Here is a 115,343-nt window from a genome sequence, read left to right as displayed (position 1 = left end):
TGCGCGACCTGGTTGAACCCGTTGGTCGCGGTCCCGGCCACGCCGCAGTGCCCGGCCGTGACGTACCCGCCCTGCACCGAGAACCCGATGGAGCAGCGCGACCCGCCGTTGAAGTAGTAGGCGTCCCCGCCGCGCACGTCGTGCAGGAGCTGGGGGACCGCCGCCGCCCGCACGATCCGGACCTGCGGCGCTGCCCCGGCGAAGGCCCGCACGTCGGCGGCACCGGGTTCGGTCGCGGTCACGACGACGCTGTTGCCCGGCTCGTCCACGTACCACCCGGTGACGGTCTTGGGCGCGGTCCGCTTGGCGTCGAGGGCGCGTTTGACCTCCGCCAGCCGTTCACCGCTCCACCGCACGACCGACGCCTTCGCTCCGGCTGCTCGCGCGGCCCTCGCGGCGGCCTCGTCGGTCACGGCGACCACCAGCTCCGCGTCGGTGTCGAGCCAGGCACCGGCGAAGGCCGCGCCCGTCTCCACCCGCACGCGCTGTTCCAGCCTGCTCCCAGCGGCCTCCTTGGCCAGACGTGGCGACACCTGTTCGGGCGTGAGGCCCAGGTCCCGCCCCATGGCCGCGACCACGGGGTCGGACACCACCGGCCGTTGCGCGGCGGCCACGGCGGGCGCACCCGTGCCGACCGTGATCGCGACAACCAGCACCGGCATGATTCTTCGCAGTCTCACAGAGGATTCCTCTCCCAGAATTCTCCAAGCGACAAGAAGGGATCGCCGCCCACCGCCCCGCAGGTGAACAACCACCCAAGTATCGACACCCGGGCCCTCCCGGCGACAGCGCTACTCAGCCGCCAACGACCGGGGTGGTCCACCCAGCCCAAACGGCCTGCGCCCAACCGCCGAGCGCGGAACACCGGTAGATGTTCGGTGGTAGACGACATGCCGGAGCCGCTACCGCCGAACGTGCATTGGCGCGGCACAAGGGGGATGTTCGATCGTCTGGCCGACCTTGTCGAGCGTATTTGGACTGTCTGGAGAGGACCGTATTCGTCGTGGAGAGCGTGTGACTGTCGTTGCGAACCGGTCTCACAAACATCCATAATGGACTGTGGGGCGATGTCGTCGACATCGCCCCACAGTCACCTCACGCGTCTGGCTCAGGTGTACCAGTCGACGCAGCGCTGGGCGACGTAGCCGCCACCTCGAGCGCTGACGTGGATCCACCAGGTGCTCGAACCGCCGCACGCGGTGTAGGAGCCGCCGCTGGTGGCCGAGCAGGACGCGGACGAGCTGTCGCCGGTGTTGAGCTGGCCCTTGGCCGTGCTGCCCGTGTTCGCTGACGCGCGGACGATCACCGTCTGCTTGGCGACCACCGTGCACGCGTAGGCGTGCGCCGGGGTGGCCGTCGCGGTGGCCGGGGCCAGGGCGCCCAGTGCCAGCGCGGCACCGGCGATCACTGTCAACCTTTTGCCCATGTGACCATTTCCTTCCTCGTCGAGCCGGGAACTCCCTGCGGCACAACGGTCTCAGCCCAGTCGCACAGGCGGCGCACAGATGTCGCACGGACGTGGCACACGGTGACCCGTCCGGCGGATATGCCCGTCGCGGCCGGATGCGCCACGATTGTGCCGTCCCGGTTCGCCGACACCAGGCGTGGGACAGCGTGCGGCCCCAGGGGAACGCGGTACGGGCCGCCATCCTCACCCAGGGGGCTGGAGTGGAGTTCCTGTTCTTGGGTCCGCTGGAGGTACGGCACGCGGACACCAGCATCGACCTCGGCGGGCAACGCAGGCGCGCGGTGCTCGCCGCGTTGCTGCTGCGGGCGAACTCGTTGGCGAGTATCGGATATCTGGCCAGCGCGGCCTGGGATCGGCCACTGGCCGCCCCGGAGTCCAACATCCGAACCCACGTGGCGGGCTTGCGCCGCACCCTGCGGGAGTCCGGTGACGGTGACGCCCGGCTGGTCACCGCTCAGGGTGCGTATCGACTGGAAGTCGAGCCCTCGGAGCTGGACCTGTTGCGGTTCCACGAGTTCGCCGCCAGGGGAGACGCGTCGTTACGCGCGGGTGAACTCGGTGCGGCCATGACGGATCTGGGCCGGGCGCTGGAGCTGTGGCGCGGGGAACCGCTCGACGGACTCGCCTGCCCGGGCGAGGTCTTGGTGGCTGAGGCGACCAGGTTGGTCGACCTGCGGCTCACCGTCGTCGAACAGCACGCCGCGGCGGCGATCGGGCTCGGCCGGGCGGACTTGGTCGTCGACGGCCTCGGCCCCGTGCTCGCCGAGCACCCGCTGCGCGAATCGCTGTGGGCACGCTTTGTGGAAGCGCTGCACCAGTGCGGGCGGACGGCCGAGGCGCTGGCCGCTTTCTCACGGGCACGCGAGACACTGACCGGTGAACTCGGCATCGAGCCCGGCCCGCTGCTGCGCCAAGCCCACCAGCGCGTGCTGACCGAGTCGCCGGACCTGGAACCCGCTGTGCGCAGGCACTTGCCGGTAGACCTCGTCGGTGTAGTCGGGTTGAGAGATCGGCTGCGTGTCTTGCGCGGCATCGCGGAGGATGGGAAGTCCGACGCCGTGGTCTGCTCGATCGAGGGTATGGCAGGTATCGGCAAGACGCGGCTCGCGTTGCATGCCGCTCACCAGTTGGCCGACGTGTATCCCGATGTCGCGTTGTGGGTGGACCTCCGGGGTTTCGACCCTGAACATGACCCGGTCGACCCGTCCGCCGCGCTGGAGTCACTGCTGCGGGGGCTGGGTGTCGCTCAGGTCCCACCTGATCTCCCGGCCCGCGCCGCGCTCTTCCGGCATCGCTTGGTGGGTGAGCGCGCGCTGATCGTGCTGGACAACGCGGGTAGCGCCGAGCAGGTGCGGCCGCTGTTGCCCGGTACTCCTGGGTCGCTGGTGCTGGTTACCACCAGGCGCAACTTGGCCGCGCTCGACGGCGCGCGGGTGCTGGCGCTGGACGTCTTACCCCGGGCGGCCGCGGTGGAACTCCTGGTCTCGGTGGCGGGCCGTGAGCGGATCATGGCTGACCCGCGCGGCGCGGCCCGGATTGCCGAGCTGTGCGGTCACCTGCCCGTTGCCCTCACGCTGGCCGCCCGCCGCCTCCTGGTGCGACCACAGTGGACAGTGCGTGACCTGGCCGACCACCTGGAGGACTCCGATCGCCTGCTGGCCAGGCTATCGACCGGCACCCGTGACCTGCACGCGCTCTTCGACCTGTCTTACCGTGCCCTGCGACCTGACCAACAGCAGTTGTTCCGCCGCCTGGGCCTACACCCGTACCCGGACTTCGGACCGGATTCCGTCGCCATGTTGTGCGAGCTGACCCCGGCCGCTGTCGAGCCCCTGTTGGATTCCTTGGTCGACGAGAACCTGCTCCACCACACCATCCCCGGGCACTACCACTTCAACCACGTGGTCCGCGCGTATGCCCGCAACCGTGCTCGGATCGACGAGGCCCTACGACCTGGTTCGCGTGGTCCCGAGTGGACGAAATTATGGCCTGCGGAAGAACTCGACCTCGCCCAGGGCTATGTGGGTATTGGGGGCCTGGGCGGTGGTGGAGCGGATGTGTAGGCGCACCTCGACCACGTCGGAGATGCCCAGGTCGGTGCGTTGGGGGCCGGGTTCGTCGGACAGGGCGATGGGGGTGGTGCGGGTCGTGCCGTCGGAACTGGTGGTGATGAGGTCGACGGCGGTGGGGCGGGCTTGGTCGGTGAAGTGGTCGCGCTCGGCTGTGGGACCGGTGTGGATGACGATCGACAGGAGGCGGAAGGGGTCGGCGAAGGTGAAGGTGGCGGTGGCGCCGGGGGAGGGGGTGCCCCAGTAGCGGTTGGAGAGACCGTCGGCGGCGGCTTGGGCGGGGTGGTCGGGGAGTGCCGCGGTGGCGGTGACGGTTCGCGGGGCGATGGCGGCCGGGGTGGCCAGGCGGTCGCGGATGTCCTGGACGGCATTGTCGAGCTGGGGGTACAGGACGACGCCGAGCACCACGATGGCGATGACGACCAGGAGGGCCACCAAGGCGCGCAGCCAGCGGGAGCGATCCCCGTGCCAGGACCACCGGCGCCGGGTTTTGCCTGCTTGGGCCGCCGAGCCGGGTGAGAGGGGGGTGGCACAACGACGGCAGAAGCGGCGGTCCGGTGGATTCGGCGTCCCGCACGCGGGGCAAGGCGGACCCTCCACGGTGTCGGTCCGGACGGCACTCGCTTTCGGGCGGACCGCGACCGGCCGCGCCGGTAGCACCGGTGCGGTGTCGGTCGACCGTGCGGGACCGCCTGCATTCGACGAATCGACAGGCCCGGTGCCTGCGCGCGCGGATTCGGAGTGCTCTGGTTCGGGAGGCTCAAGGACAGCAGGCTCGGTGGCAGCGGGCACCGGTGCGGCGTGGCCGGGCATCCCATCACCGGAAGCCACGTCGTCAGTGGGTGCCGAGGACACGGTCGGCGGGTCGACCGGTGCCGGGCCTGGGGTGTCGCTTGGTGCTGTGGTGGGTGGTGCGGTGGACCAGCCGAGGTAGGTGCCGCAGGTGCCGCAGAAGTCGTCGGTGTTGGTGACTGGGCTGCCGCAGACGGGGCAGGTGTGGATGGTCATGGGGTGTCCGGGGCGGTGGGGAGGATCTCGACCTGGGGGGCCAGGTGGACGGGGCAGTGGGCGGCGACTACGGCGATGACCTGGTCGTGGTCCGCGGCGGCGCGGTCCGGCCAGACCTGCACCACCAGGTCCGGCACCGACCCTGGCAGATCTGCGTCCGCAGAGTCGGACCACGCCACACCGGGGCCGTCCGTGATCCGTACCCCGACCCCCAGCGCTAGGCGCAGGCGTGCGGCGAGGCCTGCGGCGGTGCCACGGTCGCGGTGGAGGTCGACGGCGCGGCGGACGAGTTCTCGGCGGACTGGTTCCGGCCAGCGGGGGTCGGTCCGTTCCGCGACCCAGGACGACAGCCACACCAGGAAGTCCTCCGGGGTCAGCGCCGGGTCGAAGTACGCCGTCAGGTTGTCCAGTGTGGACAGGACCACCGACAGCACGTCGTCAAGGCCCGAGGTGAACCGGAGCGCGAAGTCATCCGTGGCGTAAAGCGCGGGCAGTAGTGCGCCGATGGGATGGGTACTCGGCAACCCCGGGAGCGCAGCCCGGCTCACGACGCACCCACCACAGTCACCTGGTGCTGATGGGAGAACACCAGCGCGTCCGGGGTGAGGTCGACCCGGTCCACCCGCCCGCCGCGCACGCCGGTCAACGGGTTGGCCGGGAACAACAGGATCTCCTCCACCACACCGACGCCCGCGACCTGTTGGAGCACCGCGAAAATCTCGCCGTACTGCACCGCGCGGCCGAACTCCCACCCTGTGCCGCCCGCACCGCCTGTCAGCGGGTTGAGGTAGCCGTGCAGCGCGTCCTGCGCCGAGGTCCGCACGTGATCAACATCGGCATCGGCGGCACGCAGCCGGGCGACGACGGTGATCCCCTGGTACCGCGGCGGAGTGACGATCGCACGGGTGCCCAGCAGCCGCCGAGCGTCCAGCCGCTCCGCCACCGCCGCCAGCACCTCGTCCGACGGGATGAGCTGCTCGATCCGCAGGTACTCGCCAACCCCGGTGGTGGCCGACGGGACGACCAAGATCCGGGCCGCGCCAGGCTCATCGGACGACGGCAGGCACCGCACCCGGGCCAGGGAAGGCGCGGCCTCGTGCGCGATCCGCTCGTGGTCCGACGCCGTCACCGCCCGGTCCTGGACACGCAGTTGCTGTGGCGCACGTTCCCTGGCCTCGGCAACGGTCTCGCCGTCGACCCCACCCCGAGCCGCCTCCCGGTTGACCACCGCCGAGACGTAAGGCACGGAACTCCGCAGCACCGAGATCGAGCCGCGGGCCACATTCCCCACGCGCCCCCCGCCGGTGCGGTAGCGCTCCACCAGGATCGTGGCCCCCTTAGGCGGAACAGCGCCGTAGTGGCGTGGTTCCCCGTTCGGCTCGCGCACTGCGGGCGGGAAACGCACCTCACCGAGCGTGGCGTCCAAGACGATGTGCCGGTCGTGCGGGCCCGACTCGCCGAAGTGCTCCACGGCGATCCACTGCTGCCAGCCCTCGCCATCGGAGACCAGCACGGTGACGGGCTCGCCATCGGTCAGCACAGGCGTCCTGGGCAACGTGAACTTCTGGCCTGGCACACCCTGCGACTGCCCGAGCGGCACGTCCGGCACCGTCTCGGCATGCTCGACGGTCGTGGTACCACCCAGGGTGAACGCCTCCGCGACGCGGATTGTCGGAGACTCGGCGTAGAACGGTTGGCCTGCCTCAGGTTCGGTGACCCGGCAGCGCACCCACCCGGCCCGCGTACCGGAGATCGCCGACTCCGTGTGCGACGCAGGCAGGTGTACCACGACCTCGCCAGGTCGGTTGAGCCCGCCGGTACTGTCCTCATCGGTCTCACAGTCGGTCCATCCATGACCGTCCCACGCCTCCCACACCAGCGGCGGTTGGCGCGGGTCGACGCCGATGCCCTCCACCTGGCTGTCCAGCCGCAGCACCACGACGCACCGCGGCGCCGCTACCGAGAGGCCGAAAAGCGTCGCGTCACCCGGCGCCGGGGTGGTCTGGAAGCATCGGACGTCCTGACCCGCGACGAGATCCTTGGTGCGGTCGGTGTGCTCGCCCGCCGCCGACTTCGTCACCAGCGCGGTGAGTTCGGTCGGCACGATCGGCAGTGGTTCGATCGTCGCGAACACCACGGCCTCCGCGGTCTCCGCACGTGCCGTCGCCACCTCGGTCCCCGCGGGCAGCAACACCACTTCAGCTTGCGGTGCCGACAGCCAGAAGGTCACGTCCGCCCTGGCCGCCGTCGGTGGGAACAGCCGGACGCCGAGCAGGTCCAGGAACGCCAAATAGTTGCGCTCGGGAACCCGGTTGAGCCGGTAGACGAGCTGGTCGACCATCTGCGCGAAGGTTTCGATCAACGTGACCCCGGGGTCGGAGACGTTGTGGTCGGTCCACTCCGGACACCTGTTGCGCACGTACCGCTTGGCCTCGTCGACCAGCTGCTGGAACCGGCGGTCGTCGAGGTTGGGCGCTGGCAGGGCCATCAGTCCGCCCCGCCTTCGGACGGGATGGTGTAGAAGGGGAACACCAGGTTGCGCTGGTCGTTGGTCGCGCGGATGGTGTACTCGATGGAGATGTGCAGGGTGCCCGCCTCGATCGGGTCGAAGTCCACCCCCACCGCGACGACGTCCACCCTGGGTTCCCACCGGTCGAGCGCCACCCGCACCTCGCGCGCGATGTGGCCCGCCGTCGCCCCGTCGGTCGAGGCGAACACGTGGTCGTGGATGCCGCAGCCGAACTCCGGCCGCATCGGCCGTTCCCCCGGCGCGGTGCCCAGGATCAGCCAGATGGCCTCCTCGATCTCCTGGTCCCGCTCGACCATGCCGATGCCGCCGGTCGGGCCGACCCGCATCGGGAAACCCCAACCCCTGCCGATGAAGTCCGCGCGCACCCTCATCCTCCGATTCGGACGGTCAGCGCGCCGGTCACGACGTTGGCCCCGCACCCGGTCTTGTCGCCGACCCTGGCCGCGACCAAGCCGCCGATCAGCACGCGGCCGATGCGCGGCTGGATCACGTTCGCCGGGCCGAGCGCGATGTGCGGTGGGATGACGCACACGTGTGTGCTGCCGATGACCGCGGCTGGCTTGCCCTCGATGAGCACGGTGGCGATCCTGGCCGCCGCCATCGGCGGCGGGGGACCGATCGTGCCTCCGTGGCTGGTCTTGTCCCCGAGACGTGCGGCGAACAGCATCCCGCGCGCTCCTTTCAGTTGATCCGGACCGTGAGGCCCTTGAGCACGGCCTCAGTGCCGCCGGTGACCGATGCCGAGGTGCCGCCCTTGACCGAGGCGGTGGTGGCGGCCTCTACCGAGACTGTCTGTCCTTTGAGGACCAGCGCGCCGCGCTTGGCGTCGACGGTGATGCCGCGGTCGTCCAGGCGCAGCGAGCTCAGGATCCGGCCGCCGCCCCGGCCGCGCACCCGCACGTCGATCCGGCCGTTCTTCTCGTCGAGCACGACCTCCAGGCGCTTGTCCCCGCTGAGCACGCGCACCCCGGACTTGGCGGTGCCGTCGAGCAGTTCCAGCCGGTTCCCGGTGCGCGAGACCAACGAGCGCCGGTTCAGCTTGCCGGTCTTGCGGTCGACGAGCGGCACGTCGTGCGGGGACGGCTTGTCCACGCCGTTGTAGAGCCCGCCCAACACGTACGGCCGGTCAAGGCTGCCCTGCTCGAACCCGACGAGCACCTCGTCGTTGACCTCCGGGCTGAACACCCCGCCGCCCCGCACGCCGCCCCATTGCACGGTGCGCACCCAGTCGGTGACGTAGTTGTCGTCCAGCCAAGGGAACCGCAGCCGCACACCACCACGTTCGGTCGGGTCCTTGATGTCGGTGACCACGCCGATCGCCAGCCCCGGCAGCCGCGGTGAGCGCGCGGGTGCGTTGGCCCCGGCCACCAGACCCGACAGAGACCGGTCAGCGGAGGAGCTGACGGTGACCGTGGTGCGGTAGCCCGAGCCCGGTTCGAGCACGTGGCGCACCGCAGTCGCCGTGTAGCGGCCGGTGAACGCGGCACCCACGCGAGCCAACGCCACTGGCACCCCAGCTCGCAGCTTGGGGTTGCCCTCGGCAACCGCCTCGATCTCGCCGAACCCTGCTGCCGCCGAAGCGGCTACACCACGCGCCACCGCCGCTGCCTCCGCTTGCGTGCCGTACGGGGTGTCGGTGACCAACAGGCGAGCCCTGGGTCCAAAGGTCGGTGACGGCGTCAGCCCGGGGGTCACAGTCCGGCTCTTCAGCGCGGGTTCGATTGCCACCAAAGCCTTCTTCGTCTTCACGTCCCACGCGCGGACCTCCACAGCGCTCACCTGCTGCGCACTGGTCAACGTCGCGTGCAGCGCCATCACGTTCTCGCCGTGCTCCAACACCAGCGGATCGCGCGACGCGGACGTGCTCGGTGACGGGGCCTTGCTCGCGGGCTCCGGCTTCGTCAGCTGCAGCACACCCTTGTCGTCGACCTGCAGCACCACGCCGTGGTCGTAGGCCAGCTGCGACAGGAAGTCCCAATCGGACACCCCCGCCTGGCTCAGTTGCGTGTAGGTCACCGGGGACAGCTCGACCTTGCCGACGGTCAGCCCCGCGCCCTTGGCCACCTTGCGCACGATGTCGGCGGCGGTCATGTTGCGGAACGCCTCGACCTTGCGGCCCCGGAACAGCCGGTGCGCCTTGCTCATCGCGTGCACCACGGTGAACGAGCCGGTCGAGTCCGCGTCCAGCTCCAGCGCCGTCACCTCGCCGATGAACAGCAACTCCTGCGCCGTCCCGCGCGCGGTGGACACCGACACGCGCAGCGGCGTGCCGATGGTGATGCCGGTCGCAGCGAGGAACTCGTGGTCGCCGTCGCGGTAGGTCAGGACCGCCGCGTCGGGCAGGCCGACGCTCTCGTCGACCACGCAGCTCACCAGCTGCCGGTCCCACACCGGCGGCAACGGCCCCGGCGCGGCCACGATCGGGTCGGCGGCGAAGGATCGACTGCTCACGCTGCTCCCTCCAAGGTCCCGGTCACCTCGGCCGCGCCGGGCAGCAGCAGCTCCCGGCCGGCCGGCAGCACCATCGGGTCATCGATGTCGTTGGCCTCGGCGATCGGCCGCCACAGCGTCGCGTTCCCGTACTCCTGCCACGCCAACTGCGGCAGGCTGTCCCCGGCGACCACCCGGTGCGTGCGGCGCGCGCCCGGCGACCCCGAGGTCGGGTTCTGGCCGGGCGTGTCGACCCCGGCCTCCTCGATCGAGAGCGCGCACGTCGCCCGAAGCGGCTTGCCGTCGACGTCGAACAGGGCGTAGTCGACCGACAGGTTCACCAGCACCCCGTCGAACGACGTGGTCTTCGCCGTGCCCCACTCGAACCGCACCCACGGGCTGGCGGGCTTCTTGCGCGCCAGGCTCTGCCGGGTCGGCACGCAGGCCACCATCAGCTTCTCGACCCGGTCCTCCACGGAGTTGTCGTGGGTGGCGGTGGCGTCGAGGAAGATCTCCACCGACAACGTCCTTGGCCCGCTGCCCACGAACTCCGGCAGCGCCGACTGACCCGCCATCCGCGACGGCTTGCGCCGCCACTCGATGCTCTTGGCCAGCGCCAAGGTGTTCGGGTTGAACTGGAACGGCACGGTCGCCAGCCGCGCCCCCGGCTTCGCGCCGACCTTGGCGGGCGGTTCCATGATCACCAGCCGCGCGCGGGCCAGACCCTGTGCCGCCATCTCGACCCCTCCTCGTCCCGGCCCGCCTCAGGAGGCGAGCAGCCCCTCGTGCGCGAACTCCAACGTCTCCACCGCGGCCCGCGAGTCGGCCGGGTCGAACGACGGCCCCTCCCAGCGCACCGGCACGATGCCCTGCACCTGCCACCGGGTGATCGGCGTCAGGTCCGGCGCCAGCGCCACGATCTCGCCGCTCTTGCGCTCCACCCGGCGCACCACCTCGTTGAGCCACCGCACGACCTTCGCCGAGTCCGCGGTGACCGGGCGGGTCATGGTGATGTTCGACCAGGTGATCCGCGACGGCAGCTGCCAGGTGAACCCGTTGTTGCCGCCCTCGGTGAACTGCTCGACCTCCATCTGCGCGCCGAGGCCCTGGCAGGTGTGGAACGCGCCGAGGTCGTTGCCGCCGATGGTCAACTGGAAGAACACGGTGGTGGCGAAGACGGTGCTGGTCATGGGGTCCTCTCAGCGGCGGTGGTCGTTGCGGTGCCCGGCCCGCTCCCTGCCGTGGCGCAACTCGGCGCGCAGCAGGCGCAGGAGGGGGTCGAGGAGCCCGCGGGCCAGCTCCTCCAGGTCGTTGCCCGGAGGCTTCTCCGGTGGTTTGGCCTGGGTCGCGCGGCGCTGGACCGGTGTGGCCTTGGCGCGTGGCGGGTTCCTCGCGGGTGGGGGCGGTGGTGGTTTCGCCGGGGCGACCGGATTGCGCCGCACGGCGGGCGGCCCGGCCTTGGTCGGCTGGGACCTGGCCTGCTGGATCGCGGACGGCTGGGCGCCGGGGGCCGGTACCTGGGTCGGCCGGACAACAGGGCGGTCAACAGGCCCCTCGGTGGCCTGCGGCGTGGAGATGACTGGTCGGACAACGGCGGTGTCGCGGCCCAGGGTGGGTTTGCCTGCCCGTTGGACGGGGGGTTGTACCCGGATCAGGGGGACTGCCGCGCTGGTGAGCGTGGGGCTGTGGTGGGCCGTGGGGGTGACCCGTGCTGGGGATGGCCTGGCGAGCAGCGTGCGGCGGGCCGTGGTGCCGGGGGGCGCTGAGGTGTGCGGGGTGGTGGGCGCATGGGCAGTTGCTGGCTCGGCCGCGCGCTGGATCGTGGCGTGGGGGAGCACCGGCGCGACTTCGGCTTGCGGGGAGACGGTGGAGCCTCCGCGGACTGCCTGTGGCGCCGGGCCGTTGGGAGTGCGCTGGATCGTGGGCCCGGGAAGCACCGGTGTACGGGACGGGCGCGCGACGGTTGTGGCGTGAGGCAGCGCGGCTCCGGGAAGGACCGGTGTCTGGCGCGCGCTCGGGGAGGAGTGCGGAGGGGGCACGGCGCTGGGAGCGCTGCGGACTGGCTGTGGTGTCGGGCCGGTGGGGCTGCGTTGGATCGCGGCTCCGGGGAGGCCTGGTGCCTCGTTGGCGCGGGGGGTGACGTGTGCGACGGCCTGTGCCTGCGGGGTCACGGTGGTGGAGCCGCCGTGGGCTGTCTGTGGTGTCGGGCCGTTGGGGTTGCGCTGGATCGTGGCCCCGGGAAGAACCGGTGCCTCGTTCGTGCGGGGCGCGCCTGCCTGGGGCCGCCGGATCGCTGCGCTGGGGGCGGACGAGCCTCCGTGGACCGACTGCGGTGTTGGGCCGTTGGGCGTGCGCTGGACCGTGGTGTGGGGCACCACCGGTGTACGGGGCTCGACGGGGGAGACGTGCGCGACGGCTCTGGTCTGAGGCGGCGCGGTGCCGGGGAAGGTGGAGCCGCTGTGGATCGTGGCGCCGGGAAGAACCGGTGTCGCGCGAGGCGCGATTGCTGGTGCCTGCGGGATCGCTGCGGCGGATGAGCCATCGTGGACCGACTGTGGTGCCGGGGCGTTGGACGTGCGCTGGATCGCGGCTCCGGGCAGCACGGATGTCTGGTTCGTGCTGGGGGAGGCCTGCGGGGCGACGGTGGGTGAGCCGCCGTGGACCGTCGATGTCGGGGTGCTGGGCGTGCGCTGTGTCGTGGGCTCCTGCGGCGCGCTGGGGGATGCGTGCGCGACTACGTGGGCCTGCGGGGTCGCTGGGCTGGAGGCGGTGAGCGGGGTGTCGCGGACCGGTTCTTTAGTCGTCCGTTGGACCGTGGCCCCCGGAAGCACCGGCCTGCTGGATTCGGCGACGGCTTGGGGCCGCGAGTTCGCGGTGGTGGGTGAGTCATCGTGGACTGTCGGTGTCGGGTCGCTTGGCGTGCGCTGGATAGCGGCCGCAGGAAGCACCGGTGTCCGGGGTGTGCGGAGGGCGGCGTGCGCGACAGCTTGCGGGGTCGCGGCGCTGGGGGCGGGTGAGCCACCGTGGACTGTCGGTGCTGGGCCGCCGGGCTTGCGCTGGATTGTGGCCGCAGGAAGCACTGGTGTCCGAGGGGACGCGGCGCTGGGTGAGCTGCTGCGGGCTGTTGGTGCCTGGCCTTGGGGTGTGCGCTGGATTATGGGTCCGGGGAGCGCAGATGACTGGTTAGCGCTGGGACCGGCGTGCGCGACTGTCTGGGCTTGCGGGGGTGTTGCGCTAGGGATGGCGGGTGCGGTGCTGCGGGATGTCTGAGGTGCTGGGCCTTTGCGCACGCGTTGGATGCCCGTGGTGGCGAGCGTGGGTGCCTGCGTGCCGTGGGTACTGGGCGGAGTGTGCAGAGCGGGAGTGTGCCGCTGGGTTGCCGCGTTGGGCGGCGCGGGCGAGTCGCTGTTGTCCTGCGCTGGGTTGGCGGAGGGGCGTTGGATCACTGCGCTGGCCTTGATGGCGGGAGCAACCGGAGAGGAGGTTGCCGCGTCAGCGAGTGGGGCAGGCTGGGTTAGCGCACGGTGAGTCCGGGGTGTGTTGTGGCCGCTCGCTGGAGCTTGTGCTGGGGAATGGGCAAGCGTGTGGCGGGCGGGAGCCGCTTGGGGTGGGGAGTGGGGGTCCGTTCCTGCCGCCGGTGTCTTCCTGGGTGACGGAGCCAGTGCCCGCTGCACCGCCGGACCAGGTATCTCGACCGGGCTGCTGCGGGTGGCCGGTGAAACAATCGCCTCCGGTGCGGCCCCTCCAGTCGCCACCAGCAGCGGACCGCGCGGCGCCGACTCCGTTCCCGGCGCCCGCACGACCCCGTGTGCCACCCCCGACGGTGCCGAGTGGGACACCGAGTGCGCCATCTCGCCAACCACAGACGGATCGCCCCACGATGACAAGGTCGAGCGGAACGCGAGTCCGTCCGAAACGGACACTCCGTCGCGCACCGAGACGGGGGTGAGGGGCGGCACGGACCGCCAGCCGCCGTCCCAGGGCGGCTGGGTGGTGGTGCGCTTCGGTGTGCGGAAGCGGTCCCAGATGGACACCGCGCTCACCCCCCTTCGTTGATCCTCGTGTTGATGCGGCTGATCTCGCGGACCCACCGGCCCCGTTCGTCGTGGGTGAGGCCGAGGACCTCCTCGCGCGGCCAGTGGAAGTGGTAGGCCACGTACGCGACCTCTTCGAGCAGTCGGTCAGGCGCGTACGTCGCTATTCCCCCAGGCGCCCACCCGCGAGGTCGACGTCGAACGTGCTGCCGCAGGACGGGCAGGCGACCCCGGCGCGGGTGTGGCCCTCACTGTTGATCCGCCGGTAGAAGTCCTGCAGGAACGCGATGTCGGTGGCGTACATCTGCTCCACCACACCCGCGTGCACGTCGGAGATGCCGCCGAGCTCGGTGATCACCTGGCTGAGCAGCACGACGCTGAGGTACGCCGGGTTCTCCTTGACCCGCAGGTCGATCAGCGGCCGCAGCTCGTCGCGCGCGGTGGCCAGCCGCATCCGGCCCGCGCGGTGCCTGGCGCCGTTCTGGTCGACGTAGCCGCGCGGCAGTTCGAAGGCGAACTCCGTGTGCGAGTCCGACGAGTTCGATGACGCCGAGGACTCCGTGCCCCGACCCGTGCTCTTGCGGCCGACCTCGACCAGCTCGTCGAGATCGCCGATGCTGACCGTCCGGCGCCTCATTCGACCTCGATGTCCTCGAAGGTGATGGTGACCTTCTCCACCGCCGCGGTGGACTCGCCCGCCTTGAGCGAGGGGCCCTCCCACTTGCTGGCCCACCCGTTCATCAGCTGCATCCGGCGCACGGTGGTGCCCTCGCTGTCCTTGATCTCGATGGTGATGTTCTGCCGCGCCGAGGCCACCGCGCCCTTGTTCAGGGTCTCCTTGAGCCACTTGGTGAACTCGCTGCTCTGGTCGAGCCCGCGGGTCAGGGTGATCTCCCCGCCCTTGCGCGCACCGGGCTGCTTGCGCAGCAGCGGCTTGCCCTGCGGGGTCACCTGGGACACCTCGACGACGTCCTCCTCCACGACCAGGCCGCTCACCTCCTGCAGCGACTCGACCTCGTACCCGCCGAGCTGCACCCCGAAGACGTGGGTGGACAGCGCGTCGCCCTCTGCCATGGTCTACCTCCGTTGATCCCTAGCGGCTCTTACTCGCTGACGAGGCTGGTGCTGTCCGAGAACTGCGCCAGCCGGAACACCACGAACTCCGCGGGCTTCACCGGCGCGACACCGATCTCGCACACGACCTGCCCGAGGTCGATCGACTCGCGCGGGTTGTTGTCCCGGTCGCACTTGACGTAGAACGCCTCTTCCGCGTTGCGCCCGAACAGCGCGCCCCGGCGCCACTGCTCGGTGAGGAACGCGGTGATGTTGCGCCGGATGCTCGACCAGAGCCGGTCGTCGTTGGGCTCGAACACCACCCACTGGGTGCCGAGCAGGATCGACTCCTCCAGGTAGTTGAACAGCCTGCGCACGTTGAGGTAGCGCCACGCCGGGTCCGACGAGAGCGTGCGGGCGCCCCAGATCCGGATGCCCCGGCCGGGGAAGGCGCGCACGCAGTTGACGCCGATGGGGTTGAGCAGGTCCTGCTCGCCCTTGCTCAGCGTCAGCTCCAGGTCGACCGCGCCGCGGATGACCTCGTTGGCCGGTGCTTTGTGGACACCGCGCTCGACGTCGTTGCGCGCCCACACACCCGAGACGTGGCCGGACGGCGGGACGATGACGTTGCGCCCGGCGGCCGGGTCGAACACCTTGATCCACGGGTAGTACAGCGACGCGTGCTTGGAGTCGTAACCCGCCGTGTCCTGCCGCCAAGTGCGGACCTGCTGCGCGGAGAGCCCGGGCGGGGTGTCGAGCACGGCGACCCGGTCGCCCATCTGCTCGCAATGCGAGATCACCGCCAACTGGACCGTCTTGACGCCCTCGAGGTCGATGCTGCCGCGCTGGTACGCACCCATCAGATCGGGCACGGCGACCATGGTCACCTCGTCGATCGACTCCAGGCCGCCGAACCCGGTGCGCGCCTCGGCGTCGCCGATGTACTCGGAGGCGTCGGCGGTCCCGGTCGACTCCGCGGGCTTGTCCGGCGCGGCGAGGGTGATCGACTGCCGGTCCGGTCGCGACAGCGAGGTGCCGGGCCGCTCGGTGACGGTGATCAGCTTGGACCGCTCGCCGACCTGGGTCACCACGTAGTTCTTGACGTTCTTGCGGGTCGAGACGTCGAAGGTCTCCACGACCTTGGTGCCCTGCCGCACCAGCAGCTTGAACCGGTCCTCCGGCGGGGTCTCCCCGTCGGCGTCGGCGATCTCGACCGAGATGTCCGGTCCGGCCTCGGGGCGGGGCGCGACGAGCAGCCCGCCGAGGGTCACCGGCACCGGCGCGGGCGGTTCGGCGTCGGGTGCGTCGCCGCCGACGCGGACCACGTAGGCCGAGCCGCCGCCGTTGGTGAAGTAGCCGTACACCGCGTGCGGCAGGTAGGTGCCGTCGACGAACCCGCCGAACAGCTGCGCGTACTGGTTCCAGCTGGTCACCAGGGTGGGTCGGTGGAACGGGCCGCGCTCGGCGAACCCGACGAAGGCGGCGACCGCCGTGCCGACCCCCTCGATCGGTCGCGCCCCGGTCTGGACCTCCTCCACGTACACACCTGGGGAGAGGTACTGCGGCATGGTCGCTCCTCGTCTCGAATCCGGTGCCTGGTAACAGGGTGTCGCGGGTGGGCGGTGCGGTGGCAGGTCCGCTCGACTCTCGGCGGGGGCACCCCCGTTGCCCTACCGGTCAGCCGCGCGAGAGGTCGCCCGCGGCGCGGATGCCGAACGTGCGCCACAGGGCGGCCAGGACCCGCTCCATCGCCTCCGCCTCGGTCAGCTGGTGTTGCCCGGCGGGCAGGTGGCCGTTGACGAAGTCCCGCAGTCCCTGCCGGGTTCGCGGCGTCGCGGGCAGGGTGAACGAGAACGGCCCGTCGCCCGGCTGGTTGCTGTTGTCGCGCACCGGTGGGACGCCGCCGTGGTGCATGTAGGAGCCGCCCGAGTAGTTGGTGTCGGGTCCGAAGTCGACATTCGAGCTGACCACGCCGACCGTGCGGCCACCGGCCTCCTGCGACACGAACCGCGCGGCGGGCGGGGAACCGGAGAGCAGGTAGGTGTAGCTGGTGTCGGGTTCCCGGTCGGTGTCGGGCAGGCCGATGCCGCGCGACGCCCCGGGCATCAGACCTTGGTCGTGGATGGCGGGGATGTTGCGGCCCCTGGTCAGGTGCGCGTGGATGTCGATGCCCGGAGGTAGGTTCGCGGTGGAGGCGAACCGGTCCCGCAGTCCGGCCATGTCGATGCGGCCCTCGGGGCTGCTGTCGTCGGACTCCTCGCGTGCCCGGCCGCGTGACGGGCCGCCCATCGCCATCGGCCGCGCCGCGCTGGCGCCCGGCATGGCCATCGGGGTCGACGCTGATGCTTGTGGCGGCGCGGTCGCGGTGCGGATCTCGCGGCGTTCGGTGGCGATCAGCTGGACTAGCGCGGCGACGGTGGCACGTTTGGCGCGGGCTTGGACGATGTTGAGGGTGACGGTGCCGCGCTGGTTCTCCTCCCAGGCCTGGATCGCCTCCTCCAGGGTGTTGAGGGTGTCGCGGCGCTGGTCGAGCTGGTCGTTGTCCTGGATGGAGATGTAGGCCCGGACGGCCTCGCCGATCGCGGGCCAGAACGAGCGCCGCAGGCCCATGCTGCCGGGTTCGGCGGCGAGCGCGGCGCGGACGTCGTCGGAGTTGCGCCAGTCGCGCGGACTTCGCTGCACGGCGGGCTGTCCGCTTGCGGGCGTGGTGTGCTCGTGACTGTGTCCACTGTGGTCGGTTTCGGGCGCGGGGCCGCTCATCGCGCGGGTGGCGACGTCCTCGGCTGCCCGTTCGAACCGGTCGCCGGGGTCGCTGAGGGCAACGCCGTTGCCGTGGTCGGTCGCCGAGACCGGACCTTCGCGCTGCTGCACCACGTGCCAGAGTTCGTGCGCGAGGGTGTGGTCGTCCGAGCCACCTCGCCCCAGGACGACGTGTTCGCCGGAGGTGTAGGCGCGGGCCCCGATCTCGTCAGCCGAACGAGCTGCCGCGGTGTCGTTGTGCACGCGTACGGTGGAGAAGTCCGCGCCCAGCCGCGATTCCATGTCCGCGCGCTTCCCGGCGTCGAGAGGGCGGCCCGCGCCGGTCAACACGTCGTGCACCCCGGACGGTTCGGTCGTCTCATCCTGCTCCTCGCCGGAGAGCAGTCGCGCCACGGCCGCGTTGCCCAGGGACCGCTGCAGGTCGTGCACGGTCCTCGTCGCGGGTCCCTGATCTTCGGGTTGAGCCGCGCGGTGCGGTGCCGTCCGCCGCTCGGGCCGGTCCTGCTCGTGTTCGTGCATGGGTGCCTCCTCTGCCGGTCAGGCGGATAGCGCGGACGGGGTGAGCTCGGCGTCGTCGACGAGCCTGCCGAGCTTGCGGTACTCCTGGCGCACCGCCGCGACGAGATCGGCCATCGCCACCGGGCGGTCCTCGGCGGCCGCGGCGTATGCGGCGCTGATCGCGCAGGCCCGGATCGAGCCGCCCGCCAGTTCGAAACTCTGTGCGCACCTCGCGATGTCCAGGTCGTCGGATCTGGGCATCGCGGTGCCGAGGCAGCGGTCCCACAGTGCGGCGCGTTGCATGGCGTCGGGGAGCGCGAACTCGGCGATCACGTCGAGCCGCCTGGTGAACGCGTCGTCCACATTGGACCGAAGGTTGGTGGTGAGCACGGCGACGCCGCCGAAGGACTCCAGGCGGGACAGCAGGTAGGCCGACTCCAGGTTGGCGTACCGGTCGCGGGCGTCGGAGATCTTCGACCGCTTGCCGAACACCGCGTCGGCCTCGTCGAACAGCAGCACGCCCTGGACCCGTTCGGCCTCGGTGAAGATCCGCTCCAGGTTCTTCTCGGTCTCCCCGAGGTACTTGTCGACCACGGTAGCCAGGTTGACCACGTACAGGTCCATCCCGATGGCCGCGGCGACGACCTCGGCCGACATCGTCTTGCCGGTCCCGGACTCGCCCGCGAACAGGGCCACGACGCCGTGCCCTCGGCCGCCGCCGGGGCGCATCCGCCACTCGCCGAGGACGCGGTCGCGCAGCCGTGCCCGCTGGGCCAGTTCGGTGAGCTGCGCCAGGGTGGTGTCCGGGAGCACCAGGTCGTCCCAGGTGACCGACGGGATGATCCGGCGGGCCAGTCTGCGCAGGCCGGAGCCGTTGGTCGCGCGCACTCCGGCTCGGACATGCTCGACGTTGAGCGGCAGACCGTCCAGCGCCGCGTGCCTGGCGGCGACCGACACGATCCGTTCGACCTGCGCGGCGCCGACCCGGTAGACCCCGACAGCGGCCATGATATCCGGATTGGCGGGTGCTCCGGTCGCCTTCGTGATCGCGTTCGACCAGGTGTCGGGGTGGTTGCCGGGGGAGTGGGGGACGGGGATGGATAGGACGGTGCGGGGGGACCAGCTCGCGTCCCAGGTCAGGGCGCTGTGGAGGATCAGGGGGACTTCGTGGGCTGTGGCGAGGAGGTGCTCAAGGCCGTCGGGCGCTTCGTGGAGTGGTCCGACGACGATTCCTGCGTTGCGGAGTCGGGCCTCGCGCACTAGCGGGACGACGTCGGTCAGCGTGGCGGGGTCGACCGCTATCGCGGTGCCCAGGGCTTCGATGGCGAGCTGGTGGGCCTCTCCTGTGGTGTCGTGCAGGTGTACCGGTCCTGCCGCTGTCGCCGCACGGACTCGTTTGGCGAATGGGCCGGGGTCAGCTGGGCAGATTTCGGGCGCCCAAGTGGAGTCTTCGGCTCCGAGGAGGTGCGCGACGACCCGGTCCGGCACCCTCAGGGTGCGTGACAGCGCGGGCGCACTCGCTTCGCCGATCTCCACCAGCCCGCCGGCAACCAACGGCGCCGTCGGTGCCAACCGGAACCGGCCCAGCCCAGCGTGCGGCAACCCGCAGAGCCGCAACGTCAACCCCACCGTGGGCCTACGCCGGGTGATGTCGTCATTGAGATACCCGTAGAGCCGCTCAAACCTCGCATCAATATCCGGCGCGACCGCCACCAGCAGCAGGTCCAGGTCGACATCGGAGAGCCCGAACCCAGCCGCCATGGCCGCCATCCGCCCACGCCCCACCTGCGCCCTGGGCTCCAGCTCAACCGGCACATCCAGCACCCGGAGCGCATCCGCCTGCGTCACGTAGAGCGCCCGCCGCGGATCAGCAAACCCCGGATCATCGGCGGCCCGCTCCTCGATCGCCTTGCGAACCCGAGCCTCCAACTCCGCCAACCCGTCGAACAGATCGTCGGGGGTCATCGGATGGGGTTGCTGCGTTTGCGGCGGGTGGGGCGGGGGCGGGTGGGGGCGAAGCCGTCGCCTTCGGCGGTGGTGGGGGTTTCGTAGCGGAGGTGGTGGCCTGGGTCGGGGGCTAGGTCGCCGCGGAGGACTAGGCCTTCGGTTACCGGGGGGCCTGCGGGGGTGTGGGCGCCGATGAGGGGGGCGATGATGAGGACGTCGATGGCGGGTTTGAGTTCGCCGCCGAGGGCGGACCAGATGTCGGTGGCGGCGCTGCCCTGGGACACCGGGCCCGCGGCCTCCATGGTCACCGACAGACCGAGTTCGGCAAGCGTCCCGGTGAGCCACCGGTCCTCGACCCGTTCCCGCCGCACCAAGCAGCTCAAGGCCCGCGACAGCAGCCGGTGTTCGTCCTGGGGCCGGTTCGTCCACGCCGTCACCAGGTACGACAGTCGGAACCAGCGCGGCGGGTCACGCCACCCGGTGACCTTGCCGTCCGCGTCGAGCTCCTCCGTCGTGCCGGTGCTGCGCCGGGCCCGGTCCTCGCGGATGTCGTAGAGGAACACGTTGACCGTCGGCACCGTGCGCCGCGCGGTCCAGTCCGTCGTCGGTGCCTCGAACGCCAGCTCCCCGCCGCTGCCGGGCACGCCGCCCTCGGTGAGCAGCCCGCGCAAGGCCTCGTCCACCTCGTGGATCATCGCCGCCCCCACATCATCGTCGCCCCACCATGTCCGGCGGGCTGATCGACCCAGGCACCACCAGGAACGGCGTGGTCGCGGGCCGGAACCCGGCACCGGTCGCCGTGATCGTGCGCGGCCCCGTCTGGTCCTTGGCGAGGATCAGCAGCTGCGAGATGAACCGACCATCGGCACCCGGCAGCGTGGGCGCCGCCGCCGCGGTGATGCCAGATGTCCAAGTCAGCGCCACTGGCACGCCAGGCGGGAAGTCGACCCCGCGCACCGAGGTGACGAAACGAGGCTCCCCGATGTCAGGCAACGCCACGATCTTCGGCAACAGCACCCGCATCGGAGCGACAGCGGTGTTGTCGGCCAAGTCGTTGTCTGTGCCAGTGGTACGCAGCAGCCCGCGCACCTCAGTCGTCACCGGCGCCTTCGGAGCCAGCACCACCTGCACCACCGCCGCCATACCGGGCCACAAGTCAGGCAACGCACACCCGGTCGCGGTGCAGCCGGACGGGAGCGACGACACCGGGATCCCCGCAGGCAACACGATGTCCAAGCGCAGCCCGGTCGCGAGACTCGGCCCACCATTGCGCGCGGTGTAGGTCACCGTCGCCCGGCCGTCCACATAGGAAGGATTCGGGTTGACGGTCACACTCAACGCAGGCCCAGCAGGCGGTGGCGGCGGGGGTGGCGCCGGTGGCTCAGGAGACCCCACCTCGACCACGGTCGACGACGCGTTGTCGCCCGGTGTCGAGTCCAAGATCGGCCCGGTCACCGACCACTGCACCGTCCACCGACCCACCACGACCGGCGTGAACACAGCCGTGACCCGGACCGTCGTGTCCGCAGGCAACGCCCCGAACTCGCACCGGCGCTCAACCACGTCGCACCGCTCCCGGGGTACGCGCAGGTCGTCGAGCCGCAGCCCCTCCGGCACCGAACCCGTGACGGTCGCCGAAGGTGTGTCCGCCGGGCCGTGGTTCACCACATCGACCGGCACCTCCACCGGTTCACCCACGGTGCCGGTGATCCGTGGCGGCGCCAGCACAGCCAGGTCGACCGGCAGCTGCCAAGTCGGCTCCTTCTGCCGCCCCGGTAGGTCCCAGTCGAGCCGAGCCAGCTCACCGGTGTCCAGGTCGAGCACCGCCAGCGCCTCAGGCGAGCGCGCGTCACCCTCACGCCGAGTGGTCAGCACCAGCCGATCGCCCTCAGCCGAGAACGCGACGTCACGCGGCTGGAACGGACCGGTCGCGCTGTTCACCGGCGTGGCGCAGGACGGAGAGCCAGCCGGGAGGACCACGCGGCAGTCGGCATCGGCCAGCGACACCAGCAGCACGCCGTCGTTCTCCCGGTTGAACGCGAGCACGCGGCTGTCCGGGCTGAACGCCGGGCTGTCGTCGGTGACCGCGCAGTCGAACCCGCACACCGCCGCGCTCAGGTCGCGTTGCCCACCCAGGGTGTCCGCGCGGGCAGTCCAGATGTGGTTGTCGCGGACCTCGCCGGTCGGTCCGTCGGTCACCAGACCCCGGGTGAACGACAGCGTCCGGCCGTCCGGGGACCACGCGGGCTGCGTGTCCTCCTGGTCGGCGACCTCCGGCGGCGGCCGCAGCTGCCCGCGCACAGCTCCGGAATCCGCGTCGATGACCACGACCCGGCTGGGCCCACCGTTGGGCCGCACGTCACCGGGGGAGCGTCGGGCGAACACGATCGACTCGCCGTCGGGTGACCACGCGGGGTCGAACTCCCAGTCGGTGGGCTGCCGGTCGGCCACCGGCACCCGGCGGGGGTTCGCGCCGTCGGCGTCCACCAGCCACAGCCGCTGCACCCGCCTGCCCGCCTCGTCCTCGAACCGGCTCAGCACGATCCGCCGCCCGTCGGGGGAGTAGGACTGCCGCTGCGTCCACGGGTCATACGGCGGGCGCGGGTGGAACAGCAGGTTCGGGTCGTTGACGGCCTCCGGGTCTTCCCGCAGCACCGGCACGCCCAGGTCACGGGGATCAGTCCCGTCCGGCTGGATGTCCTGCAGCGTCGCGGTGTTCGCCGAGGGCGCGCTCGTCCTGGCCACCAGCAGCCGCTGGGCGCCGCCGATCACCTGCCACGTCGGCGAGGACACCGCACGGTCCTCGGCCAGCAGGAGATCCGGCAGCTGCGGAGCGGGCAGCGTGCTCGTGTCGACGCAGTACACCTTCAGCACCGCCGGATCCGCCGTGCAGGTGCAGTCCTGGTCCTTGGTCAGGAACAACAGGTTGACGCCGTCCGGTTTCCACTCCGGGGACTGGACGCTCCACCCGGCCTGACCACCGCTCAACAACGGTGTCCCAGTCGTGGCCCCGCCGCTGAGGATGTTGACCCGCGTCCCCGCCGCGCCGAGGTCGACTGTGTAGGCGAGACGCCCGTCGCGCGGGTTCCACGAGGGCTGACTGGCCTGCCCGTTCGGCTCATTGACCAGCACGCGGGTCGGACCGCCAGCGAGCGGAAGCGCCAGGATCCGGCCTGACCGGGCGAACGCGATGTCGTCCCCGTCCGGCGAGAACGTCGGCGAGGTCTCGTCCTGTGGTGTCCGGGTGAGCCTGCGTTCGCCGGTGCCATCCACCCCGACCGCCCACAGATCGCGCTGCCCGCCCTCGACCGAGTCGAACACCACGGTGCGCAGGTCGGGCGACAACACCGGCCGGGCAGCGTCCCGCTCGGTCGTCAGCCTGCGCACCGTTCCGTCCGGTTCGGCCAGGTAGACCTGCGGCCGGGGACTATCGCGCCTGCTGGTGAACACGACCAGTTCCCCGCGCGCCGACACGTCGTCGTCGTAGTGCGCCGCGCCCGCGCCGAACAGCGGACGGGTCGGGTCCAGCCGGTCGGGCACCGGGTTGTCGACGGCGCCGACGCTGCGGTGACCGGTGCCCGCGAAGGCGATCCTGGTCGGCACCGGGTCGCGCTGGGCCTGCGCCACCGTGGGCGCGGCGGCGGTCACCGCCGCACCCATCGACGCCAGCACGGTGAGCACGACGAGCGTTCTGGACACAGCGGTCCTCTCGCGGTGTTGGGCCACGCGGTGATCGTCACCCGGCGCGGCGGAGAAGCCGAGGTCTCCCGGGGCAGGATCACGGCGCACCCGGTGCCCGCGGGGACCGACCCAGGTGCCCAGTCAGATCAGCCCGTGGCGCATGACGTAACCGACCGCGTGGGCGCGGTTGCGCAGGTTCAGCCGGGTCGAGACCTCGTGCAGGACGTTCTTCACCGTCCGCTCCGAGTACGACATCTTCAGCGCGATCTCGGCCGTGTCCAGCCCGTCGGCGACCAGCCGCAGGATGTCGGACTCCCGGGAGGTCAAAGTGGACAGTGTGGGCGCGTTCGGGTCGAGCACCCCGCGCTGCAGCCTGCCCACGTGCGCGAGCAGCGTCTCCAGCAGGTCCCCTGGCAGCACCGCCTCACCGCTGGCGATCGCCGTGATCGCCCCGACAAGCCGGTCCTGCGTGGCCTCGGCGCGCCGGAGCACCGCGGCCACACCGCAGTCGATGGTGGTGCGCAACGAGTTCTGGTCGAACCGGCCGACCACCAGACCGGTCCTGGTCGCGCCACCGCGGCGCAGGCCGCGCAGCAGCCGGGCCGTCTCGTCGTCCACGGCGTCGACGACCACCAACGACACGGCGGCCTTGGCCTCGTCCTCGGGACCGAGCAGCTCGACCTCGGGCCGCGACCGCAGCAGGTGGGTGGTGCCGCCGCGCAAGAATGGGTCGTCGGCGTACACCGCTACCGGGATTCTGTTCACGCTCTCCTCCTGACGCCAGGTGCCTGCCCCGATCCTGCGCCGCCACAACGGGAACGGGCAGCCGCGGCGGCCGCGCTGTGCACTTGCGGTGCCCGGCGTGTGCCCTTTTCCCCCTGACGCCCGGCGAAGCGGCCTGGTTAGCGTCACGGGGGTGAGCACATCGACCGACTTCGAGCGGCGCACGGTGCGGGTCGTCCCCGGCGAGGAGACCACCACGGCGCTGACGGTGCGCAACGACAGCGACATCGTCGAGGCCTACGGGTTCCAGGTGGTGGGTGAGTGCGCGCCGTGGACCGAGGTCGAACCGGCCCGGTTGTCGCTCTACCCGGGCACCTCGGAGACGGTCCTGGTCCGGATGCGACCACCGCGCTCGCCCTCGGTCCGCGCGGGCGAGACGCCGCTGGGCGTGCGGGTGCTGCCCGTTGAACGGCCCGAATCGGCAGCGGTGTCAGAGACGGTGGTGGACATCGCCCCGTTCGCAGAGCAGCGCCTGGAACTGGTGCCGGAGCGGCGTAGGGCGTGGCGTTCAGCGCGGTACCGGGTGGTCGCCCACAACGACGGCAACACCCCGGTCGCGTTGGCGCTGGCCACCGCCGAGGTCGACGACCGGATCCGCTACACCACCGCCGACGCGCCGACCGTCGTCGAGCCCGGGGAGCAGACCGAGATCCCGGTGCGGGTACGGGTCGGCAAGATCCAGTGGTTCGGCAAACCGGTCACCTGGCCGGTCCGGTTGAGCGGTGCCGCCGAGGAACCCGAACCGCGCGAGCACGAACTCGGGGGCGAGTTCATCCAGCTCCCGGTGTTCCCCCGGTGGCTGCTGGCCCTGCTCGGCCTGCTGCTCGCGCTGATCCTGGCCTGGCTGCTGCTGGTGCGGCCCGCGGTGCGCAGCGCGGCGCGGGAGGCCGCCGACGACCGGGCGCAGGAGATCGCCAAAGCCGGGCAGACCGAGGCCCAGACACCGGTTCCCCCGCCCCCGCCGCCGACCACTACCGCGCCGAAACCGGGCAGCGGTGACGAGGTCGGCGAACCCGGCGGTGACGGCCAAGGCGCGGCGGGCGGCGGTACGCAGAGTTCCAGCACTATCGAGGTCCGCACCAACACCGGCGACCTGGGCACCGGCACGTACGTGGTGCCAGAGGGCAAGGTGTTCCGGATCACCGACATCCTGGTCGGCAACCACCAGGGCGACGAGGGCGTGCTGACCATCGTCTTCGGTGAGCGCACCGTCACCACCATCGCCCTGGAGACCTTCCGCAACCAGGACTACCACTGGGTGACCCCGATCGACATCCCCGCGGGCGCCGCTGTCACGGTCAACGTGACCTGCGCCAAGCCCGGCACCCCGGCGACCGGTCGGCAAGCCCGCAACTGCTTCGAGCTGCTCAACGTCAGCGGCGAGCTCGCCGACCTCCAGTAGCAGCCTCAGCCCAGGTGGCCGCCCGGCACGGCGTTGCGGGCGGCCACCTGCGCCAGGAATCGGCCGCTGTCCTTGATGGTCCGCCGCTGGCTGGCGAAGTCCACGTGCACCACCCCGAACCGGGGGCCGTAGCCGGAGGCCCACTCGAAGTTGTCCAGCAGCGACCACGCCAGGTAGCCCCGGACATCGGCACCCGCCTCGATCGCGGCGTGCACGGCCCGCAGGTGCTCGGCGAAGTAGCGGACCCGGTCCGTGTCCCGCACGCGGCCGTCCGGGTCGACGACATCGGGGAACGCCGCGCCGTTCTCGGCGACCACCAGCGGGATCCCGCACCGTTTGCTGAGGTGCACCAACAGGTCGGTCAGCGAGTCAGGGTGCTGCTCCCAGCCGGTCACCGTCAACGGCGCGCGCGGCGGAAGGACGGACATGCCGCGAAGACCGGGGAGTGGGCAATTGCTTGGCTCGGTCGGGTCCGCCAGCGACGTGACCCTGGTCGGCGCGTAGTAGTTGACGCCGAGCCAGTCCACCGGCTCGGCGATGACAGCTAGGTCGCCGTCATGGACCGCCGGTTCGAGCCCGTCGAGGTGTGCCAGGTCGTCGAGCAGGTCGGTCGGGTACCCGTGGCCTAACACCGGATCGAGGAAGAACCGGTTGTGCACGGCGTCGAACCGGCGCACCGCGTCGTGGTCGTCGGGTCCGTCGGGCAGGGCGGGGGAGAAGTTCAACGCGATCGACACGCTGGTCGCGCCGTTCGCACGCAGGGCTCGGGCCGCGTGGCCGTGGGCGAGCAGGTGGTGGTGGGCGGCGCGCAAGGCACCGCGCGGGTCACGCAGACCTGGTGCGTGCACGCCATTGCCGTAGCCGAGGAACGCGGAGCAGAACGGTTCGTTGAGCGTCGTCCAGTGCTGGACCCGGTCACCCAGTCTGTTGTGGACTGTTGTGGCGTACTCGGCGAACCAGGACGCGATGTCCCGCTCCAGCCACCCGCCACGGTCCTGCAGCGCTTGCGGTAGATCCCAGTGGTAGAGGGTGAGCACGGGGGTGATGCTGTACTCCAACAGAGAATCGACGAGCCGGTCGTAGAAGGCCAACCCCGCGGCGTTCGGGGTTCGTCCGTCGGGCATGACCCTCGGCCAAGCCGTGGAGAAGCGGTACGCGCCGAGCCCGAGTTCACCGAGCAGCGCGACGTCCTCGCTGTACCGGTGGTAGTGGTCGCACGCCGTCGCCCCGCTCGCGCCACCTTCAACCGCACCGGGCACGGCGGCAAAAGCGTCCCAGATGGACGGTCTACGCCCGTCGTCGGCCACCGCCCCCTCGATCTGGTACGCCGCTGTCGCGGCACCCCACAGGAACCCCGGCGGGAAGACCTGATCCCCGACCACAGCACATCACCTCCCGGTCTGGGCCGCGCCGCCCGCGAGGACGGCGACGACCTTCCTGGCGAACAGGACGAACAGCAGCAGCACCGGCACGATGCTGACCAGCACACCGGTCAGCACCAGCGGGTAGTCCGTGTAGTAGCCGCCCGCCAACCCCGACAGGACGACCTGCGTGGTGGGGGTGTCGTTCGGGTCGAGCGCGACCAGCGGCCAACTGAAGTCGTTCCACGAGGTCGCGAAGGACAACATCGCCAGCACGGCGGCCGGTCCGCGCAAGGCAGGTAGCGCCACGTGCCAGTAGACCCGGGCCAGCGAACAGCCGTCGACCCGCGACGCGTCCACCAGTTCGGTCGACACCGCCTCCAGACAGGCCTGGCGCATCCAGAACACGCCGAACGCGCTGACCAGTCCCGGCACGATCACCGCCGCGAGGGTGTCGTACCAGCCCATCGCGTCCACCACGAGGAACAGCGGCACGATCCCCAGCTGGGTCGGCACCATCGCCGACGCGATCACCACGGCGAACAGCGCTTCCCTGCCGCGGAACCGCAGCCGGGCGAACGCGAACCCCGCCACCGTGCACGCCAGCGCGTTGGCGACGGCGACCGTGCCCGCGATGACCGCCGAGTTCACCATGGCCTGCCCGAGGTCCACCCGCTCGATCACCTCGCCGACGTGGTCGAGCAACCGCCCACCGGGCAGCAGCGGCGGGATCGCCGCGGCCAGGTCCGCGTTGTCGTGCGAGGCCACGACCAGCGTCGAGTACAGCGGGAACAGGGAGAACACCACGAGCGCGGCCAACGCGAGCACCTGCCCGAAACGGCCGGTCATCGCCGCACCACGCGCCGCACGAGACCGACCGCCGCCGCGGTGAGCGCGGCGCACAGCAGGAACAGCACCCACGTCATGGCCGCCGCGTACCCCGCGTCGAACCGGCCGAACCCGACCTCGTACAGGTACATCGCGACGGTCTGGAACTGGCGGTCGCTGCCACCCGCGCCCGCCAGCCCCGAGCCGTCGAACAGTTGGGGTTCGGTGAACATCTGCACGCCACCGATCGCCGAAGCCACGACGGTGAACAGCAGCGTCGGGCGGATCCCCGGCAGCGTGACCGTGCGGAACCGCTGCCAGCGGCCCGCTCCGTCCAGTTCGGCCGCCTCGTGCAGCTCGCGCGGCACGGCCCGCATCGCGGCCAGGTACAGCAGCGCGGTGTAGCCGGTCCACCGCCACATCACCATGGTCGCGACCCCCAGGTGCGCCGCCCAGGTGTCGGCCTGCCAGGCGACCGGGCCGACCCCCACCCGGCCGAGCAGGAAGTTGACCATGCCGTAGTCGCGGCCGAGGAGCTGGCCGAACACCAGCGCGACGGCCACCACCGGCACCACGTTGGGTACCAGCACCAACACCTGCCACCCGGCGCCGCGGCGCGCCAGCAGCGCCGCGATCCCCAGCGCCAGCCCCAGTTGCGGGATGGTCGCCAGCAGGAAGATGCTCAGCGTGTTGCCCACCGCGTTGTAGAACAACGGGTCCAGCAGCAGGTCCCGGAAATTGGCGAGCCCGGCGAACCCCTCGGGACCGGCGACCAGGTGCCACCGGTGCACCGACACCCACGCCGTGCGCAGCAGCGGGAACACCCCGAACATGCCGAACACCAGGAAGAACGGTGCGACGAGCAGGTACGGGGTGACCGCTCGCCTCACCGCAACACCGTGTGCGCCTCGTCGACCGCCTGCCGCCACGCCTGGTCGACCGTCTGCTTGCCGTCCTCCACCCGGCCCAACGCCCGCCCGAAGATCGGCCGGACGTCCGCGTCGCGCACCCCGCGGTGGTTGGGCCGCACCGCGTCCGACGACGCCGCGTAGATCCGGCCGATCGGCGCGTCGCGGAAGTACGGGTCGGTTCGCGCCAACACCGACGGATCGCGGTACACCCCGGGCTGGCTGGGCAGGATGTTGTCGGTCTCGAACAGCCGTTTCTGCTGCGCGGGCGCGGTCAGCCACTTGGCGGCCTGGTAGGCGGCTTCGACGTGCTCGCCCTGCGCGGGCACCACCAGGTACGACCCGCCCCAGTTGCCCGCGCCGCCCGGCACGGTCGTCACGTCCCAGGTGCCCGCCCCGCCGGGTCCACCGGCCTGCTTGATCTGCGCCAGCATCCAGGCCGGGCAGGTCATCGTGGCGAACGCGCCCTGGTTGATCCCGATGTTCCAGGGCTGCGTGAAGGTGGTGAGCGTGGCGGTCTGGTGCTTGGCGCCGATCGCCCCGGCCAGGGTGAACGCCCGCGACACGGCCGGGTTGCTGTCGCCGATGAACGCGTCGTCGGCGGTGCGGAAGTAGTTCTCCTCGGCCTGGTTGAGCATCGCGGTGTAGACCGTGCCCGCCGAGTCGGTGAACCTGGCGTCGGGCACCCGTTGGCTGAACCGGTCGGCGACCTCCGCGTACGCCTGCCAGGTCGGCCACAGCGCGGCGAGGGCGTCGCGGTCGATCGGCAGCCCCGCGCGCGCCATGAGGTCCGTGCGGTAGCACATCGCCAGGCCGCCCATGTCCGTGCCGAGCCCGAGGACGGTGTCGCCGACCACGCCCTGCTCCCACTTCCACGGCGTCCACTGGTCGCGCAGGTCCCGAGCACCGAAGCGGGACAGGTCGACCAGCTTGTCGCGCGAGCGGCGCAGCGCGGGCAGGTACTGCTCCTCCACTGCGACCACGTCGGCGGCGCCCCGACCGGCGGCGAGCGCGGTGATCAGCCCCTTGTGGTGGGAGTCGAAGTCGGTGACCCGGCCGACCAGGTCGACCCCCGGGTTCAGCCGCTCGTACTCGGCGAACAGCGGCTCGTAGCCGAACTCGCCGAAGGTGGCCACGGTGATCCGCACCCGCTCGTGCGCGGTCGCCGAACACCCGCCCAGCACCACCAGCAGGACCGCCAGCAGCGACCACGGCACCCGTCCCCGTCGCATCCGTTCCTCCTCACCGACCGCGCGATGACCTCGCGCTGTCGGCACCCACGGTGCGCGGGGCGGACCGACCGGCGCAGCGCCGCGACGGCTCCGTTGCCCGTTCCCACCGGTCGGGACTGCCCGATCGGGCAGCGCCGCGAGCGCTCAGATCACCCCGGCGCGCAGGGCGAAGGCCACCGCGTGCGACCGGTTGCGCAGGTTCAGCCGCCGGGTGAGGCCGTGGATGACGTTCTTGATCATCCGCTCCGAGTAGCTGAGCCGGATCCCGATCTCGGCGGTGTCGTGCCCGTCGGCCATCAGCCGCAGCACGTCGATCTCCCGGGTGGTGAGCCCGGACGCGGTCAGCCCGCGCGGGGCCAGCAGCTCCCGCTGCACCCGGTCGAGGTGCTTGAGCAGGCCCCCGACCAGGTCCGGCCCCAGCACCCCGCCGCCGTCGGCCGCGGCGAGCACCGCGTGCGCCAGCCTGCTCCCGGTCGCCGACGCCCGCGGCAGCACCGCGACCACCCGGCACTCGACCGCCGCCAGCAGGTCCGCCTCGGTGACCCCGTCGGCGACGAGCACCACGGGGGTGTCGAACTCGGCGGCCGCCGCGCGCAGCTCGGCCACCAGCTCCGGTGTCAGCCGGTCCGCGCCGACGACGAGCACCTCGGTCTCGGCCGTGTGGTGGCCCGTGCTCACCTGCACCCTCGGCTGCGCCGCCAACTGACTGGTCAACCCCGCCAAGGTCAGCGGGTCCGCCGACCTGGCCACGACGTGGACTCGCGCCATCGCGTTTCCCCTCCCCGACAACTCCTGTGCCACCAGCCTGTCGGGCCTGACTCAACGAATCCTTCACGTCCCGCCGACCCGCGGCTACGGCTCCGGCAGCCCGGCCGCGCGGCGGAACGCCTCGATGTACTTCGGCAGCTCGACCAGCGCCTGCTCCCACCGGCCCGCGGTGATCTGCTCGGCGAACACCGAGTCGACCACCGCCTGGTCGACCTCGGGCGCCAGGTCGTCACCGGCGGTGTCGCGCAACCGCCGCGACACCTCGGCCAGCCGCACCCGGTCGCGCACGGCGTCGAGCGTCTGCTGCAGCTGGGTGATCACCCGCAGCCCCACCTCGGGTTCCACCACCAGCCAGCCCGCGTCGGCGAGCTTGAGGAACAGCTCACCGGCGAACCCCTCGGCGCCGGTGTCGCCGCCGTCGAGCCCGCTCTCGTCCCCGGACCAGATGTCCATCTCACCTCCGCTGACCGGCCCAGCGCACCACGGCCCGGGGCGTCGGCGGAAGCATGTGCCCCCGCCTCTGCCCGGTCACACCGGCTGGTGTGCCCGCCGAGACCAGGTTGCGAGCGCGCGGGACACCGCCCTACCGTCGTGGTGACAGGGTCGTCGCCCAGGGTGATGACGCCCACAGGAGTGACGGGACCGGTCGCGGTGGCCGGTGGTGGGAGTGCTGGGAGACCGGGTGCTGAGGGCGGAGGGTGTGCGCGGGGTCGGGACGCTGTGGGCCGGGCTGCTCGGACCGGTCGAGGCGCGCCGCGGCGGTGTCGCGCTCCCGCTGGGCTCGGCGGGCAGGCAGGCGGTGTTCGCCATCCTGGCCATGGGCGCGGGTCAGGTGGTCACCCGGACGCGGCTGGTCGACGGGCTGTGGGAGCGGCCACCGGCCAGCGCCGCACGGATCATCCAGACCTACATCGGTGACCTGCGGCGGGTCTTCGAACCCGATCGTGTCCGGTGGACGTCGGGGCACCTGCTGCGCACCACGGAGTCCGGGTACGTCCTGGACCTGACTGACGACGACGTCGACGTGCGCGTGCTCGACCGCCTCTGCGCGAGGGCCCGCACGGCGAGCGCCGACCTTGCCGTCGTGGACGAGGCTCTGGCCCTGTGGCGCGGTGAGCCGCTGTCGGGCGTACCCGGCCCGTTCGCCGAAGGGCAGCGGACCCGGCTCACCGAGACCAGGCTGGCCCTGGCGGAGCAGCGCGCACGGCTGCTCGTCGACGCGGACCGGGCTGGGGATGCGGCAGCGGAACTGACTGTGCTCACCACGCGGTACCCCGAGCGGGAAAGCCTGCGGTTGGTGCTGATGACCGCGTTAGCCGCCAGCGGGCGTCCGGCGCGGGCCATCGAGGTGTTCCACGAGGGCGGCCGAACCGGGGACGACCTGCGGGCACTGCATGAGCGGCTCCTCGTCGGCACCCAACCCGCCCGCGTCCACAGCGGGTACGTGGGCCGCACGGCTGAAGTGGCGGCGTTGCGAGCGGCGACGGCCAGGCCCGCTGGGCTGGTCTGGGTCGAAGGGGCCGCGGGCATGGGAAAGTCCGCGCTGCTGAGGGAGGTGCTCAAGGGCGCCTCTGTCGCTTGGTGCGCGGTATCGGAGAGCACGGGTGAGGTGGCCGAGGCGCCGCCCGCGGACCTCGTCGTGGTCGACGACGCGCAATGGGCTGGGGAGAACGCCATCCGTCGTTGCCTGAGGTGGCTGGCGGAGGGGGTTCCGCTGGTTGTGGCGACCCGGCCTCGGGCTGACCTGGCCGTACTGCGGGAGCATGCCACCAGGGTGATCACCTTGGGACCGCTCGCGGACGCTGACATCGCGACGATGAGCGAGGCCGTGGCGCGGGAATCCGGTGGCAGCCCCGGTTTCGCGGCCGCGCTCGTGGCAGCAGCTGGGAACGTAGAGCAGGTCGCGAAGGCCAAGATCGGGTCGCTGCCCGGGGCCTTGGTCGAGCGACTGCGGCGGGTGGCGCTGTTGGGCGTCGGTCCCACGCGCGCCGAGGTCCTGGCGACCGCGCCTGGTGTGGAGTGGCTCGCCGACGCTTTGGCCGCTGATGTGCTGCGCGCGTCGGGTGATCACGTGCGCTTCGCCCAGCGCTCGGTCCAGCGAGTCCTGGTGGAAGGCCTGCCGCGCGCCGTTCGGGTCGTGCTGCACCGCGAGCTGGCGAAGGATCTCGCTGCTGCCGCGGCACCCGCCGACCTGGTCGCCACCCACCTGCTCGACGGGGCCGCCCCCATGCACGGCTGGGCGTCGGACTGGTTGGCGGACAACGTCGACGCGCTCACCCCCGATCTCGCCGTACGGCTCCTGCGGCACGCCGTCGATCAAGACAGCCTGTCCGCCCCCGCCCGGACCGCGTTCACCGCCGCGCTCGTCGGACTACTCCTGGTGGGTGATCCACCACCGCCGAACTGACGCGGAAACCGAGTAGCTTGGTCTGGCCAACCAGCCACAGGTGAACCGGGGACGAATCGGTGGTGAACCTCGTGCCGCCCCCAGCCGTGAGGGGAGGGTGGATCAGGTGCGAGATGTCCCGACAGCGGCGGAACCGGTCCGGGTGCGCGTCCTCGGGCCGATGCGGGCCTGGCGCGGCGACACGGAGATCGCGCTCGGCCCGGCCAGACAACGCGCGGTGCTCGGCATGCTCGCCGCGAGGGCCGGGGTCGCTGTGCCTGCCGCCGACCTGGTCGACGGGGTGTGGGGCGAGCACCCACCGGCCAGCGCTCGCGGCAGCCTGCACACCTACGTGTCAGGTCTGCGCCGCGCTCTGGGTCCGGCGCGAACCCTGTTGGAGTCGACCACCGCCGGGTACCGGCTGCGCTTGGACCCGACCGCGGTGGACGCGACCGCCTTCGACCTGGCCCGGTCCGCTGCCGCCCGGCAAAGCGAGGACGGCGACTGGCGCGGGGCCCGACTGCGCCTCGACGACGCACTTACCCTCTGGCACGGTGACGCCTACGCCGGAGTCCCCGGACCGTCCGCTTCGCTGGAACGGCACCGGCTGACCGAGTCCCGGGCCCGCGCGCTGCACCTCCGGGTCCGCGCGGTCATGGAACTCGGCGCGCACGCCGAGGCCGTCGCCGAGCTGACCGAGCTGGTCGCCCGCGATCCCCGGCACGAGTGGCTGCGCGAGCACCTGATGCTCGCCCTGCACCGGGCGGGTAGGCGCACCGAGGCTTTGGCCGTCTACGACGAGGCCAGTCGGGTGCTCGCCGAGGAACTTGGCATCGAACCCGGGCCCGCACTGCGCGACCTGCGTGAGCGGATCGTCCTGCGAGACCCGACGCTGCACCACCCAGCCGACCGCGCGCCTGACCGGCTGGTGGTCCTGCCCGCGACGGTGACGCGGTCCGAACTCCTGGGGCGCTCCACCGAGGTGGCCACGCTGCGGGACTTGGTCGCCGAGGCGGCGGCCGGGCGCGGCAACACGGTGTGGGTGGAAGGCGAGCCAGGGCTGGGGAAGTCCGCCTTGCTGGCCGCAGCCTTGTCCGATGCCGCCGAGCGGGGGTGCCAGCTCGCCTGGGCCGCGCCCGCTGACCAGCACGCGCCGTTGCAGGTGATCATGCGGTGCCTCGCCGTGGACGGTGACTCCCCGGACCCGCGCCGCGCCGACCTCGCCGCCCAGCTCACCCGCGAGCCCGACCACCACGGTTGGGGGCCCGCCGACCCGACCCCGGCGGCGGTCGACCGGCTGCTCGACCTCGTCGACCGGATCTGTGCGGCGGCGCCCCTGGTGCTGGTGGTCGATGACCTGCACCGCGCTGACCCGGCCAGCGTGCTGGTCTGGCACCGACTCACCGCCGCGACCCGCCAGCTCCCACTGCTGCTCGTCGCCGCGACCCGACCCGCGCCGGGCAACGCCGAGGTCGGCCGGGCCAAGCGTGGCGTCCTGGGCAGGGGCGGACACGTGCTCACCCTGGGCCCGCTGCCGACGGTCGACGCGGAGTCGCTGCTCGGCGGGTTGGTCGGCGCGGGACTCGGACCCCGGCTGCGCACGATGGCCGAGCGCGCCGCGGGCAATCCGCTCTACCTGCGGGAAATGGCGCACGCGCTGACCCGAACCGGCGCGGTGGAGGTGACGAGCGGGGTCGCCGAGGTCGAGCCGAGCACCGTTGCGCTCGCTCCCCGGTCGTTGCTGTCGGCGGTGCACCAGACAGTGGAGTTGCTGTCCCCGGACACCCGCGCGGTGTTGCGGTCGGCCGCGGTGCTGGGGGCCGAGTTCGGCGTCGACGACCTGGCCGAGGTGGCTGGGCTGACGGCCGCTGACCTCGTTGGGCGGCTGTCCGAGGCGGTGGCGGCATCGGTCGTCGTGGAGGCGGGGGACCGGCTCGCGTTCCGGCATTCGCTGCTGCGGCAGGCGGTGTACGAGAGCATGTCTGTGGGGGAGCGGACCGGCGCGCACCGATCCGCCGCCGAGGCGTTGACCAGGGTCGGGGCTTCGGACGAGCGGGTCGCCGAGCAATTGGCGGCGGGACAGGTTCCGGCGGATCCATGGGTGACGGGCTGGCTCGTCGAACACCACGCCACCATCGCCAACCGCGCGCCGCTGGTCGCTGTCGCCGTGTTGGAGCAGGTTGTGAACACCGGCGCGGTCGCCCCGGAGTTGGACGCTGCCCTTGCCCGTGCCCAGTTCCGGCTCGGTCGGGACCCGTCCCGCGCCGCTACCGCTGCCCTGGTTGCCGGTCGTGACCCGGCGCAGGCCGCTGAGATGCGCCACTTGCTCGCTGCGGCCTGCCACCGGGCGGGGTCGAGCGCGGAGGCGATCACCCGGCTGGGCGCTGCGTTGGCGGTCGCGGACGTCCCGGAGCTGTGGCGGGTGCGGCACCAGTCGCTGCTGGCCAACTTCCGCCGCGGTGACCTCGCTGATCTCGCTGCCACAGAGCGATCGGCGCTGGCGGCCCACGACGAGGCGGTGGCGGCGTACCCGAGGGCGCACGCCGCGCAGACCCTCTGGCTGGTGCACTCCATCCGCCGCGACCACCAGCGGGCTCTGGCGTGGGTCGACCGGGCGATCGCCGAGGTGGGGGCGCACGCGGAACTGCGGTTCGACCTGCTGGACAACCGGATGTTCACCCTGCAGAACCTGGACCGGCTCGGCGAGGCCGAGGAGTCGTTGCGCACCGCGCGGTCCGTCGCCGCCCGACACAGCCTCCCCGCCGGGATGCAGGTGTCGGCCGCGGTACACCACTACTGGACGGGCCGCTGGGACGAGGCGCTCGCGGAACTCGAGACCGTCACCGAGGACGGCCCGGCGATCACGTTCTACGGGATGCGCGAACCTGGTTCCGCGGCGCTGCTCCTGCATGGCGTCGCTGCCCTTATCGCTGCTCGCCGTGACGATCAGTCCCAGGCCGCGGCTCACCTTGACGCTGCCAAGGCCCACCTCCCGAGCACTGACTCCGAACGGGAAAGCTGCGATTTCTACCTCGCTGCCACCGCGTTGGCTGCCGAACAACGCGGAGACCTCGCTGAGGCTCTGCGCTTGTTGGAACCGGTGCTGCGCCCCGACTACGCCCGGCTGATGCTGCGCCACCAATGGCTGCCCCACGTTGTCCGGCTTGCCATGGACGCGGGCGCCCCGACAATCGCCGAAGCCGCGATGCGGGTGTGCACCGAGGAAGCCGCCAACGAGGTCACGCCGGCTCGCGCCGCAGCGGCCCTTTCCCATTGCCAGACCCTCTACACCGGCGACCCGGGCCCAGCCTTGTCCGCCGCTACCCACTACCGCACCGTTGGCCGCCCGGTAGAACAGGCCGCCGCTCTCGCCGACGCCACGATCGCGTTGGCCCAGATCGGCTCTCCTTCGGCCAAGGCCACCCGCGCCGAAGCCACCGCCCTGTTCACCGCGACCTCATCCCACTGGGACCTCCACCGCCTGGACACCCGCATGCACGCCCTGGGTCACCCCAGGACCACCCCGCTTGCCACCGGTCCCCAAGCCCTGTCCCCGTTTGAACGGCACATCGCTGACCTCGTCGCCCACGGTATGTCCAATCCGGACATCGGCGCGGCCCTTTCGCTGCCCCGCCGCACGATCCAGTCCCACGTGGCCACGATCCTCACCAAGCTCGGCTCCACCTCCCGATCCGCCATCACCGCCCACCTGCCGCACTCCTGAACAGGCTCGACGATCGAAACAGGTGTCGAACCGCATCGCGGGACGCGTTCGCCCGCGGTCGCGTCACCTGTTGGCAGGTGTGCGAGCGGTGGGCGTCGCTGACAGACTGGCGTCGTTTCGCGTTGGTTGGTCACGCGGCGGGGTTGAGGGGGATGGAATGCGGTTTGTCGGTTTTGGTCGGGTGGGCGCGGTCGTGGCCGCGGTGTTGGTGATGGCGGGTGTGTTAGCCCCGGCAGCGGGTGCGACGCAGACCGATACCTGTTGGTCAGGCGGGAACGGACTCGTGGTTGGCGGCTATGTGGCCTATTTGTCCTGCAACGGCGGAAGTCTCACCTTCAGCGGTGTGGGCACCACCCTCGCCGACGCCGAGAGTGAGGTTCAAGCGACACGGGCGATGTACTTGGCAGGTCAGTACTGCACCAGCTCGACGAGTTCCGCCACGGTGGGTGGATATTCCGTCCGTCTGGCATGCAACAGCGGCAGCGCGGTGTTCACCGGCGTGGGCACCACGCTGACGGACGCGAGTCGTGAGGTCCGCGCGGTGCAGGCGATTCAGGCGACTGGTCAGCACTGCTCCAGCTCGACCAGTTCCGCCGTGGTTGGTGGTTACAGCGTCAGTCTGGCGTGCGATGGCGGCAGCGCGGTGTTCACCGGTGTGGGTACCACCCTCACCGAAGCCAGCGGCGAGGTTCGTGCGGTGCGAGCCATGTACGCCGCGGGCAAGTACTGCACCAGCTCCACCAGTTCGGCCGTCTCAGGTGGGTACGAGGTAAGCCTGGCGTGCAACGGCGGCAGCCTCCACTACCGAGGCCGAGGCGCCACCGTCACCCTCGCCAGCCGCGCCGCTCGCGCCGCCGTGGTGTGAAGCGCAGAAGCCTCACTGCCGGGCGATGGAGGCCATCCACGTAGCGGCCAAGTACTGCCGCAGCTCCCATCTGTTCGGATGATTCGCGCCGGTCGGGCCGCCGTGGGGGTGACGGGCGGCCCGACCGGGGCGAGTTCTATCGGCGGGTGATGGCGATGGCTCCGGCGCGGAGTGGGGATGGGGGTGCTTGGTAGTAGGTGCTTCCGTTGGGGCGGCGGATGATGATGGTGTAAGTGTCGGTTGTCTTGTCGGCGGCGTCGATGCGGCAGGTGAGGTCGCGTTCGGTGAGGCGGGGGATGGGGCGGCCCGCGGGGTCGAGCACGGTGACCTGGCACGCGGTGGTGAAGGTGACGGTGTCCGTGCCGAAGGTCAACGCGCCGCCCTGCCAGCCCGTCGACCGGACGAGGTGGTGGTTGCCGTTGGCGGCGCGGTACGCGTAGACGGACTGCCCGGCGGGTTTGCCGTTCTTGGCGCCGACGACGAAGCCGAAGGTGCCCGAGTCGGTCCAGCCGGCTCCGATAGCGGCGCGGTCGGTGCTGGGCGGGTAGATGCTCAGCACGACCGGGTCGGCCGGTGGGGCAGTGAGGTAGCCGTTGGTCGCCGGGATGGTGGTGACCACGGTCCAGTTGTCGGCGGGCAGATTCAGGGCGCACGTGGGCGTCCCGACGGGCGTCGTGCAGCGCAGGTCCGGTGTGGTCATCGCCGTGTTGGTGCTGCTGTAGAGCAGAAACTCGACCGTGGCGCGGTCGGTCCCGGCCGGTGCGGTGACGGTGCCGCGCAGGGTGACTTGCCCGGCGGGCGCGGACAGCGGACCGGAGTAGGCGACGGTGGCGGCTCGTTTGGTGACCGTGAGGGTCGCGGGCCGGAACTCCGCGAAGGTGTAGTTCGCGGCGGCCAGTGATCCGACGGTGCACGTGATCGCATAGGCACCAGCGGGCGGCTTCGGCGCGGCAGTACTCGTGCAGGCCGCGGCACCCGTGATGCCACCAGGGCCCCCGACGAACCCGGTGATGGTCGCGTCTAGAGCAGGGATCGGGTCACCGGCGACGATAGCCTTGCCGTTGGCCGTTACGACCAACGGTGCCCGCTCCACCACCGCGGTACCACTGCCTTCCGAGGCAGCGTAACCAGGTGCTCCACTGTAGACAGCAGTGACCGTGTGGCTCCCGGCACCGAGTCCGGGTACGCGGCAGGTAGCACCGGCCAGTGGGACTTCGCTGCAGACCACGGTGCCATCAACGGTGAAGGTCAGCGTCCCGCCAACGCCACCGCTAACAGCCGCAGACAGAGTCACCGCGTCGCCATAGCGGGCAGGCGTGGCGGAGACCGTTGTCGTCGTCGAGGCTCCGGTCCCCGGCTGCACAAGGATCGTGACCGTCGCGGGAGCGGACGTGTGCCCACCAGACGACGCGGTGAACGTGAAGCGGTCGACACCGGTGTAGCCGGGCGCGGGCCGGTAGCGAAGGTCCGCGCCGGTGCCAGTGAGGGTGCCGTTAGAGGGCTGGGTAGCCACACGGAACTCGAGCGCGCCGGTGGCGACAGTGCCACTCAAGCTAACCGACACCGGGATCCCGGTAGTGGTGACGACGACCTGGTCCGATGCCACCGGTGTGGGCGGCGCGGCCACGGTGATCGGCGGCAGGGCAGCCACAGTCCTCGCACCGCTGCTGGCAACCGCGATCGCCGTCGGCGTGAACACCCCGGTGGAGGTGTAGACGTGGGTCGGGTTGACGGCGGTACTGGTGGTACCGTCCCCGAAGTCCCACACCACGTCAGCGGTCGCGTTAGCGGTGAAGGCCACGGTCGCACCGGCGACGGTAGAGGTGGTGGACGAGATAGCGGACACGGTAGGCGCGGGCGGGACAGGCGCCCTCGCCTCGGCCAGCACTGTTAGAGGCTCGCCGCCGTCCGCGATGTCGGCGCCATAAGAGCGGATAGTCCACTGCCCGGGTTCGGCGTTGGTGACCACGTACCGCTCGCCGGTGGGTGACAAGTCGTGTGTCACGTCGGCGGCGACGGTAGAGCGGTCGATCACCCGCCCAGACGGTGACACCAGTGAGGTCTCCACGTCGCTCCCAGGCCAGGCGGTGCTCACGGTCAAGGTCGTGCCGGGCGCGGTGACCGCGGCGGTCCTGGTCTGGGTCTCGCCGAACTGGATGGCGCGGGGCGTGGCACCGGAGATGGTCTCGCGCATGGCGGCCGCCAAGGCCTCGTGCCCGGCGCGGCTGGGGTGGAAGCTGTACGGCACCTTGAACGGCCATGGCACGACGTCGTTGAGCATCGGGCCGGGGCGGCAGGCCTCGTGGCCGGTGAACGCGTCGTAGACCGGCACGTACCGGACGCGGGCCCGCAGGTCGCCGCGGACCTCGCTGATCGCCTGCTCGATGGTCGCGTTGAGGTGCGTGATCTCGCTGTTGATCCACAGCTGGTCAGCAGGCGAGACGCCGATCGCGGGCCAGTTCGGGCAGTGGTCGGCGGTCTCACCCGGTTTCGGCCGCGCGAAGAACCGCGGGTAGCCCATGACGTACACCTGCGCGTTGGGGGCGGCCTCGAGAACCTTGTCGTAGACCTTGACCAGCGTGGCCCGCAGGTTGCTCACCTCGTTGAGGAGTTTCGACCCGTTCTCGCGTTCGCACGGGTTGGGCACCTTGGTGAGCACGCCGTGCTTGACGCAGTAGCTGACGATGTCGCTGAACCCGACGTCGTTGCCGCCGATCGACATGGTCACCAGGGAGGTGTGCTTGTCGAGGTGGTCGATCTGCGGTCTCGCCTCCCCGCCCCTGGTCCCGGGCTTGGCGACGGTCATGTTCTCGATGACCGCGCCGCTGCACGCGTGGAAGCTCAGCGTGGGGCTGTCCCCGGCGAGCAGGTACGGGTACGCGTGGTGGGATCGGTGGCAGCTGTTCAGGTCGGTGTCGGTGTTGGTCCCATCCCGGTCGATGAACCACGGCCGGCCGCCGCGCGGGTCGTAGAGGTCGGACGGGGTGGGGACCGCGCCCTCACCGGAGGAGTAGCTGTCACCCAGGGCGACGTACTGCCCGCCGATGAGCACCGACCGGGCGGTCGGGTCGTGCTCGCCGTCGGTGGCGCTGAAGACGATCTCGGTCCGGTAGCCGCCTTGGTCGAGCACGCAGTCCAAGCCCGCCGTGCCTGCCACGGGTGCGCAGTGCACGTGATCAGCGGTCGCACCCGCGGCGGGCGCCCAGGTCAGCACCGGGATCTGGCCGTCGGAGTCGGTCGCGCGGACCTTGAGCTTGCGAGCGGCGCGGGAGACGTCCACGACGCTGTCGACCGCCTGGTCGTCGTCGTAGGTGACCTTGAGCTTGGGCGGTTGGCCGTAGGTCCCCTCGGCTCCGACGAGGTTGTGGCGCATCACCGGGATGCCGTTGACGGTGGCGCTGACGGCGTAGAACACCTGGTTGCCCGCAGGTAGCACTAGCGCCGCGCTGGTGCCGGTAGTGACAAGTTCGGGCTCGTCGGGGAACGGTGTCTGGTCGGATCTGGTGGCGAAGATCTGGTACTCGGTGGCACCCGGGATCGGTGACCACCGCAGCTTCGCGAGGAATCGCCCCTTGGTGTCGACCGCGAGGTCTCCGCGGTCGCCCCGCGCGTGCTGGACCAGCTTCGTGGGGATGGACCGGCCTGCGGCAGTACTACCGACAAAGCTGCGGGTGAAGTCGTGTTCGCCCTCGCGGTTGGGGATCACGAAGTAGGTCGCGGTGAGGCTCTGTCCGGGGTTGATGACGTCCGTGCCTTGCTTGAGCCGCTCGCGCGGCTGGTAGATGAACCCCTCGGCCCGCTCCGGTAGTGCTTCCACAGCAGGGTTATAGACCGGCACATCGGCGACGTTGTTGAGGGAGACACGCACCTCGAACGGGATCGTCTTGTCGGACTTCGCGTCCACGTCCACGGTCATCGTCAGCGCGCTAGAGCCCCACACATGCAACGGGCGGGCCGTCGCGGCGGTTACCTTCACGGTCTTACCCAGGGGTTCGAGACTGCCCGTGTAGGAGGCCGTGAGTGGGTAGTTGCCCTCAGCGTCGCCGCGCAGCACCCAGACAGCGGTAGCGCTACCGTGCGCGCTGATCGTGCCCATCGGCACGCTCTCGGTCTGCGATATGGCCATGGGCGCCAGTGACAGACCCGCGGGTAGCGGCAAGGTCGCGACGCCGTCAGCGAGGGTGAACGGCTCGTCGGCGAGGTTCATGACGGTCATGCGCACGGAGAAGAACTCCTTGAGCCAACTGGCGCGCGCGGGCATGACCAGCCAGGTCAACTGCGGCTTCTCCTCAACAGTGCTGGTGGACAGGCTTACCTCGTTGTCGCCGTCGCGCCAGGTAGCGCCGCGGCGGTCGCACGTCACCTGCGTGCCCGCGACCTTCGGGCACTGCGAGAACCCGCCGTCGCCCCCGTAGCCGGTGACAGTGACCTCGGGTCCGGGGTCCAGGGCGACATTGACGCTGAACGAGTATGTGTTGGCGTTGGCCGGGTCGTCGGGGTCGATACCGGCGGCGACGACCTCTTCGCGGGTCATCGGCTCTGACGTCAGGTTCGTCGCGGCCACCTCGCCCGGGGAGAGGGCGACGCGCGCGCTGCCCGCGTTGTCGGTGATGGTCGCGGTGGTCTTGTTCGGCAGGTAGCCGGTCCTACCCGCGTAGACGGTGTAGGTGCCGTCCGGTAGGCCGTGCAGGAATGCCATGCCCGCAGGGTCGGTGACGGCGGGGTAAGTGACGCCGTCTCGTTCCACGAGGACGTCAGCGCTACCGAGGAGGTGATCCTGGTTGTCGGTAACGGTGATGGCCAGGCCACTGGACGGCGGTCGTGGGATGACCTTGACGAACACCGTGTCTTGGCGGGTCTCTCCTGCGGCGGTGACGGTAAGAGCGGCGGTGTAGGTCCCAGCCGTGGGGTAGACGTGCGTGGTGGTGACTCCCGTGCCGGTGGCGCCGTCGCCGAAGTCCCAGCGGTAGGACTCGATGCCGGTGGTGGGTCTGGCGGCGGAGCCGTTGAACCGCACGGCTGTGCCCTCGTTGGCGACGACGTCGTCACCGGCGTTGGCCACGAGCGGCTCGGCCAGGCCGACGGTCACAGTTGCGGTGCGGGTGGCGCTGAGGCGGCCGTCGCTGACGGTGAGCCGGACCAGGTACGTGCCTGCGGTGGAGTAGGTGTGGCCGAGGGCGCCTCGGGGCAGGGCTCCGCTGGCTGGGGCGGTGCCGTCGCCGAAGTCGAGGGTGTAGGTGAGCGGATCCCCTTGCGGGTCCTCGCCAGTGGGTGTTGCCGTGACGAGCAGGGGTGCGACGCCTCTTGTGGTGTCGAGCGTGAGAGACGCGGTGGGGGCGGTGTTGGCCGCGCCGGTGGCGGTGATGTCCACGGTCTTAGAGGTAGAGGCGCCTGCGTCGTTGGTGACGGTGACCACCGCGCGGCGCACGCCCGGCGTGGCATAGGTGTGCGGGACCTGCGTGGTGGCGTAAGGGCTGGAGATGTCGCCGTGAGCGTCGGGAGTCCCGTCGCCGAAGCTGACGGTGTAGTGCACGGTTCCCGCGCGCGGCTCGGAGGTGTCTATGCGCAAGGTCGTGGCGAGCGGCGCGGGCCCGGAGGCGGGGTTAGCGCTGACGCTCAGCGGTAGCGCTACCGAGTCGATGGCGACAGCGATCTGTGGGGCGAACCACGCGTGGTACATGCCAAACGCGTCGGTCCAGGACACGGTGGTGTGCATGGTCGCCGGGCCCGGGGTGAGCGTGCCGGTGTGGAAGGTGGTGCGCCAGAGACCGTCCTCCGACGGGCCGTGGATCGCCGTCGCGCCGCCGGTGTCGAAGGTGATGTCGACGACGCCCACGGGGAATCCGCTGGTGGGCGCAAACACGGCGGAGGCCGCACCGGTGAGGGTGTCGCCTGCCTGCGGCGAGATCACCCTGCCGGGGATCCGGCTGTCGACACCGACCCGCACGTCGCCCTCGGTGTAGCGCCCGGTGCCACCGGTCGCCCGGACACGCACCGTGTACTCGCCGTCCGGTACCACTTGGCCGGTGTCGTTCTTGCCGTCCCAGGACACGGAGTCCAAAGTGCGGCAGCGCGGCGCGGGGACGGTGTCGACGGCGGGCAGGCTCCGCACCACCACGCCAGCCTGGTTGGTGACCGTGGCCGACACCGCGGCGGGCAGGCTCAAGCAGTGGCGGACGACGACAGTGTCTTCCTGCCCGTCGCCGTTGGGGCTGAAGTAGACGGGAGCCGACCGCAGTTCCACGACAGGCGTGTTGTCGACGGTCACCGGCGTCGGCGGCGTCTCCCAGTACCGCCACGTGCCGAACGGGTCCGTCCACTCGACATGCGCGACGAAGGTGTTCGCGCCGCTGGCACATGGGGCGGTGTCGACGGTTCCGGCGAACGCGGCAGGCGCCTCGACGCGGACGAGGTTGATGTCACCGCACTGCAACGACACGACGTCTGCGGTGAAGCCCGGAGTCGGGACGAACCGCCACGCCACCTCCCCTGCGACAGTGGACCCTGCCGCGGGCTCGGTCAGCGTGCCCGGGTTACGTGTGTCGACACCCACCTGCACCGTGTCGAAACCGGTGCGGCCCGCGGCATCGGTGGCCTGCACGCGCACCGTGTACACCCCGTCGGCCACGACCGCGCCAGCGTCGTTCTTGCCGTCCCACGTGACGGAAGGACCACCGTCACCGCAGCGCTGGTTGTCCACCTGTGTCGGCGCGATGGTGCGCACAACCGACGCGGACTCGTCGGTCACCACCAACCCGACCGCCGCGCTGCGACCGAGGCAGTAGGAGATCTCGGCGGTGTCGTCTTGGCCGTCGCCGTTGGGGCTGAAGTAGCGGTGCGCGGACTCCTCGATCCGCACCGACGGCGGAGCCGTGAACGTGACCGGCACGGCGGGGGAGACCCACCACTGGCTGGCGCCGAACGGATCCGTCCAGAAGACCTCGGCGTTGACCTCCCCGGACGCCGGGTCGCACTCGCGTGAGGAAGCGGTGCCGGTGAAGGTGACCAGGTCCAGGGTGCCCATCTGGCTGTCACCGCAGACCAGGTTCACCCGGCCGAGCGCGAACAGCGGTGTCGGCGCGAATGACCACTCGAGGTCGGCGGGCACCTCGGCGCCCGCCGCCGGGGAGGTCAACACCCCGGGCACTCGGCTGTCGACACCGACGTCGACGGCGTCGGTCGAGCTCTGACCGAGGGTGTCGGTGGCGGTCACGGTCACCCGGTAGACGCCATTGGGCGCCTGCTGGCCGAGGTCGGTGTGGCCGTCCCAGGTCAGGGAGTTGTTGAAGCTGAAGCAGGTTCCGCCGATGGCGGCCGCTGGGGCGATGGCGCGGACGACGGCGCCGGTGGAGTCGGTGACCGTCGCGGCCACCTGGGCGTCCTTGGTGAGGCAGTAGTAGACCTCGACGGTGTCGGCCTGCCCGTCGCCGTTGGGGCTGAAGTAGCGGCGGGACTCCGACCAGACAGTCACCTGCGGGGGGTTGTCGACCGAGATCGGCGTCGGCGGCGACACCCAGGTGTGGGTAGCGCCGAGCGGGTCGGTCCAGAACGCCGTCGCGGTCACCGAGTTCGCGCCCGGCGCGCACCGGGTCGTGTCAGCGGAGCCCCGGAACACGCCGCCCTGGGGTCCTGCGCCACCGAGTTGGACGGTGCCGCAGGCCAAGGACACGTAGGTCGAGTTGATGCCCGGGGTGGGCGTGAACCGCCACTCCAGCACCCCGCTGACGCTGTCACCCGGCGCAGGCGCCGTAATCGCCCCTGGCGTCCGCGACTCGACCCCGACCTGTGCTGCGGCGTCGGCTGTCTCACCGGACGCGCTGACCGCGTGGATGCGCACCGTGTAGATGCCGTCGGGCACAACGGTGCCAGCGTCGGATTTCCCGTCCCACGTCAGGGTCGTGGCGTACCCGCAGCCGGGGTCCGCTGGGCGTGACGCCGCGGTCTCCAGCATCCGCACCGGCGATCCCGCCGCGTCGACGACCGTGATGTCCACGTGCGCCGATCCGGACAAGCAGTACGGGATGGTCACGGCGTCGTCGTGCCCGTCGCCGTTGGGGGTGAAGTACTGGGACCCCAGTACTGGGTGCACTGTGAGGGTGAACGACGAGGCCGCGGCGGCGGCCCATACCGCGACTCCCAGCCACAGCAGGGCCAACAGCAGGCCCCGGGTGAGCAACCGTCTGTCTGAGAGGTCCATTGGCCGCACCCTTCCTCGACGCCGCGACCAGTGAACCGCGCACGCCCGAGTAGGCGGATGACATCTCTTCGGATGACAGCCGAAAACCCGTCACCGAACCCCGCTGGTGATCAGTTCTCCGGTGGGGCGATCCCGAGGTCTTCGGACAGCGCCCGGAACCGTGATGTGGCGAGGGGTGTGGGATTTTCGCCCAGCCACGCGAGGTGGCCGAAGGTCTCCAGGACGACGAGGCCGTGGATGGTGGTCCAGGCGCTGAACGCGACCGCAGCCGCCTCCGGTGGGAGTCCCATGGCGGCGGCGAACGTGGTGAGGGCCGGTGTGGACTCTCGGTGCTTCAGGGTGCCGCGGTGCCACGCCTCGGTGATCGGCGGGACGAAGGCGGCGCCCACCTGGCGGCTCGCGGTGGACGTCGGGCCGGATTCCGGGGCCTCGTAGTCCGGGACAGGGGTCCCGTAGAGCAATGCGAACTCGTGCGGGTGATCCAGCGCCCACCCCCGGTACGCCAATGCTGCCGCCACGAACGCGTCGCCCTTCGCTGCGTCCCTCGCCCGGGCCACCTCCTGCGCCAGGGCCGCGAACCCGTCGGTGATCAGGTCGGTCAGCAGCGCGTCCCGGTTCGGGTAGTAGCGGTACAGGCCCGCCGGGCTCATGCCGATCGACACCGCGACCGCGCGCAACGACAGCGCTCCGGCCCCGCCCTCCCGCAGCTGCGCCAACGCCGCCGCCTTGATCTCGGCCGACGTCTGTTCCCTGAGCCGTTCCCGCCTGGTCGCCATGTGCGTGAGGGTAGCGCGTTGCGATCGGTGTTCGCAGTGCGCTACGGTGAATGTGTGAACACTGATCGCACTGCAACCATTGATCGCAGTCCAAATACTGATCGCAAGCCGGTCCCTGCCGCCGCGACGGCGGTGTTGTTGCTGGTAGAGGGGCTGTTGTTGTTCGTCCCGCTGCTGGTGCTCGGCGCCGCCGTCGACTGGCCCGCCAGCCTGGGGGAGCCTGCGGGCGTCGTCTTACCGCAGGTCGCCGAGAACGAGTCGGCGCTGCGGCTCGGGTACCTCGTGTACCTCGCCTACTCGGCGCTGTTCCTCCCGGTGGCCCTGTGGGCCATGGCGACCCTCGCGCCCGACCGGCTGGATTCGCGGGTGGCGCGGCTCGGCATGGCGTTCGCCGCCCTGTCCACGCTGGCGCGGTGCCTCGGGATCATCCGGTGGCTCACCACCATGCCCGACCTCGCACAGGCCTGGCAGTCGGGCGGGAACAAGGAGGCGATCGAGCTGCAGTACGACGCGTTCAACTCCTATGCGGGCGGCGTCGGCGAACTCCTCGGCGTGTCCCTGTTCGCGGCGGGTTGGCTGCTGTGCCTGGCCAAGATCGCGGAGATCCCTCTGTGGCTCAAGGGGTTCACTGTGCTGACTGCCGCTGCTCTCGCTCTGCCGCTGGTCGAACTCCTCGGCGTGGACGCGGGCGCGTTGATCAGCGTGAGCAGCGGAACGGTCCAGATCTGGTTCCTGGTCACAGGCGTCTACGTGCTCAGGAGGCGGAACTCTTTGGGCTGAGGCCGGTGCTAGCTTGCCGCGTACGTCGACGAGTGGAGGTTCACCCGTGACCGAGGTCCGGTTCGAGCAGGACTTGGTCCGCGCTTTGCTGCGCGAACAGCACCCGGACCTCGCCCACCTCGAACTCCGCGACGTCCAGGGTGGCTGGGACAACCAGATGTGGCGCCTGGGACCGGACCTGGCCGTGCGATTGCCGCGCAGCGCGGGCGGCCCGGTCCTGACGCGCAACGAGCACCGGTGGCTCCCCGCCCTCGCCGAACGCCTCCCGCTACCGACACCCATCCCGATCCGCATCGGCGAACCCTCGGCGTTGTTCGACCACCCTTGGACAATCACACGCTGGGTCGACGGAGAACCCGCCGACCGCACACCCATCACCCGCCCCGACGCCGCCGAAACCCTCGCAGGCTTCCTGCGCGCCCTCCACAAACCAGCCCCCGAGCACGCCCCAGTCAACCCAGACCGGGGCGTTGCTCTGGACGGGATGCAAGACAGGTTCACCAGCGCGTTGACCGTCATCGCGGGCGAGGCCGCGGCCGACCGGGCCCGGGAAGTCTGGGAGAAGGCCGTCGCAGCACCCCCATGGCACGGCCCGCCGACCTGGCTGCACGCCGACCTCCACCCCGCCAACGCAGTCGTACGCGACGGCACCCTCACCGGCATCATCGACTTCGGCGACCTGTGCGCAGGCGACCCCGCCACCGACCTCTCCGCCGCCTGGATCCTCCTACCCGCAGGCACCACCCCCCAATTCTTCAACGCCTACGCCGCCGACAGCCCCACCACCACCCGCGCCCGCGGCTGGGCCGTCCTCCGCGCCCTGCACCTGATCAGAATCGGCCGCAACGGCAGACTCGCCCTCCCCGGCGGCAAACCAACCTGGGAACCAGCAGGCCGCGCCGCCCTCACCCGCGCCACAACCGAATGATCACCACCCGGCCATCACCCACCGAGATCCCAAGCCCAGCCTCGCTCGCACCACACCGTGCCGAGGAGCGGTGCTGCGGCAGGGAACTCGGTTCCCGTGCTGCGTTTCCGGATCAGTCGATTGGCCGTCGGTGGTCCGGTTCGCCGGGTAACGTCGGGCCATGGGCGGTGACCAGGTGCACAACCAGGTGGGGAGTGTCGACGGCCTGGTGGTGCAGGTAGGCGATGTCGGGGGCGACCTGACGGTGTGCCAGGCATTCGGGGTGCCTGCCGTGCCGCTGATCGTCACCATCGGGAGCGACTCCACTCTCTGGATCGAGGCGCGGGGACAGCAGGCGGTGATCGTCTCGGCTCTGCGCACGGTCGTGCAGGACGAGGTCTGTGTGGTCGACGAACGATGGGATGTGCCGATAACCGTTTCTGCGGGCGCCCCGGTGCGGCTGACCGCGATGCCGGAGTTGCTGAACCAGGACGTCGGTTGGCACCTGGAGATCGACTGGATCTGCGGGGGCCGCCGAGGAACGCTCCGAGTTCCGGAGTCCGGGCACGTCATCCTGGCCACGCCCGTTGCCCGGGTTTCCGCCCCGCTCGTCACGGACGTACGGCTCAGGAACATCGATTACGTGGCGTTCGTCGACGACGGTGTGGTGGAGGAGGTCCCGGCCAGCGGGCACACGGTTCAACTGACCGTTACCGGCCTGTCCGGGACGCCGGTACTACTGGCGGACCTGCGGGTCGAAGTGATCACTCGCAGTGACCGGTCGGGTACCTTGGTTCGCCACGCCGGCGAGGTGCCCCGGCGCCGGTTCGAGGTCCAGCTCGACGTCGAGCCTCCTCGGTTGGCCGCCCTGGGCGGGAGCGACTTTCCCTACGTGGTCGGTCCGCACGAGTCCGAGTGCTTCGACCTCAAGGTCAGCACCCACCGGGGCGATGTCGCGTGGATACTCTGGCTTGACTGGCGCCGTGGTCGCGACACCGGATCGGTGCGCGTCGACCTGGGCGGGCATCCTTTCCGAACTGCAGGCCGGTGGCCCCGGTGACCGACAGCTTCTCGGTCTATCCGATGGTGCAGCCTGTCCGGGCCGTCCCGGCGACCGTTGGCGATGCGTCGTTCCCGGCCGCTCTGAAGGTCAGCACCCGCACTCACCTCGCGGTGGTCATCGCGCCCGGCAGTGCGGTCGGACCGACGGCGGTGCACGTTCCGCTCTCCGGGCACAACCTCCTGCTGACCGTCGACGCTGACGACGATGTCGTTCTGGAGCACATCGGTATCGGGCAGGTCAGCCGGTCGGCGTTCGTGGTGGACGGGGTCAGCGTCATCCACCCGCATTTCATGCCGCCGTTCAGCGCTGACTTCCTCGAGCCGGTGATGCGTTCCATGGCCGCCTACTCGCCTCTCGCCGCACCCGACTGCGAGATCGACCTGGATCGACGAGCGGTCACCGTCCTTGACGGGGCCGAGTCGACGCTGCCGCTGCGGATCGCCGCGGGTTCGACCGCCACCATCGTCGTCGCGCCGATGACCGAAGCCCGCGATCTGGTGAGTTGGACCCTGCACGCGGATCTGACCTGCGCGCGTCGCGCAAGACGCTTCAGCTGGGACATGGTGGTAACGGCGCAGGTGGGGTTGACGGTCATCGCCGGGACGAAGGGGAACCGGGAGTCCGAGGTGCATCACCTCTTTCCCGACCACTGGCACCGCGGAGCATCTCGGCAGGACATCGCGTCCGGGGACGCCGCCAAGCGCAGTGCCGTCCTGACGCCTGCCGCGCACACCAGCGCCGATGGCTCCGCGTTCCTGCGCGTGCCCGCGTCCGACACCGCGCGCGAGCCCGATGAAGCCGCGGCGCTGCGGCACCGCGGCGATCAGCACGCCGTCCACGGGAACATGGTCAGCGCGCGCACCGACTATGCGTTGGCCGCCGATGCGGGCAGCGCGGTGGCCGCGTACTGGCTCGGTTTCCTGGTCGAGAGGGACGGGGATCTCAAGGGCGCGGTGCACTGGTACACGGTGGCTGCCGAACTCAACCACTTCCCGGCGTTGAACGACCTGGCCACCGCGCACTCGCGCTTGGGCAACCTCGACGAGGCCGAGCACTGGTACCGCCGCGGTGTGGACGCAGGGGACTGGACCGCGGCGTCGGGGCTGGCTGCCCTACTGCTCCAACGCGGCGACCCGGAAGCCGAAACCGTGCTGCGGATGGTCGCGGGCACCCCCGCTTCCGCGGCCGTGGACGTCATCGGCGACAACCTGGCCCGCTCGGACCAGACCGCAGCGGTCACCGCGACCGAGAACCTGGCCTCGCTGCTGCACGAGCGGGGCCAGACCGACGAAGCCGCCGTGCTCTGGGAAGAAGCCGCCGGGAAAGGAAGCGCGCACGCCGCCTACTGGCTCGGCAAGCTCCGCCACGACCAAGGCGACCGGGACGAAGCGGAGCGGTGGTGGAGAGCGGCAACCGCGGGCGACGAGCTACGAGGCCGCCGTCTCGCGATCAGCGGACCGGCGGACTCCGGCCAAGCACTCGCCGCCTACGCCCTCGGGATGAACCTCCTCAAGCGCGGCGATTCCGAAGGCGAGGACTGGCTGGCACTGGCGGCACAGGCCGGGCACCGCGGCGCGCGATACGAACTCGACGAAACACCGGGCGACATCCGCGGATGGGCCGATGCGGACCCGATCTCCTGCGCGGTCCGGCAGGACGACTGGCTCGTCCTCCCAGCACCCGGCTGGACGACCGGCGCACCGGTGCCCACCGAAGCGATCGTCGGCGGCTGGGCCCTCGATCCCCACGGCAAGCCCGGCCCGTTCCAACCGAACCCGCACTACGTGCCTGACCGCAAGGCGACCCCGACCGACCCGCTGCACGACCTGCTGTTGGTGATCGCCTCCGGCCGGGGCAGCCACCTCGGCTCCCGGCTACTCGCGACCCTGCGCGACACCGTTGTCGAAATCGCATGCGACGACCACAACGGCGTCCTGATCGGACCGGCACCGGACGGTGCCGACTGCGTGGTGGTCGTGACGGCCGAACTGCACAAACGACTGCTCGATGACACGCACTGGCTACCGATACTCGGCAACGATCTCCCCGAGGCCGTACCCCAGGGCGTCGACATCCTGCTCAACCCAGGCAACCGCGCACAGTTCCGGCTCCTGACCGAGGCCCTGCGCAGCCACTGAACCGTCACCGGCGACGTGGTGCAGCCTGGCCACATGTGGGCTGCGGGGTAGCTAGCTCACCCAACGGCCAACGTCCACCCCGAGCGTTCGAACCCTCGGGTGCTTGCGAAGTGAGAGCGGGCCTGTATACGAACAGAGCGTCTTCACCCCCCGTAGAAGATCAACGGACTGGACTCCCGGGCAGCGCCACGACCGTGCCGGTGCGCACGGTGCGACGGGAAGAGCAGCGACCGATCTCCATGCCCCAACGGTGTTTACCGCCGAGTGAACCCCGTCGGTGTGCAGACAACGGCCTATCGCACGGTGATGGTTCCGGTCATGTACTGGTGGATGGAGCAGAGGTAGGGGAACTCGCCCGGCTTGTCGAAGGTGTGGGTGAAGGTCGCGCCGTCGCTGAGGTCGGTGGAGGCGAACGACTTGTCGGATGCCTTGACGTTGTGCTTGGCGGTGTCGGTGAACTTCCAGGTGACCGTGGTACCGACGGCGACGGTGAGTAGCTGCGGGGTGAAGGTGAAGTTCTTGATCTCGACGGTCGCGTCGCCGATGGCGGTCGAGGCGGGCGCCGACGGGGTGGACGCGGAGTCCGTGCCACACCCCGTCAGCGCCAGCACGAGAGCCGCGGCGATGAGCCGAACTCGCATCTACTTCGGTAGGAGGGCGTCGGGCTTCACGGCCTTGTCGATGCCGATGAAGGCGTCCGGGACCGGGTACTGCCCGAGGACGAAGTTGAGGATCGCGGCGTGCATGGCTTCCACCGGTTGGATGGTGGCGGCGGTCATGATGCCGCCGGTGTCGGCCACGTTGGCCGCGGCGAAGGTGTAGGTCTGCGCGGCGGCGTTCTCCAACTCCAGTGCCAGCTTGGCCACGTCCGGCACCGACTTGACCGCGCCGAGGGCCTTGACCTGGTCGGCGGTGATCGACAGCGGTGCGTCGCTGATGGTGGGCTTGCCCGCCTTGGACAGCACCGCGTTCCAGGCCGCAGAGTGGTCCTTGTGCTGCTTCATCGCGGTCTGCACGAAGACGCCGATGGCGGGTGGGACGGTGCCGAGGGTGCCCTTGCCCGCGGCGTCGAGCGCGCCGGTGTAGGCCGTGACGGCGAGGTTCTCCAGGGCCGCGGCCAGTGCGACCACCTTGAGGTCGCCCTCGTAGGTCGCCGCCGCGGTGGTGCTCGCGGGGGCCGAGGTAGTGGTCGATGAACTGGTGTCGTTGCTGGAGCAGGCCGCGGCCATGCCCAGCGTGGTGACGCCGCCGACACCGAGCAGGAAGCCGCGGCGGCCGGTCGGGAGGCCGCGGGTGATGTGGGCGAGGTTGGCGGAGAACTCGTCGAGCAGCGTCCGCACACCCGGGAAGGTGGACTCGTGCAACTCGTCGAGGTCGCGGGTCATCGCGGTCAGCTCGCGTTCGCTGATCTGCATCTCGGGGCGCTTGTCGGTGCTCACTTGACCGCTCCTTCCTCGACCGGCGAGGCCTTCTCGGTGGGGAAGAACGCGTCCGGGAACCCGACACCGCCTGCGGCGTCGGGAAGCTTCGCCGCGTCCGGCGGCAGGGCGATCAGCTGCGGGGCGCCGCCGTCGAGCAGCGCCTTGACCGCGAGCAGGATGGCCTTGTGCTGCGACTCGACCCCGGCGACGCTGGCGAACAGCTGTCGCAGTTCCGGGGTGGAGACCTGGCTGACGTTCTTGGTGTAGGTCTGCGCGGCCACGTCCTCCAGCGCGATCGCCAGGGCGACGACATCGGCCGCGCCCTTGATCGTCGGCACCGTCTCCTTCACGACGGCGGCGTACTTGGCGTTCGGGTCGTTCTGCGCCTTGCCGCCGAGCTTGGCCACCGCGCCGTTGAACGCCTGCCCATGCTCGGTGTGCTGCGCCATCGTCTTCTCGGCGAACGCCTTCACCACACCGTTGGCGTCCGCGCCCCCGATGAACGGCAGCGTCAACGCCGTCTTGTAGGTGGCGACCGCCAGGTTCTCCAGGCTCGCCGCGGTCTGCAACGCCTGGACGTCCTGGGCGGTGTCCGCCGTCGCCGGGGAGACCGCGAGCAGCGTGCCCGCCCCCACCAACCCGGCGGCCAGCCCTGCCTTGCTCCAGCCGGGCCACTGTCCACCCGGGTCGCGCGAACCGACCCGCTGCGCGCGGGTGTCCAGCACCGCCTCGACGTAGTCGTCGAGGTCGCGCCTGGCCGTGCGCATCGCATCGGACTGCAGATCATCTGATTCGACCAGCAACTCGCGCAGCCCGCGCTCGTCTATGGAATCCACCGGGCACCCTCCATCGCCGCGGCGATCCACACCACAGAACAGGGCGATTTGTCACCGTCACCGCCATTCGACCTGAGTTCGGTTCACGTGCCAACTCGACCCGCGATTACCACTCGAACGAGTCGACACTGACGTCGTCAGGTATCGGCAGGCGGCCACCTGTTCGTGAGGTCCCGGCCGGTGGCTTTGACGTGACACACAGTGGAGTCGTACAACAAGACCATTGGTCTCCCGCGACTGTCCGGACTGGTCGGTGCGAAGATAGTTCGAACTGGCGATGGTCGGAGAAATTCGTTGCGCGACAACAAATCTGGATCACGGTGGCGAATCCGCTGTCGCGGTCCGTGTCCTCTGGTCCCCCCGCGACGACCTCGAAGACCTCTACGGCGACCCGTGGCCATCTGGCGGGCGTGGGCCGACGACGTCCGCGGCGACGGGATCGACTTCGGCCACCACATGCCGCACACCGACCATGAGCAGGCGTTCGGGCGCCCGCGGTTGATCGCAATGCGACGAGGCGCGGCGATGTTGCCTGACGTGGCGGGCCGCAGCAGATCGGGCAGTTCGAGCAGGAAGTCGATGACCCAATTTGCGTCACGACGCACCAGCGGGTCATCAGCCCACAGGTAACCCAAGGGCCGCGCCGGATCAGGCCGGTCCGGGAGCCCGCCGCTTTGGCGGCCACGACGTCGTTGTCCGGGTGATCCCCGACGTAGACGACCTCGTCCACACCGCCCGGCGTCATGGCGACCACTCGCTCGAAGAACTCGGGGGCCGGCTTGGTCGCACCCCACTCACCCGAGGTCGCGACACGATCAACCGGCAGGTTCAACTCCCGCAGCAGGGTGCCAGCGCCAGCGGCCTGGTTCTCGGTCACACCCATCCAAAGAGCCCGTGCGCGGAGCTGGGCAAGGGCGGGCCGGACGTCCTGGCGCAGGTCGATTTCGTCGATCACTTCGCCTCGTCGTGCTGACTCGCGCAACTGTCGTTCGTGGGTCAGGTCGAAGTCAGGGCGGAAGTGCTGGAACGTCTCGGCGTTGTCCCGGCCCGTAGCAGTGACCGCGCCCAACACGGTCGAGAACGTGTGGCGGGAGACGCCAACCCAGTCGGCCCACGCGCCCCACTCCCGCGAGTCATCCAGCAACGTCTCGCCCACATCGAACACCACCGCGGCGACCATGGCCTTACGCCACCAGAGCGACAGCACGTCGGCTCGGTTATCCGTTTCTCCCGAATTGTCTCGTCCGACCGAAGCCGTCGGTGTTCGGAGGCGGTTGTCGGAGCCGCCGTGATGCGCGCTCGCGCTCCTGGGGAGAGCACCCGGACGGGGGATAGCCCACTCGGTACGACGTACGTAACTTGAAGTCAGCCAAAGATTGTCAACATGTTGGCCGATTGAGTAAATGCGCAACATCGCTGTGGTGCTGCGCGACCGAGTAGGGGGATCCATGCGAAAGATCGCTGCGATCGTCGCCGCGTGCGCGTTCGCTCTGACCGGGGTCGTCGGCGCCGGAACGGCTCAGGCCGTGCCCATCCCGTGCTCCGTGAGCCACTTCAGGGTCGTCTGGAGCGAAGCGGGCATCTACGACGACTTCGGCAACCTGGTGGCCGCGCTCCACTACGGGAACACCATCGATGGCCCCACCGGGGGCACCTCGGGTGGGAACACCAGGGTGTTCTGGAACGGCTACACGAGGAACATGGCCGACGCCGCGCTGCAGTACACCGGCTGCAACTGAATCTGCTTCCGCCCGCCGCCGGAGCAGGGGCGAACGGAAGCAGGTGGCAAGAGGTCTGCTCGGCCATCGGCAGCGAGCAGTTGTCACACCGTCTCAAACCCCCAGTGACCCCCGATTCCGCCATGTGGATCCGGACAACCACACAACGAACCGTCCGGATCCACTTGGCGGACCGCACCGATGCTCGAGTGGGAAGCGGCGAGGTAGGAACCGGGTGGCATCAGGTCCATATGGGTTGATTTGGCCCCTCGTCGCGCGCAATGGTCTGCCGCAGCCAGGTGCTGGATCGAAGGTCGGTGTGCAGTACGACGCTTGAGAGACGACGACGGCAGCCCCATGTGTGCACACCGAAGTCCGGGTGCAATCCGGTCAACTGACCACGCTCACGTCCTCGACTCGATCCGGTTTCTCACTGCCCCGGATTGGGCGGGCCTGCCCTGGGCGGGCTGGAGCTCTGAACGGATCCCGACTTGGCCCTGGGCTTGGGCGGTACCGCGCACGCCGATCTGGCGAGGTGCATCTCGTGCATATCGGGCATGACAACGTCCGCAAGCGGCGAATGACGCACAAAGAAGAGTGCGACTGTGCATCATCGACAGCGGGCAGTCGCTCTTTACGATAGGGGGCACCATGTCACCATCTTCTTCCGTCGTCGGGCCATCTGGGCGGTATAACGGTGCTCACCCGAGGCTCTGCCCATACCTGTGGGCACGTCCGCATGTTCGGAATCGTTGGGCGATGTCGGTAGTGGCGGGTAGGGTTTACTCGCGTGTCGATCGAGAGTGAGGCACAGCGCCTACGCGCGCTGCGGGACAGTGTCGCAGCTTCGTCCGAAACGGTGATCGGTCAGCTCACCGAGTGGCTGGGCGCGACAGCGCTGGTTGTCCAGGTCGTCCTTGGACGCTCCGCCAGGTCCGGCTCGATCTTGGACATCCTGGTTGTTGTCGAACGTCGTGTCGTCGAGCTGCGCCAGGCGCTTGACCAGGCGAGCACCGAGCTTGTGGTAGCGGCTGATCATCATGGTGGTCCTCGAGGTCGGGCTGCCGCGTCTACCCGACTTCCTCGAGTCGTTCCCCCGTCACAGGATGTGCTGCGTGCTTCTGAGAACTCGCGGGGTGAGCCCCAAGGGGAGCCGAACATGCACGGGGACCGCTACCCGGATGAGGCCGTGCCGTACCACGACTTCATGCCGCCGCGGGTGCGCAAAGGGCAACGGAACTCGCCGCCCATGACTGGCTGGGTGCGGCTCGACGGGCACGATGTCGGGGAGATCGGTGCGACGAGGAATGATCCGTGGGCGGAGAAGGCGGCGCACCGTATCTCTGCGCTTCGTGTGCCCAACGCGGATCAACTGAACAACCACGTCGAAGTCAAAGTGGTGGTGATGCAGATCGAGATGCGGCGCACGCAGGGCCAGGTGGTGATCAATCATGCTCCGTGTGGATCCGAGACCGGGTCATATCTTCCGGGGTGTCATCGAGCTCTTCCGAGGATTCTGCCGGAGGGGTATACGCTGACCGTGTTGGGTACTGACGTGGACGGGAATCCGTTCAAACACATCTATCACGGGAAGGCCACTCGATGACCGACGAGGTTCCGGTACTCGACCGCGGATGGATCGCGGTGGACGACCTCCCGCGTGGGGTGGACCTGTTGGCCGAGGTCAAGCGGCTCAACGACGCGGGCGTGGAAGTCATGTGGGTCTGGAACCTGGCACAACACTGGGCGGGGGAGGACGACCCCGACGGCGAGGAACGCCAGGAGAGTCTGACATTCGGGGTGTTCAACGACCGAGGACTCCTGACCTGGCGGGCGGGATTTCGCCTCTGGGCGCCGAGTAGCGGACTCAACGCGGAGTGGGAGGACGGCCGCTTGGCGGGTATGCACGATGTAGCTGTTCCTCCTCGGGCTGTTGTACCGATCGAGGTCGTGTACTCGGTTCTGGCGGAGTTCTTGTCATCCGGGCAGCGACCGAACTCCATCGAATGGGAATTGGGCGAACGGATGCCGGGGATTCCGTCCGACGAGGAATAACCTCGACCCGAGAGTCGAGCGGCTTCAGGCGTCGTCGAGGGGGCGGCGGATAGCACGGCGCATCGACCCCGCTGCGGACCTGACGCATCTGAGATCCCAGCTGGCAAGCAGGCTGCGGCAGTCTCAGACGCGTTCTCCGAGAGTCCGTCCTGCGCGCTTCGGAGGTCGGAGACCAGGTGTCGGCGGTGCCTGGATCACCATCCAGCCCCAGGGTCTGAACGGCAGCCGCGCGTGCGGCGACAGTGGAAATCTGTTTCGGGAATGTGGTCCTGACCTGGTGATCGTCACAGGGAAAACGAGGGGGTAGGGACGGGGAACAGAACTCTTCAAGCGGGTTGGGGTTTCCGGCTAATTTCCGGATTCCCAGCTCCACACGAAGAGGAGTACGCAATGCCCTGCAAACCGAAGTCGTTACTGGCGGCCGCCACGGCGCTGGTCGCGGTGGCCGCGGCGGTGGTGATCACGCCGGTGGCCTTCGCCGCTGAACCGGAGGGTGCGGTTCGGGTGGCGGCCAAGAACCCCGTCCCGGGGGTGTACTTGGTCAAGCTGAAGGACTACGCCGGTGCCGCGTCGTCGGGTAGCCGTGCGCAAGCGCTGACGGAGCGCTTCGGCGGTACCGCGACCCACGTGCTCGACCGGGTCATGCGCGGTTACGTCGCGGAGAACCTCGACAGCGCCGCGGCCCGCCGCCTGGCTGCCAGCCCGGAGGTCGAGTCGGTCACCCAGTCCGGCACCTCCCACGCCGCCGAGACCCAGACCAACCCGGCCAACTGGGGCCTCGACCGCGTCGACCAGCGGGACCTGCCGCTGGACAAGAAGTACACCTACTCCGACACCGCGGGCGCGGGTGTCAACGTCTACATCGTCGACACCGGCATCCGCTACACCCACACCGAGTTCGAGGGCCGCGCCAAGTTCGCAGCGGACTTCGTCCAGCCGCCCACCAACGGCAACGACTGCGACTCGGCCAAGGCGGGCCACGGCACGCACGTGGCGGGCATCGTCGGCGGCAAGACCCGCGGTGTGGCGAAGAAGGCGAACCTGTGGGCGGTCCGCATCCTGGGCTGCCAGTCGTCGGGCAAGGACACCGACATCGTCGTCGCGGCCGAGTGGCTGGCCAAGAACGCGGTCAAGCCTGCGGTGGCCAACATGAGCGTCTACGCCGACGACCCCACCATCGGTGTCGACGCCATCAAGGGGTCGATCGCCTCGGGTGTCCAATGGGGACTGATCACCGGCAACAACGGCGGCAACTCCTGCGACTACGGCCCGGGCAGCCGGGTCGAGACCGGGGTGCGCACCGGCAACTCGACCTCCTCGGACCAGCGCGCCGGTGACTCCAACGACGGCGCCTGCATGGACGTCTTCGCGCCGGGCAGCAACATCGACTCGTCGGTCAACACCTCGGACACCTCCTACGGGCAGAAGTCCGGCACCTCGATGGCCGCCCCGCACGTGACCGGTGCGCTGGCGCTGCGGTTGGCCGAGGCGCCGTCCTCGACGCCCGCCGACCTGAAGAAGTGGATCGTCGACAACGCCACCACCGGCAAGATGACCAACATCCGGGCGGGCACGCCCAACCGGTTGCTCCACGTCCCGAGCGCGCCGCCGTCGGCCAACGACTTCGCCATCGCGGCGAGCCCGGCCTCGGTCAACGCCGACCCGGGCGCGGCCGCGACCAGCACGATCTCCACCTCGGTCGTGCGCGGTTCCGCCCAGACCGTGGCGCTCTCGGCCAGCGGTCTGCCCTCGGGCGTCACCGCGGCGCTCGACCCGACCTCGGTGACCGCGGGCAACTCGTCGAAGCTGACGCTCTCGGTGTCCTCCAGTGCCACCCCCGGCACCTACAAGGTCACCGTGACCGGCAAGAGCGCCGACGCCACGCACACCGCCGACGTCTCCTTGACGGTGAACGGAACTGTCCCGAACGACTTCAGCCTCTCGGCCGGCCCGAGCAGCGGGTCGGTCGCGGCCGGGTCGACGGCGTCCACCACCATCAGCGCCACCGCGGTCGGCGGCAACCGCAACGACGGTCTCACCGACGGCACCTCCGGCACGGCGGCCGGACCCGGGGTGGTGAACGGGAGCCCGACCACGGTCGCCAAGTACCCGTTCATCATCTCCCAGCACCGCACCGGCGGAGTCCGGCCGCAGGAGCAGTCCTGCACCGGGTCGGTCGTGGCCAAGCGGGCCGTGCTGATCGCCGCGCACTGCAAGTTCTCCCAGGGCGACCCGAAGTACCTGATCTACGGGCGCGACGACCTCAACGCCACCAACACCGGTACCCGCGTCGAGATCGAGGAGTACCGCACCCACCCGAACTACGACGCCAACGACGGGTGGCGCACCGGCTTCGACGTCGCGGTCATCTTCACCAAGTCCGACATCCCGGTCCCCGCGGGCTACCAGTTCCCGGCGATCGCCAAGTCCGGTGACAGCCTGCCGCTGGGCAGCAAGGGCACCGCGATCGGCTACGGCAAGACCGACGCCAACGACGCCAACAAGAACGCGCTGCTGCGCGAGACCGTGCTGCCGACGGTGGCCGACCAGAACTGCGCGAACATCAACTCGCAGTTCGACGCCCGCTACATGTTCTGCGACGGGTTCGGCAACGGCAGCACCGGCCTGTGCCAGGGCGACTCCGGTGGCCCGTACTTCCTCAACGGCAAGATCTGGGGCGTGTTCTCCTGGCTGCGCACCGACTGCGCGTCCTACAACGCCCACGGCAAGTTGTGGGGCGTCATGGGCGACTGGGCGAACCAGCAGATCGGTGACACCCCGAACCCGCCGACCGGGGACATCGCGCTCTCGGCCAGCGGGCTGCCCTCGGGGGCCACGGCCTCGTTCAACCCGACCACGATCGGCGTGGGCGGCAACGCCACCCTCTCGGTCAGCACGTCCGCGTCCACGGCCGCCGGTGAGTACCGGATCACGGTCAGCGGCACGCGGTCCGGGGTGACCCGCACGACGGTGTACACCCTGACCGTCACCGGTGGCGGCAACACCCCGCTCACCGTGGCCAACCCGAACACGCAGACCACCGTGAAGGGCAAGGCGGTCAGCCTGCAGATCAACGCCAGTGGTGGCAAGGGCGGCAACCGCTTCACCGCCACCGGCCTGCCCGCCGGGCTGAGCGTCAACGCCACCACCGGGTTGATCTCCGGGACCCCGACCACCTGGGCGAACTACCACCCCACGGTGACGGTGACCGACAGCTCCGGGGCCAAGGCGAGCGCCACGTTCTACTGGTTCATCTTCCCCTACTAGCGGATCCGGGGTGTGGTCGGACGATCCCGGCCACACCCCGACCACGCGGCTTCCGGCCGCGGACCGGCCCCACCGCGTCGCGCCGTGCGGTGACGGGTGTCGCGGCAGTGGCAGGGACTGCGGACAGCCACCGGTTCGCGCTCCGGGAATGGCGGGCGGGCACCTGAAGACCTCAGGTGCCCGCCCGTTTCACCGTTCCCAGCGCACGCCCACCGTCCCCGGGCGCACCGAAGGGGCGACCAGCGAGGTGGTGCCCGCCGCGCCCAACCACAGGTCCTCGACGTGCTGCTCCGGGCCGCGCAGACCCGCCCGGTCGTAGCGGCGGACCCGCCCCGGCGGGGTGCCGACGAAGCGCAGCTGCACCGTGTAGAGGCCGACCGGGCGGGGGAAGCGGCGGTAGACGTGGTCCAGCGGTTGCCCAGCGGGTAACCGGAGGTCGTACTCGATCACCGTGTCCTCGCCGCGGTTGAGCGGGCGGTCGAAGAGGAACTCGGCCACCATCGACCGGGTCTCGGGGGCCCGGCGCACGCGACCCAGGCGCGCGAAGGCGACGCCGAGCACCTCAGGGGCCTCGAAGACGGGGTCGTCGGTCTCGTGGCAGACCACGCAGCGGTCCACCCGGTCGGCGGCGGCCCGGATGACCAGCCTGGTCCGCTGCCTGCGTTCCCCGGTCCGCTCGTCGACCACCAGCGCGTCGCTCACGCCCAGGTAGTCGACCTGCCCGTCGGGCGCGGACTCCAGGCCGGTCAGCAACCCCCCGCACGACGGCCACAGCTCGCGCCGCGACAGCGTGCCGGGCGCCCGGACACCGCGGCCCCGGGGTTTGCGGCCGCCGAGCAGGGCGACCAGGGAGGCCGACGGCAAGCCGAGGACCTCCTCCAGCGCGCCGAGCGCCACCAGCGACTCGGCCCGCTCCGGTCTGCTGCGGCCGCTGCGCCAGTACGAGATCGCGGTGCGGCTCACCGTGATGCCGCGGTCGGACAGCCTGCCGCACAACCGTTGCAGGGTCAGCCCGGACGCCTCGATGGCGGCGTCGAGCGCCACGTCGAACGGTCCGGTCCGCAGCACCCGTCGTACGTCGTTGTTCATCGCCCACTCCCACTCGGCCTGCTCCGGCACGGGAAGGCCACCAAGGTAGACGCCCGGTGACCCCGCGAGAAGGGCACCGCCGGCCATGGGCCAGATGTGGCCACCCGACCTAGACTGACCCGGTGGAGCCACTCGACGTCGACTTCCTGGAGCCGATCGGCCTCGGCCCAGCGGAGGGCGCCGTCTACCTGGAGCTGTTGCGCCAACCCCGGTCCGACGCCCGCCACCTCGCCGCCGAACTGGACATGTCCAGCAGTGGCCTGGCCCGCGCACTGGCGAACCTGGTCGACGGCGGTCTTGTCGCCCGCCTCGCCTGCCGCCCCGCCCGGTACGTGCCCGCACCCCCGCAGGTCGCTCTCGACGCCTTGGCCCTGCGCCGCGCCGAGGAGCTCGACCGGCTCCGCGCGACGGCCCGCGTGCTGGCCAGCACCTACGAACAGGCGCCCCGAGGCGCGCCGGGAGATCTCGTCGAACTGATCGAAGGCGGCCCCGCCGTCCGCCACCACATCGCCCAGCTGCAGCTCGCCGCCCAGGAAGAAGTCCTGATCGTCGACTGCCCGCCCTATCTCGGCGGCGCCCCCGAGCTCAACATCACCGAACTCCAGGGCCTACGCCGCGGCGTGGCTTACCGCACGATCTACCACCTGCCCGTCCTCGACGACCCCGCCCGCCTCGCCGAGGTCACCACCTACACCGAGGCGGGCGAGCAGGCCAGGGCGCTGCCGGACGTCCGGCTGAAGATGATGATCGCCGACCGCCGCGTCGCCCTGCTCCCGCTCAGCTTCGAGGAATCCGAGACCGGCGCCCGCATCGTCGTGCACCGGTCCCCGTTGCTGGTCGCCCTGGTCGCCTGCTTCGACCTGCTGTGGGAACGGGCCACTCCCATCGGCACCGCCCTACGCGGCACCCACCGCGACAAGGAGATGCTGGCCCTGCTCGCCGCGGGCCGCAAGGACGCCGCGATCATGCGCTCACTCAACATCACCCAACGCACCATGACCCGCCGGATGTCCGCCCTCCTGGCCGAACTCGACGCCACCACCCGCTTCCAAGCCGGAATCCAAGCCTCCCGCCGAGGCCTGGTCTGACCGCCGCCGGACGTGGGGGAGTTGGCGTGAGGGGTATCCGGGGCAGGCAAGTTCTTGACCAAGGTCGCCACCCCCGTCGCGGCACGCCGCTCCATCTCGGGTCGTCTACCATCCTCAACGGGCAAGGCAACCAGGAGAGGGACACGTGGGCTGGCTGATCCTCTTCCTACCGACCGCGGCCGTCTGGGTGGTCCTCGTCGGCGCGCTCATCAACCACTCGGGTCCCATCGTCACGGTCCCGCTGGGCGTCGGCGCCCTCCTCGGCGCCGTCGCGGTCCTCACCCAAGAGCCCTGGTTCCTGGTCCCCGTGGTCCTCGCCTGGGCCTGGGGCGTCGCCATGCTCGTCCGAGCCGAGCGCCGCACACGATGACCGCGAGCGCGCGTCCCGGAGACTCGGCCGAATAGCGCGCGACATGACCGCGAAGCCATGTCACCGGTGCGCTACTTGGCGCGCAGAGGCGCCAGGGCTTGGCCCCAGGTGACGACCTGGTCGAGCAGCTTGGTCAGGGTCGGCGCGTGGTGGTCGCCAGGGGTGAGGTTCCCGTTGGCGTCGAAATCGGTGAACATCGAGAGGGCCACCTGGTCGCGCACGTCGGCGATGTGCAGTTCCGCGACCACCAGCCGCAGGTGCTCCACCGCGCGCGTCGCGCCGACCAGGCCGTAGCCGACGAAGCCCGCCGACTTGTTCTTCCACTCGTGGTAGAGGAAGTCGATCGCGTTCTTCAGCACGCCCGTAGTGCCGTGGTTGTACTCCGGGGTGACGAAGACGAAGCCGTCGTAAGAGGCCACCGCTTCGGCCCAGCGCTTCGTGTGGTCGTTGGCGTAATCCGATCCCATCGCGGCCGGGACCGGCTCGTCCAGGTGCGGTAGAGCGAAGTCGGCGAGGTCGACGACCTCGTAGGTGGCGTCCCCGCGCTGGGTCGCCAGCTTGTGCACCCACTGCGCCACCGCCTCGCCCTTCCGGCCGGGCCGGGTGCTGCCGATGATGATGCCGATGCGCGTCATGTCGCCTTTCCTTCCAGGCGCCCTGCGGCCGCCCGAGTGTGTGGGATGGACCAACGATACTGAGCAGTTCGTTGGGAGTCCAACGATAACGCGATCACCGCGCCGCGGCGCGCTGCTCGTGGGTCAGCCAGACCGCCGCGGCCAGGGCCACCAGGGAGGCGCCGGTCAGCCACCAGAAGGTCTCGCGGAAGGCGGCCGGGTCCGTGGCGCCGTCGGACAGGATCACCACGAACAGGGCGCTGCCCACCGCGCCGCCGACCCGGGACAGGATGTGGACCTGGGCGCTGGCGTCGGGCAGTTGCCGCTGGTCGACGCTGGCCAGCGCCGAGGACACCCCCGGCGAGCCCGCCAGGGCCATCCCGATCCCGCGCAGCACCTGCAGCACCTCGACCAGCACGAGGTCGGGCCGGGCGGGCAGCAGCGCCATCGCCACGGTGGTCGCCACCGTGAGCACGAGGCCCGCCACGGCGACCACGCCGCCACCGAAGCGGTCGTTGAGCCAGCCCGCCGCCGGGAAGGTGGCCGCCGCGCCGATGCTGAAGGCCATCAGCAGCAGGCCCACGTCCACGATGTCCGCACCGAGCTGGAGCTGGAAGTACAGCGGCATCACGACCAGGCCGCCGAAGAGCGACGCACCCGCGAAGAACACCTCCGCCGAGGCCGCGGCGAACCGGCGGTTGGCGACCAGCCGCAGGTCCATCAGCGGCTCCTCGCTGCGCAGCGACCGCCACCCGAACGACCCCAGCGCCACCAGGCCGATGACCAGCGGGATCCACGCCCGCGGCCCGCTCGACGAGCCGGAGATCTCGGTGAGGGCGTAGACGGTCAGCGGCAAGCCGATGACCACCATGCCGAGCGCGACCAGGTCGAGCCGCCCGGCCTCGTCGCGCTCGCCGCGGGGCAGGTGGCGCAGCGCCAGCAGCAGCCCCAGCAGGCCGATCGGCAGGTTGATCAGGAACAGCCAGTGCCAGGACAGGTTCGCGATGAGCACCGCGCCGAGCACCGGCCCGAAGGCGGGCGCCAGGATCGAGGGCACGCTGGAGATGGCGATGACCCGTCCCATCCGGCCCTTGCCCGCGGCCTGGCCCAGGATGGTCATCCCGGCCGGGACCAGCAGCCCGCCCGCCGCACCCTGGACCACCCGGCCCGCGACCAGCCAGATGATGTCCGGCGCGACCGCGCAGAGCCCGGAGGCGGCGGTGAACCCGGCCAGCGCCCACAACCACAGCCTGCCCGCGCCGATCCGCTTGCTCAGCCAGCCGCACGCGGGCAGCGCCGCTGCCAGCGCGAGCAGGTAGCCGCTGTTGACCCACTGCGCGGTCGACAGCGGCGCGTCGAGCCGGGTGCCGATGGTGTCGAGCCCGACGTTGACCAGCGAGGTGTCCAGGCCCGCCATCAGTGAGCCGAACGCGAGCAGGAACGCGGTGCGCCACACCGACGCGGGCACGGCGCCCCCGCCGTCGTGGTCCCGGGCGGTCTTGCCCTTCGCCATGGTCTTCCCCCTATCGTTGGGTATCCAACGGTACTGTCTATGTGTTGGATGTCCAACGCAAGCCCCGCTACCCTCGGCGGCATGGACGAACCGCTGCTCCAACCGGACGTCGACCCCCCGGTACGCCTCTGGCGGCTGACCTCGTGGCTGCTGCACCAGGCCACCGCCAGGGCCAACCGGCTGGTGGTGGGGCACTTCGGCAGGCCGGGCGGGCGGATGCGCTACGCCATCCTGGCCGGGCTCGACCAGTTCGGGTCGCTGAGCCAGGCCGACCTGAGCCGCCGCCTCGGCATCGACCGCGGCGACGCGGTCGCAGGCCTCAACGACCTCGAACGCGACGGCCTGGCCAAGCGGGTGCCCGATCCCGCCGACTCCCGGCGCAACCTCGTGCACATCACCCCGACAGGCCGGGAAACACTCCTCGAGTTCGACGTCCTGGTCGACGCCGCACAAGGCGAACTGCTACGCGATCTGGCCCCAGCCGAGCGGGTACAACTCAACGCACTGCTGCGCAGACTGCTGGAACGCCCCGCCAACGCACCCGCCCACACCGGCGCCGCACCACGAAAACCGCCCCAGTCCTGAGCGTGCGCGACCAAATCCGCGGCCGGTGCCAGCGCTCCGTTATTTTCGCGCTGATCCCCGTCGTTTGAGTGCAACCCAGGAAGACTGCCCGACCATTGTCGTGCTCCTGAGGGTCGCGACGTTGGTGCATGGGTAACGCGGTGTCCTGTGGGTCGCGATAGGTCCGATGTGGTGATGACGGTCCTCGCAGTGTTGACGCTTCCGGACTGGCTGGCTCCGGCCGGGCGTCGGGAGGACGTTGTCGCTGGGCATCGTGTGTGTGTTCCGGAGCGGTGGTGGCGGGACGCGATCAGCCGGTGGAACCTGCCGGGAGATCCTCCTGCCAGCTCGTTGACCCGGGCGAGTGTGTGGACCCCCGCCGACGACGTGTTCACGTTGTTGTGGCGCGTTCTGGCCTGGGGATCAGGTTCGCGCCTACGACAGAACGGCAGGCGGTTGGCGGGCATCGCAGCCGATGTCGACCGCTCGGAGGACCTCCTCCGGAGGGCCGCCGAGTTGGCCGTGACCGGGAGTCCGGCAGAGGCGTTCGCGGTGTTCCGGCCAGCTGGTCGGAACGAACTACCGTGGTTGGGGCCATCGTTCTTCACGAAGTTCCTCTATTTCGCGGGCCAGGGCGTGCCGGAGCACCGCTGCGTGATCCTCGACCGGGTCGTGGCCACCGCCTTGCCTGGGCAGTGCGGGTGGGATTCGTTGCACCCGGTCGGCGGGTGGCCCGCGTCCACCTACGAGCGTTACTCCGATCTGCTGGCCCGGTGGGCACAGGAACGGGACCGTGCGGCCGACGAGATCGAGTACGCGTTGTTCACCTCGAAGGGACACCCGTGATCATCACCTGCCCGAAGTGCTTCAGCGCCGAGGACGTGCGGCCGCCGCGCAGGCTGCCCGACCAGGTGCTGCAGTACCAGTGCCTCAACCGTGTGCACGGTGACCACGAGTGGTTCACCACCCGCCAGGCCGTCCAACCCCTCGGCACGGTCGAGGAGGGCGTCACCGACGAACTGCTGGACCCGCTGAGCAAGTGCGTTGAACCGGGCGACCCGTTCCTCGAGTACGGGGTCGTCGAGCACCGCCTGCGCGCTCGCTACCCCGACCTGTTCGCCGCCCACGTCGCCGAACAGGGTCACTCGATGTTCGGTCCCCGGCCCTACACCGCCTCCAGCGTCCGCTTCGGCGTCGCCCTCGGCCGCCTGGAACGCATGGGCGAACTGGTCAGCGAGTACGGACCCGCCACCGGCGCCTGGCGCCACAACGGCCAGGTCACCTACTGGGCCCGCACCCCCACCACCGACCGACTCACCTGGGCTGCCCACTGCACCCAACTCGGCCGCTCACCCGAGTGGACCGACAACGATCGCGCAGACCTCAAACAACCCCCTGCAGCGGACAGCACTCGGTGTTGAACAACCTCGACCGACTCGTTCCCCTCGTCGGGGACAACCTCGTCATCCCGCTTGAGCGGATCCCCGCACTGCCGAACAACCGTGGCGCACTGGCCGTTCGTGACGGCCGGACGTTCACAACGCCGGGTCGCCAGTTGAGCACGGAACCCTAGACTGCCCGTGTCGCCCCTGCACCGCAACGAAATGGCCGCGCCCCATGCCCGACGTGCTCGACGAGCGAACCTTCGCCCTCGTTCCCGCGTACCGCATTCTCAGCTTGCGCGATGCCGACGCCGATGCCGATGCCGGGTATGACCCGGGCAATGCCCTTGGTCAGGCGTACACCGCAGTGGTTGCGAGCACAGGTACGGAGCTCCACCTGGTATGTGCACAGGCCCAAGTGCCCGTCGTCGTGACGCTTCGTTTGTGGCAAGAGGATCCAGCCCTCACCGCGCAACGCGACGAAGCGGAGCTCACGGCGCCGCTCGACGTGGAGTTCGCCACCGGCCTGGTCGTGCTTTCTTCACCCACAGCGGAAGCAGTCGATGTCCGACTGGCCACTGGAGCCGGAACCTATGCCGCCGTGGTCGAACACAGCGGCCGGACCTTGGCTGAACAGCACCGCTCCAACGCTGGTTCGGCCAACGATGAGGTATCCCGTGAGAGGTACACGATCAACCTGTGGCGCACCGGCGACATAAAGCATGACTGACAGGCCCACCACTGGGTTGGGGAGGGCGACCGAGGGAGGTGACCCCGCGGTCGCGACCTCATACTGCTACGCCGCCTCCGGCACGCGCGACTATCTGATGCGTCTATCTCTCGCGGGTGCGCTGCAGGAGCGTCGTGAGGTCAACGCGTAGCTCGTTGAGCGTCGCGGACATGGCGGCCATCCGTCGCTCGATGACGTCAAGTCGTGTCGCGACGGGATCGCCGCCGTCGGCGGGTGCGTCAGGGAGCCGTGGCTCGATGCCGTGGAGCACGGCGTGGAGGTGGTCTTGATGCCAGCCGAGAGCGGTGGAGAGGGCTTCGAGAGTTCGGGAGCCGCGGCTGCGTTCGACGGTGTGGTACTGCAGTTCGCGGATGACGGCCTGGGACACCTGGGAGCGTTGGGCGAGTTCCCATTGGCGCCAGCCCAGTTCACGGAGTCGGTCGTCGAGGGCGCGGGCGACGGCGACCCACCCCGTGGGCGGCTGCTTCATCGGGTGGGTGCGTCGACGGGGTTCGGTTGTTGTCGGGCTGCCGGCGCGGACTCGAGCGCTGCTTCCACGTCGCGCTTGAGCGTGGTGTATTCGGCGCGGAGGTCGTGCAGTGCGGCGGTGAGTCCGGCGAAGACGCCGACGACCAGATCACGTGCGGCTGGTGGGAGGTCGACCTGTGCCAGTTCGGCCAGGAGTTCGTCGTCGGGTTCGATGGTAGTGCGGTTGGCCTGTTCTTGAAGGTGGTCGCGTTCGAGTTCGAGTGCTTGGGAGAGGCGGGACAGGGTGAGGGGGTGGCGGTCGCGTTGGTGGGTGTTGTGGGCGAGCTCCCGCACGATCGTGAGCGAGACCCGGGATCGGGCGGCCAGGTGGGGTTCCTTGAGGCCGAGTTCGATCATGCGGCGTTGGATGGTGGCGGCTACCTGACTCCAGTTCCCGGTGTGTGCTGGATTTGGCATGTCAGAGTGTCCAGGGGGTGGGGAGTCGGCCGACGACGAGCCGGGGGCGAGGGGTTCGTGCGGGGCGGGCGGGTCGATGAGGAGCCGTGCCTAGCCGAGGACGCGTCCTCGCCCGGCTTGGCGAGCGGGCTGGGCGAGGACCGCCTCTGCGTCCTACCGGGGGTGGCGAGCGCTCGAGTCCCCGTCCGACAAGGACTCGGCGGTCGCGGGCCGCTCGGACGCTGCCGTCGCTTCAGTGGCCACGGCGAGGAAGTCGCGGAGGGTGTCGCCGGTGAAGGTAAGCACCACGGCTCCGTTCATGCGGCCGCCGAGGGTGAACTCGGTCTCTCCCAACGTGTTGGTCTCGTACGACATCGGGCAGCCGGTGGCGAGCTTCGCGTAGACATCGAGAGTCGGGGCATACATTTGTGGAGCCTCACACTTCTGCCACGTAGCCAATCCACGCGACGTCGATATTGAGCGGATGTCAACTCGGGACTCTGGCGGCGTCCCGTGCTGTATCCATCACATTAGGGCGACGCTCGCGGCCGCGACAGAGCGGCAATGTTCCTACGTTGTGGCGCCCTTGTGGCGTCGCCATCGCAGGGACGCACTCCTCCCGAGAATTGCCTTGTCAGACTGAGATTCCCTGACGATAGGCGCCGCCGGACATCGGATCCGCAGGTGCTGGCTGTGATCGGATAGTTCATTCGGGTGAATCGGACTGACGTTGCCGGGCTTCGTTGATGCCGAAGGGCTGTCGGCCCAGGTCAGCGCGTCGATGCCCCTGGTGACGTCGTCGTGAAATGTGGCACGATCGGGGCATCGAGCGTGGGCGGATGGGGATGCAATGGGAACGCGACGGCGTGCACTGGCCCGACGCAGAGTTGCGATGGGATTTACACAGGAGTCCTTGGCCGAGGCGTTGGGCGTGGAGCGCTCCACAGTAGCGCGGTGGGAGCTGGGGACCCAAGTACCCATGCCTGGGATTCGGCGTCGACTGGCGGACGTGCTGACGCTGTCACTTCATCAACTGGTGGGGCTGCTTGAGGTCGGTCCTGTCCAGCCCAATCTCGATCTGGAACCTGTCGAGGCTCACGCGCGGGTAGTGGGCCTGCCCGTTGAAGCCTTCTACGTCCCCGCCGAGGATCCGCTGCGGTTAGCGCACGAGTGGTTGGTCGAGGACACCCCGGCGGTGATTCACACCCGGTCCGGTCGGCGCGTCGGCGCCACACTCGCCACGGAGCTGGAGGCGCGGGTGGTGCAGCTTCGGCACCTGGATGACGTGCTCAGCGGTGGTGCGCTGTACCCGGTAGTGCACACCGAGTTCCGGCAGGTGGGTGACGTCGTCGACCAAGCCGCCTACACGGAGGACATCGGTAGGCGATTGTTGATCGTGCTCGGTGAGCTGGCGCAACTGGCGGGGTGGGTGTCCAGCGACGCTGGGCGCCACCACGAGGCACAGCGGGTGTACCTGTCCGGGGTCGCGGCGGCGCGAGCGGCGACGGACGCCGCTCTCACCAGCCAGCTGCTGTCTTCGCTGGCCTACCAGATGGCCACTGTGGGCGACCCCGGTGACGCGGTGTTGCTCGCCCGATCGGCGGCCAAGGGAGCCAAACAGGCGACGCCTGTGGTGCGGGCGCTGCTGTATGAACGAGTCGCCTGGGCCGCCGCTCGGTGCCAGGACCGGGATGGCACCCGGCGCGCGCTCGACACCGTCGACGAACTCTATGAGCGGCGTGTTCTGGGCATCGCGGAACGGGAGTGGGTCTACTGGCTCAACCGCCACGAGATCGATGTCATGGCCGGTCGGTGCCTGATCGAATTGGGCGAACCCGAGCGGGCTGAACCGCTGCTGGCGGCCGCGATCGCCGCCTACCCCACCGGACACGCTCGCGAGATCGCCCTTTATCTGTCCTGGCTGGCCGAGTCCTACGCCCGTACCGGCAATCTCGACGCTGCCCGCGCCACCCTGCGCCGCGCCCGCCACGCCGCTGCCGGGGTGCACTCCGCACGGCTGGACTCGCGCATCCACGAAGTCGCCTGCCTCGCTTGATCCGACTTGGATCGCATGATGACCGGGGGTCGTTGCCCGAGTTGCCACTGGCGTGGTGGCGTCCATGTTTCTGGTAGGACGAGAGGTGTGGCCGATCTAGGTGAGGACGAGGCTCGGTTCGCCTACTACGCGGAGGGCAACGCGCGCCAAGCACGCAAGCGGGTGGCCGCTGACCTGATCATCCGGGATGAGGCTGGGAGGGTCCTGTTGGTCAACCCGACCTACAAGGACGGGTGGGATCTACCGGGTGGCATGGTCGAGAGCAATGAGGCACCTCGCAGCGCGGCGGAGCGTGAGCTGCGCGAGGAACTCGGCCTCGAGGTGACCGCAGGTCGGATGCTGGCGCTCGACTGGGTCCCGCCGGACGGTCCGTGGGACGACCTTCTGGCCTTCGTCTTCGATGGCGGACAACTGTCAGCAGCGGATGTGCTCGAACTCCAGATCAACGATCCGGAGATCAGTGAGTTCACCTTTGTAGGCATCGCCGAGGCGGTGACCATGCTCGGATCAGTGCTCGCTGACCGACTGATACGCGCCAATGCGGCACTGAGCTCCTCAGCCGCGGAGTACTGCGAGCACCAAGGGCGAGCGACCTGACGAGGGTGCTGGTTCGCCGCCAAAGCCTCAACCTGATCCAGCCAAGGGCGAGACTCAGCAGACCTGCGAGTTTGACGTCGCCTGATCTGGCCAACGTCCTGCTCGGGTGCGAATACCTCCACGAGACCAGGACACCCGCGGCGGACGGGACTCGACTCGCCGGTCATTCCGCGTTCTCAGTGCGCCTCCCACACGCCTGCTAACGTCGGGTCCCGCCACGGCGGCCACACTCGCCGAGTCGGAGCCGACCTTGTTCTGAATCGGAGATCCGCTCACGGTCCGGCCCTGCTGGCACAGGAAACCGGGATCCTGCTTGCGGATCTGGGCCGCGAACTCTGGGTGCGCGAGACCCGATTCCACTACAAAGGGCGCGACCACCACCGCATCGAACACGTTTTCCTCGGCCGAACACCCACCACAACACCTGAGGCGACACCGAGACCCACGGTGAACGAGAAGGCTGGACTCATCGAACACCGCTGGTGGGCACTTCACGACCTCCGCCGCTGCAACGACAAGCTACTCCCGCCCGCACTGCCCACCCTGCTGCACGACCTCCTCACCAACCGGCTTGGCCCCGAACCGCTGGCCCTCGCCGACTGATCGGTGTCTCGCTGAAAAGTGGCGAGAATTGAACGCGTTTCCGGCGGAATAAGGCCGCGTGAAATGAGTGACCGGGTGATGTGCTCATCAGTCGATCGGGGGGTGTTGGGCTGCTCTCGGTGGGTGTTCGCCCGTGTGGTTGGGCGAGGTCGGTGCATCGGTGGGGCAATGGGGTGGCAGGCGGTGTTCGGGCTTGGCGGGCGGTCCGGTGGCCGCGCCATGATGGCTGAGCAAGATCGTGATCGGCGTTCCCCGGTGATGTGAGGAGAACAAGCCTGTGGCCAAGTACAAGACGTTCTACCAGGTCGGTGGCTTCAACGGTGGGTGGAGCCCGGACGGCACGCTGGAGATCAGCATCACCAGCCGCAGCGAGGTGATCGGGGCGTCGGCGCCCGGGACCGGGACGACGGTGACGTGGAGCGGCCCCAAGGGCAACGCGACGGTCACCTTCTTCGACAACGGGGCCACCTTCCAGGGCACGGCCCAGTTCCCCAACGAGGGCCCGATCGGCTACCGGGGCGAGCGCGTCTAGCCGTGATGTCCACAGTGGACGAATAGTGGAGCGGTGAGGCACGCTCTCGCACGAAGTGGGGCCGGACTCCTCGGCGGCCGCGGTGTCGACTGGACACTCGGGTGCCACGAGTCCGGCCCCACGTGCGTCGTGGGAACCCGCGCGGCCGCGCGGATCGACTCCGCCCGGAAGGGCTCGTGACGTGGCTCCCGGTCTGCTCCGGTCCGGTCGAGCGGGGCTCGGGGCCGGGGATTCCGACTTTTGTTCAGGGCGATGACAAGTTTCCGCTGGTGACCGAGTGGTTACGCGGTGCGTCGTTTCGGTTCCCGCGGAGTCGTGGATTGTTCCCTGTTGGCGGCACAAATACGATCAGCGGAACCACGACGCGATCCGATGCCGCTCATAGAATGTGGTTCGCCATTCCGTGTGGGAGCGGACTTTGATGGGGAGAAGTACGACGATGACAACCTCGCGCTCGCAGATCGGCTTGGGGAAGCCGATCGACGCGCTTCTCGGTGACCGGGCCCGGCGGTACTTCGGGAACGGGTTCAGGCAGGGGGTGGTGCGGTTGGGCGGTGCGGACCGGCCACGTGAGCACGGTGGCCCGCCCCGGGCGAGTTGGTCGGGCTCGGTCGAGTACCCGGCACCGTGGTCGGTGAAGGCGACCGGGCCGCAAGCCGTGCACCTCAGCACGATCGACGCGTACCTACTCGCCATCTCGGCGGCGTCCGCGCTGCTGGGCGCCGCGCCGACAGCGGCGGGTCGCGCGGAGCGGCCGCTCGGCGCCGCGTGGGTGCGCCGGTGCGTGATCAAGGCGGGCAGCGCGCCGATCGAGGACGGGCTCGACCGGATCCCGGTCGCGGCCACCCGGGTCAACGCGGCGGGCGATTCGGCGGAACGGATCCACCACATTTCGATCACCGTGGGGAACATGCTCGTGACGGCGGAGATAGATTCCGGTTCCGCCGTGGGGGCTGCGAGTGCGGTAGACCTACCCCGCACCTACCGGACAACGATCTCGGACTTGCTCGACGTGGAGACGTCGCCGGATTCCACCGAGGTTTCGGGGACGGTCTCCTACGACTCCGGCCCGGGCCGGGAATCGTTTCCGGAGATCGAGTCGCGTTATCCGCACAGCGTGACATTCGCCGAGGCGTTCGCCGACATGCTCCAACTCGGCCAGGTGGGCCTCTACGCGCTGGACGGCTTCACCCGTGCTGACAGCGACACGCTGTGGATGCGCAACACGCTGTACGAGGCGACGTCGCCGGTGCGGCCGCGGGTGCCGGGTGAACGCGTCACCACCGAGATCCGCTCGCCGCGGGTGGTGTCGATGCGGGGACGGCGGTGGCGGGTCGCGACGCTGCGGTCGCGGCGGGCCTCGATGGCGTTGAGCTGCTCGGTCGCGCACGCCCTCCCGGAGGGGCCCCGTGGGTGACCCGGTGACGGTGCTCGGGATCGGCGGCTACGTGCCGGGCGTCCGGGTCACCAACGCGGACCTGGAGCGGCACCTCGACACCACCGACGAGTGGATCACGCAGCGCACCGGCGTCCGCGTCCGGTACCGCTGCGCGCCCGGCGAGGCGACCAGCGACCTGGCCGTCGAGGCCGGTCGGCGCGCGCTGCGGCACGCGGGTCGCACCGCCGTCGACGTCGTGGTGGTCGCGACGACCACACCCGACCACCCCATCCCGGGGACCGCGCCCGCGGTGGCCAAGCGACTGGGCCTCGGCACCGTGGCGGCGTTCGACGTGCAGGCGGTGTGCAGCGGTTTCCTCTACGCCGCCGCGGTCGCCACGTCCTTCGTCGAGTCCGGCTCGGCCACGGCGGTCCTGGTGATCGGTGCCGACGCGTTCAGCTCCGTGCTGGACCCGACCGACCGGACGACAGCGGTGATCTTCGGCGACGGCGCGGGCGCCGCGGTCATCGGCCGGGGCACGGCGGCCGACGGGCCCGGCTGGGGTGCCTTCCACCTGGGCAGCGACGGCGACGCGGCGGACTTGATCACCGTGCCCGGCGGCGGCTCCCGGGCGCGGTCGCTGCCCGGCCAGGAGTTCGGCGCGCACCTGCGGATGGCGGGCGGCACGGTGTTCCAGGCCGCGGTCGACGCGATGGCCTCGTCCTGCCGATCGGCCATGCACAGCGCGGGCTGGTACGCCCACGAGGTGGACCACGTGGTCGGCCACCAGGCCAACATCCGGATCCTGCGGTCGGTGGCGCACGTGCTCGAGGTGCCCGAATCGCGGGTGGTGGTGCACCTGGACCGGGTGGGCAACACCTCCGCCGCGTCCATCCCGCTGGCCCTGACCGCCGCCAGCGCGCGGTTGCGGCCCGGCGACAAGATCCTGTTCACCGCGTTCGGCGGTGGCACCACCTGGGGCGCGGCGACACTGGTGTGGCCCTCCCGGTTGCCCGCTACGACTGTGTTGGGAGACAACGATGACTGACACCGAGGACCTGACCTACCGCGACATCGCGGACACCTTCAACCGGCACTTCCCGGACTTCGCCGCCGAGGTCGACGAGAGCACCTCCTTCGACGACCTCGACCTGGACTCGCTCGTGCTGGTCGAGTTGTCCGTCGTGTTGCTCAAGCAGTACGGGGTGCGGCTCGCCGAGGACGACATGGTGGACGCGCGCGACTTCCGCACGCTCGCGGCGCTGGTGAACGAACGCAGGCGCTCCCGGCCGACCCGCGCGGCCGGGTGAGGGCGGGGGGCGGGCCGGGGGCCGTCTTCGCCGACGTGGACGGCACGCTGATCCGCGGCTCCAGCCTCATCGATCTCCTGCGCTACGACGCGGGGGCGCGCGGCGCGGTCGACGCGGCCGAGGCGCTGGTCGAGTCCGTGCGCCGAGCGGCGGCATCGGGCGTTCCGCGCACCAGGACGGCCCCCTTGCTGTATTCCTGGTGGGCGGGCCTGCCGGTGGCGGAGGTGGCCGACGTGGCGGAGCAGTGGGTGCGCGCGGGTATGCGAGCGGACCGGGCCGGGTTCGTGCACAGCGCAGTGGTCGACGAGGTCGCGGCCCGCCGCGGCGCGGGGGACGCGCTGGTGCTGGTGTCCGCGTCGTTCGACGCCCCGCTCGCCGCGCTGGCCCGGTTCTTCGACGCCACCGGAGTCCTGTGCACCCCGATGGTGGTTGTCGGAGGCCGCTACACCGGCGAGACAGGCACCCCGATGTTGGGCGAGCGCAAGGCGCGCGCGGTGCGCGACTACCTGGCCCGCGCGCCTTCGCGGTGCAGCACCGCTTACGGCGACCACATCAGCGACCTGGAGATGCTCGCCGCGGTCGACGAGGCGGTGGTGGTGGCCGAGGGTGCGGGCGGTCCGCTCGCCGCCGAGGCCGCGGCCCGCGGGTGGCGGGTCGTTCCCGTCGAGCGGTGACCGGTTGACGAAGTCGTTCGAACTTGTACTATACGAACTTGAACGATCGGGCCGACGACGTCGACGACGGCGATCGCCCGTCACCCCTCACCTCTCCGCGGAGGATCCCGGTGGCTCTACCGACAAACGCGGCCCGAGTGTCGAACCCGGCGCTCGCCTTGGCCGCCCTGGCGATCGCCCAGTTGACGATCGGCCTGGACTACAACATCGTCTTCGTCGCGCTGCCCGACATCTCCACGATCGGGTTCGACCCGCACCAGTTGCAGTGGACGATCAGCGCGTACACCGTCGCCTTCGGCGGATTCCTGTTGCTCGGCGGTCGCTGCGCGGACCTGCTCGGCAGGCGCAGGGTGTTCTACACCGGCCTGACCCTCTACGCGGTCGGGTCGCTGCTGGGCGGGCTCGCGCAGAGCCCGGCCATCCTGCTGGCCGCCCGGGCTGTCCAGGGCCTCGGCGGTGCCGTGCTCGCCCCCGCCACGCTGTCGCTGATCACCACCGCCTTCGCCGAGGGCCCGCAGCGCAACCGCGCGCTGGGCATCTGGGGTGCGGCCGGGTCCAGCGGCATGGTGCTGGGGTCGCTGCTCGGCGGCGTCCTCACCGAGTGGCTGGGCTGGCGCGCGGTGTTCTTCGTGAACCTGCCGATCGTCGTGGTGGTGGCGCTGCTCGCCGCGGCGTCCATCCCCCGCGACACCGGCGCCTCGCTCTCGCTGCGCTCCTTCGACATCCCGGGCGCGGTGACCATCACGGCCGCGTCCACGCTGCTGGTGCTCGGCCTGGTGCAGGGCCCCGCGGTGGGCTGGCAGGCGCCGGTGACGGTCATCAGCCTGGTCGCGGCGGCCGTACTCGTCGCGGTGTTCGCAGTGATCGAGTCGCGCACCCGCGAGCCGCTGATCCCGCTGACCGTGCTGCGCTTCCGGAACCTGGGGCTCGGGGCCGGGATCGCCTTCGCGTTCATGGCCACCGTCGGCGCGCTCCCGTACTTCCTGACCACGATCCTGCAGGACGTCTACGACTACACCGCGTTCGAGACAGGGCTGGCGTTCATCCTCCCGTGCGCCTGCGTCCTGGTGGGCACCGTGCTCGGCGGCAAGCTGGCCTCGACGATCGGCCTGCGGGTCACGCTCACCGCCTCCACGGTCGTCGCGGGCGCGGGCATCGTGCTGTTCGCCGCGCTCCTGAGCGTCGACGGTTCCTTCCTCAGCCTGGTACCCGGCATCGTGGTGTTCAGCCTGACGCAGGGCATCATCTTCACCGCCATGTACGCCGCGGCGACCTCCGGCCTGCCCGACGAGCAGCAGGGCCTCGCCTCCGGCGTGGCCTCCAGCGGTCAGCAGATCGGCGGCGCGGTCGGCCTCGCCGTGCTGGTGGCCGTGTCCGGGGCCGCCGCGGCGGGCCAGAACCCGGACGTGGACGTGGTCGACGGCGCGCGGGCCGCCTCCTACGTCGCCGCGGTCATCATCGCTGCCGCGGCGCTGCTCGGCGCGGCGCTGCGGATCAAGCGGGTTCCCGATGTCGTCCCGGCGGCACCGGTCGACGCCGCTGAGCGCAGCACCGAGACGACTCCGTCGTGACCGCGCCGGTGCCCGTGCCGGGGCGGCCCGGCAGCGGACGGGCGGGGACACGCCCATGACCGGGACCACCGCTGCCCCGCTGCGGATCGGCATCGTCGGGTTGAGCGCGACCGGTGGCTGGGCCTCGCGCTCGCACGTCCAGGCACTCGCGGGCAGCGACCGCTTCACCCTGGTGGGAACCTGTGCCAGCACAGCGGAATCAGCCGCGAAGGCGGCCGCCGAGTACGGGTTGCCGGTCGCGACCTCCTCACCCGCCGCGCTCGCCGCTGACGACCGGGTCGACGCGGTCGTGGTCGCCGTGCGGGTCCCGCTGCACGAGCAGGTGCTGCTGGAGGTGTTGCCGGTCGGCAAGCCCACCTTCTGCGAGTGGCCGCTCGCCCCCGACGCCGGGATCGCCGCGACCCTCGCGCGGCTCGCCGACGAGCACGGCACACCGACCGCGGTCGGCCTGCAGGCCCGCCACGTCCCCCAGGTCCGCATGATGAAGCGGCTCATCGGCACCGGCCACATCGGCCGCGTGCTCTCGGCCAGGCTCATCGGGGACGCGGGCGGGTGGGGCACCACGACGGGATCGGCGACCGCGTACACAGTGGACGGTTCGTCCGGTGCGACCATGGCCGCCATCCCGCTCGGGCACACGCTCGACGCCGTCGTGGACACCCTGGGGCGGCTCGACCTCGGCGAGGTGATCACGACCATCGACCACCCCGAGGTGCGGGTGTCCGACACCGGCGCGGTGATCCGGAAGTCCACACCGGACCAGATCGCGTTCGTGGCCCGCACCGCCACCGGTGCCGTCCTGACCGTCCACTACCAAGGCGGGCTGAGCGCGGGCACGACGTTCCTCTGGGAGGTGCGCGGCACCGAGGGTGTCCTGCGTCTCACCGGTGCCACCGGCCACCTGCAGTTCGGGGCGGTCACCCTGCGCGGTGCGCGCCACGGCGGCGAACTCGCGGAACTGGTCCCGGTCGCGGGACTGGACCTGCGGGGTGAGGGCGGGGGAGCCGCCCCCGCCTCCGTCGTGGCCGACCAGTACGCCGCCTGGCACGACGTGCTGACCGGTGCGGTGAGCCCGCACCCGGCGACGGTGGGGTTCCAGCACGCGGCGACCCACCACGAACTGATCGACGAGATCCTCCGCCGTGGCGAAGGGAGCGGCTGAGCACGCTGATCCGTGTGAGAACCCGAGCGGGCCAGGGGAGTGGCCCGCGGCGGGTGCGAAGTCCACATCGGCGCCGTCCGCACGGGACCGGCCGCGCTGGTGGCCCGCAGCCGCGGCGGCGGCCGCCCCCGGCGAGCGCGAGCGGGCGGCAACTGGGGAGGAAACATGAGAGTGCCCGCGGTCGCGAACCCGTGGATGGTCGGCGACAACGCCCCCTTGCGGGAGCTGGGGAACTTCCTGGCCCGCAAACGGGCGGCCATCCGCCCGGAGGAGGTGGGGATCCCGCTGACCCCCGGCGGGAAACGGCGCACGCCGGGCCTGCGGCGGGAGGAGGTGGCGCTGCTGGCCGGGGTCGGGTTGTCCTGGTACACCTGGATCGAGCAGGGGCGCGCGGAGAACGCGTCCGCGTCGGTGCTCGACCGGCTGGCGCAGGTGCTGCGGATGACCCTCAACGAGCGGCTCTACATCCGCAGGCTGGCCGGACTCGACTCGAAAGTCCCCGAGCCGGACGGCGCCGTACCCACCAGCCTCCTGCGCCCCTATGTGGACTACTGGTGCGCGGGGCCCGCCTACGTCATCGACCACACCTGGAAGGTCCTGGTGGTCAACCCGGCGGCCAGGTTGGTCCTGGGCCTGCGCCCCGGGACCAACCTGGTGCGCGCCGTGTTCGAAGACGCCACCGTGGCCGCCGCCTTCACCGATGTCCGGCGCGCCCAAGAGGAACTGGTCGCCCGCTTCCGCACGCACACCTCGTACTACCCGTGCGACGAGCGGGTGCAGTCGCTGGTGCGCGAGCTGTCCGACGGCATCCCGCGGTTCCGGGCGCTCTGGCAGCAGCACAACATCGCCGAGGACTCCTGCGGCGACACCTTCCTCGAAACAGAGCACGGCCCGACGTTGATGCACTGGACCACCCTGTGCTTCACCGAACGGCTGGGCATGAAACTCGTCGCCTACCACCCGTTGCAGTCGCCCGGCGCCGCGACCGACGCGGCCGGGGCGTGGATCGCCACCCAGGCATGAGCCTGTTGGTGCCAAACCCGGTGTGAGCACGCACAAGACACCGACCCCGCGACCGGTGAACCTGGAACGGCGGCCACCGCGCCCGCGCGTTCCCGGTACCACCCCCGCGGTGCGTCCCACGGAGGAGCCATGCGCACAGGATTCGGGATCTTCCTCTCGCCCCTGCACGACCCGAGGACCGATCCCCACCTCAACATCCACCACGACCTCGAACTCGTCGAGCTGGCCGACCGGCTGAACCTCGACGAGTGCTGGTTCGGCGAGCACCACTCCCTGGGGTGGCCGCTGGTGGGCGCGCCGGAGACGATGATCGCCGCGGCCGCCACGCGCACCGAGCGGATCGTGCTGGCCAACGGTGTGGTGACGGTGCCGTTCCACCACCCGTTCCACATCGCCACCCGCGCGCTGATGCTCGACCACCTCACGAAGGGCCGCTACATCCTCGGCCTCGGCCCCGGTGCGACGCCCAACGACGCGCACATGCTGGGCGTCCCCGTGGACCAGCTCAAGCCGCGCACCCTCGCCGCGATCCCGACGATCATCGAACTGGTCAACGGCACCCGCCGGGTCACCGACCGCACCGACTGGTACGACCTCGTCGACGCCCGGATGCAGCTGCCGCCGCACTCGCCGGGGGGCATCCGGTTCGCCGTGTCCAGCGTCGGATCCCCGTTCGGGCCCACGGTCGCCGCCGAGTTCGGCATGGACCTGCTGTCCTTCGGGGCACCGCCGCCGGGGTGGCCCGGGGTCGACCTGGCAGGCCAGTGGCGCGTCGCCGAGGAGGCCGCGGCCGCCCGCGGAACGACGGTCGACCGGGCGCGGTGGCGCGTCGCGGTCCCCATCCACATCGCCGAGACGCGGGAGAAAGCCTTCGCTGAAGCCGAAGCGGGCTTCGGGCGCTGGATGCACAACTACTGGGGCGACGCCGTCGGCGCCCCGGTCACCCCGGGGCCCTCCGCGCGCGCGGACATGCTCACCGCCGTCGCCGAGAAGCGCGCCATCATCGGCTCGGTCGAGGACGCCATCGAAGCGATCGCCGACCTGCACGAGCGGACCGGCGGCTTCGGTACCTTCCTCGCCTACGTGATGAACTGGGCGCCCAGGTCGGCGACCAAGCTCTGCTACGAGCTGCTGGCCACCGAGGTCGCCCCGGTCTTCACCGGGTCGACCGCGCGCGGCCTCGACTCGATCGCCTGGAGCCAGCGGTGGCGCGCTGCCAAGGAAGCCGACGCGCGCGCGACCGACGCGGTACCGGCCACGGTCCGGTGATGGCCGTGCGCATCGCCCTGCTCGGCGCCTACGGCTCGGGCAAGACCACGTTGGCCGCAGCGATCGAGCGCGAACTGGGCATCCCCGCCGTGCAGGCCGCGGGTCCGATGCGCGTCGACCTCGACGACGAAGGCGAACAGGTCCACGAGTGGAGCCCCACCCAGCTGATCGGGCTCACCGTCGCCCGGTACGCCGATCGCCGCGTCGCCGAGAACCGGGAGACCTTCGTATCCGACGGCAGCGTGCTGCACGAGTTCGTCTACGCCGCGCTTCGCCTGCGCGACGGGTCCTACCCGGGCACCGCGCGGCGACCCGACCGGGCACAGCTCGCCCCCGCCGACCTCCCCGCCGTGCTGCCGCTGCTCTGGGCCCCGTTCCCGGCGGTGCGGCGGTACGCCGACCAGGCGTACACGCTGCTGGTCCACCTGCCCGCCGAGGTCCCGCTCGCCGCCGACCCACCCATCGACGACGACTTCCGCGCGCGCACGGACGCCGTGCTCACCGACCTGTGCGCCGACCTCGGTCGGCCGGTGCACGTGGTCACCGGGACCGTCGAGCAGCGGCTCGACCACATCGCCCGACTCGTCGAGACCACACCACAGAGAGGCGCAACGACATGACCGCGATCTCCACCGCCCGGTCCCGCGGTTCTGCCGCGGACCGGCCCCTGCGCGACCGCGTCCGGCCCACCATGCCGCTGCCGAACTTCCACGACCACCCCACCCTCAAGCTCGCCGTCTCCGGCACCTTCTCCTCGGGCAAGTCCACTACCAGCGAGGCGCTGTCGGTCGCGACCGGCATCCCCCGCACCCACGCGAAGACCTCCCGCCAACTGCTCGTCGACCTGGTGCCTGGCAAGACGGTCATGGAACTGAGCGCGATGGAACTGGTGAAGCTGGGCCTGCGCCGCTTCGAGGAACGCGTGCACAACGAGTCCGGCGCGGGCCCGTTCATCTCCGACGGCGGCGTGTTCCACGAGTGGGTGTACTTCGAGGCCCGCATGCGTGTCGGCATCAACCCGGGTGCCGCCTGGTGGTTCCAGGGCATCAAGAAGCTGATGGGCCTGCCGGTGAAGCACTTCTACCAGCGCTACACCGACACCCTCGGGCACGTCACCCGGGCGCGCGCGAAACGGATCTACGACGCCTACGTGCACCTGCCGGTCGAGTTCGACATGGAGCCCGACGGCCACCGCCCGGTGTCCGAACCGTTCCGCCGCCTCTCCGACGACCTGCTCATCGCGGCGCTGGAGGAACTGGAGATCCCCTACCGGGTCGTCGGCGGCACCGTCGAGCAGCGGGTCACCACGATCATCGACCTGTTCGGCCTGCCGCTGGCGGTGCCGGTGCCCGAGGCCATCGAGATCGCCGAGCAGCGGGTCGCCACGGACCTCGACGACCTCAAGGCGGACGCCCGCTACCACGAGGCGCAGCGCAAGAAGAGCCTGCTGCGCCAGATCCAGTACGCCATGCGCTACTGACGAGAACGCCGTGCTACCCGCCACCCCCGTCGCGCTGAACACCCCCGACGCCACCATCTGGTTCGTGCCGGACGGGAACGTCGAACTGGCCTCGGCCCGGTGGTTCAGCGACCTCGACGCCCACCCCGACCACCGATCGGACCTGGTGCCCGCCGGTCCCTACCTGCCCGCCACCATCGGGGCCACCCTCGTCCGCCCGCACGGAGCGGGCCCGACCGTGCTGATCGACGCGGGCCTCGGCCCGGTCCGGGCACCCCGGCCGCCACGTGGGGACAGCGTCATCGGCGCGGTGTCCGGCGGCGCGCTGCTCGACAACCTCGCCACCATCGGCGTGCGGCCCGCCGACATCGACCTGATCTGCTTCACCCACCTCGACGACGATCACATCGGGTGGGTGCGGCACTCCGCGGCCCTCGCCTCGATCCCGCTGGTGGTGGCAGGCGAGGAATGGGACTGGGCCCCGCCGCACAAGCGCGCGGAACTGGCCGCGCGCAACCCGGTCCGGCTGGTGCCCGCGGGCGGCTTCGCCGCGCCACCGGTGTTCTCCAGGGCCGCCGTCGGGCACACCCCCGGCCACTGCGTCTACCTCGTCGGGGACCCGCCGTCGGCGGTCGTCACCGGTGACGCGCTGCACTGGCACACCCAGGTGGCCCACCACCGCACCCGGGTGACCGTGGACGCCGACCCGGACGCGGCCGTGCGGACGCGCGGCCGGTTGATCACCGACCTCGCGCGCCTCGGCGTGCCCGCCGTGACCGCGCACCTGCGGCGGCCCGTCGGCCGCGTCGTCGCCACCGGGGACACCTACCGCTGGGAGCCCATCGATGGACGACCGTGACGGGCGGGCGACCGCCGCGGCGGGGACGATGACCGCCGTCGGGCAGCGGGTGCTCGGCGGACCCGACGTGCTGCGGTCGCACACCCGGCCCCGCCCGCGGCCGGGGCCGGGCGAGGTCTTGGTCCGGGTCCTGGCCACGAGCCTGAACCCGACCGACTGGGTGCACCGGCGGGTCGAGGGGTTCCTCGGCCCGATCCGCCGCGACGACCCGCCCCGGGTGCTGGGCTGGGACCTCTCCGGGGTGGTGGCCGAGGTCGGGTTCGGCGCCACCTACCACGACGTGGGCGACCCGGTGTTCGGTTTGCTGCCGTACCCGTGCGGGCACGGGGCCGCCGCGGAGTACGCCGTCGCCCCGGCACGGGCGCTCGCCCGCAAACCGGTCACCGTCTCGCACGCCCAAGCCGCGGCGATCTCCCTGGTGGGGGTCACCGCGTGGCAGGCACTCGTGGAGACCGCACACCTGCGACCGGGGCACCGGGTGCTGGTGCACGCGGCCGCGGGCGGCGTCGGGCACGCCGCCGTGCAGATCGCGGCGGGGCTCGGCGCGCACGTCGTCGCCACGGCCGGTGCCGCGCACCACGACTTCGTCGCGGCCTGCGGCGCCTGCCAGGTGGTCGACTACCCGACGACCCCGTTCGAGGACGTGGTCCGTGACATCGACATCGTGCTCGACACCGTCGGCGGCGACTACCCGCGCCGGTCGGCGCGGACGCTGCGCGACGGGGTGGGCACCATCGTGTCGTTGGTGCTCGACAACACCGAGCGGATCACCGACCTGGCGGGTGTGCGGCACCGGCTGATGCTCGTCGAGTCCAGCCACGACAGCATCAGCCGGATCGAGGAGTTGGTGGCCGATTCCCTGCTGGCGCCCCGGATCGAGGCCGAGTTCCCGCTGGAGCGGGCCGCTGAGGGGCACCGCGCGGGCGAGACCGGCCACGTCGCGGGCAAGGTCGTGCTGACGGTGTGACCCGCTCAGCGCACGGTGTTCGCGTGCGGCTCCGTGCTGACCGCCTTGCCCAGCAGCCGGGCCAACTGCTCCTGCTCGTCGCCGTCCAGCACATCCAGCGGCGACCGCTCCTGCAGCGCGGCGAGCACGTTGGCCCGGCACCGCTGACCCGCCTCGGTCAGCACCACCCGCTTGGACCTGCGGTCGCTGGGGTGCGGCTCCCGCCGGATCAGCGACTGCGCCTCCATCCGATCGGCGACGTAGGTGGCGTTCGACGGCTCGCACGCCATCCGCCCGGCGAGCTCGCGCAGCGTCATCGGCTCATCCAACTCCCGCAACGCCACCACCTGCGCGGCCGTGATACCCAGCCGCTCGGCCACGGCGCGTGAATGCGCGTCCAGCAGCTGCGCCAGCTGGGCACTGAGCCCAGCCACACTATCGCGCGAAGCGCATTCTTTCCGCATACCCCCACTCTACCTTCGGCACGTGCCCGAGGTCCACGTACGCGGCCTCCCAACCGCCCGCCACCTGCGGGAATAACACACGCGCCCATCCCCGGGGCCCTGTGGCGAAATCACTCGGCAACGATCCGAACAATCTTGGTCGACCATTCCGATCGCACCCCGATCCGAGTTCTCGCCCGCTGAACGCGACAATCGAGCCACCGGGTCCGCCGTTGCCAGGTACCTCGGGGGTCGCCCGCACGGATGGTCGCTCGGGCAATCATCCGCGGTGGGCGCTGCCGCACACTGTCTCCAGCCGCAGTCGCCGAGAAGTGAGCCGCCACCGACGATGCGAACCCCTGAGCGTGCGCTCGACAGCGAGGAGTCTGCTCGTTCGCCCGAACGCGCCGGGCAACCGGACACGTCCGGCACGGCGTTGGACGTGCGCGGCCTGCGGTCGCTCCAGGGCTCCGCAGGTAACGCCGCCGTCTCCCGCCTTCTGGCCTCGAGGTCTGCCCCGGCATCGGCCGGACCCACGCCCACGGCCGACTCTCGACCGGACGGGCTCGCCGAACCCGCCACTGCCACGTCGATGCACGCGACCGGAGCCGTTCCGCCTGGGACAGCCACCGAGACCCCAGCCGACGTCCCGAACGCGGTGCCGGGTGCGTCGACCCAGCAGGCCGCACCACAGACCGAGTCCGAGACAGCGAGGGATCCGGCCGCCTCACAACCCCGACCGGCAGACCCGTCGCCACATCCCGCCGACTCGACATCAGAGCCCGCCGTGGCAGACACGCCGCAGCCCACCCCTGCGGCTTCCCGGGCCGCCATCGCGACACCGGCCGCCCAGGACCCGAAGCCGCGCAGGGTGCGTCCGCCCGCGGGCGACCACCCGCTGAAGTCGCTCCGCACCGCGCACCGGGAATCCCATGCGCCGCCCCCCGCCGCCAAGGCCGCCGAACTCAAGCACCCGCCCGCTGGTGGCGGTGTGCCCGCCGCGCCTGCGGTGATGTTCGCTGACACCGACGTCGACGCCCTGCTCCCGCCGGACATCCACCCCAAGCGGCGCCAACCGATGGTGGACGCGATCACCGAGGAACTGGCCGCCGACCGCGTCACCGCACAGGCTTCCGTCACCGCGTTCGTCACGGATCGGAGGGCTCGGACCGCCGAGCTGTCCGCGCTCAAGCCCGGGCTCACCGCCACCGTCACCGCCGCGAACGCGGCCGCGCTCACCAGCATTGATCAAGCCGTGCGCGCGCAGGTCGGCGATGTGCGCGCGGCCGTCCGCGATGTCCGCACAGGCCTGCGCGCACAGGCCCAGCAGGCCCGTGCCCAGGTCGAGTCCGACTTCTCCGCGAGCCTCGCCGCGATCAGGGCCGCCACCGTGGAGGGCCGCGGCCAAGTGCAGGGCACCTCGACCGCGGCGAGCGGCCGGGCGGGTGTGCTCGAATCGGGGCAGATCACCCGACTCGGTGGCCGCTATGTCCAGGTCGAGGGCCAGTTCCGCACGGTGGCGCAGAACGCGGGCTCGCTCGCGGTGCGGGAAGCCACCACCCGCGCGACGGCCTACCGGGCGCACAAGATCAACCGCGAGGACAGCTTCCTCGACGGCCACCTCACCGACAACCGCTGCGACGCCGAGGCCGAGGCCGCCGAGAAGGTCGGCGCCGCGTACCGGGACGGCCTGGGCAAGGAGGCCGACAAACAGGTCGACGCGCTGCGGGGCAGGCGGCCGACCGACGAGGCGGCCGTGCACCACCTCGCCGACGACGCCCGGGGCAGCCTCCAAGGCGTGTTGGGTCACGCGTTCGAAGGCCTGACCGGTGCGGAGACCCAGTCGCTCGACAACGCGCGCACCGCGAGAGCGGCTGTGCTCGACACGATCGCGGAAACGCTGCGCACCGCCGAGGTCGCCCTCACCCGGCACGAATCCAGTCAGGTCGCGGCGATCCAGGCGCGAGCGGAGCAGCACAAACAGGCTGTCACCCAAGCCGCTGGCACCGCACTGCACGCGCTCGACCAGGCCGTTCAGACCGCGGTCGACGACACCGACACCGGTCTCACCACCCTGGTCACCGAGCTGGGCGCCGCTGGCGTCCCCGATCCGGTCACGCTCGACCAGACCCTCCTGGACACCGGCGTCCAGCTCGACACCCGGCTGGCCCAGCTCGCCGACGAGCTGCGGGCCCAGGCGAACCAAGCGGGTCAAGCGCTCCACACGAACGCCCAGGCCACCGCCGACACGCTCCGGCAGACCGCGACCGCCGCCGTCACCGCCGCACAACACACAGGGGCGGGTTCCGCCGACTCGCTCGCCACCGCGAAGTCGCGGGGCGCCGAGGGCCTCGCCGACCTCGCCAAGGGGCACCGGCAGGCCGTCGACGGCGTCCGCACCGGTCACGACAGCGCCGTGACGACCGTGCTCGGCGGTCTGTCGACCGGCTTCGACAAGCTCGACACCGCGTTCACCGACGGCGCGACCCGGCAGGTCGACGCGGTGCGCGAAGGTCTGACCAACGCCGTGCACCAGGACATGCCCGCCGCGATCAGCACCGAGGCGGCCAAGGCCCGCGCCGAGGTCCAGCCGCGTTGGAAATCGGTCCTCAAGTGGGTCGTGATCATCGCGATCGTCCTGGTCGTCGCGATCGTGCTGGGCCCGCTGGTGATCGGCGCGGTCACCGGCGCCGCGGCGGCGCTCGGCGCGAGCGCGGGAGCGGCCGGGCTGATCGGCATGGTCGTGGGCGGCGCGCTGGTCGGCGCGGCGACGAGCGCGGCCACGACGGTGGTCGACAACGCGTTCTCCGGCCGTGACCTGACCACCGGCCTGGGCACGGCCATCGCCGTCGGCGCCCTGGGCGGCGCGCTCGGCGGCGCCGCGTCCGGCCTGCTCGCCGGACCGATGCAGGGCATGTCCCAGCTGGCCAGGTACGCGGCGCAGGTAGGCGTGGACATGGTCGTCGACACCGGGATCAATGCTGCGACGGGCAACCTGAGCTGGGAGAACTTCGGCACCGGGCTGTTGATGTCCGCGCTGGTCAACGGTGTCACCGCGCACCCCCGGGTGCAGGCGGTCCAGCACGGCATGACCAGCCGGGGGTACGGCGCCGGTTTCGGGACGGCCACGAGCGCGCGCACCTTCGCGACGAAGAGCGGTGGCCCGGGATCCGCGGGCCCGATCACGGTCGACGCCGCACACGTCAACGCGGGCGACACCGCGGGCCCGAACAGCCCGTACGGGGGAACGTGGGACATGAAGGGCGGCGGCCACAACGCGAACGAGATCCGACCGCGTGCCGCGAGCGAGGGCATCACCAGCGCCCCGGTCGACGTCGACCCGGTCACCGGAGTCGCGATCGACAAGTTCACCCGCCCCGCACTGGACAACGCGGGCAACACGATCCCCGACGCCAACCAGCCCGGTGGGATCAAGATCAAGGACACGGACAAGTCGCTGTTCCCCGACACCATGGACCGCCCCGAGATAGCCGCGGCGGCCACCAAGGCGTTGGAACTGGCGATCGCGGGAACCCCGCAGACCACGCACACCCCGCCGGGCACCCACCCGAACGGCAGCCCGTCGAACGGCAAGTTCAGCGCTATCGTCACCACAGCGGACGGCCACCCCATCCGCGTCGAAGGCTACTACCGCCCCGCGGCGGGCGGCGGTTGGGAGATCACCACGGTGTACCCGGCTACCGACCTGCCCGCGGGCAAGGTGGTGCCGGTGCCGGGTTCGCAGGTATCCGTACCGGGCGGCGTGTTCACCCCACCGGACTACGACTCGGGCGACTGACGGGAGAACGCGGTGAACGAGCGCCTACGGGCCCTGGCGGCCGAGCAGTACGCCGCGATCGAGGACCCAGCCGTCTTCACCTGCTGGCACGTCCTGGTCGAGGCCATCGGTAAGGGGTGGCTGACCTCTTTGGACACTCTCATCTCCATCCTGGAATCCGGTGGCGGTGGCGTGGCGGCGGAGGAGTACGGCGTCGACGTCTTCGGTGAGGAGGTGGAGATTTCCCTGGTGAGCGACCACTTCACGTGTTCGCGCACGGCCCTCCTCCATGAGGTGCGCAAGCTGGAGGTCACCGTGATCCTGCGCACCCTGACGACCCTGACCACGACCGACACCGAGATCGGCCGCCAAGCCCGTACCGAGGCCGCCGCCTACTTGTCCACAAGGGATTCCGCCGCGCCGGATGAACTCCGCCGCGCGGCCGAACTCCTCACCCCGCAGCAACAATCCGAGCTCACGGCGGCACTGCGAACCTTCAACTCCTGGGCTGAGCACCACACGGCGGGTGAGGAGGTCGACCGATTGATCGCCACTCTGGAACGCACCCTCGGCCCGCTCCTCGAACACGGCCGCGAGGCCAGCCGAACGGCCACGGACATCCGCATCGCCACCGACGCCGAGAACGCCATCGCCCGCCGCGTCCGGGAAGCAGGCACCGACACCCCCACTGCCTGACCCTGGCTGCCCGGTTCCGGCGGTTCGCGGTGAGCTCGACGAGGGGTCTTTGGGGGGCGATCTAGCAGGTCGGCCATTCGCCGACTGGGAATGTGCGGCCCGTTGAGCCGCCGTAGCCGGAGAGCTTGAGGGTGAGCCTGCTCTTGTTGGTCAACGAGTATCCGCTCGGTTCCAGCACGACACGCGTCCCCGCGGCGATCGGGGCGGGGTTTGTGAGGGTGACCAGGTGGGTGTTGACCGGGGTGTAGTCGATGACCCGGGGGAACGACAGGACGTGGTACTCCGCCGGGATCTGGGACGCGGCGGTCCACGACGATGTCCACTGGCTGCCTGCGGGGATGTCCCCACCTGTCGCGGTCACGGTGAAGGCGTACCACCCCTGATAGCACGTACTACCCAGCACCGCGTTGTCCGCGGCGGCCGTCGGCGCGCTCACGCACAGCAGCGCGGCGCTTGCGGCAAGGGTCATCGCGGTTCTCCTACCAGCCAGCATCTCTCGTCCTCCCCGACGTGATTTCCCCGAGCCTAAGCGCCTGCCATCACCTCCGGGATCAGCTGACCGAGTGATGCCCTGCCCCCAAACCAAACCCGATCGCCTACCGACGTCGACCAAACAGCCGGGTCGGCTCGCCCTGACGGTTGCCGACAGGCTTGGTGCGGGCGGCGCGGATGCCCGGGATCGAGGTGGCGAGGGCGGCGGTGACGCGTTCCTGTCCCGGGTCGGTGAAGTCGCCCGTCAGGATGGCTAGGCCGTTGGTGACGGTGCAGTCGACGGTGGAGGTGTGGGTGTGGTCGGCGACCAGTTTGCCGACGCGGGCGGCGAGGAGGGCGTCCGGTGGTTCCAGGGCGAGTAGGACGTCGCGGACGTCGATGGTCCCGGCAAGGGAGCCGCGGTCGGTGACCACCGGGAGGGTGCCGTGGCCGGTGCCCAGCAGCTGCCTGGCCGCGTCGCCGCAGGTGGTGGTTGTGCGGATGGTGGGGGACGGGTGCATCGCGTCGGCGGCGGTGGTGGCGCGGGGGATGGGGCGGACCTGTTCGCGCAGGAGGTCGGCGGTGGTGATGATGCCGACCAGGTGGTTGTCGGCGAGCACCGGGACGACGCCGTGGTGGGTCGAGCGGGCGAGGGCTAGCACGGCGTCGAGCGGGGTGTCCGGCTGAGCGCTGGGGACCCCGGTGTCCATGATCTCGGCGATCAGCACGTCGGCGCCCGGTCGGTCAGCACCGCGTCCTGGCGCAGCGTGTCGGCGACGCCGGTGACCTCCAGCAGGCGGGACACGCCCCGGCTGCACACCACGACCAGGGTGATGCCGCGGCTGACCGCCCGCTGGTGCGCGTCCACGACCGCGCACAGGCCGTGCGAGCCGAAGAAGGTGACCTCGCTGAGGTCGAGCACGACCCGTTCGGCGGGACCACCGGTGGCGGCGGTCAGTGGTTCGACCAGCACCCCGGCCGAGGTCGCGTCGACGTCGCCGAGGACCGAGATAGTCCACTGTGCATTGTCGCGGTGCAGGCCGACCTCGATGAGATCGCGCCTGGGCGGGCGGATTGCCATGGCTTCTCCTCGCTCGACGGGAAATGCGCGGGTCCCCTCGACCATAGGCCGGAACCGGGCGGCGCGGTTCGTCCCGGGCGGATGAGGAACAGGGCCTGTCGCGTCGCCGATGATTGTGCGGAACGGACTGACGACGAGATGGGGTCCACATGGGATATTCATCCGGGGCGCGTCCCGCCATTCGAAAACGACGGCTGCCCGCCGCGCTGCGGCTGCTGCTTATCTGCCTCGTGATCGGGCTCGGCCTGGCGGTGGCCGCGCTGCCCGCCGCCACCGGCGTGCTGGCCCTGCTCAGCTGATGCCCAGCAAGGCCGCACCGCACCGGTACGTCGTACGCGGCCGACCGCTCCGGCACCGAGGGTGCCTGCGCCGCGATCCAAGATCATCACCTGCCCGAGGTGAAATCCAGGTGTCTGGGAATTAGGTGAATACGGCGATCGCCCGGCAATTCCGGCGGTGGTGAGCAAGGCGATGGTGGATCCCGCGTCTTTCGCCCGCTGAAGGTGACGTCCGCGGTTTGTGCCCGCCGATGTACTGCTGACCACGCACTATGTCCGGCGCGACATGCTGTCCGCCATCGGCGCCGAGGAGAAATGCGGCACCGGGTCCGGCACTTCGGGTGAACAGGAGCAGCGAGCACATGCTTGAGCAGGGTCGAGCACCACGGCGGAATGAGGGCGAATCCACGGTGGGCGAGGGCCTCCGTGCGTTGCCAGAGGGGAAGGTGCGGATACCGAACACCAGTGCGGTCTCGGCGTGGGCCGCGCGGCTCACCGGCGTGCTGGATGAGTGCGTCGCGGCGGCGGGCAGCCCCCCGCCGGTCACGGTCGTGCACGGTCCGGCTGGGTCGGGCAAGACGGCGGCGCTGGCCGCGTGGGCGAACGCCTCCGCCAGGCCCGCGGCGCCCCGGGTCCGCTGGGCGAGCCTGGACCCCGAGGACAACGTCCCGGCCCGACTGTGGGCCACGATCCACTCCGCGCTGGTGCCCAGCGACAACCCGGCGCCGTGCGACTCCACCGATCCGTTCGCCGACCTGGTGCGCGCGGTGGACAGCGCGCCGGACAACACCTGCCTGGTGCTCGACGACGTCCACGAACTGCGCGAGCCCGCCGTGCTGCAGGTGCTGGCCACCCTGGTGCGGCGCCCTCCGGACCGGCTGCGGTTGGTCCTCGCGGGCCGGACGCCGCCGGTGCACCTGTCGCGACTGTCGCTGGAAGGACGGCTGCGCGAGGTGGACGGACACGCCCTCGCGCTCACCCCGGCCGAGACCGCCGCGCTGCTGGCCGAGCACGGCATCGACCCGGACCCGGCCGACCTCGCCGCGCTGCTGGAGCGCACCAGGGGCTGGGTCGCGGGCACCCTGCTGGCGGCGTCGTGGCTGGCCGGGCAACCCGAGGCCGAGCGCGACCCCCGGGCGTTCCCGATCGGCGACCCGCTCGCCGCGGACTACTTCGCCGAGGAGGTGCTCGCCGAACACCCTCCCCACGTGCGGCAGGTCCTGCTCGTCACCAGCGTCTGCGACCGGGTGAGCGGGGACCTGGCGACCGCGCTCTCCGGGCAGCGGCACACGGGGACGCTGCTGCACCGCTTGGCCAGGACCAACTCCCTCGTCACGCGGTGCGAGGACTCGGCGGGGGAGTGGTACCGCTACCACCCGCTGCTCCGCGACCACCTGCGCGCCGAGCTCGCCCGCACCAGACCAGGCGCGCCGCAGCGTCTACACCGGGAGGCCGCCCACTGGCTGCGCGAGGAGGGCGACGTGCCCGCCGCGTTCGGCCACGCGGAACTCGCCCAGGACGCCGACCTCACCGCCGAGCTGGTCGAGGCCGAGGGACTGCGGGAAGTCCTGCGCGGCAACAGCGACCGGCTCTACGCCGCCGTCGCCGCGTTGCCTGAGGACCGGCTGCACGCCCCCGCGATCGCGTTGATCGCCGCCCTCGCGGCACTGGAGGTCGCGGATGTGCCCGCCGCGGACGGGTTCCTGGCACGCCTCGCAGGCGCCGATCCCACCACGTGGCCAGCACGGACCCGGGTGCTGCACGAGGTCGCTCTGCTGCGCCGCGCCCATCTCGACGGCGGCGGTGTCGTGCCACCACGCGCCCAGACCACAGTCAGCGCCGAACCCGAGGTCGACGTGCTGATCCGGTTCGCCCGCGGCAGCGCGGCCCTGTGGTCGGGCAAGCCGGGACCGGCCGAGTCGGAGCTGAGCCTGCTCCTGCAGGCCTGCCTGCGCGCCGACCTGCCGTGGGCGGCGCTGCACGCCAAGGTCCACCTGGCGGTGACGGCCGCCCTGCGCGGGGACCTGTCGGAGATGGAGCGACGGGCCCGGCGGGCGCTGCACGTGGCCGAGCAGCACGGCTGGGAACGGTCGTGGGCCTGCGCGCCCGCGTACCTGCTGCTCGCGTGGCAGGCCCACCAGCAGGGGGACACCGCGGCGGCCCGGCGGTACGCCAAGACGTCCGCTGAACTGGGGCCCGTGCGGCAAGAACCGACCCTGGCGTTGGCCCAGGCGTGCTTGAGCGCGTTCATCGAGTTCGAGGAGGCCGACGACCCGCACACCGTCGTGCGCGCCACGCACCGCCTGTGGCAGCGGCACACCGCGGTCCGGGTGTCGCCGCAGATGATCGCGCTGCTCCTGCCGACCCTGGTGCGGATGACGCTGCGGGTCGGTGAGCAGGGCCGCGCGCTGGAGCTGGTGGACCGCTGCCAGCCGGTGCTGGAGGGCCACGCGGAGCTGCCCCTGCTGCACGCGATCCTGCACACCCACCACGGCCGCGCGACCCAAGCTCGCAGGCTGCTGGCGGCGGTGCTGACCGGCCGGACCCGACCGCTGGCTGCGATGACGCTCGTCGACGCCTGGTTGCTTGAGGCGACCCTGCTCGAACGCGTGGACCGCAAGCGTGCACACGAGGCGGTGGGGGGTGCGTTGCGCGCCGCCGAGCCGATCGGTGCCATCCGGCCGTTCCTGGCCGCTCGGCGCTCGGTGCGGGATCTGCTGGCGGAGGGCGCGGGCCGGTTCGGGCGGCTCGAGCGGTTCGCCGAGGCCGCGCTGTCCGCGCTGCCCGCCACGGCGGCGGCCGCCGATCCCCTCACGGTGCGGGAGCAGGAGTTGCTGCTTGAACTGCCGTCGATGCGGACCGTCGACGAGATCGCGGAGTCGATGTTCGTCTCGGCCAACACGGTCAAGACGCACCTGCGCGGCATCTACCGCAAGCTCGGGGTCCGCCAGCGCCGGGACGCGGTCGTGGCGGCCCGCAGGCAGGGCCTGCTCTGAGCGCGGCGGGCGGGGGTGCGGACCGGGGACGCCCGGCTCGACGGCCTGATGCGGTTCGTCCCGGGCGGGATCGACGCTGATCTGCCCGGGGCGCCGGGTGTGCGGTGTGCGCGCTGCGACCCGCGCACCCCCACCGCCGCCCCGGTGGCGGACAACCGACCCGTGGGACGACCCGCGCTGGCCGGACCAGTCCCCGCCCTCGTGATCCCGGCCAACCCGAGGACCGCCTCCGGCGCCACACCCGAGGTGTTCGCCGCCCGATCGGCGGGCCACTGATCATCTCCTTCGGCCTGCCCGCGCGTCCACACCTCTTCCAAGCCCTGCAGCGCCGGGCTTCCGCATGCCTGTGTCCTCGAGCCTGACCAAAGCGGTGCGGCGTCTTGAGCGTGGCGAGCGGGTCGCTGATCACCTCTGGCGGAGGAAGTCGGGGGCGGTGGGGAGCGCGAGGCTGGTCCTGGGTTCCGTTGTGGAGGAGGAGATCATGGGTTCAGCACGGCGCAAGGGGTTGGTCTCGGTGGTGTTCGTCGTGGCGTTGCTGGCCTCGGCCAAGCGCACGGCCAATCCGGATGATCCGCCGGACGCGGTCACTGGCGCCGTCATCGATGTGTTGGACGCCCCGGTGGTGCGGTTCGTGGTGGAGGCGTTGGGCACGCGGCACGCGCCTTGAGTCCACAGTGGTCTTGATCGACGCGGAAAGCCCGGGACACGTAATGTGCCCCGGGCTTTTGGCTACCTCTGGACGGTGTGGGACGACTCAGCGGCCGGTCGTCTGTGTGACGACCGGCCGCTGAGAGGAAGCGCGCCGCCCCGCACCCCGACGAACGGGGCGGCGCGCGAGTCTGGTCAGTCGTCGGCGAAGACCTCGCGCAGGACCTTCTCCTGCTCGGTGGACAGGTTGGTGTAGAGCAGCTCGGGCGGCGTGCCCCCGGCGAACGCGTGGCGGACCTTGTCGATCACCGCGCCGGAGCTGAGCAGGAACAGCGCCGACGTGCCGGGGGTGACCTTGTCCCTGGTCTCCTTGACCAGGTCGTCGTCGATGCCGAAGTCCCCCAGGTTCGCGGTCAGCGCGCCGGTCGCGGCACCGACGGCGGCGCCGAGCACCGGCACCAGGAACAGCAGTCCCAGCAGCGTCCCCCAGAACGCGCCGGTGAGCGCCGCCCGACCGCGCAGGTCCTTCACCTGGCGGATCTTCGGCTTCTTGCGGTCGAGCGGCCAGCTGACGACGGCCGCGTCGTGGATCTCGATGACCTCGCGCTTGGCCAGGTCCGCGAGCTGCTTGGCCGCGTCGTCCGCGCCGACGGCCGAGTCGAACCGCCAGATGGTCAGGGTAGCCATGCCACCACCTCCTGCGTGTCGTTGGGTGCGATCAGGTACCAGTCCAGCCGGGGGACGACCGTCCGCGCTTCGTCCGGCCGGGGTGATCGTCCCCAGGGCCGTGTGGGCACCGGCGAGCACCTGCCCGACCGATCGCAGACTCGCCGCGACCCGATCGTGGTGTCCCATGAGGACGGACACCCGTTGCTCCGCGACACGAACGATCCGCTCAGCGTGCTCCCGTGCGGCACGCTCTTCCTCGGCGTGTGCCCGCACGGCCTCGGATCGGCGCACGGACATCGCCAGGTCGAAGTCGAGCTTGATCTGCTCCCGCAACCGCTCGGCCCGGACATCCAGCTCGTGCCGCCGTTTCTCGGCCTGCGCGGTGAGGACGGCGAGCACCTCGTGGGTGCGGCGCAGCGACGCCCGGTGCGCGGTCTCGGCCTGCTCGCGCTGCGCCTTCAGGTCCGCGATGAGCCACTCGTGACGACGGCGGTGCGCGGCCTCGGCATCGCGGATCACCGACCACGACCGTTCAGCGGCCGCCCGTGCCCGACCGGTGATCTCCGCCGCCTCGTCACTGGCCAGCTCCACCATGTGCCGCAGGCGTTCGGAGGTTCCAGCGAGGTCGATCGGCGTGCGGCAGACCCGGTCGAGTCGTTGGCGCAGCTCGCGGTTCTCGCCCCTGGCCGACTCAAGTTCTGCGACCACGCGGTCGAGTGACTCGACCATGGCATCCCGGTCCGCGACGACCAGTTCGAGTTCGGTCTCGATGTCCTGCACGTACCGCCGCACCTGACCGCGGCGGAATCCGCGCCAGGTCGAGTCGAAACCCGTCCGCAGGTGCAGGATCTCGCCGGTCATGACCGCACCACGCTGAGTGGGAACCGGCACAGCCCGCCCAACCCGCCCTCAGGTGAGCCGGGAAGGCCGGGCCGCAGCACGCGGACGGACGCACCGCTGAGCAGGGCAGCGCGGACGGCGACATCGGCCGCCGCTCCCCGCCGCCGCACCCAGGCGGGCGGCACGCTGTCGTCGAATGGCCGCACCTGCCGGGCCTTGGCGCCGAACCACGCCGAAGGTCCTCCGCTGGACCCGGTCGTCACCAGCAGGTCCTGAACGGTCCCACGGGCGAGCGCGTCGAGCGTCTCGTCGACCCCTTGGACCGTGTGGCCCGGCTGGTGCGACCGCTCAGCCAGGTCCGCCACCTTCCCGGCCGTCCACAACGCCGCGGTTGTCCGTGCGAGCCCGGTGAGGCGTGCGGCTGTTGGCGTGCGCACCGGCCGAACCGTGACGTCAGGTCCGAACGCGTCGCGCAGCCGCTCGACGAGCCGATCACTGCCGCGCACCGCGACCAGCCGTGCGCAAGACCGTCCTAGAGCGACACCGCAGGCGGCCACCGCGGTCTCAGCAGCGCACCGCACCGGTTCGACAACGGTCGCGACCAAGCGACCGGGCGACACCGTCACCCACACCGTCGCGCGCTCCTCCACGACCAGCACGCAGGTCGGCATTTCCTGGGACCATTCGAGCAGTGGCAACATATGCGCCGCGCCGACCTGGACGAGGTCTGGACCATTGCGCCCCGGAGTGGCGTACATCGCGGGCACGTTACCGCCGTCTGCGAACACCGCCACCGCGGTGGCCGGTTCGTACTGCAACGCGGACACGACATCGTCGATCGTCGCCTCGTCCGCCCCGTTCTCGTGCAGGCGGTCCACCAGATCGCTCAACCGGGTGCCCCACGGCACGTCGCGCGACGGTCTGGTGTAGACGGACGCGACCGGGTGGACGGGGCGGACCACGTCGACCACGTCGCGCTCGCCGACGAGGATTGGTGTGCGCACAGGACTTCCTCCGCTGCTCGGTGGCGGGCCGGGCGGACCACCCCGACGACGAGGGTCGTGGGCGGCACCGGTGGGGGACGACACCCGAGGCGGGTGAACCCGGGGCAGGGGTCGTCCGCCTCGGGTGACGAGCCGGGCCTCGCGCGGTGCCACGGTGAGACCGAACCCGACAACAGGAGGTCTCCGTGGTTGCCAGTGGAACGGATCGGGGTCGCGGGTGACCGCGCGACGGGGTGCCGCGGTGGCACCGTTGGCGCTCGCGCAGTTCATCGCGAGCTACGCGGCGACCACCATGACGGTGTCGATCAGCGCGATCGCCGACGACCTCGGCACGACGGTGACCGGCGTGCAGACCACCATCACGCTGTTCACCCTCACGATGGCCGCCCTGATGGTCACCGGGAGCAGGCTGACCGACATCCTCGGCCGCAAGGCGTGCTTCGTCGGCGGCCTCGTTGTCTACGGGGTCGGCGCGTTGCTCGCCGCTCTCGCGCCGGGACCGCTGTTGCTCACCCTCGGGTACTCGTTGCTCGAGGGGATCGGCTCGGCGCTGATGATCCCGCCCATCTACATCCTGGTGACCGTCCTGTTCGATGACGTCGCGACCCGGGCCCGCAACTTCGGCCTGGTCAGCGCCGCGGGTGGCCTCGGCGCGGCGGCGGGACCGCTGATCGGCGGGCTCGTCACCACCGGCGTCGGGTGGCGGGCGTCGTTCCTGCTCCAGGTGGCGGTCGTGGCCCTGGTCCTGGTGTGGTCGCGCCGGGTGGTCGACCCGGTGCCGCGCGGACCACGACGCTCGTTCGACGTCCAAGGCGCCGTGCTGTCAGCGGCCGGGCTGTTCCTCGTCGTGGTCGGCATCCTGTGCACTGGCGCGTACGGCTGGGCGGCGTGGCAGGTGTGGGTGCCGGTCGGACTGGGAGCCGTTGTCCTGTGGGCCTTCTCCCGGCACATCCGCACGGCCGCCGATCCGTTGTGCCCTCCTTGGCTCTTCCGCTCCCTCGTGTCGAACCTCGGCCTGGTGACGCAGCTGCTGCAGTGGCTGGTGCTCCAGGGCGCGTTCTTCGTGATCTCGGTGTACCTCCAGGAGGCGAGGGGCCTGGACGCGATCCGCACCGGCCTCGTGCTGATCCCCGCCACCATCGGCATGCTGGCCTCGGCGGCGGTAGCGGAACGAATGGCCCGCAGGCACTCCCTCCGCGGCCTGGTCCGCACCGGCTTCGCCATCACCGCCACCGGCGTCGCACTGGTGTGGATCCTCGTGGACGCGGAAACCAGCCTGCTGGCGTTCGCCCCCGGCCTCCTGCTGCTCGGCACCGGCATCGGCATCATGCTCACCGCCTCGGTGACCCTCGTCCAATCCGCCTGGCCCGACCCCGCCCAAGGCGCCATCTCCGGCGTCTCCCGCAGCGCCTCGAACCTCGGCTCCTCCCTGGGCACCGCGCTAGCCGGCTCCATCGTGGCCACGACAGCGGGCGGGCCTCCCTTCGCCACGGCCCTGGGCGTACTCGCCGGCGTGGCGATCGCGGGCCTTGGGGTAGCACTATTGCTGCCCCGAGCCGGTCAACCCGCATGACCAGCGCCGTCGCACTGCTGTCAGCCGCTGCATTCACCAGGGCTACCGCGGCGTGTCCGAACCGCATCCCGGCAGGCGCCAAGCGGCTGGCTTTCGTGATCGACGCTGTCGATGGCTTCGAGTTCTAGAGGGCTGACGGACAGCCACACCGCCAGTGAGGTCGCGACGTGTCGGAACTTGGCCGTGGCCTGCCGCGATAGCGAGGTGACCGTCCCTCGGACACGGCCTCGACCGTGGTTGCCGGGATGGCGATCGCGGGCCTTCGGGTAGCACTACTCCGGCCCCGAGCCGGTCAGCCCGCGTGAGGTGACCGCGGGCTGTGTACCTGGTGGGCCGGTTACGGACCTAGCTCGGGTGCCCGGAGTCGTCGACCTCGCGGCGGCGGTTGCGGGCGACCGTCACGAGGAGTCGGGCGGCGCCGCCGAGGAGGAGTAGGTCGCCGAGCATTTGGAGGGTGACCAGGAGGCGGGCGGTGGGGGAGACGGCGACGATGTCGCCGAAGCCGACGGTGGCGAAGACCGTGACGGTGAAGTACAGGGCGTCGCCCTTGCCCAGAGGTCCGTCGAACGCCCCGCCGTCCGCCGCCAGCAGGTGGTAGGTCTTGGCGAAGACCAGCAAGAACAGCGTGACCACCAGCACCAACGCCTGGACCCCACGCCGCACGGGGTGGTGGGACCGCGCGATGGCCCGCACCTGCCAGATCAGCACAGCCGCCACCACCCCGAGCCCGACCGCCCACCGCACGACGATCCCGCCTGCGGTGGGCGCGGCATCAGGCAGCCAGGCGTACCCGGCCACCAGGACCGAGCAGGTGGCCACCAACTGCCCGATCGCCGCCCTTCGACGATGCCTCACCCGACCCACAGCCCAGGCCCCGGCTCAGTGCCGCACAACCGGTCAAGCGTGACCGCGGCGTCGATCAGCGCGAGGTGGGTGAAGGCCTGCGGGAAGTTCCCCAGCTGCTCCCCAGTCGGGCCGATCTCCTCCGCGTGCAGCCCGAGGTGGTTGGCGTGGGTCAACGCCCGCTCGAACAGCAAGCGGGCCTCGGCGCTGCGCCCACTACGCGCCAACGCCCCGACGTAGTCGAAGGTGCACAACGAGAACGTCCCCTCCGACCCGACCAGGCCGTCCGGCGACGCGGCCGGGTCGTAACGCAGCACCTGGCCGTCCACGACCAGGTCCCGCTCCATCGCCGCGAGCGTGTCCAGCCAGGCCGGTTCCTGCGGTGCGACGAACCCCGCCCTGGCCATCCGCAGCAGGGACGCGTCCAGCACCTCGCCGCCGTACTGCTGGGTGAACGCGCGGCGCTCCGGGTTCCAGCCGTGTTGCCACACCTGGTCGTGGACGAGGTCCCTGGCCGCGCGCCACCGCTCGACCGGCGCGGGCAGGCCCAGCTCCGCCGCGAGCCGCAGACCGCGGTCGAACGCCACCCAGCTCATCACCCGGCCGTAGGTGAAATCGCGCCTGCCGCCCCGGGTCTCCCAGATCCCCTCGTCGGTCCGGTCCCAGTTGTCCGCCAGCCAGTCGAGCAGACCGCACAGCGCCCGCCACCCGGGGCGCCCGACCCGCAGCCCGTGCTGGTGGGCGCGGTAGAGCGCGTCGAACAGCTCGCCGTAGATGTCGAGCTGCAGCTGGTCGCCCGCCGCGTTGCCGACGCGGACCGGGGCCGATCCCCGGTGGCCCTCCCAGTGGTCGAGGACCTGCTCGGGCACGTCCGGCGACCCGTCGACCCGGTAGAGGACGCGCAGCGGACCGCTCGGGCCGATCCCGCCCTCCTCGTAGCGGTCGGCCAACCACCGGGCGAACGCCGTGGCCTCGTCGGTGAACCCGAGGTCGAGCAGCGACGACACCGCGAACGACGCGTCCCTGACCCAGGTGTAGCGGTAGTCCCAGTTCCGCTCACCGCCGAGCTGCTCAGGCAGCCCAGCTGTCGGTGCCGCGACGAGGGCGCCGCTGGGTGCGTGCGTCAGGAGCTTCAGGGTGATCGCGGACCGGTCGACCGCCTCACGCCACCGGCCCTGGTAAGTGGAACGGGACAACCAGGTGTGCCAGAACCGAACGGTGTCCTGGAAGGCGCGTTCTACCTCGGCGACCGGCAAAGCGCGCGGCGGGCCCAACGGATTTTGCTCCAGCACGATCCCGCGCACCTGACCGGTCTCCAGCGTGATCTCCGCGTGCAGGTCCAGCTCTCCGACGAGGCGCATTCCCGTGTCACCTGGCTCGCGGATCGTGTGCAGCACAACGGAAGTGTCGGCGCTCTCGAACAACGCACCCTCATCTGTCACGACGGTCTGGTGCAGCGCACGCCCGTAGTCGAACCGGGGAGCGATGTCGAGCCGGAAGTCCATCCGCCCGCGCACGCACCGCACCATCCTGACCAGCCACCTCGGGGTCGCGTCCGCCGGATCCGGCGACGGCGGCATGAAGTCGACCACCTCGCCGATGCCCTCGTCGGTGCTGAACCGGGTGATCAGCACCGCGGTGTCGGGGAAGTACAGCTGACGCCCCGGGGCGTCGGACCGAGCAGGCCGGATCCGGCAGTGCCCACCGGTTCGTTGGTCCACAAGGGACGCGAACACGCTCGGCGAGTCGAAACGCGGTACGCACCACCAGTCGATCGTGCCGTCGGTGGCCACTAGCGCGGTCGTCCGCAGGTCGCCGATCAGGCCGTGGTCAGCGATCCGCGCGTACTCAGAGGTGCCCATGGTGACAGCCTTGCGCCGCCGACACTCCCGCAGCCCCGCACGCACGAGGTGACCCACCCGCGACCCTCCTCCACGAAGGGTGAAGATCGGTGGTCCACCGCCGTGCCACGGTGTCGTTCCCGGACACAGGAGGCGCCATGGCGGAACGGGTTGACGCGACAGGGTTGCTGCCGCGGGGTTTGGTGATCCTGCTGGGCTGCGCGTCGGTGGTCGTGGTGGTCGCGGGTCTGCGGACGGCGGCGTGGTTGGTCGCGCCCGCGCTGCTGGCCCTGATGATCGTGGTCGCCATCGCCCCCGTGCACCACCGCTTGCGCAGGCGAGGAGTCAAGCCCTGGGTGGCCACGACGGCGACTGTCGTTGTGGTGTACGGGGTGCTGATCGCCGTCGGGCTGGTCGTGGTCGCGTCCGTCGCGCAGCTGAGCACGCTGCTGCCCGGGTACGCCGATCGCGGGCGACAACTCGTGGTGAGCGGCGCTGACCTGGTGGGGCGCGTCGTGGGCGATCCCAACGCGCTGCGCGAGGCCGTGGACTCGGTCGACCCGGTGCGGATGCTGTCGTCGCTGGGATCGCTGCTCGGCGGGGTAGCGGGGCTGACCACGAACCTGGTGTTCCTGTTGGCCCTGCTGTTCTTCCTCGCCGCCGAGACCAGTGGCGCGGGGGACCGGTTGGCGGCCATCGCCTCCGACCGGCCCGAACTGGTGGACGCACTGCGCGACGTGGCCGCCAGGACGCGCCGGTACCTGGCGGTCACGACGTTGTTCGGCCTGCTGATCGCCGTGGTCGACACCGTCGCCCTGGCGATCATCGGCGTCCCGCTGGCCTTGCTGTGGGGCCTGTTGTCCTTCGTCACCAACTACATCCCCAACATCGGCTTCCTCTTGGGACTCGCCCCACCGGTGCTGCTGGCTCTCCTCGGGGAGGGGCCGAAGCAGGCACTGGTGGTGTGCGCGGTGTACGTGATCGTCAACTTCATCGTCCAGTCGCTGATCCAGCCGCGCGTGACCGGCGACGCCGTCGGCCTGTCCGCGACGACGGCGTTCGTGGCACTCATCTTCTGGGGGTGGGTGCTGGGGCCGCTGGGGATGCTGCTCGCGGTCCCGGTGACGCTGCTGGCAGGGGCCCTGCTGGTGGACATCGACCCGAGGGCCGGGTGGGTCGGGGCGCTGCTGTGGGCGCGGTCGCGCACAGGATCGTCTGCTCCGGAGGAAGCGACCGAGCGGCCCAGCGACCAGCGTGATCCACGGGAGACCACAACCGGACGGAAGGAACCGACATGACCGAGCAAGCGCGTCGCACGGCCGAGTACAGCGACTACTCGTGGCACGGCGGGCCGACCCGCAACGGCCCGTGGGCGGGCTGGATCGGCTTCGCGGGCATCATGATGATCGTCATCGGCATCTTCGGGTTCATCGAGGGCCTGGTGGCGCTGGTGCAGGACGACTTCTACGTCGCGGGTCCGTCCCAGATCCTGCTGTTCGACCTGACCGGGTGGGGCTGGACGCACCTCGTGCTGGGCGCCCTGATCGCCGTCGCGGGGGCGGCATTGTGGACCGGCGCGGTGTGGGCCCGGATCGTCGCGGTGCTGTTCGTGGTCGTCAACGCCATCGCCCAGATCGGCTTCCTGTCGGTGCAACCGGTGTGGTCGACGATCATGATCGGCCTGTGCGTCGTGGTCGTGTGGGCCATCGTCGTGCACGGCTCGGAAATCGAGCGGCCGTGACCGGCACCGCCCCGAACGGGAAGGACATGCGCAACGGGAGGGAAGCTCGGAACGGGAGGGACGGCATGCGAGCGGAACACCAGCGGTTGGGCGAGGCGGACATGGGGGTGCCCTGGCGCCGCTGGGGCCCGTACCTGGGCGAACGGCAGTGGGGCACGGTGCGCGAGGACCGGAGCGGGGGCGACGCCTGGGCGTCGTTCACCCACGACCAGGCCAGGTACCGGGCGTACCGGTGGGGCGAGGACGGACTGGCCGGGATCTGCGACGAGCGGCAGCTGCTGTGCCTGTCGCCCGCGTTGTGGAACGGCGCCGACCCGATCCTCAAGGAGCGGCTGTTCGGCCTGTCCAACAGCGAGGGCAACCACGGCGAGGACGTCAAGGAGTGCTACTTCTACCTCGACGCCACACCCACCTCGTCGTACCTGAAGATGCTCTACAAGTACCCGCAGGCCGAGTTCCCCTACGCGGACCTGGTCGCGGAGAACCGCAGACGTGGCCGGTCCGATCCCGAGTACGACCTGCTCGACACGGGGATCTTCGACGACAACCGGTACTTCGACGTCGTCGTGGAGTACGCCAAAGACGGGCCCGACGACGTCCTGATGCTCGTGACGGTGCACAACCGTGGCCCGGACGCCGCTGACCTGCACGTGCTGCCGACACTGTGGTTCCGGCACACGTGGTCGTGGGCCGGGGGCGAGGAGCGGCCGACTCTCACGGCGGTCGCCGGGGCGCAGGACCACGCGGTGGTGCACGCTGAGAGCGATGAGTTAGGCAGCCGCTGGCTCTACGTCGACCAGGCCGCGCCAGTGCTGGTGACCGGCAACGAGACCGACGACAAGCGTGTGTTCGGCTCGGCCAGCGCCACGCCGTACGTCAAGGACGGCATCGATCGCGCGGTCGTACGAGGGGACTCCTCAGCGGTCGACCCGAGTGGGACCGGGACCAAGGCCGCCGCGCACTGCCAGTTCCGCGTCCCCGCCGGCGGGAGCGCGACAGTGCGGGTTCGGTTGAGCGACAACCACTACGCTAGCTCGGGTGAGGCGTTTCTCGACTTCGACGACGTGTTCACGGCGCGGCGCGCGGAAGCCGACGAGTTCTACGCCGAGGTGACCGCGGGCGAACTCACCGATGACGAGCGAGCGGTGACGCGCCAAGCGTTGGCCGGGATGCTGTGGTCCAAACAGTACTACTCGCTCGACGTCGAGCGCTGGCTCACCGAACAGGGCGCGGACCCGCTCGGCACGTCGTCGTTGCGCAACCACGACTGGCGGCACCTGGTGGCCGAGGACATCATCTCCATGCCGGACAAGTGGGAGTACCCGTGGTTCGCGGCGTGGGACCTCGCCTTCCACGCGGTGGCACTGGCCGTGGTCGACCCGGTGTTCGCCAAGCACCAACTGGAACTGCTGCTCGACCGGCGCTACCAGCACCCGAACGGTCAACTGCCCGCCTACGAGTGGAACTTCGGCGACGCCAACCCACCCGTGCACGCCTGGGCGGTGCTGTTCGTCTACGAGCAAGAAAAGGCGTTGCAGGGCAAGGGCGACCGGAGGTTCCTGGTCGACGCGTTCGCCAAGCTGACCCGCGACTTCGGCTGGTGGCTCAACCGCAAGGACGCCGACGGGCGCAACATCTTCCAGGGCGGCTTCCTCGGCCTGGACAACATCGGGGTGTTCGACCGCAACGCGCCGCTGCCCACCGGCGGCCGGATCGACCAAGCCGACGGCACGGCGTGGATGGCGCTCTATGCCCAGAGCCTCGCCCGCATCGCGCTCGAACTGGCCGAAGACGACCCGGCTTACGTGGAGCAGGCGCAGACGCTGCTGGAGAACTACGCCTGGATCGCTGCGGCTACCAGTCACGTCGGTCCCGATGGGGTCGGCCTGTGGGACGAGGAGGACGGCTTCTTCTACGACGTCCTGCGGCGACCCGACGGCAGTTCGGTGCCGCTGAAGGTCCGATCCGTTGTCGGGTTGATCCCGCTTGCCGCTGCGACCGTTGTGGACGGTGGGGCGCGCACCCGCTTCCCCGGGATCGTGGAGGAGACCACCGAGTTCCTCGACCAGCACCCGGCCGTCACGGCGGCGCTGTGGGCACACGGCAAACAGGCGAAAGAGTCCGGCCCGGCGTTGTTCGCCTTGTTCGACGAGCAGCGGTTGCGGCGCATCCTATCTCGGATGCTCGACGAAGAGGAGTTCCTCAGCCCGCACGGCATCCGCTCGGTGTCGCGGTGGCACCTGGCGAATCCATACGTGTTCAGTGTGGATGGTCAGGAGCACGGCGTCGGGTACCTGCCCGCCGAGTCCGACAGCGGCATGTTCGGCGGCAACTCCAACTGGCGCGGGCCGGTGTGGTTCCCGATCAACGTGATGCTGATCCGGGGATTGCTCAACCTGTACGCCTACTTCGGTGACGAGTTCACAGTGGAGTGTCCGACCGGCTCCGGGCAGCTGATGACGCTGCGCGAGGTGGCCAAGGAGATCAGCGAGCGGCTCACCCGGCTGTTCCTCCCCGGCCCCGACGGCGGACGCCCCGCCCACGGTCGGCGAGCACTGCTGCGCGACGACCCGCACTGGCGGGACCTGGTGCTGTTCCACGAGTACTTCCACGGCGACGACGGCACGGGGCTCGGCGCCAGCCACCAGACCGGGTGGACCGGGACGGTGGCGCTCCTGCCGTTGCTGTTCCGCGGCGCACGACGGACGGAGGTGCGGCGATGACCGAGTTGCTCGCCCGACCGGTGATCTACGAGGTGAACACGACGACCTGGCTCAACGGCCTTTCCCGCGCCGCGGGTCGGACCGTGACCCTGGGCGACGTCCCGGCCGCCGCCTGGGACGCGATAACCCGGCCGGGGATCGACGCGGTGTGGCTGATGGGGGTGTGGGAGCGGAGCAAGGTGGGGCTCACCCTGGTCGACGAGAGCATCCGCGAGTCGTTCGAGCAAGCCCTGCCGGACCTGCACGACGACGATGTGGTGGGCTCGCCCTACTGCGTCCGCCGCTATGTGGTGGAAGAGGCTCTCGGCGGTCCGGAAGGCCTGGCGGCGGCCCGTTCGGCGCTCGCTGACCGTGGCGTGCTGCTGGTGCTGGACTACGTGCCCAACCACGTCGCGCCCGACCACCCGTGGGTGCTGGAGACCCCGGAGGCGTTCGTGCGGGGGGATCTGGAGGATCTCGCGGCGGACCCGAAGGCCTGGCTCGCGGTGGGAGACCAGATCATCGCCCGCGGCCGCGACCCGTACTTCCCGCCGTGGCCGGATGTGTTGCAGTTGAACGCTTTCTCGACCGCCGCCCGCGCCGCTGCGGTGCGCACGTTGTCCGACATCGCCGACCAGTGCGACGGCATCCGCTGCGACATGGCCATGCTGCCCACCAACGACGTGTTCGCCAAGACCTGGGGTGACCGCGTCGGTCCCGCTCCGGCTGAGGACTTCTGGCCCACGGTCCTGCCCGCGTTGCGCGCTCTGCATCCCGGGACGGTCCTGATCGCGGAGGCCTACTGGGATTTGGAGTGGGAGCTGCAGCAACAGGGCTTCGACTACTGCTACGACAAGCGGCTCTACGACCGCGTGATCGGACTCGACCCCTCCGCCGTCCGCGACCACCTGAGCGCGGCCGTCGACTACCAGAACCACCTCATGCGCTTCCTGGAGAACCACGACGAACCCCGGGTCGCCAACGAGCTCCCGAACGACGCTGAACGCGCCGCCGCCGTGGTGCTCGCGACCCTGCCCGGCGCGACGCTGTGGCAGGAGGGCCAGTTCGAGGGCCGCCGCACCCGCCCGCCTGTGTTCCTGCGCCGGGCCCCGGACGAACCGATCGACCACGAACTGGCCGCCTGGTACGACGAACTCGTCTTCACCATCGCCGCCGAACAGGTGCGCACGGGAACCTGGACCCTGGCCGAACCCTATGGCTGGCCGGACAACCACAGCCACCGCAACCTCCTGGCCTGGTCGTGGACGCCGGCGAGGGGCCGCCGGTACCTGATTGTGGTGAACCTGTCAGCGACTCCGTCCCAGGCGCGCGTCCCGCTGCCGTGGTCGGATCTACGTGGGCGCAGCCATCAGTTGACCGAACTCCTCAACAAGCAGACCTACCACCGCGAGGGCGACGAACTCGCCGCAGAGGGCCTGTTCGTCTCTCTTCCCCCGTGGCACCACCACCTCTTCGCCATCGAGTGACAGTCCGACCCCGGGTGGACCACCGTTGTCCGCCCGGGGTCAGACCGCCTGTTCTGCCAGCCACCGGACGTAGGCACGGATGCGGTCCCGGTCCTGGGGGAACATGCTGTCCCACACCTCATCCAGGTCGTGCCACCGCGCTGGTTGACCGGTCTCACCACCCAGCGGCGTGTCCAGCGGCACGATCGCGCCGTACGACAGGCTCAAGGTGGGCGCGTAGTCAGCCCGGAACGACCTGACCGAGACGGCTGCGGGCACCGGCAGCAACTCAGCCACAACCCCCGCCTCTTCCGCCAACTCCCGCTTAGCCGCCACCCGCGGCACCTCACCAGCCTCAACAGTCCCACCCGGCGGTACCCACCCCCGCGTGTGGTGCCGCACCAGCACGACGTGCCCAAACCCCGGATCAACAACCCAAACCTCAGCCGCCACCGGATCCACCAGCCTCGGCCTATCCCTCAACCACGCCCGCGCACCCTCGAACTCCGCCAGCGCAAGCCCCGCATCAACAACAGCCGCATCCACCGTCTTCTGATCAATCACGAACCCACCCTATGGCGCGACTGCCCGCAGGAAGTGCACAACCGCTAACCGCGCCTGCGGCCCCTAGGACGCTCCGACGTGGTTCGGCTCGCCCGGGGCCGTCCCATAGCCATCGCGCCTCGTGCCAGGTGGACGGCTATGGTGGGGGCATGGGGTTGGTGAGGCAGGTTCAGGTCACCTTTGACTGCGCGGAGCCGGAGCGGGTGGCTCGGTTCTGGTGCGAGGTGTTGGGGTACGTCGTACCGCCGCCGCCTGAGGGGTTCGCGAATTGGACGGAGTTCTATCGTTCGCTGCCCGTGGAGAGGCAGGGGGCGTCGTTCGCCTGCGGCGATCCGTCGGGAGCGGGGCCTCGGCTGTACTTCCAGCGGGTTCCTGAGGGCAAGGTGGTCAAGAACCGGGTGCACCTCGACGTTCGAGTCGGTACCGGGTTGGTGGGGGAGGAGCGGCTCGCCGCGCTTGAGACCGAGTGCGCGAGGTTGATCGCGCTCGGTGCCATGCGGGTGCAGTTGCTGGAGGCGGACGAGGAGAACGAGTCCTGCATCGTGATGCAGGACGTTGAGGGCAACGAGTTCTGCCTCGACTGACCGTGGTGGAGGGGTGTTCGCGGGCGTGAGCCAGCGATTGTGGGTCGTGGTGGCGGCAGTGGTCGTGGCGGGGTGTTCGTCCTCGGCGGGACCGATTCCAGGTGGGACATCGACGGCTCCGTCGTCCAGTCAGCTGGCGGAGGTCGACGATCCCGCGCGTGAGTTCGAGCAGTTGGCGGGCAAGTACGATGCCCGGCTCGGGGTGTACGCAGTGGACACTGGTAGTGAGCGAGCGGTCGCGTATCGAGCGGATGACCGGTTCGCTTATGCGTCAACGTTCAAGGCGTTCGCGGCGGCACTGGTGTTGGACGCGACCACCCCGCAGCAGTTGGACGAGCCGGTGCCGATCTTGGCGGCCGACCTGCTGGAGTACTCGCCGATCACCGAGCGGGCGGTCGGCGGCACGATGACCTGGCGTGAACTGTGCGACGCCGCCGTGCGGTACAGCGACAACACCGCGGGCAACCTGCTGCTCCGGCGCGTCGGCGGGCCGTCTGGGTTGCAGGCGAAGCTCAGGGGTATCGGCGACCAGGTCACCTCGGTGGATCGCGAAGAGCCCGACCTGAACTCCGCCGTGCCGGGAGACACCAGGGACACCAGCACGCCCAGGGCGATGGCGGCGGACCTGCGACAGTTCGTTGTCGGCAACGCACTGTCCGATGAGGACCGCCCGTTGCTCGTCGACTGGCTGCGCGGCAACACCACCGGCGAGGACGTCATCCGGGCCGGGGTGCCAGCGGACTGGGTGGTCGGCGACAAGACCGGCAGCGCATCCTACGGTGGGCGTCACGACATCGCTGTGGTGTGGCCGCCGGGGCGGGCGCCGATCGTGGTGGTCGTGATGACGAGTCGGGACGAGGAAGGGGCCGAACGGGCGGATGCCTTGATCGCCGACACAGCTCGGGTCGTGGCCCGCGTCCTTGCCCCTAACGGGTGATTCACCGGTACGCCCCCTATCGAATGGACACCGCGCGGCGACTACCGGTCAACCACGCAATGATCGGGGACCCACGATGTCGTTCGCACGGAGGATTGTCGCCAGCGTTGTCCTAGTCGCTTCGGCGGTGATGGTGTCCACAGGCGAAGCGGGTGCTGAAGCCAGTGATCCGGACGCTGTCCACGCCGCCGTCTCGGCGCGTGTCGAGGCCAGCTCGGCGCTCGGGGTGTACGCCGACGGGCAGGTGTTTGTCGTGGTGTTGCCCGCGAGTGGCCCGGGAAGTGCCGCCACCGAGGAGGACTTCCGGGTCCCCGGAGCACGGATTCGGCTCACCCGCAGTGCTCTCACCCACGACCAGGTCGACGCGGCCCTAGCCGATGTGGAACGACGAGCGTGGCACGCCGAGGCAGGCCGGTACTCCTACGGGTTCTACTTCGACGCCGAGGCCGCCACCGTCGCGGTGGGCACGGACGCGCCGCTGGAGGTGATCGCCCCGGTCCTGCGGGCGCACCCCGGCGTGATCACCTACCGGCAGGCTGACACCGGCCGCGACTCCCGGCAGAACGACGCAGCGCCGCACTGGGGTGGCGCCGCGATCACCGACGGCGTCAACGCGTGCTCCGCCGGGTTCACCGTGCTCAACGCGGCGAACGTGCGGTTCATGGTGACCGCGGGGCACTGCTTCGCCGTCGGCAAGGCGATCACGTCGCCGGTCAACGCGCACTCGTGGGGCACGGTCAAGTTCCGCGAGCCGCTCCCCACCTTCGACATGGAACTCCTCGGCGGCAGCACGTACACGAACAACGTCTACAAGGGTGACACCGTCGGCACGCAGACCAAGGTCAAGGGTGCTGCCGATCCGGGCCTCAACTACACCGGGTACTGCCGCAGCGGCATCATGACCGGCGAGCGGTGCGGCAACAAGGTCACCAGCCTGACCGCCACCCTGTGCGACCCGGCCAACACCTGCACCAAGAACCTGATCGCCTACTCCGGCGGCACCCCGTCCATCAAGGGCGACTCGGGCGCGCCGTTCTACGCCTACCACCCGGACGGCACCGGCATCCTGATCCGAGGACTCCACATCGGACACAGCGGCGCGACGATGTTCGCGCACAAGTGGAGCACCGTCGCCGGGCGCTTCGGGGCCACCATCGCGGTCAGCTGATCGACCGCACCGGCTGGCGGAGGATCGTCCGCAGCTTGGCCGGATCCGTGCGGCGGGCGTCGGAGAGGTAGATCTCGTGGTGGCGTCCGCGCGGGGTGAGGTTCTCGGCGGGCATGAACTCGTCATGCATCCGGGCGATGGTCGGACCTTCTGCGTCGTAGGGTCCGATGTGGAGTGTCTGGATGCATGTACCCTCGTGGAACTCCTCGAACCGCACGTCGGTCTCCTGCGGCTTCCGCTCCTTCGCGACCGCCACGACCTCCGGCGTCACCCACTCCGGCTGCACGATCATCAACGTCCACTGCCAGGCATCCTTGTCCCGAGTGTGGAACACCCCCAGATCCGCCGCCGACCACAACCCCTCCAACGGCCCAACGGTGTGCACCCGCCCCAGCTCCGCCTTCGCCACCGCCCGCACCGCGTAGGAGGTCGCATACAACGCCGACACCACCTCACGGTACCGCTCGGACGTGTTGGGATCGCCGTGCCCATCAGCCATCAAGAACCGCATCACCGGCACCTCAACCACCTCGACCCGCCCCCGCCGCGCCGAATACCCCACCCCCTCCTTCTTGACGTCGTAGTTGTCCACAGTCCCTCTCGGGGTTGGTGTCACGCCGGAGTCAGGGGATGACCAGGGCGAGCACGGCGTAGGTGGTGCCGGCGAAGAGGGCGGACATCGGGATGGTGAGGATCCAGGCGGAGACGATGGTGCCTGCTACGCCCCAGCGGACGGCTGAGAGTCGGCGGGTGGCGCCTACGCCCATGATGGCGGAGCTGATGGTGTGGGTGGTGGAGACCGGGGCGTGCAGGCCGATGGCCATGACGTAGAGGACGCTGGAGGCTGTGAGGTCGGCGGCGACGCCCCTGGCCGGGTCGAGTTTGATCACTCGGCGGCCCAGGGTGCGCATGATGCGCCAGCCGCCCGCGTAGGTGCCGAGGGCAATGGCGGTGGCGGCGGCGAGCTTGACCCACAGCGGTACGTCGCTGCCCGTGTGCAGACCGGCGGTCGCCAGGGCCAGGACGATGACGCCCATCGTCTTCTGCGCGTCCTGCAGGCCGTGGCCGAACGCGAGGGCCGCCGCCGAGACCGACTGGGCAGTGCGGAAGCCGCGGTTGACCCGGCTCGGCGAGCCGCGGCGGAACAGCCAGGCGATGGCGACCATGACGGCGTAGGCCAGGCAGAAGCCGATCAGCGGGGACACCACCATCGGGACCAGGACCTTGCCGACGATGACCGACCAGTGCACCGTCACCGACGCGACCAGCCCGGCGCCGATGAGCCCGCCGATCAGCGCGTGCGACGAGGACGAGGGCAGGCCGCGCCACCAGGTGATCAGGTTCCAGGTGATGGCCCCGATCAGCCCGGCCAGCACCACCACCAGGCCCTTGGAGTCCCCCGGCGGCGAGATGATGCCGCTGCCGATGGTGCTCGCGACGCCCTCGGACACCAGGGCGCCGACCAGGTTCATCACCGCGGCGAGCAGCAGCGCCGTCTTCGGGGTGAGCGCCCTGGTGGAGATGGAGGTGGCGATGGCGTTGGCGGCGTCGTGGAAGCCGTTGGTGTAGTCGAAGGCCAGCGCGATGACGACGACCGCGATGACGAGCGCGAACTCCACGTCAGGATTCCTTGACGGCGATTTGCTCGACGATGTTGGCGACCTTCTCGAACGAGTCGAGCGCCGCCTCCAGCTGCTCCACCACGTCGCGCAGCCGCATGACGGTCAGCGCGTCGTAGGCGCCGGAGAACAGCGTCGCCAGGCTCTTGCGGTAGATGCCGTCGCCGAGGTTCTCCAGCCGGTTGACCTCGATCCAGTACTCGTCGAGACCGCGCATGTCGCGCAGCCGGGGCATCGCGGCCGCGGTGAGGTCGGCCGCCTTCCCGAGCAGGTCGATCTGCTCGGCCGCGCCCGGCGGGAGGTCCGCGATCGCGTAGAGGTGGACGTAGTCGGCGGCGGCCTCCATGTCGTCCATGACGTCGTCGAGCCCGCCAGCCAGCCGGTAGATGTCCTCCCGGTCGAACGGGGTGATGAACGTCGAGTTCAACCGGCGGATCGTCTCGTGCGTGACCTCGTCGCAGCGGTGCTCGACCTCTCTCACCCGCTCGGCCACCTCGGCGTGGTCGCTACCGGGGCCGAGCAGCCCGGCCAGCAGCCGCGCGCCGTCGACGAGGTGGTTGGCCGACTTCCCGAAGAGGTCGTAGAAGGCCGTGTCCGTAGGCAGGAGGTTGAACCGCACGGTGCACCCTAAGCTCTCCCCTCCCGGCTGGGTCCCAGGGGGAGCAACTGTCGCGTCTGGACGTGCGCGGGATCAGGTGATGGGGGAGCCGCCGGTGACGGCGATGGTCTCGCCGGTGACGTAGCCGGACTCCTGGGAGGCCAGGTAGACGTAGGTGGGGGCGAGTTCGGCGGGCTGCGCGGGGCGGCCGAGGGGAGCTTGGGCGCCGAAGGACTTGACCTTGTCGGGCGGCATGGTCGCCGGGATCAGCGGTGTCCACACCGGCCCGGGCGCCACCGAGTTGACCCGGATGCCCCGGTCGACGAGGTCCAGCGCCAGGCCCTTGGTGAAGTTCACGATCGCGCCCTTGGACGCGGCGTAGTCGAGCAGGTGCGGGGACGGCTGGAACGCCTGGACGGAGGACGTCGTGATGATCGACGCGCCCGGCCCCAGGTGCGGTAGGGCAGCCTTGCAGAGCCAGAACAGGGCGTAGACGTTGGTCTTGAGGACTCGGTCGAACTGGGCGGTGTCGATCTCGGCCAAGCCGCCGTCGCGCGACATCTGGTAGGCGGCGTTGCACACCAGCACGTCGATCCGACCGAACGCGGCGACGGCCTGGTCCACGACCCGCGCGTTCTCGGACTCCACGGTCAGGTCCGCGAGCACGACCTCGGCCCGCCGCCCCGCGTCGGTGACCAACGCCGCCGTGGCCTTGGCGTCCTCCTCCTCGTCCGGCAGGCACGTGATCAGCACGTCAGCCCCCTCGCGGGCGAACGCGATCGCCACCGCGCGGCCGATGCCGGAGTCACCCCCGGTGATGACGGCTGCGGTGTCGGTGAGCCGTCCGGACCCCCGGTACGTGCGCTCCCCGTGGTCGGGCTCGCTGTCCATCTGGCTGGTCCGCCCCGGGTGCTCGATGTCGTCCCCGTCGGCCACCGGGCCCGGGTACTGGGTGCGCGGATCGCGGCGCGTGCTCTGGTCAGCCATCGGGCGCCTCCTGTGCTGGGGTCACGGATCGCCCCAGGGATGCCCCCGACCACACCCCCCAAACCGCGAAACCGGGCGAAACGCACCTTCAGGCCGGGATGGGCAGCCATCGCTCCCTTTGGGACTTTCCGCGGACCGTCAACGCCAAGACCACTTGGTCAGACACCACGTGGTGACTTGATTGGGTCGCATCCACCGCGGCGGAGTCGCCTGGCCGCCGTCGTTGCCCCAACGACGGATCCGCACCATCGGCGGGCAAGTGCCTACACGATCTTGGCCTCGATCAGTTGGGCCCACACTAGGGATTGGTCAACGACCTCGACACCGAGTTTCTCGGCCTTGGTGAGCTTGCTGGCGCCGACGTCCGTGCCGGTGATCAGGAGGTCGGTGTTGGCCGAGACGGATGTGGCGGTGGTCGCGCCTGCCTTCTCGCACAGGCGTTGGAAGGTGGGGCGGGGGACCTTCTCGCCGGAGCGGGGGTCGTTGAGCGAGCCGGTGACGACGACGGTCTTGCCCGCCAGCGGCGCGTCCGTGGCGACGACCGGTGGGAGGTCCTCGTCGCGGACGTCCAGGGAGACGCCGCAGTCCCGTAGGCGCTGGAGTTCCGGGCGGAGTCTGCCGAGGTGCTCGGACAGCGAGGCGGCGACCTTGGGGCCGATGTCCTCAACGGCGACGAGGCGTTCCTCGTCCGCGTCGGCGACGTCCTCGAGGGACGCGAAACCCGCACGGCACAACCGGGTCGCGGTGCCCTCGGAGGCCATCGGGATCGCCAGGCCGATCAGGGCCCGGCGCAGACCCACCGCGCGGCTCGCCACGATCGAGTCGATCATGCGGGTGGCCGACACCTCGCCGACCCGGTCGAACTCCAGGAGTTGCTCCTTGGTCAGGGTGTAGAAGTCCGACGGGTTCTCCAGCAGGCCGGCCTCGGCGAGCCGTTCGATCCACACGCCGCCGATGGCGTCGATGTCGGCCGCCGCGCGGGAGGCCCAGTGGATCAACCGGCGCACGGTCTGCGCGGGGCAGGCGGTGTTGGTGCAGAACAACTCCCGGCTGTTGCCCTGCTCGACCAGCTCCTGCTCGCACGACGGGCACGTCGACGGCGGCACGATGTCGCGCTCGGCGCCGGTGCGCTGGGACTCGTCGAGCACGCCCGCGACGAACGGGATGACGTCACCGGCGCGGCGGACCAGCACCGTGTCGCCGATCTTGA

At 70.6% G+C, this 115,343-nt stretch carries 102 protein-coding genes (2 of these 102 only partly in view); 50 read left to right on the top strand and 52 right to left on the bottom strand.

All coding sequences use genetic code 11. From position 1 onward, the window contains the following. Positions 1-680: the start of an FG-GAP-like repeat-containing protein gene (locus LV79_RS16325; RefSeq protein ID WP_253837499.1), read on the bottom strand. The gene continues 1,543 nt to the left of window position 1, outside the view; the window shows 680 of its 2,223 coding nt (coding positions 1-680); it begins with the start codon at positions 678-680; its stop codon lies off the left edge, out of view. A gap of 428 nt (positions 681-1,108) precedes the next feature. Next, positions 1,109-1,426 (bottom strand): hypothetical protein, encoded by a 318-nt coding sequence (locus LV79_RS16320; protein ID WP_253837497.1) that lies wholly within the window; start codon positions 1,424-1,426, stop codon positions 1,109-1,111. 188 nt (positions 1,427-1,614) lie between these two features. Here LV79_RS16320 and LV79_RS16315 point away from each other — a divergent pair, with 188 nt between their 5' ends. Next, entirely contained in the window at positions 1,615-3,531 is a 1,917-nt protein-coding gene (locus tag LV79_RS16315) for an AfsR/SARP family transcriptional regulator (protein ID WP_253837495.1), read from the top strand. Here the strand turns inward: LV79_RS16315 and LV79_RS16310 are convergent. The 18 genes from LV79_RS16310 to LV79_RS16230 all read right to left on the bottom strand — a co-directional run bounded on the left by LV79_RS16310 (position 3,451) and on the right by LV79_RS16230 (position 24,243). Continuing rightward, positions 3,451-3,972, bottom strand: a complete 522-nt coding sequence (locus LV79_RS16310; RefSeq protein ID WP_425547599.1) for an NADase-type glycan-binding domain-containing protein — start codon at positions 3,970-3,972, stop codon at positions 3,451-3,453. The two genes, LV79_RS16315 and LV79_RS16310, sit on opposite strands and share 81 nt — an antisense overlap. A 569-nt stretch (positions 3,973-4,541) precedes the next feature. Beyond that, positions 4,542-5,093 carry a phage tail protein gene (locus LV79_RS16305; protein WP_253837492.1) on the bottom strand — a complete coding sequence of 184 codons (552 nt, stop codon included), beginning with the start codon at positions 5,091-5,093 and terminating at the stop codon, positions 4,542-4,544. After that, entirely contained in the window at positions 5,090-7,033 is a 1,944-nt protein-coding gene (locus LV79_RS16300) for a putative baseplate assembly protein (RefSeq protein WP_253837491.1), read from the bottom strand. Before LV79_RS16300 ends, LV79_RS16305 begins: the two co-directional genes overlap by 4 nt. Further along, positions 7,033-7,440 carry a GPW/gp25 family protein gene (locus LV79_RS16295; RefSeq protein ID WP_253837490.1) on the bottom strand — a complete coding sequence of 136 codons (408 nt, stop codon included), beginning with the start codon at positions 7,438-7,440 and terminating at the stop codon, positions 7,033-7,035. The genes LV79_RS16300 and LV79_RS16295 overlap by 1 nt, the downstream gene beginning before the upstream one ends. A gap of 2 nt (positions 7,441-7,442) precedes the next feature. Further along, positions 7,443-7,742, bottom strand: a complete 300-nt coding sequence (locus tag LV79_RS16290) for a PAAR domain-containing protein (RefSeq protein WP_253837488.1) — start codon at positions 7,740-7,742, stop codon at positions 7,443-7,445. Positions 7,743-7,756: 14 nt separating this feature from the next. Then, positions 7,757-9,526 (bottom strand): VgrG-related protein, encoded by a 1,770-nt coding sequence (locus LV79_RS16285; RefSeq protein WP_253837486.1) that lies wholly within the window; start codon positions 9,524-9,526, stop codon positions 7,757-7,759. After that, the gene (locus tag LV79_RS16280; protein ID WP_253837485.1) at positions 9,523-10,242 is read right to left on the bottom strand and encodes a CIS tube protein; all 720 of its coding nucleotides are present in this window, start codon (positions 10,240-10,242) and stop codon (positions 9,523-9,525) included. The genes LV79_RS16285 and LV79_RS16280 overlap by 4 nt, the downstream gene beginning before the upstream one ends. A gap of 27 nt (positions 10,243-10,269) precedes the next feature. Further along, complete coding sequence (locus LV79_RS16275; protein ID WP_253837476.1) at positions 10,270-10,695, bottom strand: phage tail protein; 426 nt, start codon at positions 10,693-10,695, stop codon at positions 10,270-10,272. Positions 10,696-10,704: 9 nt separating this feature from the next. Beyond that, complete coding sequence (locus LV79_RS16270) at positions 10,705-11,343, bottom strand: hypothetical protein (protein WP_253837474.1); 639 nt, start codon at positions 11,341-11,343, stop codon at positions 10,705-10,707. Between the two features lie 2,201 nt (positions 11,344-13,544). Further along, positions 13,545-13,706, bottom strand: coding sequence for a DUF6760 family protein (locus LV79_RS34505; RefSeq protein WP_308208948.1), 162 nt, complete (start codon positions 13,704-13,706; stop codon positions 13,545-13,547). After that, a complete protein-coding gene (locus LV79_RS16265) occupies positions 13,703-14,176 on the bottom strand; it encodes a hypothetical protein (protein ID WP_253837472.1) in 474 nt (157 codons plus the stop codon). Before LV79_RS16265 ends, LV79_RS34505 begins: the two co-directional genes overlap by 4 nt. Then, complete coding sequence (locus LV79_RS16260) at positions 14,173-14,613, bottom strand: phage tail protein (protein ID WP_253837470.1); 441 nt, start codon at positions 14,611-14,613, stop codon at positions 14,173-14,175. Before LV79_RS16260 ends, LV79_RS16265 begins: the two co-directional genes overlap by 4 nt. A gap of 29 nt (positions 14,614-14,642) precedes the next feature. Next, the gene (locus tag LV79_RS16255; RefSeq protein WP_253837468.1) at positions 14,643-16,160 is read right to left on the bottom strand and encodes a phage tail sheath family protein; all 1,518 of its coding nucleotides are present in this window, start codon (positions 16,158-16,160) and stop codon (positions 14,643-14,645) included. 109 nt (positions 16,161-16,269) lie between these two features. Beyond that, a complete protein-coding gene (locus LV79_RS16250) occupies positions 16,270-17,871 on the bottom strand; it encodes an eCIS core domain-containing protein (RefSeq protein WP_253837466.1) in 1,602 nt (533 codons plus the stop codon). Between the two features lie 18 nt (positions 17,872-17,889). Then, positions 17,890-19,815 (bottom strand): ATP-binding protein, encoded by a 1,926-nt coding sequence (locus LV79_RS16245; RefSeq protein ID WP_253837458.1) that lies wholly within the window; start codon positions 19,813-19,815, stop codon positions 17,890-17,892. Next, positions 19,812-20,492 (bottom strand): Pvc16 family protein, encoded by a 681-nt coding sequence (locus tag LV79_RS16240; protein ID WP_253837456.1) that lies wholly within the window; start codon positions 20,490-20,492, stop codon positions 19,812-19,814. The genes LV79_RS16245 and LV79_RS16240 overlap by 4 nt, the downstream gene beginning before the upstream one ends. A gap of 13 nt (positions 20,493-20,505) precedes the next feature. Beyond that, the gene (locus tag LV79_RS16235) at positions 20,506-23,496 is read right to left on the bottom strand and encodes a hypothetical protein (protein ID WP_253837454.1); all 2,991 of its coding nucleotides are present in this window, start codon (positions 23,494-23,496) and stop codon (positions 20,506-20,508) included. Between the two features lie 123 nt (positions 23,497-23,619). Then, positions 23,620-24,243: a helix-turn-helix transcriptional regulator gene (locus LV79_RS16230; RefSeq protein ID WP_253837452.1), complete on the bottom strand. Its 624-nt coding sequence runs from the start codon at positions 24,241-24,243 to the stop codon at positions 23,620-23,622. Positions 24,244-24,394: 151 nt separating this feature from the next. Here LV79_RS16230 and LV79_RS16225 point away from each other — a divergent pair, with 151 nt between their 5' ends. Then, positions 24,395-25,663 carry a COG1470 family protein gene (locus LV79_RS16225; RefSeq protein ID WP_253837450.1) on the top strand — a complete coding sequence of 423 codons (1,269 nt, stop codon included), beginning with the start codon at positions 24,395-24,397 and terminating at the stop codon, positions 25,661-25,663. 5 nt (positions 25,664-25,668) lie between these two features. On the opposite strand, the gene LV79_RS16220 is transcribed toward LV79_RS16225, so the two are convergent. The 6 genes from LV79_RS16220 to LV79_RS16195 all read right to left on the bottom strand — a co-directional run bounded on the left by LV79_RS16220 (position 25,669) and on the right by LV79_RS16195 (position 31,213). Beyond that, on the bottom strand, positions 25,669-27,045 hold the full coding sequence (locus LV79_RS16220) for a GH1 family beta-glucosidase (RefSeq protein WP_253837448.1): 1,377 nt from the start codon (positions 27,043-27,045) through the stop codon (positions 25,669-25,671). A 6-nt stretch (positions 27,046-27,051) separates the two neighbouring features. After that, a complete protein-coding gene (locus LV79_RS16215) occupies positions 27,052-27,873 on the bottom strand; it encodes a carbohydrate ABC transporter permease (protein ID WP_253837440.1) in 822 nt (273 codons plus the stop codon). Next, positions 27,870-28,685 (bottom strand): carbohydrate ABC transporter permease, encoded by an 816-nt coding sequence (locus LV79_RS16210; protein ID WP_253838528.1) that lies wholly within the window; start codon positions 28,683-28,685, stop codon positions 27,870-27,872. Before LV79_RS16210 ends, LV79_RS16215 begins: the two co-directional genes overlap by 4 nt. Positions 28,686-28,738: 53 nt before the next feature. After that, entirely contained in the window at positions 28,739-29,992 is a 1,254-nt protein-coding gene (locus LV79_RS16205) for an extracellular solute-binding protein (RefSeq protein WP_253837438.1), read from the bottom strand. A gap of 144 nt (positions 29,993-30,136) precedes the next feature. After that, entirely contained in the window at positions 30,137-30,760 is a 624-nt protein-coding gene (locus tag LV79_RS16200; RefSeq protein WP_253837436.1) for a helix-turn-helix transcriptional regulator, read from the bottom strand. A gap of 84 nt (positions 30,761-30,844) precedes the next feature. Continuing rightward, the gene (locus tag LV79_RS16195) at positions 30,845-31,213 is read right to left on the bottom strand and encodes a hypothetical protein (protein ID WP_253837434.1); all 369 of its coding nucleotides are present in this window, start codon (positions 31,211-31,213) and stop codon (positions 30,845-30,847) included. Positions 31,214-31,442: 229 nt separating this feature from the next. Between LV79_RS16195 and LV79_RS16190 the strand changes: the two genes are divergently transcribed. The 3 genes from LV79_RS16190 to LV79_RS16180 all read left to right on the top strand — a co-directional run bounded on the left by LV79_RS16190 (position 31,443) and on the right by LV79_RS16180 (position 37,735). Continuing rightward, the gene (locus LV79_RS16190; RefSeq protein ID WP_253837432.1) at positions 31,443-33,167 is read left to right on the top strand and encodes a BTAD domain-containing putative transcriptional regulator; all 1,725 of its coding nucleotides are present in this window, start codon (positions 31,443-31,445) and stop codon (positions 33,165-33,167) included. Positions 33,168-33,273: 106 nt separating this feature from the next. Then, positions 33,274-36,870, top strand: a complete 3,597-nt coding sequence (locus LV79_RS16185) for an ATP-binding protein (protein WP_425547593.1) — start codon at positions 33,274-33,276, stop codon at positions 36,868-36,870. Between the two features lie 88 nt (positions 36,871-36,958). Beyond that, positions 36,959-37,735, top strand: coding sequence for a hypothetical protein (locus LV79_RS16180; protein ID WP_253837424.1), 777 nt, complete (start codon positions 36,959-36,961; stop codon positions 37,733-37,735). Positions 37,736-37,871: 136 nt separating this feature from the next. Here the strand turns inward: LV79_RS16180 and LV79_RS16175 are convergent, their stop codons facing one another. After that, entirely contained in the window at positions 37,872-45,932 is an 8,061-nt protein-coding gene (locus tag LV79_RS16175; protein WP_253837422.1) for a PKD domain-containing protein, read from the bottom strand. A gap of 110 nt (positions 45,933-46,042) precedes the next feature. Next, positions 46,043-46,708, bottom strand: a complete 666-nt coding sequence (locus LV79_RS16170) for a TetR/AcrR family transcriptional regulator (RefSeq protein WP_253837420.1) — start codon at positions 46,706-46,708, stop codon at positions 46,043-46,045. A 54-nt stretch (positions 46,709-46,762) separates the two neighbouring features. Between LV79_RS16170 and LV79_RS16165 the strand changes: the two genes are divergently transcribed. The 4 genes from LV79_RS16165 to LV79_RS34500 all read left to right on the top strand — a co-directional run bounded on the left by LV79_RS16165 (position 46,763) and on the right by LV79_RS34500 (position 51,596). Beyond that, positions 46,763-47,488: a DUF4386 family protein gene (locus LV79_RS16165; protein ID WP_253837418.1), complete on the top strand. Its 726-nt coding sequence runs from the start codon at positions 46,763-46,765 to the stop codon at positions 47,486-47,488. A gap of 46 nt (positions 47,489-47,534) precedes the next feature. Next, positions 47,535-48,416, top strand: coding sequence for an aminoglycoside phosphotransferase family protein (locus LV79_RS16160; protein WP_253837416.1), 882 nt, complete (start codon positions 47,535-47,537; stop codon positions 48,414-48,416). A 271-nt stretch (positions 48,417-48,687) separates the two neighbouring features. Further along, entirely contained in the window at positions 48,688-49,455 is a 768-nt protein-coding gene (locus tag LV79_RS16155) for a hypothetical protein (protein WP_253837414.1), read from the top strand. Next, a complete protein-coding gene (locus LV79_RS34500; protein WP_253837412.1) occupies positions 49,452-51,596 on the top strand; it encodes a type VII secretion system-associated protein in 2,145 nt (714 codons plus the stop codon). Before LV79_RS16155 ends, LV79_RS34500 begins: the two co-directional genes overlap by 4 nt. A 293-nt stretch (positions 51,597-51,889) precedes the next feature. Here the strand turns inward: LV79_RS34500 and LV79_RS16145 are convergent, their stop codons facing one another. The 4 genes from LV79_RS16145 to LV79_RS34495 all read right to left on the bottom strand — a co-directional run bounded on the left by LV79_RS16145 (position 51,890) and on the right by LV79_RS34495 (position 55,033). Next, positions 51,890-52,237: a cupredoxin domain-containing protein gene (locus tag LV79_RS16145; RefSeq protein WP_253837410.1), complete on the bottom strand. Its 348-nt coding sequence runs from the start codon at positions 52,235-52,237 to the stop codon at positions 51,890-51,892. Further along, positions 52,238-53,035 (bottom strand): ferritin-like domain-containing protein, encoded by a 798-nt coding sequence (locus LV79_RS16140; protein WP_253837408.1) that lies wholly within the window; start codon positions 53,033-53,035, stop codon positions 52,238-52,240. Next, entirely contained in the window at positions 53,032-53,853 is an 822-nt protein-coding gene (locus LV79_RS16135) for a ferritin-like domain-containing protein (RefSeq protein WP_253837406.1), read from the bottom strand. Before LV79_RS16135 ends, LV79_RS16140 begins: the two co-directional genes overlap by 4 nt. 106 nt (positions 53,854-53,959) lie before the next feature. Continuing rightward, positions 53,960-55,033, bottom strand: a complete 1,074-nt coding sequence (locus LV79_RS34495) for an HAD family hydrolase (protein ID WP_308208947.1) — start codon at positions 55,031-55,033, stop codon at positions 53,960-53,962. A gap of 268 nt (positions 55,034-55,301) precedes the next feature. Here LV79_RS34495 and LV79_RS16125 point away from each other — a divergent pair, with 268 nt between their 5' ends. From LV79_RS16125 to LV79_RS16110, 4 genes are all read left to right on the top strand, one after another. Next, positions 55,302-55,592, top strand: coding sequence for a hypothetical protein (locus tag LV79_RS16125; protein WP_253837403.1), 291 nt, complete (start codon positions 55,302-55,304; stop codon positions 55,590-55,592). Between the two features lie 769 nt (positions 55,593-56,361). Continuing rightward, complete coding sequence (locus tag LV79_RS34490; RefSeq protein WP_253837401.1) at positions 56,362-57,177, top strand: DddA-like double-stranded DNA deaminase toxin; 816 nt, start codon at positions 56,362-56,364, stop codon at positions 57,175-57,177. After that, the gene (locus LV79_RS16115; protein ID WP_253837399.1) at positions 57,174-57,626 is read left to right on the top strand and encodes an Imm1 family immunity protein; all 453 of its coding nucleotides are present in this window, start codon (positions 57,174-57,176) and stop codon (positions 57,624-57,626) included. Before LV79_RS34490 ends, LV79_RS16115 begins: the two co-directional genes overlap by 4 nt. A 390-nt stretch (positions 57,627-58,016) precedes the next feature. Further along, positions 58,017-60,893 carry a S8 family serine peptidase gene (locus tag LV79_RS16110; protein WP_253837397.1) on the top strand — a complete coding sequence of 959 codons (2,877 nt, stop codon included), beginning with the start codon at positions 58,017-58,019 and terminating at the stop codon, positions 60,891-60,893. Positions 60,894-61,082: 189 nt separating this feature from the next. Here LV79_RS16110 and LV79_RS16105 read toward each other — a convergent pair whose 3' ends face one another. Beyond that, a complete protein-coding gene (locus LV79_RS16105; RefSeq protein WP_253837395.1) occupies positions 61,083-62,012 on the bottom strand; it encodes an XRE family transcriptional regulator in 930 nt (309 codons plus the stop codon). A gap of 92 nt (positions 62,013-62,104) precedes the next feature. Between LV79_RS16105 and LV79_RS16100 the strand changes: the two genes are divergently transcribed. Both LV79_RS16100 and LV79_RS16095 read left to right on the top strand, forming a co-directional pair. Beyond that, positions 62,105-63,070, top strand: a complete 966-nt coding sequence (locus LV79_RS16100) for a helix-turn-helix domain-containing protein (protein WP_253837393.1) — start codon at positions 62,105-62,107, stop codon at positions 63,068-63,070. 145 nt (positions 63,071-63,215) lie between these two features. Beyond that, a complete protein-coding gene (locus LV79_RS16095; protein WP_253837391.1) occupies positions 63,216-63,440 on the top strand; it encodes a hypothetical protein in 225 nt (74 codons plus the stop codon). A gap of 71 nt (positions 63,441-63,511) precedes the next feature. On the opposite strand, the gene LV79_RS16090 is transcribed toward LV79_RS16095, so the two are convergent. Both LV79_RS16090 and LV79_RS16085 read right to left on the bottom strand, forming a co-directional pair. Beyond that, complete coding sequence (locus LV79_RS16090) at positions 63,512-64,075, bottom strand: NADPH-dependent FMN reductase (RefSeq protein ID WP_253837389.1); 564 nt, start codon at positions 64,073-64,075, stop codon at positions 63,512-63,514. Positions 64,076-64,169: 94 nt separating this feature from the next. Then, positions 64,170-65,567: a DHA2 family efflux MFS transporter permease subunit gene (locus LV79_RS16085; RefSeq protein WP_253837387.1), complete on the bottom strand. Its 1,398-nt coding sequence runs from the start codon at positions 65,565-65,567 to the stop codon at positions 64,170-64,172. A gap of 81 nt (positions 65,568-65,648) precedes the next feature. Between LV79_RS16085 and LV79_RS16080 the strand changes: the two genes are divergently transcribed. The 4 genes from LV79_RS16080 (at position 65,649) to LV79_RS16065 (ending at position 68,243) form a co-directional block, all read left to right on the top strand. Continuing rightward, on the top strand, positions 65,649-66,152 hold the full coding sequence (locus tag LV79_RS16080; RefSeq protein ID WP_253837379.1) for a MarR family winged helix-turn-helix transcriptional regulator: 504 nt from the start codon (positions 65,649-65,651) through the stop codon (positions 66,150-66,152). 174 nt (positions 66,153-66,326) lie between these two features. Further along, positions 66,327-66,977: an 8-oxoguanine DNA glycosylase OGG fold protein gene (locus LV79_RS16075; protein WP_253837378.1), complete on the top strand. Its 651-nt coding sequence runs from the start codon at positions 66,327-66,329 to the stop codon at positions 66,975-66,977. Next, complete coding sequence (locus LV79_RS16070) at positions 66,974-67,552, top strand: hypothetical protein (protein WP_253837376.1); 579 nt, start codon at positions 66,974-66,976, stop codon at positions 67,550-67,552. Before LV79_RS16075 ends, LV79_RS16070 begins: the two co-directional genes overlap by 4 nt. 196 nt (positions 67,553-67,748) lie before the next feature. After that, complete coding sequence (locus LV79_RS16065) at positions 67,749-68,243, top strand: hypothetical protein (RefSeq protein WP_253837375.1); 495 nt, start codon at positions 67,749-67,751, stop codon at positions 68,241-68,243. 103 nt (positions 68,244-68,346) lie between these two features. On the opposite strand, the gene LV79_RS16060 is transcribed toward LV79_RS16065, so the two are convergent. The 3 genes from LV79_RS16060 to LV79_RS16050 form a co-directional block, all read right to left on the bottom strand. Next, positions 68,347-68,733: an XRE family transcriptional regulator gene (locus tag LV79_RS16060; protein WP_253837367.1), complete on the bottom strand. Its 387-nt coding sequence runs from the start codon at positions 68,731-68,733 to the stop codon at positions 68,347-68,349. Continuing rightward, a complete protein-coding gene (locus LV79_RS16055) occupies positions 68,730-69,128 on the bottom strand; it encodes a hypothetical protein (protein ID WP_253837365.1) in 399 nt (132 codons plus the stop codon). The genes LV79_RS16060 and LV79_RS16055 overlap by 4 nt, the downstream gene beginning before the upstream one ends. 213 nt (positions 69,129-69,341) lie before the next feature. Continuing rightward, on the bottom strand, positions 69,342-69,593 hold the full coding sequence (locus LV79_RS16050) for a hypothetical protein (protein ID WP_253837363.1): 252 nt from the start codon (positions 69,591-69,593) through the stop codon (positions 69,342-69,344). A gap of 424 nt (positions 69,594-70,017) precedes the next feature. Between LV79_RS16050 and LV79_RS16045 the strand changes: the two genes are divergently transcribed. From LV79_RS16045 to LV79_RS15970, 16 genes are all read left to right on the top strand, one after another. Beyond that, positions 70,018-71,223, top strand: coding sequence for a helix-turn-helix domain-containing protein (locus LV79_RS16045; protein WP_486303581.1), 1,206 nt, complete (start codon positions 70,018-70,020; stop codon positions 71,221-71,223). Positions 71,224-71,310: 87 nt separating this feature from the next. Further along, positions 71,311-71,820 (top strand): NUDIX domain-containing protein, encoded by a 510-nt coding sequence (locus LV79_RS16040; protein WP_253837359.1) that lies wholly within the window; start codon positions 71,311-71,313, stop codon positions 71,818-71,820. 447 nt (positions 71,821-72,267) lie between these two features. Next, a complete protein-coding gene (locus tag LV79_RS16035; RefSeq protein WP_253837357.1) occupies positions 72,268-72,423 on the top strand; it encodes a hypothetical protein in 156 nt (51 codons plus the stop codon). A 277-nt stretch (positions 72,424-72,700) separates the two neighbouring features. Further along, complete coding sequence (locus tag LV79_RS16030) at positions 72,701-72,955, top strand: hypothetical protein (RefSeq protein WP_253837355.1); 255 nt, start codon at positions 72,701-72,703, stop codon at positions 72,953-72,955. A gap of 439 nt (positions 72,956-73,394) precedes the next feature. Further along, a complete protein-coding gene (locus tag LV79_RS16025; RefSeq protein WP_253837352.1) occupies positions 73,395-74,372 on the top strand; it encodes an AvrD family protein in 978 nt (325 codons plus the stop codon). Next, positions 74,365-75,381, top strand: a complete 1,017-nt coding sequence (locus LV79_RS16020; RefSeq protein WP_253837350.1) for a beta-ketoacyl-ACP synthase III — start codon at positions 74,365-74,367, stop codon at positions 75,379-75,381. Before LV79_RS16025 ends, LV79_RS16020 begins: the two co-directional genes overlap by 8 nt. Beyond that, positions 75,374-75,643 carry a phosphopantetheine-binding protein gene (locus LV79_RS16015; protein WP_253837348.1) on the top strand — a complete coding sequence of 90 codons (270 nt, stop codon included), beginning with the start codon at positions 75,374-75,376 and terminating at the stop codon, positions 75,641-75,643. The genes LV79_RS16020 and LV79_RS16015 overlap by 8 nt, the downstream gene beginning before the upstream one ends. Then, positions 75,640-76,317, top strand: a complete 678-nt coding sequence (locus LV79_RS16010) for an HAD family hydrolase (RefSeq protein ID WP_285470096.1) — start codon at positions 75,640-75,642, stop codon at positions 76,315-76,317. The genes LV79_RS16015 and LV79_RS16010 overlap by 4 nt, the downstream gene beginning before the upstream one ends. Positions 76,318-76,427: 110 nt before the next feature. Continuing rightward, positions 76,428-77,888, top strand: a complete 1,461-nt coding sequence (locus tag LV79_RS16005; protein WP_253837337.1) for an MFS transporter — start codon at positions 76,428-76,430, stop codon at positions 77,886-77,888. 55 nt (positions 77,889-77,943) lie between these two features. After that, positions 77,944-79,050, top strand: a complete 1,107-nt coding sequence (locus tag LV79_RS16000) for a Gfo/Idh/MocA family protein (RefSeq protein ID WP_253837335.1) — start codon at positions 77,944-77,946, stop codon at positions 79,048-79,050. A 165-nt stretch (positions 79,051-79,215) separates the two neighbouring features. Continuing rightward, positions 79,216-80,073 (top strand): helix-turn-helix domain-containing protein, encoded by an 858-nt coding sequence (locus LV79_RS15995; protein ID WP_253837333.1) that lies wholly within the window; start codon positions 79,216-79,218, stop codon positions 80,071-80,073. Positions 80,074-80,202: 129 nt separating this feature from the next. Then, positions 80,203-81,342, top strand: a complete 1,140-nt coding sequence (locus LV79_RS15990) for an LLM class flavin-dependent oxidoreductase (RefSeq protein ID WP_253837331.1) — start codon at positions 80,203-80,205, stop codon at positions 81,340-81,342. Continuing rightward, positions 81,342-81,962, top strand: coding sequence for an AAA family ATPase (locus LV79_RS15985; RefSeq protein ID WP_253837329.1), 621 nt, complete (start codon positions 81,342-81,344; stop codon positions 81,960-81,962). Before LV79_RS15990 ends, LV79_RS15985 begins: the two co-directional genes overlap by 1 nt. Next, a complete protein-coding gene (locus LV79_RS15980; protein ID WP_253837327.1) occupies positions 81,959-82,822 on the top strand; it encodes an ATP/GTP-binding protein in 864 nt (287 codons plus the stop codon). Before LV79_RS15985 ends, LV79_RS15980 begins: the two co-directional genes overlap by 4 nt. 10 nt (positions 82,823-82,832) lie before the next feature. Continuing rightward, positions 82,833-83,660 (top strand): MBL fold metallo-hydrolase, encoded by an 828-nt coding sequence (locus LV79_RS15975; RefSeq protein ID WP_253837325.1) that lies wholly within the window; start codon positions 82,833-82,835, stop codon positions 83,658-83,660. Then, positions 83,647-84,627, top strand: coding sequence for an NADP-dependent oxidoreductase (locus LV79_RS15970; protein ID WP_253837322.1), 981 nt, complete (start codon positions 83,647-83,649; stop codon positions 84,625-84,627). The genes LV79_RS15975 and LV79_RS15970 overlap by 14 nt, the downstream gene beginning before the upstream one ends. Before the next feature lie 5 nt (positions 84,628-84,632). Here LV79_RS15970 and LV79_RS15965 read toward each other — a convergent pair whose 3' ends face one another. Next, positions 84,633-85,040, bottom strand: a complete 408-nt coding sequence (locus LV79_RS15965; RefSeq protein ID WP_253837320.1) for a MarR family winged helix-turn-helix transcriptional regulator — start codon at positions 85,038-85,040, stop codon at positions 84,633-84,635. Between the two features lie 796 nt (positions 85,041-85,836). Between LV79_RS15965 and LV79_RS15960 the strand changes: the two genes are divergently transcribed. Both LV79_RS15960 and LV79_RS15955 read left to right on the top strand, forming a co-directional pair. After that, positions 85,837-88,848, top strand: a complete 3,012-nt coding sequence (locus tag LV79_RS15960) for a coiled-coil domain-containing protein (RefSeq protein WP_253837311.1) — start codon at positions 85,837-85,839, stop codon at positions 88,846-88,848. Positions 88,849-88,860: 12 nt separating this feature from the next. Then, entirely contained in the window at positions 88,861-89,523 is a 663-nt protein-coding gene (locus tag LV79_RS15955; protein WP_253837302.1) for a hypothetical protein, read from the top strand. Positions 89,524-89,584: 61 nt separating this feature from the next. On the opposite strand, the gene LV79_RS15950 is transcribed toward LV79_RS15955, so the two are convergent. The 3 genes from LV79_RS15950 to LV79_RS15940 all read right to left on the bottom strand — a co-directional run bounded on the left by LV79_RS15950 (position 89,585) and on the right by LV79_RS15940 (position 91,075). After that, positions 89,585-89,992, bottom strand: a complete 408-nt coding sequence (locus LV79_RS15950) for a hypothetical protein (RefSeq protein ID WP_253837300.1) — start codon at positions 89,990-89,992, stop codon at positions 89,585-89,587. A 127-nt stretch (positions 89,993-90,119) separates the two neighbouring features. Next, on the bottom strand, positions 90,120-90,722 hold the full coding sequence (locus LV79_RS15945) for a CBS domain-containing protein (RefSeq protein ID WP_253837298.1): 603 nt from the start codon (positions 90,720-90,722) through the stop codon (positions 90,120-90,122). Then, complete coding sequence (locus LV79_RS15940) at positions 90,716-91,075, bottom strand: STAS domain-containing protein (protein ID WP_253837296.1); 360 nt, start codon at positions 91,073-91,075, stop codon at positions 90,716-90,718. The genes LV79_RS15945 and LV79_RS15940 overlap by 7 nt, the downstream gene beginning before the upstream one ends. Positions 91,076-91,224: 149 nt before the next feature. On the opposite strand from LV79_RS15940, the gene LV79_RS15935 reads away from it, so the two are divergent. The 4 genes from LV79_RS15935 to LV79_RS15920 all read left to right on the top strand — a co-directional run bounded on the left by LV79_RS15935 (position 91,225) and on the right by LV79_RS15920 (position 95,016). Further along, the gene (locus tag LV79_RS15935) at positions 91,225-91,374 is read left to right on the top strand and encodes a hypothetical protein (protein WP_253837294.1); all 150 of its coding nucleotides are present in this window, start codon (positions 91,225-91,227) and stop codon (positions 91,372-91,374) included. A gap of 425 nt (positions 91,375-91,799) precedes the next feature. Continuing rightward, a complete protein-coding gene (locus LV79_RS15930; RefSeq protein WP_253837292.1) occupies positions 91,800-94,349 on the top strand; it encodes a winged helix-turn-helix domain-containing protein in 2,550 nt (849 codons plus the stop codon). A 15-nt stretch (positions 94,350-94,364) separates the two neighbouring features. Then, positions 94,365-94,625: a hypothetical protein gene (locus tag LV79_RS15925; RefSeq protein ID WP_253837290.1), complete on the top strand. Its 261-nt coding sequence runs from the start codon at positions 94,365-94,367 to the stop codon at positions 94,623-94,625. A gap of 205 nt (positions 94,626-94,830) precedes the next feature. Further along, entirely contained in the window at positions 94,831-95,016 is a 186-nt protein-coding gene (locus LV79_RS15920) for a hypothetical protein (protein ID WP_253837287.1), read from the top strand. 176 nt (positions 95,017-95,192) lie between these two features. Here LV79_RS15920 and LV79_RS34485 read toward each other — a convergent pair whose 3' ends face one another. Together LV79_RS34485 and LV79_RS15910 are read right to left on the bottom strand one after the other, a co-directional pair. Beyond that, positions 95,193-96,527 carry a DUF1269 domain-containing protein gene (locus tag LV79_RS34485; protein ID WP_308208940.1) on the bottom strand — a complete coding sequence of 445 codons (1,335 nt, stop codon included), beginning with the start codon at positions 96,525-96,527 and terminating at the stop codon, positions 95,193-95,195. Beyond that, the gene (locus tag LV79_RS15910) at positions 96,524-97,510 is read right to left on the bottom strand and encodes a hypothetical protein (protein ID WP_253837285.1); all 987 of its coding nucleotides are present in this window, start codon (positions 97,508-97,510) and stop codon (positions 96,524-96,526) included. Before LV79_RS15910 ends, LV79_RS34485 begins: the two co-directional genes overlap by 4 nt. Before the next feature lie 241 nt (positions 97,511-97,751). Here LV79_RS15910 and LV79_RS15905 point away from each other — a divergent pair, with 241 nt between their 5' ends. Beyond that, on the top strand, positions 97,752-99,083 hold the full coding sequence (locus tag LV79_RS15905) for an MFS transporter (RefSeq protein ID WP_285470099.1): 1,332 nt from the start codon (positions 97,752-97,754) through the stop codon (positions 99,081-99,083). Beyond that, complete coding sequence (locus tag LV79_RS33930) at positions 99,080-99,211, top strand: hypothetical protein (protein WP_285470101.1); 132 nt, start codon at positions 99,080-99,082, stop codon at positions 99,209-99,211. Before LV79_RS15905 ends, LV79_RS33930 begins: the two co-directional genes overlap by 4 nt. Positions 99,212-99,428: 217 nt before the next feature. On the opposite strand, the gene LV79_RS15900 is transcribed toward LV79_RS33930, so the two are convergent. Both LV79_RS15900 and LV79_RS15895 read right to left on the bottom strand, forming a co-directional pair. Next, positions 99,429-99,938 (bottom strand): potassium channel family protein, encoded by a 510-nt coding sequence (locus LV79_RS15900; protein WP_253837282.1) that lies wholly within the window; start codon positions 99,936-99,938, stop codon positions 99,429-99,431. Continuing rightward, on the bottom strand, positions 99,935-101,821 hold the full coding sequence (locus tag LV79_RS15895; protein ID WP_285470241.1) for a glycoside hydrolase family 15 protein: 1,887 nt from the start codon (positions 101,819-101,821) through the stop codon (positions 99,935-99,937). Before LV79_RS15895 ends, LV79_RS15900 begins: the two co-directional genes overlap by 4 nt. Positions 101,822-101,925: 104 nt before the next feature. Here LV79_RS15895 and LV79_RS15890 point away from each other — a divergent pair, with 104 nt between their 5' ends. The 4 genes from LV79_RS15890 (at position 101,926) to LV79_RS15875 (ending at position 107,697) form a co-directional block, all read left to right on the top strand. Next, complete coding sequence (locus LV79_RS15890) at positions 101,926-103,065, top strand: AI-2E family transporter (protein WP_253837278.1); 1,140 nt, start codon at positions 101,926-101,928, stop codon at positions 103,063-103,065. Next, on the top strand, positions 103,062-103,508 hold the full coding sequence (locus LV79_RS15885) for a DUF7144 family membrane protein (RefSeq protein ID WP_253837276.1): 447 nt from the start codon (positions 103,062-103,064) through the stop codon (positions 103,506-103,508). Before LV79_RS15890 ends, LV79_RS15885 begins: the two co-directional genes overlap by 4 nt. Positions 103,509-103,573: 65 nt before the next feature. Beyond that, positions 103,574-106,231 carry an MGH1-like glycoside hydrolase domain-containing protein gene (locus LV79_RS15880; protein WP_253837274.1) on the top strand — a complete coding sequence of 886 codons (2,658 nt, stop codon included), beginning with the start codon at positions 103,574-103,576 and terminating at the stop codon, positions 106,229-106,231. Next, entirely contained in the window at positions 106,228-107,697 is a 1,470-nt protein-coding gene (locus LV79_RS15875; protein ID WP_253837272.1) for an alpha-amylase family protein, read from the top strand. Before LV79_RS15880 ends, LV79_RS15875 begins: the two co-directional genes overlap by 4 nt. Positions 107,698-107,736: 39 nt before the next feature. Here LV79_RS15875 and LV79_RS15870 read toward each other — a convergent pair whose 3' ends face one another. Beyond that, positions 107,737-108,129 carry an NUDIX domain-containing protein gene (locus LV79_RS15870; RefSeq protein WP_285470102.1) on the bottom strand — a complete coding sequence of 131 codons (393 nt, stop codon included), beginning with the start codon at positions 108,127-108,129 and terminating at the stop codon, positions 107,737-107,739. Between the two features lie 260 nt (positions 108,130-108,389). Between LV79_RS15870 and LV79_RS15865 the strand changes: the two genes are divergently transcribed. The 3 genes from LV79_RS15865 (at position 108,390) to LV79_RS15855 (ending at position 110,929) form a co-directional block, all read left to right on the top strand. Further along, positions 108,390-108,824, top strand: coding sequence for a VOC family protein (locus tag LV79_RS15865; protein WP_253837270.1), 435 nt, complete (start codon positions 108,390-108,392; stop codon positions 108,822-108,824). Between the two features lie 25 nt (positions 108,825-108,849). Further along, complete coding sequence (bla, locus tag LV79_RS15860) at positions 108,850-109,761, top strand: class A beta-lactamase (RefSeq protein ID WP_253837268.1); 912 nt, start codon at positions 108,850-108,852, stop codon at positions 109,759-109,761. Positions 109,762-109,837: 76 nt separating this feature from the next. Continuing rightward, the gene (locus LV79_RS15855; protein ID WP_253837266.1) at positions 109,838-110,929 is read left to right on the top strand and encodes a chymotrypsin family serine protease; all 1,092 of its coding nucleotides are present in this window, start codon (positions 109,838-109,840) and stop codon (positions 110,927-110,929) included. Here LV79_RS15855 and LV79_RS15850 read toward each other — a convergent pair. The 5 genes from LV79_RS15850 to ligA all read right to left on the bottom strand — a co-directional run. Further along, positions 110,922-111,458 (bottom strand): GyrI-like domain-containing protein, encoded by a 537-nt coding sequence (locus tag LV79_RS15850; RefSeq protein WP_372495356.1) that lies wholly within the window; start codon positions 111,456-111,458, stop codon positions 110,922-110,924. The two genes, LV79_RS15855 and LV79_RS15850, sit on opposite strands and share 8 nt — an antisense overlap. A gap of 94 nt (positions 111,459-111,552) precedes the next feature. Continuing rightward, positions 111,553-112,548: an inorganic phosphate transporter gene (locus tag LV79_RS15845; protein ID WP_253837253.1), complete on the bottom strand. Its 996-nt coding sequence runs from the start codon at positions 112,546-112,548 to the stop codon at positions 111,553-111,555. A gap of 1 nt (position 112,549) precedes the next feature. Continuing rightward, complete coding sequence (locus LV79_RS15840) at positions 112,550-113,167, bottom strand: DUF47 domain-containing protein (protein ID WP_253837250.1); 618 nt, start codon at positions 113,165-113,167, stop codon at positions 112,550-112,552. A 72-nt stretch (positions 113,168-113,239) separates the two neighbouring features. Next, a complete protein-coding gene (locus tag LV79_RS15835; protein ID WP_308208939.1) occupies positions 113,240-114,133 on the bottom strand; it encodes an SDR family oxidoreductase in 894 nt (297 codons plus the stop codon). A gap of 263 nt (positions 114,134-114,396) precedes the next feature. After that, on the bottom strand, positions 114,397-115,343 hold the final stretch of the coding sequence (gene ligA / locus LV79_RS15830) for an NAD-dependent DNA ligase LigA (protein ID WP_253837249.1). Its footprint extends 1,048 nt past the window's final position; the window shows 947 of its 1,995 coding nt (coding positions 1,049-1,995); its start codon lies off the right edge, out of view; it ends in the stop codon at positions 114,397-114,399.

This window comes from Actinokineospora globicatena (assembly GCF_024171945.1).
GTDB lineage: Bacteria > Actinomycetota > Actinomycetes > Mycobacteriales > Pseudonocardiaceae > Actinokineospora > Actinokineospora globicatena.
The sequence above is the reverse complement of the archived record's forward strand: the minus strand, read 5'-3'. Positions and strand labels throughout refer to the sequence as shown.

Bases quoted from the DNA above. Each gene is read 5' to 3' on its own strand.
- LV79_RS16320 (WP_253837497.1), bottom strand. From the start codon at position 1,426: ATGGGCAAAAGGTTGACAGTGATCGCCGGTGCCGCGCTGGCACTGGGC.
- LV79_RS16300 (WP_253837491.1), bottom strand. From the start codon at position 7,033: ATGGCCCTGCCAGCGCCCAACCTCGACGACCGCCGGTTCCAGCAGCTG.
- LV79_RS16290 (WP_253837488.1), bottom strand. From the start codon at position 7,742: ATGCTGTTCGCCGCACGTCTCGGGGACAAGACCAGCCACGGAGGCACG.
- LV79_RS16280 (WP_253837485.1), bottom strand. From the start codon at position 10,242: ATGGCGGCACAGGGTCTGGCCCGCGCGCGGCTGGTGATCATGGAACCG.
- LV79_RS16275 (WP_253837476.1), bottom strand. From the start codon at position 10,695: ATGACCAGCACCGTCTTCGCCACCACCGTGTTCTTCCAGTTGACCATC.
- LV79_RS16265 (WP_253837472.1), bottom strand. From the start codon at position 14,176: ATGAGGCGCCGGACGGTCAGCATCGGCGATCTCGACGAGCTGGTCGAG.
- LV79_RS16260 (WP_253837470.1), bottom strand. From the start codon at position 14,613: ATGGCAGAGGGCGACGCGCTGTCCACCCACGTCTTCGGGGTGCAGCTC.
- LV79_RS16255 (WP_253837468.1), bottom strand. From the start codon at position 16,160: ATGCCGCAGTACCTCTCCCCAGGTGTGTACGTGGAGGAGGTCCAGACC.
- LV79_RS16250 (WP_253837466.1), bottom strand. From the start codon at position 17,871: ATGCACGAACACGAGCAGGACCGGCCCGAGCGGCGGACGGCACCGCAC.
- LV79_RS16245 (WP_253837458.1), bottom strand. From the start codon at position 19,815: ATGACCCCCGACGATCTGTTCGACGGGTTGGCGGAGTTGGAGGCTCGG.
- LV79_RS16240 (WP_253837456.1), bottom strand. From the start codon at position 20,492: ATGATCCACGAGGTGGACGAGGCCTTGCGCGGGCTGCTCACCGAGGGC.
- LV79_RS16215 (WP_253837440.1), bottom strand. From the start codon at position 27,873: ATGACCGGCCGTTTCGGGCAGGTGCTCGCGTTGGCCGCGCTCGTGGTG.
- LV79_RS16210 (WP_253838528.1), bottom strand. From the start codon at position 28,685: ATGTTCGGGGTGTTCCCGCTGCTGCGCACGGCGTGGGTGTCGGTGCAC.
- LV79_RS16205 (WP_253837438.1), bottom strand. From the start codon at position 29,992: ATGCGACGGGGACGGGTGCCGTGGTCGCTGCTGGCGGTCCTGCTGGTG.
- LV79_RS16200 (WP_253837436.1), bottom strand. From the start codon at position 30,760: ATGGCGCGAGTCCACGTCGTGGCCAGGTCGGCGGACCCGCTGACCTTG.
- LV79_RS16195 (WP_253837434.1), bottom strand. From the start codon at position 31,213: ATGGACATCTGGTCCGGGGACGAGAGCGGGCTCGACGGCGGCGACACC.
- LV79_RS16175 (WP_253837422.1), bottom strand. From the start codon at position 45,932: ATGGACCTCTCAGACAGACGGTTGCTCACCCGGGGCCTGCTGTTGGCC.
- LV79_RS16170 (WP_253837420.1), bottom strand. From the start codon at position 46,708: ATGGCGACCAGGCGGGAACGGCTCAGGGAACAGACGTCGGCCGAGATC.
- LV79_RS16145 (WP_253837410.1), bottom strand. From the start codon at position 52,237: ATGCGAGTTCGGCTCATCGCCGCGGCTCTCGTGCTGGCGCTGACGGGG.
- LV79_RS34495 (WP_308208947.1), bottom strand. From the start codon at position 55,033: ATGGTCGCCGCGGTGGTGTTCGATGTGGGCGAGACGTTGCTGGATGAC.
- LV79_RS16125 (WP_253837403.1), top strand. From the start codon at position 55,302: ATGCGAAAGATCGCTGCGATCGTCGCCGCGTGCGCGTTCGCTCTGACC.
- LV79_RS16115 (WP_253837399.1), top strand. From the start codon at position 57,174: ATGACCGACGAGGTTCCGGTACTCGACCGCGGATGGATCGCGGTGGAC.
- LV79_RS16110 (WP_253837397.1), top strand. From the start codon at position 58,017: ATGCCCTGCAAACCGAAGTCGTTACTGGCGGCCGCCACGGCGCTGGTC.
- LV79_RS16090 (WP_253837389.1), bottom strand. From the start codon at position 64,075: ATGACGCGCATCGGCATCATCATCGGCAGCACCCGGCCCGGCCGGAAG.
- LV79_RS16085 (WP_253837387.1), bottom strand. From the start codon at position 65,567: ATGGCGAAGGGCAAGACCGCCCGGGACCACGACGGCGGGGGCGCCGTG.
- LV79_RS16080 (WP_253837379.1), top strand. From the start codon at position 65,649: ATGGACGAACCGCTGCTCCAACCGGACGTCGACCCCCCGGTACGCCTC.
- LV79_RS16075 (WP_253837378.1), top strand. From the start codon at position 66,327: ATGACGGTCCTCGCAGTGTTGACGCTTCCGGACTGGCTGGCTCCGGCC.
- LV79_RS16065 (WP_253837375.1), top strand. From the start codon at position 67,749: ATGCCCGACGTGCTCGACGAGCGAACCTTCGCCCTCGTTCCCGCGTAC.
- LV79_RS16060 (WP_253837367.1), bottom strand. From the start codon at position 68,733: ATGAAGCAGCCGCCCACGGGGTGGGTCGCCGTCGCCCGCGCCCTCGAC.
- LV79_RS16055 (WP_253837365.1), bottom strand. From the start codon at position 69,128: ATGATCGAACTCGGCCTCAAGGAACCCCACCTGGCCGCCCGATCCCGG.
- LV79_RS16050 (WP_253837363.1), bottom strand. From the start codon at position 69,593: ATGTATGCCCCGACTCTCGATGTCTACGCGAAGCTCGCCACCGGCTGC.
- LV79_RS16045 (WP_486303581.1), top strand. From the start codon at position 70,018: ATGGGAACGCGACGGCGTGCACTGGCCCGACGCAGAGTTGCGATGGGA.
- LV79_RS16025 (WP_253837352.1), top strand. From the start codon at position 73,395: ATGACAACCTCGCGCTCGCAGATCGGCTTGGGGAAGCCGATCGACGCG.
- LV79_RS16015 (WP_253837348.1), top strand. From the start codon at position 75,374: ATGACTGACACCGAGGACCTGACCTACCGCGACATCGCGGACACCTTC.
- LV79_RS16000 (WP_253837335.1), top strand. From the start codon at position 77,944: ATGACCGGGACCACCGCTGCCCCGCTGCGGATCGGCATCGTCGGGTTG.
- LV79_RS15995 (WP_253837333.1), top strand. From the start codon at position 79,216: ATGAGAGTGCCCGCGGTCGCGAACCCGTGGATGGTCGGCGACAACGCC.
- LV79_RS15990 (WP_253837331.1), top strand. From the start codon at position 80,203: ATGCGCACAGGATTCGGGATCTTCCTCTCGCCCCTGCACGACCCGAGG.
- LV79_RS15985 (WP_253837329.1), top strand. From the start codon at position 81,342: ATGGCCGTGCGCATCGCCCTGCTCGGCGCCTACGGCTCGGGCAAGACC.
- LV79_RS15980 (WP_253837327.1), top strand. From the start codon at position 81,959: ATGACCGCGATCTCCACCGCCCGGTCCCGCGGTTCTGCCGCGGACCGG.
- LV79_RS15970 (WP_253837322.1), top strand. From the start codon at position 83,647: ATGGACGACCGTGACGGGCGGGCGACCGCCGCGGCGGGGACGATGACC.
- LV79_RS15950 (WP_253837300.1), bottom strand. From the start codon at position 89,992: ATGACCCTTGCCGCAAGCGCCGCGCTGCTGTGCGTGAGCGCGCCGACG.
- LV79_RS15940 (WP_253837296.1), bottom strand. From the start codon at position 91,075: ATGGCAATCCGCCCGCCCAGGCGCGATCTCATCGAGGTCGGCCTGCAC.
- LV79_RS15935 (WP_253837294.1), top strand. From the start codon at position 91,225: ATGGGATATTCATCCGGGGCGCGTCCCGCCATTCGAAAACGACGGCTG.
- LV79_RS15920 (WP_253837287.1), top strand. From the start codon at position 94,831: ATGGGTTCAGCACGGCGCAAGGGGTTGGTCTCGGTGGTGTTCGTCGTG.
- LV79_RS34485 (WP_308208940.1), bottom strand. From the start codon at position 96,527: ATGACCGGCGAGATCCTGCACCTGCGGACGGGTTTCGACTCGACCTGG.
- LV79_RS33930 (WP_285470101.1), top strand. From the start codon at position 99,080: ATGACCAGCGCCGTCGCACTGCTGTCAGCCGCTGCATTCACCAGGGCT.
- LV79_RS15890 (WP_253837278.1), top strand. From the start codon at position 101,926: ATGGCGGAACGGGTTGACGCGACAGGGTTGCTGCCGCGGGGTTTGGTG.
- LV79_RS15885 (WP_253837276.1), top strand. From the start codon at position 103,062: ATGACCGAGCAAGCGCGTCGCACGGCCGAGTACAGCGACTACTCGTGG.
- LV79_RS15880 (WP_253837274.1), top strand. From the start codon at position 103,574: ATGCGAGCGGAACACCAGCGGTTGGGCGAGGCGGACATGGGGGTGCCC.
- LV79_RS15875 (WP_253837272.1), top strand. From the start codon at position 106,228: ATGACCGAGTTGCTCGCCCGACCGGTGATCTACGAGGTGAACACGACG.
- LV79_RS15865 (WP_253837270.1), top strand. From the start codon at position 108,390: ATGGGGTTGGTGAGGCAGGTTCAGGTCACCTTTGACTGCGCGGAGCCG.
- LV79_RS15855 (WP_253837266.1), top strand. From the start codon at position 109,838: ATGTCGTTCGCACGGAGGATTGTCGCCAGCGTTGTCCTAGTCGCTTCG.
- LV79_RS15835 (WP_308208939.1), bottom strand. From the start codon at position 114,133: ATGGCTGACCAGAGCACGCGCCGCGATCCGCGCACCCAGTACCCGGGC.